Below are 113,322 nucleotides of genomic sequence, written 5' to 3'. Positions count from 1 at the left end.
TGGGTGCCATTCCGATTGACCGCAAGGACCGTAAAGGTGAAGCCATCAATCTGATTTTGAAGCTTCTGACCGAGCTTCCACGCATGTGGCTGATCATTTTCCCGGAAGGCACCCGTTCCAAAGACGGGAAAATTCAGGAATTCAAACGGGGCGTTTCGATCTTTTCAGAGCGCACTCAGACACCTTTGTTGTTCACCTACTTGGATGGCGTGATGGAACTTTGGCCCAAGGGTCAAAGCATGCCTCGTCCTGGAAAACTGACCCTGCACGTCGGTCCAGTTCATCCACCGGGTCCGATTCAAGAGGTGTATGCTGCTTATAAGAGCTGGGTTATGACCATCAACCCGGATGCCTTCCCGGCTGCTACGGAGGAAAAACCTCATGAATAACGAACTGCAAATCGAAAACAAACACTTAAAGATCGGACCTTATGAGGTCTGCCCCATCCCGACAGGTCTGTTTGGACTGGATGGCGGCGCGATGTTTGGTACCGTCCCGAAAGTTCTGTGGGAGCGCAGCAATCCACCTGATGAAAAAAATCGAATCTCGATGGAGGCCCGTGGTCTGCTGTTAAAGTCCCCGGGTTGCAATATTCTGATCGACACCGGCAACGGTGGTGACTTCATTGCCAAATACGGTGAAAAGCTGGGTGGCAAGTTTGCTGAACTGTTCAACATTCACAGCGACGGCCCGTCCCTGCTCAACTCCCTGAAGCATCATCATGTAAAACCTGAAGATATCCATCATGTGATTTTGACTCATCTGCATTTCGACCACGCCGGCGGCGGGACCACAGAAAAAGATGGCAAGCTGGTTCCTACATTCCCGAATGCAAAGTACTGGATCCAAAAAGCGAACCTTGAAACCGCATCCAACCCCAACTTGCGCGAAAAAGCCAGCTACTATCCTGCGAACTTCCAGCCACTGATTGATGCGGGCGTTGTGAATATCATGAATGGCGCTCAGGAAAACTTCCTGCCCGGTATTTCTGCCATCATCAGCAACGGGCACACCCAAGGTCAGCAGGTTATCAAAGTCACCGATGGCAGCACCACGTTGTTGTATTGCGGGGACATGGTTCCCACCAGCACACACGTGAAACTGCCTTGGGTAATGGGTTACGACCTGCATCCGCTGACGCTGATCGAGGAAAAAACCAAGTATCTTAGTGAAGCAGCAGATCATTCATGGTATCTTTTCTTTGAGCACGATCCTTACTGTGATGCGGCTCTGATTGAACGCAGCGGGAACGATTTCGCCGTTCAAAAAAGATTCTGGCTGTAGCGCACTCACGCGCCGAACGTGCAGCGGGCGGGGCTCGCGGAACTGGATTGCATTTTGCTAAAAAGACTGTGGAGCGTACTTAAAGACACCCTTCAACAAATGCGCGATGGTGAATTGCAACTGGTCGCCGCGTCCTTGTCTTTTTCCACTGCTCTGGCTCTGGTTCCTTTTATCGCCGTTGTTCTGGCAACTTTTCAATCCATTGGGGGCCTGGAGGCTCTTTATCCCAAAGTCGAAGCCCTGCTTCTTTCAAATATGAAGGAAGCCGCAGGCAGTGGTTTTACCAAAATGATGAAGATCGTCCTAAAGAACGTAAACGCCGGTAAACTGGGGACCGCCGGTGCCGTCTTCCTGTTCATCACGTCGATCCGTCTGATGCACGACATGGAAGTCGGCATTCACCGCGTCTGGAATCAGCGCAACACCAGACCGTTTTACAAGCGCCTGATCTATCACTGGGCTCTAGTGCTGGCGATCCCGGTTTTTCTGGCGATCTATGTGGGCTTTACTTCACTGGAACAGTTTGAATTCGTTCACCGCGTGATCCCGGCCTCGGTTTCAAACTCGCTGGTTCTGGTCGGCACCTTGTTTTTGGTCTATAAGATGGTTCCTGACGTGCAAGTGCGAACGCGAGCCGCTGTCATTAGTTCGGTACTGGCTTCGATCAGCCTTTTCCTGGTTCACAAAGGCTACGTTCTATTGGCCAAGAAATTCTTTGCCTATAATAAACTTTACGGCTCTTTCGCGGCCCTGCCCCTGTTGCTTCTATGGATTCTGACACTGTGGTATGTAATCCTGGGAGGCGTCGCCCTGTGTGCGAGCCTGCAAAAACGACACATTGCATAGTTCGCGACAATTCGACCCCAAAGACCCGACAAGACTATAAGTTATTAATTTTATTGATTAATTAAAGAAAGTGGTGATTCCGGTACGACTCGAACGTACGACCCTCTCCTTAGAAGGTCTCGGGCTTATCCACCGGGACTAATTCTTAATGTGATTTCAATGGGTTGTCAAAGCGAGAAGCACCCAGACGTGGGGCTAGTAAGAAAATTGTGAGCTAAAACGAATAGCTAGTTTTTGATGTATGAGGCGGAGGTTGGATGACCGAACTCTCATAGGGCGAGAGAATCAAAGGATGTCTTGCACCCTCGTTGTCCAATCCGTTGAAAAGAAAGAAGACGCCCTCGCAAGGTGGGCGGAAATTTTGGCTGTCCTCGGGAAAGAGGCAGACCTGACAAAAAAGAAAAGTGAATTGTTCCGCTCTTACGAGGGGTCAAAAAAAGAGCGAATGAAAGAAGATGTTAAGCAAACCCGTGGCGAAGAAAGCGAAGCGATACGGCACGCCCGCCGCAAAATGTATAAGGGACCGGACCAATTCCTCCGCTACTTGTTTGAACGTTGGGATATGGCCTTTGAGACCTATCAAGTTTTAGAGTTCATCTTTCGGGCGTCCGTTGAAAGCCATGACCGAGGTCTTTTTGATTACGGCGTGAATCACTATGCCGATGCGTTGGAAAAGCTGACCGGCACTCCTCAGGAAAAATACGAAAGCATCTTAGATTTGGTGCAGGATTTTTCTAAGGACTCATTTTTTGGTTTGGATGATATTCGCCCGACGAAAATGGATTTCGTGCGGGATTTGAACGCTGAACTTTATGAGCACGTTGAGCTTCTCAAAAAAGTTCACCGTGAGATAAACAAGTCGGCAAAAACAAATCCTGTTTTTGAAAACTTGTCGAAGGACCTCGGGAAGTCCATGCGGGATTTAGAGCAATGGGCTTACGATAGAATTTTGGGAACGGAAGCACGGGGTAAATTTCTGTCGTTCCATGATGGTCAAGTCGTGATGGACCATAGAAATTTCATTTATTTCAAAGTTTATATCTTAGTGTTTATGGGCGTGTATGGGGAATTCACGAACAGAGCTAGTCCTCAACAACGACGCCTCTATGAGCTGGCGTCAAACAAGTTGAGTTTTGAATCGGGACAGCATTTTGATTTCGATATAAACTCGACGTTCTTACTTGGGCGTGAGCGATATGCGGAACAAGAGCGAGACGTTGAGTCTATTGCGTTTGAGCGTGGATTTGTTGACGACGCATTGATGGACTATATCGTAGAGAAAAACGAGGAGCTGCTCGAAAAAACGGGCGAACTGCCATTTCATCTTATCCGTGGTTCTCACGGAAAACGAACGGCTTAGAAACGCCGTTTTTCATCTCTTTCCAGAGTTAAAACATATATTTGCAATATCTATGAGAAACCCGTGGCGGTAGTCCCGACTCAGAGTCTCTATTTGAGATTTCGCTTCGTGGAACACTGGGAACAATTCAGGCAGGTTGCGACCCAAAGGTTTCCGGCGGGGTGATTGTAAGACCTGAGTTTTAAATAGGAGTTCCCAGTGGGGAAAATTAGTAAAGTTGTAGGTGCTTCAAAACCTTCAAAGGTCCCAGTGTTCCACCCTTTAATCACGCCGTCAGTGGTGAAATCCGTTTCTAAAACGGTGGCCGCTATTGATAAGGCTTTCCTAAGTGAGCGGCGAATAGCCGTGAATCTTGGGGGCTTACTTGCGAAACTACAAGGTGAGATTATCACTCACCTGACGGTTTCAGGTCAGGCAAGTTCGTATCAGGCGAAAGTGGCATTTCGTCAATTCGTTCAAGTCAGATTCAAGTGCGGTGAAACCTACACGACGGAACTGATTAGGCTTGCGGAACGGAAAGACCTTCACCGCCTTGGTTTACCTACTACGGTGCTAATTGAGTTGTCCCGTTTGGACGCCGTGAACTTGAAAAAGTTTATGACCAAGCATCCAACGGCGGAACTTAAAAAGTTGCCGTTCAAAGAAATCAAGAAACTGGTTCGGGCGGACAACCCTAAGAAACGGGTTAAAGCGGACAAGGCCGGTTCAAGTGATTCAACGGTGAATGTTAAGGTGATTGCCGAAAAAATTAAATCCAACTTTGATAAAGTTCGGGTTGAGTTTGACGGTGATTCGTCCTTGGACAAGAATCTTGATTCCGTGCTTGGGGAAATCTCCAAGTGGTATTTAGATAAAAAAGTGGCCTAAGTGATTGGGTCCTTTTAGGAACCCCCTGAGTAATCTCAGGGGGTTGTTTTTTTCTATGACGATTTATTAAAAACGTCGTCGTCAACGGATTCCAAGTTTTTATAGATGTTGACGACTTTCTCCGCCTGGTCTTCATAGTTGGAATACGAAGCAGTTTTGCCGTTTCTTGTGAGCTTGATTTCACTTTTCTTAGCCACAGTGATTTTATAGAGAAAATACTGAGTCAAAAAGATTTTCATCAAGCCAACCAGCGAGACCAAAATCGCCGAATGCCAAATCACGTCGGATAATTTCCCGACTATAAACTGATAGTCCATAAAATTAGGCTCCTTCCCAGATATACTCGCCATTAGTAAAAATTGTGAGGACACTGATTTTAAGTTGTTTACGAAACTTCCGGTAAAAGAAGTATTGCGATTTGATTTCTCTATTCATAACCACCTCCATAAAAAGGGCGGGGCCCTTTTAGGCCCCCCGTTTTTGATACTTGCGACTGATGACGGCATCTAAGAATTTCTTAGAAAACATCATCACTGTTTTTTGATTCAGGAAAACCATCACGGTATTCCCTTTCTTAGAAAGACGGACTTTCATCGGTTCAATGATGATGAGTTCGTCTTTGTATTGACCCGCTTGGGGTTGAGTCACTTTTTTCTTCATAAAAACCTCCTCAGGTTTTCGTTGTTGAGCCACTACGTTCACAAGTCTCTTGTGTAGTGGCGATACACAAACGCCCCATCAGTTCAGGAAAATAAAAAAATCAAATGAACGACGGCGGAGAAAACCATGACAAGTAATCTTGGCGGCGGTTTTTCTTCAGAGCCGTAAGAACAAAGCTTTTCAAAAACTGTGGGGGTATTCAGGAGGTTTTGAGAAATAAAAGGTCCAATTCCATTTAAAGGGAATGAAAAAGACCAAACGAAAATCAAGAACCGAAATGACTCACGCTGATTGGATTACCATCTATGGTGTGGGAAGTGAAAAACGAGGGGCAGAGCTTCTAAAAATTCTCAGAGACAAAATCGGAGTCAAGCAAAACGAAAAGACCTACGCAGGTTTTGGCGGTGGTTGGTTCTTTGAGCAATTCATTGACCGAGGTTTCAGGCTCTCAACAAATGATGAAGGGTCGGCAAAAGTTGAACTCCAAGGGCTTTACTGGACGGGAGCTGTTGCGGAGCCATTCAACGAATTTCAAAAAATAGCGGGAGTCATCCGAACGATTGAAGGTATGAAGTGGAAACTGACACGGGTTGATGTGGCCGTGGATATTTTTGGCCTTCCTCTGGCGGAGGCCTTCCCCAACCCAAAATCCAAGCGATATGAATGGGGCTTTGCCTTCAACTACCACGAGCATCAAACGAAAGACCGCAACGGCGAAATGCTATTCACGGGCTACACAATCCAGCTCCAGAGGTGGAGTCTGACCGTTTACGACAAACGTGTTGAAATCACTGACGGCAATCCTCACCCCATCAAGCAGTCTTATTTTGAGACACTGGCCGAGAAGGATGAGCCGATTACACGGGTGGAGCTTCGGGTGAAAACTGGAGAGGCATTGGTAGCCGTTCAGGGAGCCTTACAGACGGTCTGTAAGGAATCTACCTTCTGTGAGACCATTCTGAAGCACTGGGGCGACTATCACCGCATAAAGACCAAGGGGGGCCATGATGAGGCCCGCTTCCGCAGGTTATTCCGTGAGTTTGAACCCACGACACTTGAACGGGCAAAAAAAGAAAAACTCAATCGCCTATTTGATGATTTTAAAGAAGTGAAAATCAGGGACATGGCCCGTGACTTTATCAGATACGGCATCAACGAAAACCAAACTGCCGAAGACCTCACCCGTATTTTTCAAGAACAAATGGAGTGGTTAAAAAATGAGGGGGAATTGAGCAAGCCGAGTGATATGCCCCCGAGCCAGAAGCCAAAGGGCGACCGTAAGGGAAGCCCGTAGGCTTCTGGCGACGGTCGCACCTGTTCTATCAGGTGCGAATTGCCGTAGGCAATTGGGCATCTTTTTTTAGAGAAACCTCCTTTCCATTTATTTTTTAAGAACGCACGTGGTGTGAGTTCAAAACAATAAAACGCCCAGGAGGCAGTTATGAAAATGTTTATGTTAGTTGAGGTGATTCTCTCTAAAAAATCAGTGAATCCAGAAACAGGTAAAGTTGTTTATCAATCCTTTTTTAACAACGCTAAAAAAGTGATGGGTGAAGACGGGAAAGAGGGATTTTTGCCAGACACAGGCAAGGTGAAATTTGACCAACCGCTTGCGAAAGGTTGGCATCTGTTGATGGTGAAGATTTCCACCTATCAAGGTCAGGTTTTTTATACGGGTCTTAAAGAAATCAAAGACCCAAAAATCATTCAAGCAATGAGCGAGGGGGAATAATGAAACGCCTTCGCCCGATATTCAAAAAGTTGGAAGGGATTTTCTTAAAGGAAATCTCCGCCGATGAAGTTCAAGAAATACGATATATGACCGAGTATCAGGTCAATTATTACGAAGCCGTAGTGATTGACCGACGCTGGCCCCTTTCCGTGAGAGAAGCCCTTGATTGTGTGGATTTTGTAGTTCTTCACGAGAGAGACCCTCGTTGTTATGAATACTGGCCTCGTATGGCGGTCTTATTCAAAGGTGCGATGGATTACTTGAAGGCCAACACCGGAATCTGGGAAGACCCGATTTTCGGTCAAGGAATGTATGAGATGAAAGAAATAAAACCCCGCTATGAATTCAAACAGCGAATTCTACGAGGCCATGCCGAGAGTTTAGGATTTGTGGTCGTTTAACTTTATCAGCCGAGGTTTGAAGCCAATGGCCCGTGTTTGTCTTAGGATATTCACGGGCCTTGGTGTTTTAGTGGGTGCTTATTTCTTTTCGTCTTTCTGAACGCAATTTCCACCGGTCGAAGCAATTCTCAAAGTGCCTTCGCCAGTGATTTCGTTGGCAACCAACAAATCCAAAGAAGGGGCGTCCATCACGCTTATTGTTGAGTCTACGCCTTTTGTTTCAATTAGGTTCGTGCCGACTAATTCAATTTTTGATGCTGAAATATTCAAGCTACCAATCACTGCTTTAACTTCAAGAGTTGCATCTTTTAGAACAAGCTGGTCCGCAGACAAAGAAACAAATGTCTGGGAAATTTTTGGGGTTCCACAGATAAAAATCTTTTTTGCAGATAGAGAAAGAACTGAATCGGTCAAAGCCTTTTCAGATTCTTGTTCAAGACCTTCAGTTTCTTCGGGCATCAGATTTTCACAACCTAAATTGATATACTTTTTTGAGTCAGAAAAAGAAGAAAGAGCTTTTGTATCGTAGTTCTCGGAGAGCACGGCCTTATTTTTGTCAGATACCAATGTTTGAGAAACCCCTCGATTTCCTTTACCACCGATTTGCTGAATTTTAAGTCTATCGTCCAAAAGCATTTCATTACCATTATTCTTAACGATAATACCTCTGACAGTAATTTTTCCGGGTTGACCGCCTCTGTATAGAGAATTGGTCAGCTCGTCGATGTCCTGCTGAGATTTTCTGATTATCTCATCAGTTTCTTTTTTAATATCATCACTTGATTTAACATTACACCCGGCCACAACAAGTGATGAAAGGACCATTAATAAAAAGCTATTTTTCATATTCATACCCTCTATTTTATTTCTTGAACTGTTGAAATCAAATAATCGACCACACGTTTTACTTCATCGCTTCCATCGACTCCGGGAATATTCTGATATTTTGAAATCAGATGATTCACTGATTGATTTCCGCTATTAACCTTTGCCAATCGAAGAATAATTTCCCACAAGCTTTCTTTGTGGTCCTCATTATTTGTAAACGGCATCTGATGTAAACGAGTAACTAAATAAAGTCCGCCAAGGGCTCCGGTGCGGTATGCGAAGTTATTTGAAACATCGGCTTTTTCAAGGTCAATTTTTTGAGCAAATGTCGTAACGCCCACTTGTATCATTGAATAGGCCGAAACGTATTCAGCGAACCCCTCAGTGTATTCGTAGTTCCAGATAAACTTCCAAGATTCGGAATAATTCTTTTTCATTTCAGAAATAATCGATTTGAGGTCAGCGAGTTTTTCAAGTTCCACAGCACTGATTTTTTGGTCTTTTAGGCTATCACCAATAGAGAAGACAATTCGAACATAGGTCGCCATTAGGTCACGAAGATAGGCGTCTTTTTGCAGTTGCTCGATAATTTCCTTCCGGTTCTCGTCAACTTTTCTTCTTATTGAGAGTCCATTGACCTGGTCCTGGCCTTCTTTCACGTGAAACATCTCGTGAACCATCATTCCCATAACAACATTCTGAAAACCCCCATTTTTAGCAAAATGGGCCTCCATAAACGGCCAAGACGATTTCGGGACTCCCATGCCTTCTAAAAACACCTGTTTGTTCGGTGAAAGCATCACAAGCGTATTTGCATCGAGTGTTTGTCTTAATGGGGTTGAACGGTCCATATATTCAGGATTTGGTTTCCAGTTTAGATACTGTTCCGGCACTTGATAGCCAGGAGGGGCATCTTTTTTAATCTGCTTTTCCATCGTATTCGCCCCCAACATATAAGAGAAATTGGTAAGCTGACTGCGGTCTTGCCCTTGGCTTGCGATAGACTTTCTATTGACGTTCTTCATCATGTAAACATTGGAGCCGTAAAGGTCAGTGAGCCTTTGATTCAATTCAAGCCCCTGAAAAATCGGTAGTTTCCAGTTGAAAAAAATAAGGTCAACCGTCTTGTCCGTAATATTTGTAATAAATGAAAATTTAATCTTGTCTATACTGTATTCTTTGATGGATGGACCTCGTCCCTCCAAAAGTGGGTCAGCGGTCTTGTGGGCTTCAACAATTTCGAAAAATTTTTCGATGAAAGCCTGGTCCTCTTGGTTTGTCGGGTAGAGTGTAGCGGCCAAGTTGTTATAGTCTGGTTGAGCCAGAGCGATTGATGAAAAGGACAGTAGTCCGATTATAGCGATAATTTTTGCTTTCATATAGTAGCCCCAGTTCACTGTTAAACTTTTAGTCGTTTGTGCCCATTAGTGGCCCTTGCTCAACCCAAGCAAGGAAATAAACCGCTATGGCTGATTCCATAAAGCCTATATGCCAAAAGCATACCCATTTATCACAAAAACTAACTTTCAGTTAGTTAACTTATAGTTAGAGTAAAAACGAAAATAAAGGAGTGAAAGACCGAGCAAGAATTGACAAAATTCCGACCAAACATAGAAAAGCTGTTGAAGCTCAATTGAGGCAAATTTCCGTCGTTATTCAGAGTCGTAGAGAGGAAATGGGGCTGACTCAAGAGCAATTGGCTGAGATGCTTGATTTAACAGTGGTTGCCCTTGGATATATTGAACAAGGAAGACGTTTTCCTAGCCTTCCGTTTCTTTTTTATATTTGCCGTGTAATGGATATTCCAGTCAGTTTTGGCAAGTAAGCTATCTCAACTCTTACAGACGTCTGTAAGAGCTATTTTGATGTGTTGGCTTTGGCCCAATCAGCAACCTGTCGGGCCGTCGTCAAGGATGTCTCAATTTCTTCGGTCGTCAGTGGGATTTGACCCTCTTCATAACGGCGAACAGTTGCAAAAGGATTCAGCTCAGTCAATCCAAAGCCCTCTGGGGGCATCTTGTCGTCAGGCAAGAGAGCCACCAAAATTCCCAAGTCATGAACGATGGGAAAGCCAATCTGCAAGTGAACAAGCACAGCCTTGATATATTTCTCGACAGACTGTTGAACTAAAAAAATAATGTTCTCGGGTCGGCCAGACTTCGCTTTGGAAAGGGCTACCGCAGAATCTAAATCACCCGCTGCAATTTTCAAAAGCTCTTTGGAATATTCTTTTTTGTAGAGACGTTTTTTTAGATTCGGAGGTGTCATCGCAGTTTCTTCCCGTGATGAAAGGCATCAAAGCAAACTCCGCCAAAATCTTTCCGCTCGTCAAAAGATTTTTTAGTTTTGAAAATCCAATCAATCGCAATGTCGGTAAACCGAGGAGCATAAACTTCTTTTTGAAGTTGCTTGATGGACGCTTCGTCTTTAACAACGACGACAAAATCCAAATCAGAGTCGTCAGTGAAAACGCCTTCCACTGCGGAACCAAAAAGATAAGCTTCCAAAATTAAATCTTGTGAAGGAATGGCGTTCAGAACTTCCACGGCTTTTTGTTGAGCCCACTGGTTCATCGCTGGATTTGGAATCATTTTTAGCAAGCCCATTGTCATCCCTTCTTTCCTTACAGACGTCTGTAAGGAAAAACTGGTGACTCCACCAAGAATCGAACTTGGAACCCCTACCTTAGAAGGGTAGTGCTCTATCCAATTGAGCTATGGAGCCACATCTGCCAAAAATTATAATGAATTCTTATCTTTATAGCAAGGAAGAGGGCTTTCAAAATAAGCCAAAAGCATCCTCGTGTCATCCATTTTTTTTGAAAATTAATCTCCGAGGTCTGCCAGCTCGTTAGAAAACTGCCTGTCGTCTTGGTCGTATTTCATCGTCATCTGATGCGTCGTGTGACCAGCCGCCCGTTGAACGTCTTTCCAGTGATGCTTGCGGTGGGCGTCAGTGATAAATGTCCGTCTGAAATCGTGGGAAGAGTGCCCGAATTTTCCAAGGATTTTGTTTACCCGTTTATTTAGGGTGCTTGGGTGTAGAGGGACAATTTTTTGAATCAGTTCCCAAGCTTCTTTTGCGTCCATATTCCAATAAGGAACTTTGCGGACATTGGTTTTCACTTTGCGGGTGAGGATTTTTCCGTCTTTCACTCCGGCCCCTTGCTCGTCCACCAAAAGACTTTCTTTCAGCAGTTTCAAGCGGGAAAAACCGAGCGATTCATTTATCCGCAGGCCAAAGGCGTAGCAGAGTTTGATGTTCGGGAGCAGACTTGCGTCCTCTTCCTCCACCGCTTTTAAGATTTTTTTGTAAGTCGCATCAGGGACATATTTCGATTCGTCGCCATCGCCCTTTTTCTTTTTGAGGTAGTTGATTTCACTGAACTTAGCTCGACCGATGGGCTCCAATTTTCGAGGAGTTGGCATCTCGGGATAAACTTTTTGAGTCAGAAATCTGAGGAAACGATTCGTCGTGGAAACAATTCTTTTCAAAAGAGCGACAGACAAATCTTGGTCCAAAAGCCACTCACCCCAGTCATCTTCTTTGAGGTGCCACTTGCTCGGGTCAGCTAAATCATTTTTGATAATGAAAAACTCAAAGACATATTTTTGAAGAATGGTGACGGGATAACTTGCGGAACCTTTCGTCGTGGTTTGTTTTTTAAGATGCTTCTCAAAAGCAGAGAGTGATGTGATGTTGATAAACGCATGTTGGAAGTTGTAGCGTTCTTCGGCCAGTTTTTTCTCAGTGACAAATGAAGCGTTAAGACGACGAAGAAGAGCCCCGAGTTCCGTCTCGTTCATGTCTTTGTAGTGTTTGGCGGGATAGCGGTTCCACGTAATTTTGCCGTTCACTTTACGATAACGCTTGATGCAGTTTCGCTCTATACCGCTTCGGTTTTTCTCACGGACGAGATACCACTTTGACCACTCAGTGGCCGACTCTTGAATGTTGGTTGCGAGTTTCAATTCTCCCACCTTCTCATTATGTAGCCACGGCGAGAAAACGGTGAGACCAGTTGGATATTTGCTATCCAACTTTGGACCTAAGTTTTATCCAGCACAAAAGGCTAACTGATTGATATTTAGGTGGAATTAGACTTTGAACTTGTCAGTTTTGGGACTTAGAAGGGAGATGCTCTATCCAGCTGAGCTACGGAACCACGGTATCACGCTGAGTGAATCTTTCTTATAGGGGCAGAAGTCCCCGATTTCAAGAATTTATTTGGTTCCTAGGCTCATTTACCGAACAACTCGAAGGCTGATTTCAAATCTATTCAATTTTAAGGCACCTAAAAAGTGGGCGCTTTTATGCACCGAACCGACTTAAAGGCGGACCTCTATAAAGAGATCTGCCCTTTTTCAAACATCTGAACACCTTTCATGATCTGCTTCATTTGATCACTAAAGACTGTCGAGGGCTTGTCCTGAACATCCACAGTCTTACAGGATTTGATTCCCAGAGCGGACTTGAAGGTACTGCATTTCACGATGGTATAACATTGCGAAGCTGAGCAAGATACCGGGGTCCCGGCGTAGAAGTTCAACTTCGGGTTCGATTCAAAAGATTTGCTATCGATCGCTTTGCTACAAGCTGCGAATAGCGAACCGCTTTTATCCGAAGGACACATCCAGTCTTTGACGACAGCCATGAACTCTGCGCGCGAAGACTGCATCGACAGCGGCGTCACCGAAGGCATCAGCAGCGCATAATGAATCATCGCCTGAGGCAAGTCCGCCTCGCTCTTGGCAAAACCTTTATAGAAACCCAGGCCCTTATCAAATCGGCCCATCATACCTGAATAGTTATTGTTCACAGGCTTTAAACGCAGACAATCGTGGGATCCGCAGCGCATGCTCTGACGAAGAATGCGAGTCGTGTTACCAACTCGGGAAAGATGTTCCGGATATCTGCCGGCATCATGATAGTACCATTTACCATCAGACATCGGCTCTTGAAAGTCATCCGCCGTGAAGGTGCCAAAGGCCGGGCGCCCCCACAGCTTCGCTGCCGCCGGAGCCAGGAACCACCCCGAGTTGCAGGAATGGAAAATCACAACCGCATTGCGCGCCAAAAAACTTCCCATCTGAAAAAACTCTGCATCCGTGTGAGCCAACCGCTTGGTTCTCTTATGCAACACAATCCCCGTCTGAGGGTTTGAGTGAACAAAGAACTGAAGCGATGTCAGCAATGAACGGGGAAACTTCAATGCGCTTAGGATCTGGGATTTATCCAATCTGGAGGAATCTGCGATGTGGAGCTTAAAACCCGCATTAGCCAAAAGTTGCTGATCGGAATACAAGTCATTGGCTGCACTGATGATAATTCTTTGACGCTGAGGAAAGCGATCGCGTGATACCTTCGCCGCCAGAATAGCCGATTTTAAAAACAAATTTCCATGATCATCTCCATCTCCCGCAACAAACACATCCGTGGGGACGCCCGACCGAAGCTGACCAGGATCTGTCGCCAGAAAGATGGCCAAACTGTCCTGCGCCCAGATAAAAACCGCGAAAAAAGTAAGAACAAAGTATTTCATAATCTTCTTCCTGCTAAAAATGAAGTGGACGCTGTTTACCCGAACGGAAGAGGTAACGAAAGCTCTCCTTTTAAAATTTGCAGAAAATTAACAGTAAAATCAGCCCTCTGTTGTCTCTTAAAATTCAGCGAACATCAGCAGCGTCTACATTCGTGTTGAAATGATCTTCTTGAACCAAAAAAAAGACGTGACCAGGTTGCTCCAAGATTTCACTATGAAAGAATGACACATCATCAGGACATTCAGGATATCAATGCCGAGCGATCTGTAAAAACCGGAGCCTCCGGGATGCTTGAAAGCTTTCTTCGCAAGTTTCGTCAGATAGCATACCTGGTTGCCATCATTCCAGTTCTTCTGGCCTATGTAATTTGTCTGGGGGTTTCGCTGGCCCCGGGGATTTATCTCTTCCGCTGGGTGTCTGCGAACTGCACGGCCCTGCCGGATCTGCTGCAGGCGCTGTGTCTGGGGCTCTCCTTGGCAGGAGGTTTCGTTGCCTTCATTTTTGTTCTGATTGTTGTCGTGCCCGTTTTGAATGCGCCCGCCTTGCCATTTATCAAACCTTATCGTGGTCCCTGGTTTTCTTTGGAATCCATCCCCTGGTTTTATCACAATGCCTTGACCTATCTGGTGCGCTACACAGTCTTGGACTTTATCACACCGACACCGTTGAATATCTTCTTCTTCCGCGCCATGGGCATGAAGATTGGCAAAGCCTGTATGATCAATTCCTCCAACATCTCGGATCCGGCCCTTATCAGGTTGGGTGACTATGTCACTATCGGGGGATCTGCATATTTGATGGCCCACTACGGAATGAAAGGTTATCTTATCATTGATCACTTGAAAATTGGCTCGGGCGCCACCATAGGACTTGCAGCAAAAGTTCTGGGCGGAGTCGAAATAGGTCGCCGTGCCACCGTCGGACCGAATGCCACGGTCCTGCCTAAAACTGTGATCAAAGAACTGGAAAAGTTCGGCGTTCCTGAAAAACCGGAGGCTCTATGAGAAGGCAGGTTTTAATCATTCTCTTAACGACACTGATCGCATCCATTTCTTGCAGCAAGGACAAAGACGTGCAGACTAAACCCCTGGAATCTCAACTGTTGGAAGCCACAAAGAAGAACAATGCCGAAATGGTCCGCGCCCTTCTGAAACAAAAAATTAAAATTGACGAAAAAGATTCTCAAGGCCGAACGGCGTTGTTGATTGCCACCCGCAATAACGATGTCGAAATCGCCAAGCTTCTGATTGAAGCTGGTGCTGATGTGAACATTCAGGATCAAATTCAGGACAGTCCGCTGCTTTATGCGGGGGCAGAAGGCCGACTGGAAATACTGAAAATGATTCTGAAGTCCAAACCTAACTTCAAAATATACAATCGTTTCGGAGGCACTGCCTTAATTCCAGCCGCGGAAAAAGGTCATGTCGAGGTTGTGAAGGAACTCGTCAAAACACCCATTGATATAAATCATGTCAACAACCTGGGCTGGACAGCTTTGATGGAAGCCGTTGTCTTAAGTGATGGCGGCCCTGTTCATCAACAAATTATTCAGATTCTGGTCGATGCGGGCGCCAATGTGAACATCCCGGATCGGGATAAGGTAACGGCCCTGACCCACGCCAAAAAAAAGGGATTTAAGGAAATCGTGGCGATTCTGGAAAAAGCCGGAGCACGATAGGGGCTATCTTTTCTCGTGATAGATTCGCTCAGCAAAGCGGATGGCTGACAAGTTTTCCTCGTTTTCCATTCCGGCGCTCGGTGGCGCTAACAAGAAGGTGTGCATCAGGCAACGAGGCGCCCAAACCTGGACATGATTGAAGGGTTTAGAGACTTCAACAATGCCACCTTCTGAAAGCACACGTCTTTCATGTTCTTGCGGAGAGATCTCACCAAATACCACGGCCATGACAACATCCTTGGTGGCCTGCAGAAGACCGACCTTCCAGTCCCGCAGTTGCGCAAAGACCGGACCGAAGTACGGAGCCACGAAGCCACTGTGCTCTGGATAGATCAACCCGACCGCCGCAAAGGCCTGTTTGAAATCTGCCCGCATTTGAGAAGAAAACTTATCAAAGAACTTATCCCCAAAATGCAATCCCGGACTGTCGGCCAAAAGAGTTTTCTGTGTCGCCCTCGGGAAGGCGGCTGAAATCGTGTGGGAATGAACCAAAGCGCCAATGGCACCTGCAGAAGCACCCCACAAGGTCACGTCCTCAAAATTATCAAAGTTTAAAATCTTTCGATCGCGGAGATAGTTTAAAGATTTAAGGATGTTTGTGTAACCGACATGCCAGGTTTGGCGCGCAGAGTACTCCGTGTAGCGCGCCACATGACGACCTGAAAAAACATCCCCCGTGCAATAGGGAAAATAAAGCGCCGTATGATCTGTCCAGGGATGGGATGCCGACTCGGCCGTTAAATAGCTAAAAGCCGGAACTGCCGGAATTTTATAGATCCAAGTTTTTCGATCCAGACCGTGACAGGTGGACTCCGACCAGCAGGCTCCTCCGCCCATGAACTCAATTAAGATTTTATCCTTACGACGCTGGTCCAGAAAGACCGAGTACTGACTGCCGTCCCCGCAATAAGCGCCAGGGATCTGAATTCTTTCCCAGGAGCGGGCCCACACTTGAGTGGAAATCAAAAAAGACAACAGAACGACAACGGTCTTCATAGAAAAACTCCTACATTACAATGCTAAGAGTTTGCCAATGCCCGATAAATTAAAATCTCAAGAAAGACCTCAATACACGCCCTTGGTTTCGTGTTTTATTGAAAAAATCGATCACTCCTCCAGACTCCCAGGGCCTTTTACTAAGGACTCTTTTCCATTTTCCAAAGTCCGTCGCACGGCCTGACAAAGTGCCCGGATCGCATAGGCTTTGAAATCCTCGGCCGGATCGCAGGCATCTTCAAAGACCACTTCGATACTTTCCAGATAATTGCAAATCTCCTCCGCCGAAGGGGCTTCTGCAGACCGCGACAAGATCGTGTCTGAGATAGACAGTGCATGCCACCAGCGCTCCCAATTTTCAACCGGGCTTGATTCCTCTACCTGTATTACCTTCTTCATTCTTCTGTTTTCTTTCTAAGAAATCCAACGGACAAAGCCTTACGGCCGTGGCCATCTGCTTTCAAACCTATTCTATTATCTATTCTGTTGAAGATAGGACGACGAAGGGAAAGACCTCTAAGACTTAAGGTCCTTCCAACAAACTACTCTGAGACTGAATAAAAGGAATAAATAAGCATGTGCTCACTATAGCACATAAGACAAAACAAGTCCACCCTTCAGGACTTTACAGACTAAGGCTTCACTGGCGAAGGAACATTCACCAAACGCCCTGCTCCGAGCTGATTCAGACGATCAGAGCCCCAACAGTGCAAAGCTCCCGCCAACGTGATGCCGCAACTATGATATCGCCCGACTGCCACAGCCTTGTATTTATCCGAAGAAGAAATCGGTACTGCTGAAGCCTGCACAACCTGCAGACCATTCCCCAACTGCCCGTCAGAACCGCTGCCCCAACAACGAATATCCTGCGTACTGGTCAGTACACATTTGTGAGCAAACCCCACGTCCAAGGCCTGATGCACAAATCCAGGATCCGCAGGCTGAGCTGTAAAGCTGGTCGGATAGGTTCCTGACGACCAGCAGTTGAAAACCCCGGCCTGGGTTTTGGCGCAGAAGTTATTCCCGCTGCGGCTGAGTGATTCGTAAACCGTTCCCGCGTCAACATTCTCTGGCACAAAATGCCCGGCACCACCCCAGCACATCAATGCTCCCGCTCCGGTCAAGGCACAAGTGGCCTTGTTTCCGGCGACGGCAATGTCTTTAAAGCTTTCTACTGAATCCACAAATTGAGGTTTGCTGGCGGTGTCCGTGGTGCCATTCCCCAGTTGGCCGACATCATTAAGTCCCCAACACATGATCTTATTCTGATCCGTCAATGCACAAGAGTGGTCGCCTCCGGCAGAAACCTTGAGGAACTTCTCTGAACTGTCCACAACTTTGGGAACCGCGCGCTGAGTGGTGATACCATCGCCCAGACGGTGATTGATCCCATTTGCGCCCCAGCATTTTAAAACTCCATCGACCGTAATCCCACATGTATGATAGTTCCCGGGCGAAACGGCTTTGTATTTGACTCCACGGTCCACTTCCACTGGGAACGGTTTAGTGATCGTTGATTTATCACCCACCTGACCATTGCCGTTGTTCCCCCAGCACTTCAGCACACCCGCCGTTGTAATACCGCAGACATGATAAAGGATCCCGGCATCCATCAACTGATATTGCTCCCCATTGTCGACGACAATAGGGACAGGTCGGACAGAGGCCATGCCGTCACCGTTCTGCCCACTTCCATTTTCGCCCCAACAGAACATCACACCCGAAGTTTGAATTCCGCAGGTTCCGACAATTCCAGTGGCAACTGTCAAATAGCTTGCATCAGATACCTGCGTCGGCACGAGGGCTTTACCCGTTGAGTTTAAACCCAACTCCCCGTAATCACCACCACCCCAGCATTTAAGACGCTTGTCGTTCTTGGTAATGGCACAAGTATGCCCACCACCCGTGCTTACTGATGAATAGGTCACCGCTGAATCAATCGCTGTCACAGGGTTGTTCCCCGTGCCAACTCCGTCACCCACCTGACCTGAAGCATTGTTACCCCAACACTTGAGCTTATCGTCCATTGTGATGGCGCAGGTGTGACTGGTCCCAGCGGAAACCTGACGGTATTCAACCCCGGCATCCACAGTCGTGATTGCCACCGGCGAACCGCCCGTTCCCAACGCCTGCAAAGAACTGTTGGTCCCCCAGCATTTCAATTCATTGTCAGTGGTAATTGCGCAGCTGTGATAGGCACCGGCAGTGACATCTTTATAAAGAACTCCAGGATCCAGTTCCGTTGGATCAAATGTGGTACTCGAAGGACTGGTGCTCCCCGTTCCCATTTGCGCATAATCATTCTTACCCCAGCACTTCAGAACACCACCATCTGTGATCCCACAGGCATGGCTGGTTCCTCGGGCCACCTTTTTGTAAGTCACTGCCGCATCCACTTCGGCCATGGCAGCCCCGCCGCCCCAGCATTTGACTATCCCGGCCGTCGTGATCGCACAACCAGACGTCATCCCCAACTCGACGTCTTTGTAAAGGACACCACCGTCCACAACCACGGGACTATTCTGTCCAGGCCCCGGTGCTCCCAACTGCAAGGCCGAATTCTGCCCCCAGCATTTCAGGACTCCGCCCGTAGAAATACCGCAGGAAAAATCACTGCCCCTGCTGACTTTTATAAATGTTTTATCCTCGGCAGGATCAAGAACAAACCGACGCATCACCTGCTGCTTAAAGTAGGACGGATAGCCAATGACCTCTTTTAAAGCAACCTGCAAAGTTTTCGAACCCGAAGACGATCCAAAATAATCATAGGTTATTTTTCCCTCGGTTTGTCCGGCGGGAATCATCACCACTCCATCTTGAAGATTATGGTTCACCGATTGTTGAGCCGTGCTGAGTTCCGGAATCAAGGTGTATCGAACATAGATATTCGTCGGACTGGCTTCCGCCATGGTCACGACTATTTCCTGCTTGCTGGTCTGTCCAGTTTTCACCTGCACATCAGATGACTTTAAAAAAGAGATCTCAGCGGGAGGATAGTCCGCATAAAAGCTTTCCTCCTTTGAAAGTGTCGGCGGAAGCTGACTAAGATCCTCGAAAGAGGCATCCAGAGAACATGCTCCCAGGCCAGCAACCAAACTTAGGTAAAGCATAATACGAAGAAACGTTCTCATGTTTTATTGATCGGCGGAGATTAACTTCGACCAAAGGAATGCTCATAATTAACTGTTCGCTGAATTTTCGTCTCTCAAGTTGAGACGCAAAATCTCTATTTCATGTAATCATCAAAAATCTTTTGGATCACGCCTTCTTTTTTCATCTGCTGCAGGGTTTTTCCGAAGCGCTCTGCCAGCTCTTTGCTACCAGGCCCTCGGGCCTTGGAAAAGGCCACGTAGGACGGGTTTTCAGAAACCAGATAAACAGATTCAAAGATATCCCTGTATCCCAGTTTTTTGTTCATGAAGCGGAACGCTTCCTCTGATGCCACTACCACATCCACACGTTTGACCCCCTCAGAGCGCCCCAGTTTCTGAATCAGCATTTCCTGAGTGCCACTAAGATCCAATCGCAAATTCTTTTTATAGGCATCGAACTCCGGTCCATAAGAGTATTGATCATTCACTCCCACCGTCAGACCTTTGAGGTCCTCGAGGCTGCGAATTTTAAACTTTCTCTTCTTCAGCGCAAAAACCATATTACGGGTTTCACTGACCGGTTCATGAAAATAGAGAAATTCTTTTCGTTCCTCGGTCACAAACGGGGGAAAGAGCGCATCCACCTTCCCCGTGCGAGCCATCACCACAGCACGCGCCCAGGGGAACGTCACGAATTCAGGCTGAACCTTCATTCTTTTGCACGCCTCCCGAATGATCTCGACGTAAGTGCCCTTCAGCTCCCCTTTGTCCCGATAGATTTTGGGCGGAATATCTTCGTAAGAAGCAAAGACAACTTTTTCGGCCATCGCCGGAAAAGAAATAACAAGACCCACAATAAACAGCAGCGTTTTTAAAAACATTCCGACTAGCATGAATTTAGAGCTGACAATATTCAACTCCTTTTTAGTTCGGATTCCCTTTCAGACTTTCTAATGGATAAACTCAAAGTCGTTGTTTCAGAAGACGACGGATATCCGCGCGCATCTCTTCACTGACTTCGTGCTGCGCCGAATAAGTCAGTAATTGCACAGGAAAGCCTGCATCCGAAAAAACTCTTTCAGACTCTTGAGCATGAAAGAAAGGAAGCCTGTTATCTTCGATTCCATGTAGAATAAAAACATCCGGTGTCGCTGCCGCGCCACTTCGGCTTGTTCCTTATTATGCACAGGTCCCTGCTCCGTGAAGTTCACATGAAACCAACCATAACTGTGAGGGCCCATAGGCAAAGGACCACGCAAGCTGTAAACATCCAAGCGTGGATCCAACGAAGCTCCGAACTCCGCAAGGTCCTGCTCATTGGATCCCACTCCGTGCATCAGCACCAGAACCGGTGTCTTCGCAGATGATTCTTCTTTTGCCGGGATGTATGTATACATAATTCAGACCTTCCTTCCCAGACTCAAACAGCGCATGGAAATCGAACCCATGTCATAACCTTCAAACTCAAACTTCAGTTCATCTTTTTGCGCGTCTGCAGCCCCTAACACATACAACAGCGGATAGTAGTGATCCGGAGTCGGTACACTGTTGCGCCCGGCGGAGGTCTTCATAAAATCAGAGGCCAATGAGGCAAAGTCCCTTTTTTCAATCTGTCCCTTGACCCACTCGTCAAACTCCACGGCCCAGTCAAAGCCCTGGGACTGCTTACTCCAGTCAATCTGCCGAAGGTTATGGACAATATTGCCACTGCCCACGATCAGAACCCCCTGCTCACGCAAGGACTTCAGAATTTTTCCCAGCTGCAGATGAAACGCCGGAGGTTCGGACATATCTATGCTTAGCTGCAACACAGGAATATCCGCCTCGGGATAAATTCGGCGCAGTACGGACCAGGTCCCGTGATCCAATCCCCACACATTTTTGTCAGCGTGTATTTGGGGCTTGTCGGTCAACTTTTGGATTTGTTCTGCCAAGGCCGGATTGCCCGGAGCAGGATACTGCACATCAAAAAGAGCCTGCGGAAACCCGTAAAAATCATGAATAGTGCGAGGCTGGCCCATGTGAGTCACCCAGGTCCCGGCACTCAACCAGTGAGCAGAAATGCACAAGATGGCTTTGGGACGCGGAAGCTCGACTCCCAACTGCCCTAAGCGCTGAGTGAAACGATTGTCTTCGATTGCATTCATGGGGCTTCCATGACCTAAAAACAGAACTGGCATAGCTGATGATGCATCCAAGGAACCTCCCCCCAACTTCAACTGACGCAGCCCCAGCAGAGCCAGAAAACCTCCGGCTCCGAACATCAGGGACCTGCGTGTGATTCGGTGATATCGATCTTTCATGGATTCATTATCCGAAAGAACTCACTGTTGCGGCAGGGTTCAAAACCGAATCACTCTGTTGCGCCAGGGGGACAATGACTCAGCCAACTTTAATGAAAGCTGATATGATCCTGGGGTCTTTCATCGTGCTCATAACGATCCTGCAAGATCGCCTGTTCTGAACTCATCGGAATTCCCACTTTATGGATGGCTACCAAGGTCCATCCATAGGCCCCTGCGCCCACCAGGCACAGACAACCTACGCCCGTTAAAACCAGCGGAAATGTCAGCGAATTCAGCGGAGCATTCCAAGTTCCCCCGAGCAGGACTGCATTCACAGCAAATAGTCCCAAAGTGAGAACATTGAGCAACATGTGAATCAGGCCGTCTTTTTTTGCAGTGGTGTCCTTGGGAATTGTCATGGCCCAGTCAATAAATCCGGGAATGGCCGCCACCACGGCAAGCGCCACGGCCGCCATATTGGAAAAGTATCCCAGTTTATACCAGAAGATCTCAACATCCGCGAACTGGTACACAAGAAAGCTGACAAAGGTAAGAAGATAAAACGTAATGGGAAAGGCCACCAGCATGGGATGAATTCCATGCCCTTTGATTGATACTTTGCTGTACATAAAACCTCCCTGTTTTATGTCTTCAAAGTATAGCGTCTTTTCCGCAAGAGCCAGCCCTCCGGTAGCGAAGTGCCAACTCTCAGCGAACGACTCAGGCCAAGGTCGATTGTTATTTGTTTTTACTGTAGCGCTCGAAGCTGGCCTTGTTTTCAAAGTAAACCACAGAACCGTCAGCGCGAGCCGCAATTACAGCCGTGGCTTTGTCGATGGACTTACCGGTTACAGGATCAATCGCTTTGCGCGCACTGGCATCTTCCGCCAGGGTTTTTTTGCAGTTCTCACAGCAGCCATAGTATGTTTTCCCAGCATGGGACACTGGAATTTGATCACGGGGGAAAACCATGTTCGTCACCATACAGACTTTTTGATTCGGAACAATCTGCAAAGACTCCTTTGCCAAAGCCTCTGATCCAAACGCCAAAAAAACCAAAACGGCGGCAACGACAATAACGCCCCATTCTTTGAACTGCTTCATCATAAATATCCTTTCAAAGCTTCTCTCTGTCACTAGGAGGCCAGCTTCCCACTTGTGACAAAGTACCTGCTTTTTCTTAAAACGAACATATACGCTGTGGCAATGAGCCAGCCCCTCAAATCCATTGATTATCCAATACATTAAATAATCTTTCTATTTTATCCATCTAATCAAAATATCAATGGGGTGTTATATTAACAGCATATGAAAGGGACTGTTATGAAAAAACTCTTATTCTCTCAACAAAGTAATGCCCGACACTGGGTCGGCGACGGTTTTCCAGTCCGCTCGATCTTTACCTACAACGACATCGCCCGGGAAATGAGTCCATTTCTTCTGATGGACTACGCGGGCCCGGCAGTTTTTCCTCCGTCGGAACATCGTCGCGGCGTGGGTGAGCACCCTCACCGCGGTTTTGAAACAGTGACCATTGTTTACGACGGCGAAGTGGAACACCGCGACTCTGCAGGCGGTGGTGACCTGATCAAACCCGGCGATGTGCAATGGATGACGGCTGCTTCAGGTTTGGTGCATGAAGAATTCCATGGTGCTGACTTCGCGAAAAAGGGTGGCAATTTTGAAATGGTTCAACTTTGGGTCAATCTGCCGAAGAAGGACAAAATGTCCAAACCCCGCTATCAGGGCTTGATGAATACGGAAATCCCTCAAGTTGCTTTGGCAGATGGGGCGGGCCACTTGCGAGTGATCGCCGGTGAATTCCATGGGAATCGAGGACCTGCAAAGACATTCACTCCGATCAACTTGTGGGATCTGCGTTTACAGGCCGGAAGCAAAACGGAACTCAATCCCCCCGTTGGCCATACGGCGGCTGTCTTTGTTCTTAGCGGCGAGGTCACATTGGGTACGGGAGAGCGCTTGCAGGAAGCGGAGCTGGCCGTCCTGGACCGCGAGGGAGCCAGTTTCACTCTGACTGCCGGCACTGATGCCAAAATACTTTTCTTAGGTGGTGAACCTATTGAAGAGCGTATTGTTGGTTATGGCCCGTTTGTCATGAATTCGGAAGCAGAAATCCGTCAGGCCTTTATTGACTTCCAAGAAGGTAAAATGGGTCAGATAGATTCCATTGAAGGTTCGCGCTAAAAAGAATCCGAAGGGGCAAAGGCTCCTTCGGATTTGTTTTTCCCGCAGGTCTCAGGCACAATTCAGCCATGGACTTGAATGAAATCGCCATCTTTGTCAAAGTCGTTCAGACCGGCAGTTTTTCCTCCGCTGCAAAGCAGTTGGAGATGCCCAACTCCACTGTCAGCGCGAAAATTTCGTCTCTGGAAAAACGCCTGGGCGTCACCTTACTTCATCGGACCACTCGCAAATTGCAAATCACCCAGGCAGGACAGATGTTCTTTCAACGCTGTCAGGTGGGGATTGGCGAGCTTAAAGCCGCCACAGAAGAGGTCAGTCAAGGACAAGGAGAACCACAGGGACTGTTGAAGGTCACCGCCCCTGCCATCATCGGCCCCAGCTTGTTAAAGGAAGTGATCACAGAATTTCGTCGCCAATATCCGAAAATTCAACTGGAACTGCTGCTGACAGACCGACAGGTGGATTTGATCTCCGAGGGAGTGGATCTGGCCATTCGCGCGGGCGAGCTGAAGGATTCAACACTGATCACCAGGAAACTGGGACTGAGTTATTTTGCCCCTTTCGCCAGTCCGACATATCTCAAACGAACAAGCACACCTCTTCACCCCAAGGACCTGCGCGACCATCAATGCCTACAATTCACGCCGCTGGGAAAAGACCACTGGGAATTTTTAAACAAAAACCGCAATAAAGTGACTGTGAATCTGAACGGAGATCTGGTCATTGATGATCTGAATACGATCAAGGAACTGGCGGTTTCAGGTGAGGGCATCGCTCTACTGCCAACCTTCCTCTGTGGAGCGGAGTCGAAAACCAAAAAGCTGGTGCGCATTCTGCCGGACTGGCGTTCAGATGTAAGACCCGTGAGCTTCGTCTACCCGCCTCAACGATTTACCCAACCGCGCCTTATGGCATTTATTAACTGCGCCAGTGATCTTTTAAAGGAACGCTTAAAGGAACTTGAACTTTAGATGCTAAAAATGGAAACGGGCCCCGACCCTTTGGCCAAGTCCCGTTTCGGACGACCCCTAAAAGATGGAAGGTGAAAAAAGAATGAAATCTAAAACCACTTACCAACTTCCGGATCGTTTCCACATGCTTATTATAACGCACTTTTTCTTCAGTAAAGCGTCTGCTGCCAAGATGCAGAAACTTTAATCCGAGTAAATTTTAAACTTCTTCGACCTTAATACCTTCAGCCGCCATAATTCGCAAAGCATTGGTCGTTGGACAAGGCCCCAGTCGCAGATGATAATGGAATATCATCTTTCCATTATCATCAATATCTTCCCGGAAGTGCAGATTCAACAAGGTCGGGTTGCTGGCTTCCAATGCCGTCAGCTCCAAGTCATGAGTTGATATAAAGCCCATCGCAGATTTTTCCTGAGCCAGCGTCTGAATCACCGCACGACTGCCGATCTGACGCTCCCGATTGTTAGTGCCGCGGAAGATTTCATCAATCAAGTATAAAACGGGCTTTCCTGAAGCCGCGGTATTCAGAATGTCCTTCAGACGTCGGACTTCCGCATAGAAGTAAGAATACCCATCACGCAAAGAATCACTGACCTCGATGCAGGTTTCAATCTGCAGAGGAATCGTCACAAAGCGTTCTGCAAAGACTGGCGCGCCCATGTTGGCCAGTGTCTGATTCACCCCCAAGGTGCGCAGGAACGTGGACTTACCCGACATGTTGGACCCCGTTAGAAGCCCCAACGATTTATCTTTCGGGAACTCAAAATCATTGGCGACCGCCTTACTGCGATCCAAAAGAGGATGGAAGACATTCTTGCAAATCAAAGTCTTTTCCGTGGCAAACTCCGGATAACACTGGGTCTGATACTTATCAAAGACCAGCAAAGACCCCAGCACTTCAAATTCTGAAAGCTCTTCGACACAGGCCGGGAAGTCCTGAGCCATCTTCAATCTTAAACGTTCCAGGAAATAGACCGAGACCACCGTCCACGGAAGAATCGCATTTAAAATAAAATGCAAAATAGGATTGGTCTGAGTTCCCACAAAGCCCAGAATTGTTTCCAGCTTCTGTGCTGTTCGTGACGGTGACAACTGAAAGATTGTCGGACAAAGATCCTGCAATACTTTATCGCTGGTGGATTTTCTTTCAATCGCCTCCAGCACCGGCGCCAAAGCCGTCAGATGATGAGACAATCCGGTTCCCTGCAAAAAGGCGGACCCCACGGACCCCAGACTGAAAAGACTTAAAAGAGGAAATGCCATAAACACCACTGATGGCAAAATCGTCCCCGTCACACTGACAAAAATCAACACAGCCAGTGTGATCGACCATAAAATCAAATTGGCAATCAGAAGCACACCAAAGCGCGGCCCCACGAAAGAGTTTTTCAGAAACTCCTGGATCTGCAAGGTGGAAAGATTCAGCTCATTGGAATTGGTTTCAATCCCCAGCCGCGTGTAGAACCAGACGTGCGGGCGCAACAGACGGATTTGCTCCTGACGTTTTCTTAAAACTTCGACATCAGAGGGCGGCTGACTCATCCATCCCAAAAGTCGACGCAGTCCTCCTTCTGAAAGTGTTTCGTCCAGCAAAGTCCACAATGAGTGCGACCCCACCAATCCCAAATCCCGGATCATGGGAAACTCTGCCGACGTATCAAATGCCTGCTTCCAACTGCGACCTGAGGGTTGCCCTAAAAGACGCCTGTGCTGACGCAGAAGGAATTCATTCCAACGGGTCAATCTTTGCACGTGACGATAGATCCGACGCGTTCGCACTACTAGGACGACGAAGATCCCCATCAACACCGCCGGAACTGCAAAACCTGAGCGTGCATTTGGCATCATAGACAGAACAACAAGGCTTGCAAGAAAGATCAGGGCTGTTAAAAGACGAATGTTCTGATGTTGACGAAGGCGCTGCTGCCAGAGCTGCAAGAGACTCTGAATGCGTGCGGATTTTCTTTTGACGGATTGTTGCTTCATGCTTTCCATGATGCCGGGGCCACGAAAGCGAGGCAACTCAAAAACCCCGGGCTCTCGACCGAGAGCCCGGGAAAAAGATAAGACTTACAAAAGCTGAGAAAGTTCTTCCTCTGTCACTACAGGATACTCCTGACCATCTACGATTGGGACATAACCATCGTCAGAACCATCATTCGTATCAGGCACAGTCACCAGCTCTTCTCCTGGCTGCTCAGGTGTTGGCTCGGGTTCAGCCGCTCCGGAATCACCACCGCTATCAACGCCAGAACCGGAATCCACGTCAGCTCCAGGGTCTTCGCCAGCCCCAGCTTCTTCACCCGTTCCGGGTTCTTCACCAGATCCGGATTCTTCGCCAGTGCCAGGCTCTTCAATAGCTGCCGGTGTTTTCAAAACGGACTTCAGTTTCAACACAGGTTTCAACAGACAACCCCCGTTACCTTGCACAACGACGGATTTCAGCGCATCAAAGTCCACAACAACCTGATAGTTATGACCTGCTTCAAATTCCACTTTATTCGTCAGGATGATTTTGACACCGGTCTTTTGGGCGCTCGGTGTTTTCAGCTCACAGATGGAGTCATCACCTTTGACGGCATAATGTCCTTCATGTTTTAGAACCAGACGGATCTGCTGAATACGCAATCCCGCTGGAGCAACGATATCCTGCAACGGCAGCGTCACACCATTTTGCAACTTCAACAAATCCACCGGCCCCAATCCTTGAGCCAACTGCAGACGCCCGGATTTACCCGCCCCGCCGATCAAGACTTCCATGTGATCAATATCCACCACAACGGACTTGAGATCTTTATTCGGCGCATCTGTCAGTTTGAAACTGACTGTGCTCATTTCACTTTTGTACTGACTCGAGGTGGCTCCGCTTTCAGAGTCTGGCTCACTGACAGTGCGACTGCAGGCGGACCCAAGCAGCACAGCACCGAGGCATATAAGCTTTACAGAAACACGCTTCATCTTACCCTCCTGGTAATTCTTACGCTCAATATACTCCTCTCGACTTACAGACTCAAAAATGTCCCCTTTGAGGCATTCAATCTGAGAGAGCTATCAAAGACTTGGGCACTTTCTTCAACATTCTGCTGTCTTCATTGGCCTTGTCACGCAGCCCCCATGTGAGAAGAAAAATAAACCTCTTCACATTACAGACTTCAGTTTGCCATTTGCTCGTTTCTCACATACTGTGGGGCCGCTCAACACACTGGAGACGCTATGGCCTTACTTCTCGTCAGCATATGTCTAGCCGCGGTCATTTATTTATACTTCAACAACAATCCTCTGAATCACTCGAAAAAATTTATCTTCAGGCGCTTCGTGAACTGGTTCCCCCTGGGGATGAGCTATGCCTTTCTCTACATGGCCCGCTACAATCTGAATGTTTCCAAGAATGCCATGGGCGAGATGATGACCAAAGAACAGTTTGGGATCATCTTTGCTGCGGGCACTATTGTCTATGGCCTGTCATTCCTGATTAATGGACCCCTGGTGGACAAAATGGGTGGCAAAAAGGGAATTCTGATTGCCACCCTGGGTTCTGCCTTGATGAATCTGCTAATGGGCGGCGCAACCTATTTGTACCTGATGGGACGCCTGAAAACCAATATGGTTGTGGCCTTTTCGGTTCTGTACGCGATGAACATGTTCTTCCAAAGCTATGGAGCTGTATCCATCATCAAGGTCAAAGCCTATTGGTTCCACGTTCGTGAACGCGGCGTCTTTGGCGCCATCTTTGGAACCCTGATTTCGTTCGGCGTGTACTTCGCCTTCGACTGGGGACAGGCCATCGTTGATGCCTCGAAGTTACATATCGAAGGTGAAAAGACCGCTTTCCAAAAATTCATTCAACATATCTTTGCGATTGATACCGGTGCCACAGATGCCACCTGGCTGGTCTTTACCATTCCCGCCTTCATCTTGATCGTCTGGGCCCTGATCGACATGGTGCTTTTAAAAGATTCCCCAAAAGAAGCCAACTTCGATGACTTTGACACCGCTGATGCTTCCTCCACCGATGACGATGAAAATGTCAAAATGACGATGACACTGATTCTGAAGAAGGTGTTTTCTAACCCCGTCATGATCACGATTGCCATGGTGGACTTCACTTCAGGGGTTTTGCGCAACGGGATCATGCAATGGTATCTGATCTTTGCCAATGAAACCAAGGACACCAATCCGGCCTTCTATGCAGGGTCCGAATTCTTCATCAAGAACTGGGGGCTGTTGTTGTGCTTAACCGGGGTTCTCGGAGGCTTTATTGCCGGCCTGGTTTCAGATCGCATGTTCCAGTCCCGTCGCGGGCCTCCGGCTGCAATCAATAACGTTGTGATGATTCTGCTATTGATTGTGATGTGCGTTTTCTTAACCAAAGATCCTACGGTCTTCGGATTGGCCGCTGTCTTGATGACCCTGGCCGTGATCGGCGTGCATTCCCTGATGTCAGGAACAGCGGCGGCTGACTTTGGTGGCAAGAAAATGACAGCAACAGCTTCGGGTATTGTCGACGGCTGTGTTTATCTGGGATCAGGTTTGCAATCTCTTACGATCGGCTATCTATCCGCAAAAAACTGGCACTACTGGCCACTTTTCCTGATCCCCTTTGCTGTTCTGGGCCTGGTTCTTGCCCTGCGCATGTGGAAGGAACTGCCAGAGGCCACCAAGAAGTACATCCTTGAAGTGGAAAAAGCCGAAGTCCGCAGACAACAGCAGGAGAGCTAAAAAGGCTCTTTTGCTGGACGCCCTGGTCCAAAGGCTTTTCTGTTACCTTTGTGCTATTGAATGTGAAAGGCGTCTCTGGCAAAAAACTGGAATATCGACTATAGTGAAAGAGTTCTTAGGGGGCATGTCATGGAATTATGGTTCATACTTGGTTTTTTAGCAGTGGCGGGAATCTCCGTGATAGTCTATTTCTCTTTGATGGTGTTCTTCCCCGAGTGGGTGGGCATCACTGGCAAGGTCGCCCTGGACGCTGAACGCAGCCACAAAGAAGGCGCATCCGAAGACACTGGCAACACTCCTTTCAAAGGCTAATTCAACTTGGAATATCGGTCCCGGAATTGCCCGGGACTCAGCCCCAGTTTGGCGCGGAAGAACCGACTGAAATAATTGGGATCCTGAAAGCCCAGCGCACTGGAAACCTCCCCTATCGGTAAAACTGTGTAAGCCAGATATCTTTGAGCTTCCAACAAACAACGTTCATGAATCATCTCACGTGCGGATTTATTCAATAGTCTCAGCACCCGCATCGTCAAAGCCTTGGGCGAAATCCCCAACGATCTGGCGTAGAAGTCCACGTTGTGCTGTTCACTGAAGTGTTTTTCAATCAATCCTTCAAATTCTCGCATGAAACTGACTTCAGCTTTTTTGGCCTTGCTAGGTTTTGACTCGGTGGTGCGCAGTAATTCCAGGGCCAGCAAGCTTAATAAACTTCGCAAGGCCTGGTCTGCCCCCATTTTTTTCTTTGCAAACTCCAGGCACATTTTCTCAGAATAAAAGCGCATTTCTTTTTGCAGCTCTGCAGAGAATCGAAATACATCCGGAGCATCATACAGGCTTTGCAAAGGAGCTTTTTCCAAAAGATCCATGCGCAAGGAATCCAGATAGAACTCGACCACATATCCTCGCGTTCCTTTGGTCAGATACCACTGATGAACCTGACCAGGCTTAACCACAAAGATATTCCCGGCCTTCAGCGGGTAGCTGTTAAAATCAATGTTGTGCAGCCCCTTGCCAGCAGTGACGATCACCACCTGAAAAAAATCATGGCGATGCGGGAACGGCACCTTGGGGTTCACACGTTCTTCCAATCTTTCAGCGCGAATATCACCTCTTTGAGCTGTGACAATACCCAGTGCTTCCATCGAATGAAGCTTAGCGACATTTCTTCCCGGCATACTTTTCCCAATAGTGGCAACTGCCACAAAAATTTTGACGAGATTCTTTTGTATAACCTCAAAGTCCCGTCTTTTGTTTTGTCCCGTCCAGCATACCCTCGGTATAAAAGCTCATCAACCAATGGAGGGTCTCTTAATGAAAAAGTATTTCATTTCTGCATCTATGATTCTTTTATCCGCGTTGCCAGCAATGGCGGCTGAAATCACCCCAGGAACTTTGGTGGGCCGCTATAAGGTGGAGGCTCGTGCCGGGTTTCAAAAGATTTATGCGAACTTTCGCATATTAAACACAACCGAATTCGAAGTACAAAGAACATATGCCAACGGCGCTGAAGACGAAGTCTGCAACGGCACTTACAACCTGCTGAGCAGTGTCAGTTGGGATGAAAACTGGTTTCTGGCCGTCTCGAAACAATTCAAAGGCAACTTCACCTGCCCTAGCAATCGCTCTAAAACAATCACATTCAACGTTGATTTTGGCGCGAATAAAACAGAAGACCTGGCTCGCGGAACACAGGTGGTCGTCACCAGCTCGATGGCTCCTGGCATGAAACTTAATGCCTACGTGAAAAAGCAATAAACTAAAAAAGCCCTTCCTTGATTGGAAGGGCTTTTTCTTTCATCATGATTTTAGAAACTAATCGATCGCAGAGATTGTCAGCTTATCAATACCAACCTGCACGCCCAGGCCATGCAGCAGCTGCAACGAGATATTCATAGCCAGTTGTGGCAAGCCCACTTTCACAGCCGTGAAGGCCCCGACACCGCCAATGATCGCCGCTTCCCCTTGTGCCACCAGATATTTTCCCAGGATCACGTCCGGGGACGAGTTGAAAAGACTGACTTCTGAAGAAGCCCCGGCCAGTTTGAAATAGCCTATACCCGCCGTTGGACCAATCCAATGATGTCCGATCGTCACCTTCACATCCTGTGAATAGCGTGTGCCTTTGATGCTCTTGCACTTCAAAGTTCCGTACGCCACTGTTTTAAAGTGTCCGACGATCACCTTGATGCCCTTGGATGTGCCCTTGAAAGCCAACCCACAGGCCCACAGGCGGTTGCCGGCGATACTGGCCTCATCATTCATCACCACAGCTTCGGTGTTGGCGTGGGTAAAGGCCCCTGTCAAACCAAATGCCAGAAATAGAATCAACTTCTTCATACTGTCCTCCTTGCTTGCGCAATTCATGTTTCCTTCATCTTATTCGGAAGGAATTCCTTTTCAGTGGCAAGCCAACGGATGAAACACATACTTTACACACCCAAACTCTGTGCAATCCCACGGTTTGGGCCCAGAGTCTGCTGGACTCCTGTCACTTTGCAATGATATCGTGACCTGCAAAGCTTGGTAATTTTGTGGAGACGATATGATCAATCAGTGCAAGCAATGGCTTTCCCAGGATGTCCTGCCTCTATGGATCACAAAGGGAGTGGACTGGCAGAATGGGGGCTTTGTAGAGTCCTTTTCGCTGGACGGCGAACCGCAGGATGTTCCCCGTCGCTCGATGGTGCAAGCCCGCCAAATATACAGTTTGCGTATCGCCATGGAGCTTCAGCTTTGCGAAAAGGAAAAGGCCCTCAAAGCCATCGAACTTGGTGCAACAACCCTGATCAAAAACTATTCCTTGCCATCTGGTGCTTTCATTCATTCCGCCAGCAAAGATGGCGTTGCTCAGAACACCACACCGGACCTGTATGCACAGGCATTTGCTCTTTTTGGCTTGGCTCATGCTTATGCTGTTCTTCCCAAGACAGAATACAAAGAACGCGCACGCCAACTGGTGCAGTATCTATACAACGAGCGGCATTTGCCTCAAGGCGGCTTCACTGAGCTGACTGACAAAGGTGTTCAGTACGAGGCCAATCCGCACATGCACATGTTAGAGTCTGCTGTGGCGTGGATGGCTATCGACAAAGATCCTCTTTGGCAAAGGTTGGCCGATGAAATTCTGCAACTGTGTCTGAATAAATTTATCGATGCAAAATCAGGCACATTGGCCGAGCACTTCAATGCTGACTGGTCCCCGATTCTTGAAGGTGGCCGTTTTGTTTTCGAGCCGGGGCATCAATATGAATGGGCCTGGTTGCTGGGACTTTATCAGGGCCTCACAGACAAAGATCTCACAGCTGTTCGTGAAAAATTGATTGCTCTAAGCGAAAAGCATGGCGTCTGGCCGGAAAGAAGATCTGTCTATGATGAAGTCTGGAGTGATCTGTCTTCAAAGCAGCGTTCTTCCCGCTTCTGGCCTCAATGTGAGCGCATCAAAGCAGTCCTGCAGATGGGGCTGGAAGACACAACCCAGCGTGCTGTCTACGCGAAAGCCGCAGACGAAGCCATGGCGACGTTGTTTAAGTTCTTTGAAACTCCCCAAAAGGGCTTGTGGTTTGATACCTGGCTGGAAAGTGGCGAGTTCAAAATTCAACCTGCCAAAGCCAGCTCGCTTTATCATATCACGGGCGCGATCAACGAATACGTGCGCCTCAGACCTCAGCTCTAGTTTATTATTTAATTCGAGAGATAATGTCGTCAGCAACACTTTCAACCGTGTTGCTGCGACTCATTTCCATGCGGTTGGCCACAACCATCGACATTCTTTGAGGCGGACAGAGCCTCAGGCAGGACGTGGTCGAAACCGACCACGCAATATCCGGACGGAGTTCCTGCAGCCGAATTTGCAGCTTTTCCAGGAACTCCTTTTTAATGACCACCGAGGACCCCTCTTCCCCGGAAGATCTCACAATACAGCCTGAGCAGATCTCAACCAGCTGTTTCATGCGTATTAGCGCATCTTTGGCATCGTTTGAGCGATCCAGTCTTTGTAGTAAACCGCATTGGTGTAAACACCCGTGTTGTCACACAATGCACTGCCACGGCTGGTAACGCCAAACAGATACATCTGGCCGTTTTGTTCCACGTAAGCGGAACCACCAGAATCACCGGAACATGTCCCGTGACCTTTGGATTCATCCAGACGAACTTCTGTTTCATGAACAAATGAAATCGGAGCTTTCGTTTCGCGCAAAAGCCCATCGCCGAACATATCCACTTTCAAGCAGTTTTTCAGGTCGTCATCACACATGACTTCGCCGTATTCCAGGGCTTCGTCCAGATTTTTTACTTTTCTAGGATCGATCGGCTCGGTCTCTACTTCAGAAACTCCGTAGCCCGCCACTGTCACAGTCAAACCACGCTTCAGAATACTGTCATCCTGAAGAATCTGAACAGGCTTGTATCCTGGCGGCAAAGAACCACGGAACTTAATAAGAGCAATATCGCCCCAATCCATCTCTTTGTCTTCCTGGGTATCCGGGTCATAACTGGAATGAACTTTATAATCACTCACGCTGCGGGTGTAGGCCTGAACGATATCCTGCTCACGAGCGTTCATAAGATCGTCCATATCCACACCGAAGATCAGACGAATTTTAGCTGGCTTCACCCCCCAAACACAGTGAGCCGCCGTCAATACATAGTTATCCGCGATAAGAGAGCCCGTGCAGATGGCATCATTTTCAAGGTCATAGATTCCCACAATACCAGAGGACATGGAGCTGTTTTCTGCCACGTCTGTGCCGCCAATAATAGCCGTGGAATCCTTAGCGTTGATTTGTGGACGAGTTGAAAGTCCACAGGACGCCAAAACAATAGTTGCCAATACCAATAAATATCGGTTCAAAAAAGCCTCCCCCTAAAAGAGGGGCTCTTATATGTAGGACGTTACCAAACGGCAACATATTTTTGAAAAAAAGACGGGGTTCCCGACATATTCTTGAACTCTGACTCTAAAAGCCTAAACTTTCAGGTATGAAAAATTTTTATCAAGAAGGTCCCAGCCTTTCGAACACTTTTCGTTCCGATGAAACTCTTCAGAAAATTCTTAAATCCCTGTTGCCTCCGGAAGCTCAAAAACAGGCCCTTCCTCATCTGGATCATCTGGGCGAACGTGCCGTCACGGATATGCTGATCTGGGCGGAGGAAGCCGAAGCCCAGCCCCCTGAACATATCCCCTTCGATCCTTGGGGGCGTCGCATTGATAACATCAAAACTTCATCGGGATGGAAAGCCCTTGAACGCGTCGCTGCGGAAGAGGGTATCGTGGCCACGGCCTACGATCGAACCTGGGGCCCGGCCTCACGGGCTTACCAGATGGCGCTGCTTTATTTGTACTCTCCAAGCTCTGCGATATTCTCGTGCCCCTTGGCCATGACCGACGGAGCGGCCCGTGCGATTGAACTTTATGGCGACAGCGATCTTAAGTCCCGGGCTTTGCCTCACCTGCTATCTCGTGACCCCAAAAACTTCTGGACCGCAGGCCAATGGATGACCGAGCGAAGCGGAGGCTCTGACGTCAGCGGCACCTCCACCGACGCCCATCCCTTCACTGGTACCAGTGCCTTTGGCGCCACCCATTCCTTGCATGGAACAAAGTGGTTCACCTCGGCAACGACATCCCAAATGGCGCTGACACTGGCTCGTCCTGAGGGTGCGCCGGCTGGATCCAAAGGACTGGCTTTGTTCTTCCTGGAACTGCGCAATGATCACGGACAACTGAACAATATTCAGATTCATCGTCTGAAAGACAAACTTGGAACCAAGGCCCTGCCCACGGCCGAACTGAGCTTGTCAGGAACCCCGGCCCGCATGATCGGCAGCGCCGGCGAAGGCGTCAAGCGCATCGCCAGCGTCCTGAATATCACCCGCATTTACAATTCCATCTGCGCTGTCGGACACATGCGTCGCTGCCTGGATCTGGCGCAAAGCTATTCCCGCAAACGCCACGCGTTCGGCAAGCTTCTGATTGATCACCCCCTGCACAAGACCACACTGGATTCCCTGGAGGCGGATTTCCGTCGCTGCATCAGCTTTTGCTTTCTGGTCGCGGATCTTTTGGGCAAAGAAGAAGTCGGCGAAGCCTCTGCTTCAGAAAAAATTCTTCTGAGGGTCCTTACGCCAATTCTCAAACTCTATACCGCAAAAAAAACCATTCATATTGCCAGCGAAGTGGTGGAGATGTTCGGAGGTGCCGGCTACATCGAAGACACCGGCGTTCCCCGTCTGCTGCGTGATGCCCAGGTCTTTTCCATCTGGGAAGGCACCACAAACGTGCTTTCTTTGGATATGCTGCGAGCCTTTGAAAAAGATCAGGCTTGGCAGGTTTTGGAAGAGTTCCTGGTGCGCTCTATGGGCGCTACAAATGAACAACTGACCAAATTTAAGTCTTTACAAAGGCTGGGGCCGGAAGAAAAAGAGCAACAGGCACGCGATATCGCATTCCTGATTGCAGACACCATTTCATCCGCCGCCCAGAAGCAATTTAAAGTCTAGCATGCCCTGTCCCTGAGGACACCGACTCAGGGACAACTGCCACCTTGTTTGCAGATACGAAGTTTTCCACTAAAGTTTGTACTTTTACCGACCGCATCTCGAAAGCCCTTACTGAGCTCCTTGAAGCGAAACTCAAAGACACAAAAACGCGGAACCTGAACAAAATCTGTGTTCAGAAAAATACTAGTCTTGGAAAAGCTCACCTCCGAGGAACCGGAACCCGCCCCTAAAATCTGCACTTCAGAGCCAGCATCATCCTCCGGAAGACCTCCTGAAGGGATCAAGTCATTGGCATCACGAGGGCGAAGCTGCTGCCCCGAGCTCCTCAAATCACAGCTATACAAAAACCGGATATCCGCCAAAGACCTGCCATAGTTTACTCCGGCCAACGAAACATCCAACTGATAGCGCCCCTCTGACAAGTCCTGATCCTGCTCCTCTGGACGTGTCTTCTTTTTCATCATCTCCTTGGGGCCGACATAACAAAACGTAATGGCATATTCCGCGCCAAGGCGTTCGCTCCCTAATGAAATATCGATTTCCGACAGCTTGTTGTCAAAAGACCGATCCATAGGCTGAAGATATGCCCAGTCAGGCCCCGCCATTGCGATTTGGGTTTTATTAAAAACAGTCGAAGCCTGAATTTGATCACCCCAGTTGCTTCGACTGCGACAAACACAAGAAGTTCCGTCATCCGCGGCCTTCTCAGGAGAGCAGGACTCCCCCGTTGAAAGGTTCACACACTCAAGCTCTTCGCCGCCCGGATGTCTGATCCTCGCATTGCAGGCATAAAGCATTTCGCCAGAGTCTTTATTGACAACTGTCTGCATGTTCGCCGGAGAAGCCAGGACCGCTTCACCCAAAAACGCCAGCAGCACCAAAATCATTTTTTTCATTAATTACCTCTCACACTGCAGGGAAATAAATTCCCCGGACTGCAATGGATATTCCCTGAAGACAGGTGACATCTTCTGCATTTTTATGTCTTGCAGAATCACGCGCCCTCCGGAAGGATCCGGTAAAATAGCAGTAAATTCCAAAATAAGTTTTTGATGGAACTTGCGATTGCCAAGCTTCTGGCATTTCGCCTTTTCACTGCATATTTTTCCGTAATAAGGAGGCCAGGTCGTAGAGGAAATGATCCCTTCCAATCCCGCCAATGTTTCTGATAAGTTCACGGTTTGGTTATTCTCGCGTAAACCGCTCAGGCCACCAAAGGTGGGAACCACGCCAAGCTCACCCAGCGTCTGAATGGCAGGAAGGTTGTCAATCCCAACCGTGGCACCCTCAGTATTATAAAGGCGAACCAACATTTGTTTTAGTCCATTGAGAAAAATAGCATAATCGTCCGTGGGGTCCTGGAAAGTCGCAATCAGGCGATACCGGGATCCGGACTTAATAATCTGATCCTGGACCTTAAAGCTCATACCGCTCATAAACCCCTGCCAATTAGGTGGAACCAGTCCTCCATCCCACCATTCCTCAATCAGTTCAGGCCGTGCGTTCTTGGAAAGCTTGTAAAGTTCAATCTGACCCGTGAAAGGCTGGGTAAAATTCGAAGAGCTGGAACATTCACCATTCAGACAGCGACGTTCGCCGATATTGGAAACAAAAAAAGAAAGATCAAATTGAGTCATATTTTCGCGAGTGCGAATATTAACAGGCCCCCAATCGCCTTCAACATTATAAGTCGTCGGAAACCGAGGCACACCCTCGCCGAAATCATCGGATAGATCCAGCAGTCCCTTTTTGGGAGTGATATTGACATTAAAAGCACGACTGCCAATATGGCGAACATCGGTCGAAACGCCGGTGTCATCGCCGACAACCAGTGTATCTAAATTAGAGGTTCTTCCGAGGTTCTTGTGCCCTTACGCCGGGTAGAGTTCAAGTTTTCCGCAGTAGAACAAGATCGCGATTCGGTAGTTGGCAAAGTTTCTGAAGCCACGAGCATTGGCTTTGATGGATTGGATCTTCGAGTTGAACCCCTCCATCATCGCGTTGGTGATGTGGTGGCGTAAGTAGGTCAAGATGTTGTCGAGATGCCGGCGCATGAGCTTGGCGACGTCGCTCATCGGTTTAAGCCTGGAGTGCGTCGCCCACCAATACCATCGGTCGAAGAACTTTCTCGCCGAAGCTTGATACGTGTAGCTCCAAAACTCCGAGAACATCTCCTTCATCGACCACGCTCGCCCTGATTTAAGTTTATCCATGCGAAGCTCGTTGAACCGAGAGGTCTCGGCATCGCTCATGTTCTCGGGGTTTTTCAGAAACAGATATTTCGCACCTTTGAGTGTCTCGACATCGTCTTTCATAAACGCCCGATGCTCTTGGCGCCTCACTTTGTCGACCGCATCGCCCAAGTATTTTGAGATGTGGAACTTGTCGTGCACGATGTCGGCTTGGGGCGCATTCGTCTTTGTTGACGTGATGAAGGCGTCCCACATATCCATCGCAACAGCATCGATGCCGGATCTCGTCTCCTCTGGAAGCTTCTGCCAGAGTGAGTCTGTGGCCTCAAGTGTTCTGCCTTCGACGACATCTAGAACGCGTGCACCACCGATGTCGGTCATCAGTGAGGCGTACTTGTGACCTTTCAAAAAACTTTTCTCATCGATACCGACGTGTTTGATCTCATCAAGCTTGCGACGCTCAAGACCGCGTTCGACCGCGCGCTTTTGGATGTGATGGACCTGGTCCCACGAAAGCCCTAAAAGCCTTGCCGCCTCTTTGAGGCTCTTGGCGGCAATCATGACGTCAATCGCGAGCCTCTCAAAAAGCAGAGTGAAGCGAGAGTTCGGACCAGCCCATGGGACGTTGATTGTCTTCGCCCCATGCTCCTTGCAATCTGATCTTGGTACACGTGAGCGAATGATCGTTTGAAATTGCATCGTGTCCAAATGCCGCCACCTGCGCTCCTCGCGGTGATCTTTGATCGAACACGATCGCCCGCACTCGGGGCACTCCGGCTCGTGGCCTTTCGACCACTCGACATCAACCTCGACGAGACGATTTACGGTATCAAGGTTGACGTTAGTGACTGACCACGGCGGCACAAGACCGAGAAGCTGCTCGAACAACTGGTGTGAATCGGATGGATTTCTCATCCGAAAATCGAAGCTCATAAATTAAGCGAATTCAATTCGTGCGCGCCGGGCTACCCACAAAAAACTCGGAATACCCAAATTAGAGAATAGATCCTGCGCCTCTATACCCAATGACTTCAAATAGTCCGGATCGGTGCACTCAGACCGTAAAAGAGGCTGAACAGAAAAATCATTTTGCGCACGTATTTTCACGAAGCACATGCTTCCGCGCAGAAGCACGGCACTTTCATCGATTCTCTGGACCTGACAGAACTCCTGCTGGTCTTTCACAACCAAAGGAAGTCCGCGAGTGTCTGCCACACGCAAATCAATGCAACTGCGAATAAATTTGTACTGTCGTTGGAAATTATCCCGTGTCACCTGGGGAACATAGGAGGACACCGATCGGGAATTTTCAAGCTGGCACTTGCCAGGTTCATAGCTGTCAAAAATATAGCTGTCCTTTGACTCAGAAGAAGGTCCCCACTGAACCGAACCCAACGAAAACATCAGGAACTTACCTGCCTCTTCCTGACACTTGACCACCTTCGAAGCTGGTATTGACATTTGCCCAAGATAATCCGCCCAAGAGCGGTTTTGGGGTGAAATATTGATCTGAATTCGATCGTCGTTTTCAACAATACAGGCCGCCGAAGCCGGCGACCCTGTAAAAAGAAAGACGAACATAAGCAACAGAGACAGTTGCGTCCTGTTTTGATAATGCCAAGAGCTATTTACACATACATTCCACATATCCTGCCTCCGTCGCATACAGTTCTACAAATCCTTAGTCACAGTCTTTGCAACCGTTCTCAAGTTTTGCCATCTCAACTTTTGTGTGAGTGCAGATATCTGCACCATGTTTCTGCCATTTTCTGTGCTTAGCGTATTTTTTATCCAATCCATCTTTTTCTTCGAAGACGTAACGGATTTTACAGAACTTGGCAGCTCCACCTTTGTAATCCAATTCTTTGTACTGCTTGTCGATGATCTTCTTGAAGGAAGAAGACGTCGCTGGGTATGTGTCAGATTCATACTCGTAGTCAGCATTGTACGGATGGAAGTAGCTTAGGAAGTGCTCGTTGAACATTGGAAGGTCGTACTTCAACTCATCATCCTTGTCGTCACACTTGCCCTCGGCACAAGATCTTTCCTGCGTGGAGCAAATGATGTAAGCTTTCATCTTAAGATCAGACAAATCGCTGTAACCGTCACCATTGACTTTCAGACCGTAGTCAGAGACTGATGCTTCAGCCAGAAGATTCCATTTGGTTTCAAAGTGGCTGTAGTCGATCTGAGACCCACGATAGCAGATATCCACGAAGTATTTCGCGTTGTACAACTCACTGCCAAGGTTGAAGGCCAACTTTTCCAACACTTTGTGATAAGCTGTTTTTTCATCAAACAACTGGTTGAACTTTGGACTTTCGCCGGACACCACGTCAGCATGTGGATCCACACTGTCACCCCAAGGGCGGTAATTGGCGTGGAAGTAATTTCCAGTCTTGCGACCTTTGGAAGTCGTACACACGCAATTATTCTTATCATCTTCTTTACCACCACCTGGAGGGCCCGGAGGTCCGTGGTGACCACCACTGAAGTTCATGAACTTCGGTAGTTTTGCATGAGGCTTAGGACCATGATCATCCTCTTCTCCGCCCTTACAATCCAAACCGACACAGTCTCCAGAACACTTCTCATGTGTGATCGCCGTATAACATGCCACCTTATCACCTTCATGCGGATCATGAGTCATCAACCCGGCATTACAAGGATAGATGCTTGGACCCGAGCTGTTCACTCTGAAGCTATAGGTCACCTGAATGGCGTTGGCTTGCATCGCCATAAGTGTGACGGCAGTTGTTGCCATCGCCTTAAACATACGTTTCATGTTGTCTCCTTTCCCACTTAAGGGTGTTGTTGTAAAAAACTGATTTCTCAGTTCAAATTAAAAATTAATGGCGCGGTCAAAGGACGACTTCCAATGCCAGGCACACGAGGCTTCACCTCGAAAGATGAAGTCTGTCCGATATTGTTGCGGCAAAGCACATAGCTCAAAGCCATTGGCTGATGAACCTCATCCAACTTCACCGCCAGAAGGGCTGTTTCAGCAGCATCGCCACAGAAGGTGCGCAGCTCATTTACAAACGCTTCGCCACCCACGGGCGTGTAGTAGTTAAAAACACTTTTTATATCCAAAAGAACGTACTTCTCCATCCCCAGAAACCTCACCAATGCCTGTCGATCGTTCAGCTCTTGGGAAATCGCATAGGACTTGGATATTTCAGTGAACAACTGCCGAAGCAACGGCGACGTGGTTCCCGCACAATTGCGACAGTAAGGTTCTGGCCGTTGACATGCCGTCGGATTCTGACACAGGCTTTGGCAGTATGATGAAGAAGCCGTATCGCACGTGACTTGCGTGACCTTCACATAGGCACCCCCCGACTGCTTCATGTAATTGCTTTCCACCAGAAAGGCCGACGCCTGATTCGCCAGAAGTAAAACTGATATCACTAGAACACCTATCCACTTTTTCACTAGAAGCCCCAGATGTTATGGCCGATGGTTCGCCGACAGTCCTTGCTCATGCCGTACATGCCACCGAACTTTTCAAATGTTTTAAATTTCTTGCCGTCCTCAGAGCAGCTGTAACGAACCCGGACCTTGCCGTCACAGTAATCGGACTGAATGATAACTCCAGAGGAAGGCACGATATTTCCGTTACCGTCCGTCAGTTCCTCCAGCTCCAGATGTTGGACTTTTTCTCCGGTATAACGCTCGAAATAGTCCGCCGCTTTGGCAGCACAGATATTCTGGTAACAGCCCACACCCGCGGCCAGCTGCTCTACGCAGTGATCCGGGATTCCGCCATATCGCTTGTACGTTGCCACCACTTGGTTGACGTCAATTTCCTGCGAACGAGGAATGTTCACCTTGTCTTTCTTTGCAGTGATATAGCGATGGATACTCCGGAACAGGTACACGCCCAGCTTGATGGGATTTAGCGGCATTCCCCCACTGGAGACAGCGGCTCCTCCAGCAACACCCACAAAGTTGATTGAACATCCACCACAGTATGATTTGCTTGTCGGCGGAGCGCTGACCATTTCGCCTGGCGATCGCCCTACAACATCTCCCGCATCGCGGATCTTGCAATAGTTCACAGAAATTCCGTTAAACGCATAGAAACTAAAGTCCTTGGCACTATTGGGTGCTATCGAGACCGCGCAAGGAGCCCCCAGCAAAGGACCGAAGTCCGCCAACAAAGCCACTTCCATCTTTTCTTTCTGAATTTTCGGATCAAACTTCACTGCTCCATTACGGATAAGCGCATTCAAGCTGGTGACTTTCGGTGGCTTAAAATCAACATCAAGATACAGTGGCAAGGCATTCCACCCAAACAAGGCCGTGCTGGCAAGGTCTGCGACCAGTCGTTTGTTCGCGCGACGAGTCTGGAACCAAGGATCATAGACCTTGCACGCCTTTAGATCCGCATATGGATTAAAAACATCCGGCGTTGAAACAGTCGAGTTCACCGGCAAGAAGGCATCGGCATACTTAGCAACAGCATACAAATCAACCATGGCTTTAATCAGCTTACGGGAGCAATCAATCGCCGAAACGCAAATTGTATTTCCCGAATCATTAACACGCGACATATCCCATACCAAAAGAGGCGCTCCAAAACTCATTGGCTGCATTTCTGTTGCGGCGATAGTCGCTGGCGGCGGGATTTGCAAAAGCTCCCGGGCCCAGGCATGGAAACCACTCCTGTTGACTGTATAACCAGAAACATTCCAAATTCTTTCGCGCTCAAGACCATCACAGAAGGCCACAATGTTTTCAGCCACCTTGTCGAAGTATCGAGTCGCATCGGCAAGCTGCACATTCGAACCCTGGAAAGACCGCTGCATGACCTCCATCTGCTGGACCTTGTCGATGCCCGTCTTCATAAAATCCAGACGCTGATCGCCCGCCAAACGAGCCTCGGTACAAAGGTAATACAGCTCATCGCGATGTTGATTTGAATAGGTTTTGGCAAAAGCCAGTGGTCGAACAAATTCAGTCAGTTCGGCAGGAGTCATAGCTCCCCCGATGATGTTGAGAAACTGAATGGCACTTTGAACGCGATTTTTCATAGAACCACGTGCGGAAACATAGTTTTTGCGAAAATTCTCGACCCAATCAGAGGCATCATCGAAACTACGTGTCCCCAGGAAGTCGTCATTCACATCACGAGGACCGCGATTGACCACATCGTCTTCCGGACCGCGAGGGACTTCCTTTTTGTGTTCCGTCTTGTCTCCGTCCGGCCGAGCCAGCTCACGAATACTGTTCATGGAAAGCGTCGCAGCGTCACACTCAGGCTTTTCAATGCTTTTACAGCCGTTCGGAATCATCATAATAGATTCCTCAAGAGCTATAGAGCGGAACATCTGCCCGTATTCTGGCGCCACCTGCAGAGGAATGTTCGAATATCTCCACGCGAAAGACAGATAGATTTTTACGCTGTTCCAGAAGTCAAATCCGACAGAGGCAAACTCAACGGCGCGTGGAATTTTCAAATCAAGCTGGATTATGGAGTTGCGCGAATCAAGTGCCGCATCTTTACTTTCACAATCCGTTATATATCTCTCTTTTGCCAGAGCCGCCTGTGCCACATCCAACAGAACTGATTTATCCACCTCGACAGAGTTTAATTGTTCCTGCAGGGCAGAGAATCTTTTCACATAAAAACAGGCAACTCGGTCCGTTTTCTTCATGGACAAAAAGTGACTGCCATTGAATTTATCCAGACTTTCCCAGCGCAAACCAGCACCCTCGGAGTTGTCCCAGATTTTTGACAGATATCCATTTAGCTCAGGACAGTAGGTTTTGTTCTGACACTTTTCCACAATGGCGTTGTAACCTGTCAAAGTGGATTTCTTTAGATTGGTCGGTAGAAGAGGCAGTTGCCCGGCCAGCAACTTGTTCATGATCGCCTTGGTGAGGCGGGTCACTGCAATTCGAAACTGCTGCATGCCCTCAGCACTCATCGCCTCAGCATTAGACCCGATGTTCTTTCCAAGGGAGTAAACCATCTTTCCAGCATTGTATCCGTCCACCACGATAAACGCGGACTCTGTCGGAATCTCGGAGTCTACGGCACACTGAGCCCGGTTGGTGACTCGCAGCTTATTTAGCCCCAGAGAAGAAGCCACTTGCGCATAGGCACCCGTCGCCATTCCAAAAACCAGCAAACATAAAATCAAACTTTTAGCCATAGACCCCGCCTCCCCAAAAAAGACCTTAATTCATGCCACTGCCGCAAGAGCTGACTTTGTTCAGCATCGTCGTATAGAAAAGAACAACGATCTGATCTGCAGGAGAGAAGTTTCTTTTTACTGATCCGTCTGAGTTCACCATGTTATAAAGGTAGGTATTAACGAAACGGTATACCGCGGGGGTTACCAGAAGGTTTGATCGACATTTATAGTTTTTGTATGTCACCGTGATGCTGGCGAATCCATTGTTATCATTGCTGCCGTCATAGTCGCCGATGTAGATTGTATCTCCGTTGCCGCCGTTGGCGCGCCCATAGCCCACCTGGAACTGCACTGTCCAGCCAGAACCGCTGCTATCCTGTCCTACAATCTTACAAAGATTCCCCGAACAAGCGACGGCCATCTCATTCTCAATTTTTTTCTGAAGTTCAGCTTCCGAGTATTGAGGCAGCGGGCGCGGAGTAAACTCATCACTTCCACTTTCAAACTCACTTGCACTGACCTGCATGGATGTCGCCAGAAGAATACCGCCAAGAAGCATTTTGAAATTCATAAATTTCCCTTTCTGATTTCCTTGATTGGAAAAACAAAAAAACTTTTGAGTAAATACTTCTAACCGCAAGTATCGCGAGCTCACAAAATACGAATCTGCAATTAAAGGATTTGTAACTTTATTTTCTCCACCCCCAGAAATGAGAAAGGCCGCTGACTTTATCAGCGGCCTTTCTAGAGTTTCTTCTTTTTTTGCGAACAACTAGAATGTCACAGGACTCATGTGTGGAACTTTGCCTGCATCAGAGTTTCCGATGATCATACCACGCACTCGAGAGTGACGAGTCGCTGGTTCGAACGGCAGACCTTTGTACTTAGGTGACTGCATCGCTGGAACCCAGCTGCCGGATCTATCAACAGTCCATTCACGGAAGTACATGTTGATATGTGTGCCTTCGACAAGATAGTCAATCGTCGCACCAGGACCAGCCAATTTCATAGCTGCTCTGAATGTAAACAGATTTTCTGCCATACCTTCACCGAAGGTACCATAAGCTGCAGCAAACGCCTTAGGATCTGAATTCATAGTTTTGTACATAGTCTTCAGAGCATAGTACATTTTGCTTGCGGCCTCCGCAGTCTTGCGAATGGTCGTATTCAGACAAGAGCCTGGCAGACGTCCACCACCATCAATCATACACAAATCATATGGATCATTGCGTTCGTTGAAGTATGGATAGATCAGGTCCGTTGCCTTGTCGATAAAGTCATCCTGACTCAGTTTTTGAGCAGCCTTCATCAGATTCATCGTATTGGTGTCATCGAAGTTCACGTTGAATTCAATGCCCGTGTAACCCAGATCACGATCAGGAACACCCACCATCAACGAATCAATACCTGTTTTCTTAACCAGAGCATAGATACCCGCTTTCAGACGGTTGCCATTGCTTTGCTCATGTTTGAAGGCGTAAGAGTAGGTACCGAACATACTATCCATGCGTGCTTTCGTATCCCAGTTCTGTACAGAGTACTTCGCACCGTAGAACATAAAGTCTTTCTCTTTATGTTTGAACCAGAAGCGAGAATCCTCGGAATCAGAGAAGATACCGTAATGCACAACCGCGGTGTTGCGATCTAAGTGCATGTCAGATGTCGTGAACGAGCTGACTTTGCCTTTGCTGTATGTTTTGTCCCAAATAATAGGGATAGACAGCGACTTGCTGACTACACGGCCTGTGGAGACAGAACGGAATGTCTCAACTTTCAGAACTGGTGCACGCTCGACCAGATTTCTTGGTTTTTGTACCGCAAAGTTTTCTGATGCCAAAACGTTTCCGCGAATCACGTCTTCATAAGCCTTGCGTCCCGTGTCTGTAGACAGGTCAAACAGGAATGAGAAGCCGTCATCGGCATAGCGGAATTCACTCAAGCTCAAGGTCAGGATAGAAACGTTTGTGAACATAGAGAAGCTGTTCAGCTTACCTTTGGTCATTTTTACGTAAGCCTGATCAGAGCCCACTTTTTCAACATAGGTTTCCCAAGTACCATTAGCAAGTTTGGCTACACCCGCTCCGACTGGGCCAAAACCGGCGCCTGCAGAGAAGATAACACCACCATGTCCAATGTAGGTGATGCTGTCACCCGGATCCCAAGTATCCAGATCACTTGCATCTTTAGGTACCTGCCAGCGTCCGCCCATATTGCGGGCTTTCTCCAGAGTACTGACATAACGGACAGACTCTGTTTCTTTACCCACGATTGGTAGAACTCCGACGTAACCCCAGAAGTGCTGACGCAGTCCTGTGGCATTGTCGAACCAGAAGCGTACCTGAGCGCCCAAACCAACTTCGATGGAACCATAGACGGTTTTTTGGAAACCATCACGATAGTCGCCATAGATCAAAGTGTCGCTGCTTGGTCGATAATCATACTTCACGATGGACTTCGGCTGAACATTGCGGAAGTGTGGCGTCAAGTTGACGATGTACTGACCATAATCAAAGCTCAAGTGGAACAAAGGCTTCAGTTTGGCCTTGAACTCGTTTTTATCTTCATCGTCATAGCCAGTGGAAGAACTGCTTGCACTAGTCGTCGAGGTCGACGTGGACGTCGATGTGGATGTGGACGTTGACGTGGATACCGTATCATCCCCTCGGGTCGTAGCTGTCGAAGTTGACGTTGGACCATAAGTGGTTGCAGTCGTCACAGTTGTGTAACCGGTACTGTAAGTAGTCTGACCTGTAGCCTGCCCGGTCGTGTATCCCGTTGAGTATCCGGTGGAATATCCTGTAGAGTAACCGGTTGTATAACCCGTAGAATAGCCAGTAGAGCCATGGTTCCCCTTGGTTCCGTTATTTCCGTTATTTCCGTTATTGCCGTTATTTCCGTTATTTCCGTTATTTCCGTTATTTCCGTTATTACCGTTATTGCCGTTATTGCCGTTGTTACCGTTGTTACCGTTATTACCGTTGTTACCGTTATTACCGTTATTACCGTTATTACCGTTATTACCGTTGTTGCCGTTGTTGCCGTTATTACGTAACCACTGCATAAAACGCGTCTAGGAACTGAAATCAATATCCAGCATGCTGCGATTCATGAAAACACAGCGTGCGAACCAACTAATAGAAGAAATCCAAGAGCTGACTCGGCAATATCATTCCGAAGTGAGCTCCGTCAGAAAACCTTGGCCGAAATCCATAAAGTCCAGAATCCAAGAATTATTTGCCCTGGATGTACCAGTTAAAGCAACAGCCCAACAAATCGACATCCCCTATGCAACTATTATGTCGTGGCGATTGAAGCCCAAGAAAAATATTAAATCTGACTTTCATGCATTAACAGTCCAACCAGGTCCAACTGTCACAGTTGGACCTTCATTAGAAGAAAAAACTAATCTGGGTCTAACTGTGACGGTTAGAACTCCAGAAGGATATATTTTAGAGATACCAGAATCTATTGCCGTAAAAACCATCCTTGAACTTCAGCGAGGTAAATCATGTTTTTAGACCGCAAGGGGCTTCGGGCATTTGTATATCGCGAAAGTATCGACATGCGGTGTGGTTTTGAAAGATTACATTCTTTATGTGTCCATCAAATGCAGGCGATTATGGATCAGGGACATGTGTATTTGTTCTTCGGGAAAAACCGTAAGCGCATCAAAGCTATTTTCTATGATGGGACAGGGCTGGTACTGATTTCAAAACGTATGGAAAAAGGGAACTTTATGTCTTTGGCCGAACTATTGGGGCGATCGGAGGTCAGTTTGTCAGAATTAAAGCTGATTTTCCACGGAAGTGTGATCAGAACACCTATTGTTGACCGCTCTATGGCAGCTTTAGCGCCACAAATCCCAGTGACGCAAAGGGAAGCTGTTGATCTTCCGCAAGGGTTTTTACAAACTCCCGGCTGATGGATGAAAGAACTCGAAAAATTATTGAAAGCGAAAAAGATCCCCGCATATTGCAGGCACTTCTGTCGCAAGCTCTCGAGTTCATTGCACAGCAAAAACTATTAGTTGCCAAACTTCAAGAGGAGCAAGCGCTTAGCCTGCAGTCTAAATTCAACCTAGATGAGCGTATAAAGCTGCTCCGTAGAAGTATTTTTGGTAAATCCACTGAAAAACGAGCTGAAGCCACAGATCGTCCTCGTGACAAAAGCCAAACCGAGGCTATGTTATTCAGCCAAGCGGCGTTCCCTGCTGAAGTGTCACGTGAAGAGCAAAAGAAAAATAAATGGTCAGGTTTACCTAGCTGCGAAGTTGCGCACCATCTTTCAGATGACGAACTTAATGAAGAAGCAAAACTTCGTGGTATCGACAATCCACATCCATCAATGTGGAAAAATACGGGTCTTTATGATGAATCTTTTCAAATACAAATCATTGAAAGATCCTATGTCAAAGAAATCCACAAGAAGTATAAATATAAACTGGATCCAAAGTTCATTCCAGACTCAGATAAAGAAGTTATTATCACTGCCAATGGCCCTTCGGGCCTATTGCCAGGAATGAACTATTCAACTGACTTTGTTATCAGTGTTGTGGCTGATAAATATATCAGCCACATGCCCTTAGAAAGACAGACCCGAGAAATGGAATCGCTGGGTTTAAAAGGGATCCAAAATAGTACTCTCTCAAGATTGTCTGGACTTGCAGCTGCTAGTCTTGAACCTGTACAAGCTGAAATTCTCAAAGAATTGAAATCAAGCGATCTTGCCTTACACCTGGATGAAACCCCTTGGAAAATCCAAGATAAGACTGAAAAAGATGGCTACATGTGGGTGGTAAGCAATCGTTACGGTAGTCATTATTGTTTTAAGCCCACCAGATCAGGACAAGTTGTTAAGGATTTTTTGAGTGGATACAGTGGACCTGTCGTTACTGATGGTTATGTTGGATACAACATACTAGCGAAATTAGAAATTCCCCAAGCATTCTGTTGGGCACATGCACGCAGAGAATTTATAAAAATTGAAGACCACGATCCAACAGTAAAACCAATCTTAGATGATATTGATCGATTATTTGAAATTGAAAGAGAGGCTTCCTCTTTTGAAGACCTTTTGCGGCTACGAAAAGAGAAAAGTCAGTTGATTACCGAGGGTCTTCATAAAAATCTCATAGGAGAGTACTCAAATTCACGCCCTGGCAGTCAGAAAAGAAAGGCTATAGAGTATCTCACAGAAAGGTGGGCCGGATTTATGTTGTTCTTAAATGATAACCGTATTCCTCTTTCAAACAATGAGGCCGAACGTACGATCCGTCATGCTGTAGTCGGAAGAAAGAATTATTACGGATCTGGAAATCACGCTGGCGCAGATACCGCCGCCACACTTTTCACTGTAATTGAATCTTGTAAAAAGAATGACCTTGATCCGCGAAGTTATTTGTCGATGGCTCTGCATTTAGTCGCTGCGGGAAAAGCTCCGCCCACGCCATTGGCACATGCTCGGGCTCTTCGTCAATAGCGCGTATTACGCAGGGTTCACGTTATTACCGTTATTACCGTTGTTACCGTTATTCCCGTTATTACCGTTGTTACCGTTATTCCCGTTATTCCCGTTGTTAACGTTGTTTCCGTTATTACCGTTATTTACGTTATTACCGTTGTTACCGTTGTTACCGTTGTTAACGTTGTTTCCGTTATTACCGTTATTACCGTTATTACCGTTATTACCGTTATTTACGTTATTACCGTTATTCCCATTGTTAACGTTGTTTCCGTTATTACCGTTATTACCGTTATTACCGTTATTTACGTTATTACCGTTATTCCCGTTGTTAACGTTGTTTCCGTTGTTACCGTTATTTACGTTATTACCGTTATTCCCGTTGTTAACGTTGTTTCCGTTATTCCCTGGAGTTGCCCCTATAAAAACGGACAGGTCAGACCGCTCGGTTAATTTCTCTTCTGTACTGCCTGGGTGACTTCATTCGCAATGCTTTATGTGGTGCGTTTTCATTGTAGTCCTCAAACCAAGCATCTAATTGCTCAATAACCCGGGCTGCTGACGAAAGATCCCCAAGCCACACGTAATCCCTTTTGAAGGTTTTCACGAAGGCTTCCGCCATGCCATTGCTTTCTGGGCTGTAGCTCGGAGTTGTTCTGATATCCAGACCCAGTGAATGTCCGAAGCGAACGGTTTCATGCGCAGTATAGCCGGGCCCATTGTCGGTTAGCCATTGTACGACATGAGGCACTCTTTTGACTTTACCAAAGCGCTGCTCAACCGTTTCCATCATGAGATCGCGAACCAAACCTCCATCAATTCCTCTTGTGCTTGCGACATATGTAATCGACTCTCGGTCATGGCAATCGAGAGAGAAGGCCACTTGAACCTGTTCCCCATTCCAGCATTGAATTCCGAAGGCATCGCTGCACCATCTGACATCTGATTTGATCGTTGAAACCTTGCCATCATGGCTTCGAATAGGTCGGCCAGTGTGGCGTTGCAACAGGAGACCGTTCTGCTTCATGATTCTGTAGACACGCTTGTAGTTGATCTTCTCGTCGACCTTCTTCCGTAGTAAAGCCGTTACTCTGCGATATCCGTAAGTAGCCCTTTGATCGACAATTTCCCGTATTAATGGCAATAGGCGACTATCATCGTCTTTTACGATTTTCTTTTTCATTTTCAAAACCTGATTGTTTTTGATTTTCTCTGCTAAGTGGCTCCGAGAGACTTCGAGGGCACGACAAACTGTCGTTATTCGAAATCTTCGACTCCGGGCAACGGTTTGCGCGAGATAAGTTTTTTTTCGCGACCGATCCGAACAGCTTCTTTAAGGACTTCAACTTCTTCAGTTTTCTGTCCAAGAAGGCGCTCAAGGCGTTTGATCCGCTCTTGAGCCTTATTTAGCTCAGACTCTGGAATCACACGTTCTTCTTTGTCGATTGCCGTAAGAGCTCCGTTTTCCATCTGCCTCTTCCAATTGAATAGTTGCGCAGGAGATATACCATACTTCCTGGCCACATACGAGACCGTATGCCCAGGTTCGTAAGTCTCTTCAACCATTAGCTTTTTCTCTGCTGGCGCCCACCTTCTGCGGCGCTGGACCGAGGTGATAACCTCAACTTTACGCCCTCTGGGCAACTCATAAGAACTATCATTATTCATAGTCATACTCCTATCATTAGGAGCGGACCGTCATGTCCGGTTTAAATGGGGAGCACTACACTATGGGATTGCAGGTGACAACAATACTTACATCACAAATCCAACTATATCTTGTGTTAAATAGTGATAGATTTGCTCCTGGAGGTTTCTTCAGGAGCAAATATGCTTAATCACCTAAGCTTTCAATAGAAATAAAGCCGGTGGCTCTTTCCGGAGTCAGCTCTCCTTTGGCGTCACGAGAGAAGCCGATAATATCCACCGTCCCGGAAGACTGGAAGGATGTCGAGGTATTCAAACCACCGCAGACAATCGGACATGTCGTGGAAACAATTTGAGCCGGTGTATATCTCTCCGCCGTGCTGGTCGGTTTTTTATAGCTTGGGATTTCCGGCCCACCCACAGCAGCTTCCCCTTTTGCATACCAGATTTCATTCAAAGCCAGAAGATTATCTCCTGCGAACTCACAGATGTACGTACCACCGGAGAATTGAGGTCCTTGGAACTTCAGACGAATCGTCGCTACGATAAGTGTCTTTTCAGTGTTTGGCCACGCAATGTTCAAGTATTGAACCTGAAAAAAAGCTGCTCCCACATCATTTGGAGAAGGGTTCGATTGATCCTCCGTAGCCTTCGTCAAACAGCTTTTCGCCGAGGCATTGATCACGTAAGTGCGTGTCGTTCCCATCTGCACCATCAGGTCACTGGTGTTTTCCGAACAACTGGGCAGAAAGACTGCAACAGTGGAAGCCAAAAGCAGAACTTTTAGAAATCTCATGTGTCGCCCCTTTCTAGAGATCCGTCGTGCCCGGAGTCATTGTTCCCGAACCCACCTGACCTAAAATTCGCGGTGTCAGGAAGATCAACAGTTCAGATTTTTCTTTCGTGATATTTTTGGTCTTGAACAAGTGGCCCAGAACCGGGATTTCGCGGAACCAAGGCACCCCAGTTTCCCCGTCAGTCGCGTCACTTTGATAGATACCACCGATAACGGCAGTCTGTCCGTTCTTAACCAAAATACGGGTATTGGCTTCACGACTGTTCACCGCAAAGGCCCCTTGACCCGCACTACTCACGTCAGCTCCACGGAACTGTCTGTTCACAAGCACTTTCATTATAACAGATCCGTCCGCCGTTACTTGCGGAGTCACATCCAGCTTCAGAGTCAATGGCTTGAACTGGAACGTTTCCTGAGTCGCCGTCCCGTTTTGAGTCACCTGACGAACCGGAACTTCCGTCGTTTGACTGATTTCAGCTTTCTCGTTGGACATGGTCGAAATTCTTGGAGCCGAGATGATTTTCACCTGGTCGTTGATTTCGTTCAAAGACAACGCAGCTGAAAGAGTTCCGAAGATATCCAAAGTCCCCACGTTCAAACCGAAATTCAAAGCCCCGTTTTGGCCGGCGGCTGAGGAGTTCACATTAAAGCTTGGATTCATATTCACAGGACCACGAGCCGTGCTGCCCAGTTTGATCGGTGCACCGGAAGCACTCCAGTTGATCCCGATATTTCTGGTGAAGTTTTCCGAAGCTTCCACGATTTTACCCTCGATGGAAACCTGTGGTGGCTGCGTATCCAGGCTTTGAATCAATTTCGCCGCACGCTCCAGATTTTCTTCGATGTCTGTCACAACCAGGGCATTGGTACGAACATCGCCCACAACTTTGCCGCGATCACCCAGGAAGTCTTTGATTTTCTTTTCCAGCTCGTCCACTTTTGCGTAGCTGACCGGGAACATGCGAACCTTCAGCGGCTCCAGATTTCGGCGCGCTTGAGCCAGCTTGGTGGCATCATCCTCTTCCGCCTTCAAATCCTGAACCGGAGCAATTCGCAGGACGTTGCCCTGACGAGTGTAACCCAGCTTTTTGGCTTGCATCAGAACCACCAAAGCCTGATCCCAAGGAACCTGGCGCAGTTTCAAACTGACGGCGCCCTTCACATCCTCGGAAATCACCATGTTTACGCCAGATTCTTCCGTGATGAAGTTCAAAGCGTCACGGATGTCCATGTTATTGGTCTCGATGGAAATCTTTTTGCCGTAGAATTTGGTGTTGCCTGCCAGGAACTCTGTCAGATTCTGACTTGGAAGGATTTTGTTATCCCCCATCGCGTTGCTGACATCAGTCACTTCCACTGACTCTGCCGGAGCGGCACCCGTACCACTGGCCACGATCAGCAGGCTGTTTCCTTCCTGCTGAACAGTGGGTTCACCCACACCGTCACGCAGTTGGATCACAAAACGTGCTGTTGAAGAGCCCGGATTCTGATAAGCATCAATAGCGCCTACGCTGCCTTTGATGTCTTTGGTGTTCAAAGAACGCTTCAGACGATCCGGCAGATTGGCGTTGTCCACTTCAATAATGTACTGGTTCAGATCGGGATTCGTGCGCGTTGTATACGTCAACGGGCGATCCCCTTGCACGATCACCGTTCCGCCTGTTTCGTTGGCGCGGAACTTAAGATCCGTGATATTCGCCGGAGCTGCAGAGGGCGCTGTTGCAAACGAATCCTGCGCCGGAGGCGCCGTTTCCGTCACCGTCGGCTGTTCAGCAAATGGATCCGGAGTGGTTTCAACCACTGTTGGTTCTGGTGCGGCCGTCTCTTCCGTTGCAGGAGCCGGGACATCCGCCACAGAACTGTCCGCGAACGGATCTTCTGTCGGATTGGATTCTTCTGTCGCAGCAGGAGCATCCTGAGCCACCTGTTGATCCTCGGATCCGCCAGCCTGATTCACTTCCTCTTCAATCGCCAGATCCTGGTCACCCGCAGGAGCGGACTCCGCCTGAGCCGGTTGATTGTCAATTTCATCGAATTCAGCAAAATCACTGTCGGCACTGGACGGTGCCGCTTCTTCAGCAGGCGCAACCTCTGCAGAGGAATCAAATCCATCCAGGGACAAATCGTCTTCCACCGGCTGACTTGCACAAGAGGTCAAAGAGGCAATCATTGCACTCAGGATTAACAATCTAATGAATCCGTTCATTAGTTCCTCCTAAAACTTAGAATACTATTTTTTCAATTCCATCACGCGGGGCTCTTTAAAGGCTTTGCCATCTTCGTACTTGGTTTCCATCACGACGACTTCACCCTCGCGAATGGTCGCCACAAATCCTTCGCTACGACCCACTTTGGAATTTTTAGTCACTACAAATACAGCCCCATCGGGATCTCTGATCATCGCACGAGGCGTCTTCACATCCCACAAAATACCCACAACCTGCAAACGATCAATTTCCCAACGTTGCAAAGGCTCAAGCACTTCGTTTTGCTTGGCAGTCTCTGGCAAAATAGGACGGACTGTCTTAAACACCTTAAACGGATCACGCTTGCCCGTAGGATCGTAAACATAACCATCGCGAGGCACAATTTCCTGCACCGGAGGAGGTGCCGTCACCGCATCACCCACCGGCATATCCTGCGCAGGCGGAGCCGGTACTTGCGTAGGCTCTGCCGGCGGCGGCGGAACGTCCTTCGCTGCCGCAGGAGGAGTGGCCCCTGCTGGAGGCACTTGTGTGGACTCGACCTCTTTTAGGAACTCAGCAGGCAAATCTCCGTTCGACGGAGCGTCCTGAGAATGAGCCGGCGCCATGAACTTCATGCTGACCGCAAAGGCCAGCCAAAGCCCCAAGGATGCCACTAAAATGTAAGATACAATCCATCTTACAGATTTCACTGCTGATTCTCCGTCGCTGCCGGTTTCTTTTCTTCCGGAGCCAGTTTATAACCCACTACCTGTCCTTCAAACTTCAATTTCTTTGAACCCGGCTCGGCTTCGCTTAGAACAATGTTCTGCACACGGGCCATACGCTCGGCTGTGGAAACCAGGAAAGTGAACTGAGCCAGTTCGGCATAACTTCCCTCCAGAATCACTTCCACCGGAACCTCTTCCACAACTTCTTTTTTGATGTTCTCACCCGGTTTTTTCGATTTCACACTGACACCAGCATTCCGGGCAAAGTCATCGATCGCCTTGTTGATATCAATTGAGAACAACACCGCCGGCAATCGACGGGAGATCTCCTGATACTTCTGGCTGAGCTGACCGACTTTTTCCTGCATTTCCTGCACTTGTTTCAAAGTCGCATCCGTGTCTTTTTTCTTGTTTTCCTCTTCCTGCAGCTGCTGATTCACAGTTGCAATCTGAGCGTCGACGGCAGAACCATCATCATAGATGAAGTTCCAGTACAACCCCGTCAGGGCCAACCCGATCACCAGAATTTTTCCAATCGTTTGAACCGCGAGAGTGTCAAATAACTTATTCATTTGGTCTCTCCAGTAAACAACTGATCTCAAACTTCTTCAAACTTACCCCGTCCTGCACGGACTCGCTGGAGCTGACCAAGTTCACGTCCATTAAGAACACACTTTTTGTCAGAGCCTCCAGGAACTGAGATACTTCAAAGTCACTCAAAGCCAGCCCCTGAATGTTCACGCGGTCCGGATTGATCTGCACCCGGGTCAACCAGGCTTTTTCCGGAATCACGGTTTGCAAAAGATCCAGAACGCGGATTTCGCGCTGACGATCTTTGGAGATCTTTTCCAAAGCGGAAATACGAGCCTCCATTAAAGCCTCGTCCTCCTTAAATTTCTTAATTTCAGCCACGGAATCTGCAGCCTTGGCGTTATAAGACTGTAGTTCGGCCAAAATCTGATTCTTGGAATTCAGTTCAGCCACTTTGGTCGGCACATTCTGATTCTCATAGATATACAGAGCCAAAGGTCCCACAACCAAAAGCACAAGGCGCTTTAGTGCCTCTTTGCGAATTTCCTCGGCCCCCATGAAGGATTCGGTGGAAATTCCCAGCGAAGACCCCAGTGAGGCACCCGCAGCTCCTGAGCCTGATCCATTGGCAAGATTAATCTTAATCATGTGGAGTCCCCCTGCTGGCGCAAAGCCAGTCCGGTGACAACACCTGCAAAAGCGCTGATCTGATCAAGATACTCAGGTGAGAATTTTTTAGGATTGGCCTTCACGCGCAGGAATGGATTGAACTGTTCCATCATAATGCCCGTAACCCGCGACACCGTCTCAACCAGACCGGAGGTTGCCGAGCTCCCCCCGGTGTAGAAACAACGGTTCAAGACAAGGCCATTGGTGGTCGCACTGAGGAAGTCCAAACTGCTGCGAATTTCTTCCGTCACGGCTTCGTTCGTCGCACTGATAATGCTGTGAACCTCATCCGGAACCTCACGACGGGATATGGCACTGAGCTTTAAAGCCTCGGCTTCCGCCACGGTCACACCCATAGCTTTATGAATTTCGTTGGTGTAGTTGGCGCCGCCAACTGGGATATCACGACAGAAGATGACCTCGCCGTTTTGCAGAACCACGAAATTGGTGATGGAAGCGCCGAAGTTCAGGATGCCGACGACTTCACCAGGAATCTTGCCATAGTTCAGTTCAAAGGCATTGGCCAGGGCAAAACCACTGACGTCCAAAACGCTGCAGTTCAGACCGCTCACTTCAATGACCTGAGTGTACTGGCTGACAAGTTCGTTTTGTGCGGCAATCAACAAGATATCCATCGCATCAGGCGAAGAACTGGTGTTCAGAATATGGTGCGCCAGACTGATGTTGTTGATATCAAAAGGAATATACTGCTCGGCCTCAAAGCGGATCTGATCCTTGATCAGCTTGCGATCCATCTTCGGGATCGTGATCTTTTTCACGATCACGGCGGTTCCCCACATGGCTGTGGCGATGCCCTTGCGTTTGGTTTTCACTTCAGCAATCAGTTGCTGAATCGCGATTCCCACCGAACCGATATCCACAATTTCCCCGCCAGACACGGCGTTGGGAGGCGTTGGTGCAAAACCAAAAGAGAGAAGCTGGGCGCCTTTGCCACTGACGTCCATTTCAGCAAGTTTGATGGAGCTCGATCCGATGTCGAGTCCGATGACTTTTTTCGATTTAAAAAACATGCTTTCGCTGCTTCCCCAGTTGTACCACTCAGATGTCTTTTCAAAGACTTACGTCTTTAGACACAAGTCTAACATACTAAAATTATTTCTGCTTGGGTGGGGAATGTCAAACAAGGGTCGAGGCCATACCCAAAGGTCCAGCCTCGGTCGAACCACTAACTCAGACCCGGAAGGAACAAGTCGAGGTACCAAAGCGCGATGGTCTCGCCTCCGAACAGATAGAGAACCGCACCTAAGGCCAGGTAAGGGCCAAATGGAATCACCGTCTTAAGTCCTGCTTTCTGCTTTCTGGCAGCGATCAAACCAATCACGCTGCCAATGACTGCTGAAGACATAATCACAAAAGGAATTGCCTTCCACCCCAGGATCGCACCGATCCAGGCCAGAAGCTTGATGTCACCACCGCCCATGCCTTCGTTTTTGGTCAACAAATAATAGACGTAGGCCATTCCCCACAGGAATCCGCCCCCCATCAGCATCCCAAAAAGCGCATCCAAAAACTCGCGCTGCGGATTCAAGGCCGCCCCAACCAGTCCTATGACAATGCCGGAAAGAGTGAATTCATCAGGCAGAATCATGTGGTCCAGATCAATAAATGTGCACACCACCAAACCGAACACGAAAATCAGATACTCAAGCAGCGTCCAGGAGAGGCCTGCGTAATGGTAGCTCAGTGCGAACAACACCGCCGTGATCAGTTCAACCAAAGGGTAACGGAAAGAGAACTTTGCATGGCACTTGCGACAACGCCCGCGAAGGATAAACCAGCTGAAAATAGGGATGTTGTCGTACCACTTTACCGGGGTCTTGCAGCTGTAACAATAGCTGCGTGGCTTGACGATGCTTTCTTCCCTGGGAAGACGATAGATGATGACGTTCCCGAAACTGCCAAAGATCGCACCCAAAACAAAGAAAAGGACATAAAAGCCCGTATCCAAATCAAACAATGTCTTTTCTCCTGAAGAAGAAGTTGGTCAACAAAATGGCCAGTAAAGCCCAGCCTGTCATGTGCGCCAGCATCCATAGAATGTTGTCAAACGGAATGCCATTTTCAAGGAAGTAAGCTGATTTCCAATTCATGCGGTAGAAGTTGGGTGTCACCCAGTGCAGAACCTTCACAGCCTGCACAAAGACCTCTTCCTTACTTTTTTCAGCGAAAAAGGTCAGGTCCCCCAGCCAGTGCCCCAGCAGGAAAACCATAAACCCGGCCCCCAGGGCCAGAACAGGTCGCACCACCAGACTGAAGAAGATCACCAGACACAGAATGACAGCACTTTCACACCACAGACTTAGACCGATTTCCAAAAATGCCGGCAGAAGTTGGGACTCTTTCCACAGACCCAACAGCAAAAAAAGCACCACACCCAAGGCACTCATCAGAAGAGTGTTCAATGCCAGGACTCCAAACAGCTTCCCCAGAATAAACTGAGCGCGACTGACGGGTCGGGAAAGAATCAACAGACAAGTCTGCTTTTCAATCTCCTTGGCCAACAGATAAGATCCTGCAAACAAAGAAATCCCCAAACCGGAAATTTGAATCGCCATAAAGCCAAAGTCTGCCAGAATTTTTCTTTGTTCCGCAAAAGACAATGCCCCCAAAAGGAAACTCAGGGCCAACAGGGCCACGGCAATCAGGACCGCCACCATAAAGATTTTTTCTCTTAGCATTTCACGCAAAGTGGTGCGCGCTAAAGTCCATACCTTATACACGGCCTTCCTCCTTGCCCTTCAGCACAGAGAAAGCTTTTTCCAAGCTTTGATATTCCGCCATGAACGAGCTTAAAACTCCGTCATAAAGAATCTGCCCCCGATTGATCACCACAAGATGTGAACACAACTCCTCCATATCCTGAAGAAGATGGCTGCTAAAGAATAAACTGACTCCGCGTTTTTGTTCTTCCCGCAGAATATCTTTCACCATGGCCCGGCCGTCCGGGTCCAAACCGGACATGGGCTCATCCAGAATCAGCAGATCCGGACGCGTCAGGATCGCCTGAGCAATCCCAATTCTTTGCAGCATACCTTTGGAATAAGTACGCAAGCGACGGTCTTTGGCCTCAAAAAGATCCACCTTTTTCAGGGCCTCATGAGCCCGCTCGTGGAAGTCCTTTAGAGACGCTCCATAACAAAGATTCCAGTGCAAACGCAGAAATTCCATCCCCGTCAGAAATTCGTAGAGATAAGGACGTTCGGGCAAATACCCCACGCGGGTTTTGCTTTCACTGGTCAGCGGCTTTCCGAAAAAGTGAATCTGTCCGCTGTCGGGACGGATAAAATCGAAAATACATTTAATGGTGGTGGTCTTGCCAGCCCCATTGCTGCCGACAAAGCCGGAGGTTTGCCCCTCTTGAAGTGCGAAGCTGACATCACGCAAGACATGACGGTCTTTTTCAAAAAGACCGCCCTTGAATGTCTTATTCAGCTTTTCAATAGATAATACAGACATTATTTGCTTAAGGCTTCAGCTCAATATTCAGAGCCTTCACCATCTCCCTCACAGGATCATACTGTTTAGAAGTGGCCGGCATCAAGTCACGAGAGCCCAAAATTTCGGAGTAAGTGTTCTTGTTGCGGGTCTGCTCCAGAATATCAATCAAAGTGAACATCAAAGTGTGCGTGATTTTCGGATAGGTGTCGTAAAATTCCTGACGAACACAGAATGGATCATTGGGGATCGGAGCACTCTTCCATAAAATACGGTATTGGGCCTTTTTATCTGTCCCAAACTTTTCCCAAGCTCCTTCAAGACCCTTTTCATCATCACTAAAGACCGCAGCCGCATCCACCTTCTTGGCTTCCAGGAACTGGATGGAGGCCTGATGATTGCCGGTGAACGCAACTTCCTTGAAGTCCTTGTCTTGCAGACCAATCTTGCGCAAAGCCACCTGAGGATACAGGTAACCGGACGAGGACTTGTCATCCACAAAAGCAATACGCTTGCCTTTGAGATCTTTCAACTTTTTGATCCCAGAATTCTTCGGGGTCACAATCACTGAGTAATAGTACGGATGATTCCACACTTTTTTCAGCAAAACCTTGGCTTGAGCCTGTTGTTCAGCAAACACATAGGTTGAAGATGAGAAAAAGGCAAAATCCACCTTTTTGGTTTTCATCGCCTCAACAAGGCCCGCATAGTTCTTGGAAATATAGATATTCACCGGAATGTTGAGCTTGGCCTGAAGTTCTTTTGCCAGGGCCAACCCCTGCTCGCGCAAATTCTCGGGATTACCACCCGGAATCACCCCCAGAGTGATCGACGGCGGGACTGCTTCCGCAGTGACTTCCGCCGCATGTGCTGTGGAAAGTGAGAGAATTGCCAGCAAACCGAGAATGAGTCGTTTCAAAATGCCTCCATAGCCCCCAGGGCCTCGACTGATGATGACTCATTTCTTTCGTTTTTCAAAGCAAGAACAAAGGCCTCGGCCGCATCACTTTCGGTGATACACGGGATGTTGTAGTCTGTACAAGCTCGACGAATGTCGAAGCTGGCCTCGATTGCACGACGGCCCGAGGTGGTATTGATCACAAACGCCACTTCGCCTGAACGAATCTTGTCCACGCAGTGAGGACGGCCCTCATCGACCTTCCGCAACGACAGACAGTTCACACCTCTTTCATTAAAGAATGAAGCCGTTCCAGTTGTGGCCGAAACCCCATAACCCATGCGTTGCAGTTCGCGCGCCAAAGGCAGCATGATTTCCTTGTCCTTGTCGCGCAACGAGAAGAACACCTGCCCGATCTTTGGAAGTCTTATGTTACTTGAAAGGAAGGCCTTTGCCAGAGCTTCGGAATAGTTCTTTCCGCGCCCCATACTTTCCCCTGTGGATTTCATTTCGGGGCCCAGAATCGAATCAGATTCCGGGAACTTTTTAAACGGGAAGACCACACCTTTGACAGAAACTGTCTGAGTGTTTCTCCAGTTTAAGGTATCCAGCTTCAGATCTTTCTTTTTCTTCCCCAGCATCGCGGCAACACCCATATCAATCAGCGGAATCCCCGTGGCTTTGGCCACAAAAGGAACCGAGCGAGAGCTGCGCGGATTGGCTTCGAGCATGTAAACCACATCGTCTTTCACAGCCAGCTGCAGATTCAAATGCCCGATCACTCCAATACGATGGGCAAGCTGTTTGCTCAGATCCTCAATACGCGCACAGGTTTCATCTTTCAGACGGTGCGGAGGCAAAACCCCCATCGAGTCCCCTGAGTGAACTCCCGCGGCTTCGATATGCTCCACGACTCCACCGACGACCACCCAGTCCTCGCCCCGAACCAGATCCACATCCACTTCCAACGCACCTGCCAGGAACTGGTCCATCAGGCAGGGCTTTTCTTCCGAGATATAGTCCTTGTGACGTTGGAAGTATGACAGAAGCTCTTCGGTGTTTTCGATAACTTCCATACGGCGTCCACCCAAAACATAACTTGGGCGGCAGATCATCGGATATCCCACTGTTTTTTCAAGTTTCAGGGCTTCTTCCAAAGACCCCGCCATACCGGAATTGGGAATGGCAAAGTTCAATTCGCGGCAGATCTTCGAAAACAGCCCGCGGTCTTCCGCAAGATCTATTGTCTCCAACGAAGACCCCAGAAGACGATAGCCGGCCTTCACCAGCTCCGGAGCCACCCCGATCGGCGTCTGTCCGCCCAGCTGTGCGACAAAGCCCATCGGTTTGATAAAGCGCATGATTTCACAAAGACTTTCTGCGGTCAGAGGCTCAAAGAACAAAACGTCAGAAGTGTCGTAATCAGTTGAAACCGTTTCCGGGTTGGAGTTCACCATGACGACTTTTTTGCCGTTTTTCTGGAATCCCTTCACCCCGCGCACGCAACTGTAATCAAACTCAATTCCCTGCCCGATACGATTCGGACCGCTGCCAATAATAACCACGGCATCCGGTGCATTCACCGTCGCCGACATCATAGGCCAGTAGGAAGAGTAAAAGTACGGTGTGGAGGATTCAAATTCGCCCGCGCAGGTGTCCACTTGAGAATAGCGCGGAAGGATTCCGTGCTTTTCACGCAAGGCGCGAATATCGGTTTCTTTCTTCCCCACCAACGCCGCCAGTCTGGCATCGGTGAATCCTTTCCTTTTGGCCTTCAAAAGCAGTTCCGCGTTGCTGTCCGTAAAATCAGCCTTGAAAGCTCTTTCAAACTTGATCAAAGCTTCGATGTGCTCCAGGAAGTAGGGATTAATGCGGGTTAGCTCTTCGATTTCAGCCACGGTTTTGCCTTCACGGAAGGCTTGGAAAAGATGATAGATCCGCCGACTGTTCGGGTACGAGATCTTACCCGTTTCCAACGTCACTTCCGGGATGGCTTGCGGATCTTTTTCCAGACTGGCCAGAGCTTTCATCAGGGATTCCTGCAAAGTTCGGCCGATTCCCATGACCTCGCCCACGCTCTTCATCTGCGTGGTTAAAGTGTCTTTGGAACCCACAAACTTTTCAAAAGCAAAGCGCGGGATTTTCGTGACGACATAATCCAAAGCTGGCTCATAACAAGAAGGTGTCACCTTGGTGATATCATTCTGCAGCTCATCCAAACTGTAGCCGATCGCCAGCAAGGCCGCGATTTTGGCAATGGGGAATCCGGTGGCTTTACTTGCCAAGGCCGAAGATCGGCTGACTCGAGGATTCATTTCAATCACCACGCGCTCGCGAGTTGTGGGATGAACCGCAAACTGAATGTTTGCCCCACCTGTCTGGATTCCGACTTCGTTGATGATCTTGCAAGCCTCATCACGCATGGCCTGATATTCCCGATCGCTCAAAGTCTGCTGAGGCGCCACTGTGATACTGTCTCCGGTGTGAACGCCACAAGGGTCGAGATTTTCGATACTGCACACAACCACGAAAGTGCCCTTGTAGTCGCGCATGACTTCAAGTTCATACTCTTTCCACCCCAGGATGCTTTCTTCCACCAAAACTTCGGAAGTGGGGCTTTCATGCAGGGCGGTCACCAGCATTTTTTTGTATTCTTCCGGGGAATAGGCGATTCCACCCCCGCCGCCGCCCAGAGTGTAGTTTGGGCGAAGAATCATCGGATATCCCAGCTCTTCTGCGATCTGCAGGCCGTGTTCGTAAGTGCGGATCAAATGACTTTTAGGGTACTTTGCACCGATTTTATCCAGCAGACCGCGGAAAATTTCACGATCCTCTCCGGCCTTGATCACTTGCGGAGTCGCACCCAGTAACTGCACTTTATGCTTTTGCAGAATGCCCTTGGAATGAAGATCCAAGGCAAGGTTCAGGGCGGTTTGACCTCCTAAAGTGGGGATCACCGCATCAGGCTTTTCTTTTTCGATGATTTTTTCAAGATAGTCCACTTTCAGTGGCTCAACGTAAACCCGGGTGGCGATTTCCGGGTCGGTCATGATGGTGGCGGGATTGGAGTTCACCAGGATAACTTCCAATCCTTCCTTCATGAGTGCCTTACAGGCTTGAGTGCCGGAGTAATCAAACTCACAGGCTTGTCCAATAACGATGGGTCCAGATCCGATAATAAGAACTCTCTTAATACTGGACTTGCGCGGCACTCTTTCCTCCTAGGTCACGGCCATCAGATCCCCAATTTCCCCTCATTGGAGTAAATCATTTCGGGTCTGACGTGTTTGTACTGTTCAAATTTATAACGCATCTTAATCAGGCGAAGCATCAGCAGATCCGGATCCAGATCCGGATCTTTGCGGTGACGTTTCACCTCGGCCAGAATGAACTTCTTCGCACTTTCAGGATGGAAGCAGAAGCCGCGGGTAAAGACATAAGAATCCCCTTGGGGGATCAGGCGGACTTCGAAAAGTTCATCTGGATCAAAACCAAAGACGAAAGGAGAAGCCTTCACTACCAGAGTTTCAGCTCCAAAAAGGCCTTTCTTCCCGTACAGAAGGTCTTTGATATAGACATCCCCGTCTTTGATTTTAACAAACTCAAAAATGGAATGGCGGTGCTGCTTTAGCACTTCCAATGTTTGCAGTTCTTCTTCAGAGAAACGCAATTCCCGCACCAGCAGGCAGGCTTCCAAAGGGGTCTGACCGAATCCTTTTAGTTCTCTGGTGAAAAAATACCAGTCATAGAACTGTGCCATGCGCGATTCGTAGTGCTCGGAGTTTTCATCCAAGGTCCCGGCATTTTCAAAGAACTCTTTTTTGGCCATGGCCAATTCGTCTTTGAAGGCATCGCTGACAAAGTGATTAAGGATTTTTTCGATCAGTTTTTCGTATTCGTTCATATCATCCGCTCTACAAAGTAGCTAAACAGCCCGGAGGCCTCATGCGGCCCCGGACAACTTTCCGGGTGATATTGTATTCCTAAACACTTGCGTTTTTCACTATAAAATCCTGCCACAGTGCCATCATTGAGATTCACGTGAGTCACTTTCACGTCAGGAGGCAATGTAGACTCTTCCACGGCGTATCCATGGTTCTGACTGGTCACATAAATCTGATTAAGCACAGTGTCGCGAATAGGATGATTGCTGCCTCGATGACCAAATTTCAGCTTGTAGGTCTTAGCGCCCAAAGCCAGACCCAGAATTTGGTGGCCCATGCAGATCCCAAAAATGGGTTTTACACCCAATAGCTCACGGACAGTCCCGATAGCCACTTTCACATCTGCCGGATCACCGGGGCCATTGGTCAGCATAATTCCATCAGGATTATAGGCCAAAAGGTCCTGCACCGACGTGCGGCTGTTGAAAATCTTGAGTTCTGAACAGCGATGTTGAAGCTCTCTTAAGATATTTTCCTTGCTGCCAAAATCCAAAACAGCAATACGAGGCCCCACCATATTATCCCCACGACGCACTTCTGGCTCTTTGCGGGAGGCAAGGTAAACCCAATCCTTATCCATGGTCTTTTTCTGAGCAATCAAGACTTGAGCTTTAGCAACAGCCGTCGTTTGATCCTGCGCCTGAATCAGGGCCCCCCAGGGAGTGCCCCCTTGACGAAGACGCAATGCCAGCATTCGCGTGTCAATTTCAGTCAAAAGAGGAATTCCATTTTCTGTCAGACGCTGCTTCCAAGCCCGATCACGCTCGGAGTCTTGAACCTCTAGACAGATAAAGCCATCGATCCACAACTGACGCGACTCCCAGACAGCATCCTCGACACCGTAGTTGCCCTGCATCGGCGCGGTCATCACCACAATCTGAGAAAAGTATGAAGGATCCGTCGCAATTTCCTCGTAACCGGAGTGAGACGTGTTGAACACCACCTCGCCCGCGCGATCCGTGCCACCCTGCCATTCGCCCGTGTAGACTTCCCCAGTTTCAAGCACCAGATAGCCGCGCATTACTGTACCTCTTTCATTGTCATATGAATCAGACTTTGACGAACCAGAACACCGTTGTGAACCTGATCCAGCACTTTGCAGCGTGGATCCCGCAGAACATCCGCATCCATCTCGGTCCCCTGATTGATCGGCCCGGGATGCATAATCAGGGCTTTTGCCGACAGAGCTTTCAGGTTCTTTTGCGTGAACCCGAACTGCTCGCGATAGTCCGTCAAAGAATACTTGTGATCGTGACGTTCCATTTGAACCCGCAAAGCCATCGCCGCTGTCGCCCATTGAAGTCCTTGCGAAAGATCGCTGAAGACCTGACATGGCGGCAGCTGCGGGAGGAATTCTTTCGGGCCACACAAGGCCACTTCATAACCGAGCTTTTCCGCCAACTCGAAGTGTGACGCTGCCACTCGGCTGTGACGAACATCACCGACAATCAGCAGTTTTTGTCCGGCGCAGGACCCCAGATGCTTGCGAATGGTGTAGGCATCCAACAAAGCTTGTGTTGGATGACCTTTCTTACCCCAGCCCGCATTCAGGATCGGAGTGGCGATTTTTTCAGAAAGTGCGCGCAAATCCAGATCATCGCCCGTGCGAATCACCAAGAAGGACGGCTGCATCGCCTCGACATTTAAGACGGTATCTTCCAGAGATTCGCCTTTTTCCAGACTGCTGCCAGCCGCGCCGTCCAAGCGCAAAGGATGAATCCCCAGACGTGCGCAGGCCGTTTCAAAGCTCATGCGTGTGCGTGTGCTGGCCTCAAAAAACAAAAGGGCTCCGGTTTTTCCGAAGCCCTCAATAGCAGACGATTTTCCCGCCGCAATTTGATCGGCGAAAGAGAATAGGATATCGATTTTTGTTTTTTCAAGAGAACGAAGATCAATAAGAGAGAAATTTTTCCTAGACGACATCTAGAACCCAAGCCTAGGTTCCAAGATTACTCTTGTCAATGGACCGTGGAAAAAACTCGGTCCCAACGCACTGAAGGATAACGATCCCCGCCCCATTTCTGCTGCCAATCCAGCGAAAGCCAAATTAAAGCCACCCGGCCCACCACCTGGGCCATAGGAACCGTGCCCCAATAGCGCGAGTCGTCACTGGCGTCACGATTATCTCCCAGCAAGAACACTTCTCCAGGAGGCACCACCAGGGGACCAAAATCCTTATCATCCGGATTTTTTTGGAAAATCACACGCCACGAGGACGCTCCCACTTTTTCAGAGTAAATATCGAAAAGTTCAGGATTGGGGTTGTCACCCGCCACAGCTTCCAGCTTGTTGTAATTCACCGGCTCCTCATTTAGAACAAGTCGCCCCTTGATGATCTGCACACGATCCCCGGGCAGACCAATCACACGTTTTACGTAAGTAACGGAAGGTTGATTCGGATAGGTGAAGACCACGACATCGCCTCTTTCAGGCAAAGTCAGGGACCATCTTTGACTGGCAAAGGGAATCTGAACCCCATAAGAAATGCGCGACGCAAAAATGAAATCACCGGGTTTCAGCGCGGGCTGCATGGAGCCCGTTGGCACCTTATAGGCTGTTACCAGAAAATGACGCACAAACAGCGCACACAGCACAGCCAAAACTAAAGTTGTCAGATATTCCCGCCAGCGATTCATCCTTAAATCCTAAACGGAACAGGGATGCGCCTTCAAAGGAATTTTACACACAGAAGGTCTTTTTCGGGAATCAATGCAAGGACTGGAAGAGTCTGTCAAATCGGATTTGCGAAGGATCACACACAAACGTCATCGTCGGCAAGGTGCTGTGACAAGAAAGCCAGATCACTGACGCCCGCCCCACCAGATAATCGTTCTTTACGAATCCCCAAGCACGCGAGTCCGCTGATTGATCGCGGTTGTCACCCATAAAAAAGTATTCCCCCTCGGGAATCTTATAAACTTGCACGTCTCCAGAATCTTCAGGGGAAAGAAAACGAACCGTGTAAGATCGCTCACCATTATTCTCTGTGAAATATTGAAAGCCCGCCTCAAATCCACGGTCCGACATGGGCGTCATCGTAAACGGATTGCCATTGACCGCCACGCGGCCGGCTTTGACCTCCACTCGATCCCCAGGAAGACCGACCAGACGCTTGATGTAGTAGACATCCGGGTTTTCAGGATATTTAAAGACCACAATATCGCCACGCGAAGGTGTCGACCACTGCACCAACCAGCGGTCACTGAAGGGGATATGAAGGCCAAAGGCGAATTTTTTTACAAAGATATGGTCGTGAATCAAAAGATTCGGAATCATGCTGCCAGAGGGAATGACAAAAGGCTCAAACAAAGCCCAGCGCACACCCATCACCAGCAAAATTGGAAAAAGGAACGTTAGAATCGCCTGATTCCAAGTTCCTTTTAAATTGGGAGTGCTTTTTTCTTCAGACATCTAGTTAACAGAGTGGAAGAAGCGGCCCCAGCGGATTGTCAGAGGGTTGCACAGGAATGGAAGATTCGGAACCGTCTCTTCACAGCTCAACCATACAAACATCGCACGGCCCAGGATGTTTTGTTTGGGCAGGAAGCCCCAGCCACGGCTGTCGTGAGAATTCATACGGTTGTCACCCATGACAAACAGATGATCATCCGGAACTGTCACTGGGCCAAAAGTCTCATAGACGTCACCCTTGCGAAGAAGGATGGCGTGTTCTTTACCCTCTTTGGCGCCTTTACCTGCTGGCAAAGCTTCTGTGAATTCCACATAGTTTTCTTTGTTGTCGTTGATGTTGCCATCACGCTGGAAGTCCGCATCGCGCAGCCATGCAAAGTCATCCATGTTGGCCGGAACCTTTTTTTCAACCGGTTTGTCGTTGATATAAAGAGTTCCGTTTTCGTAATAAACCTTGTCGCCTGGCTCACCCACGATACGTTTGATGAAGAATGTGCTCATGTCCTTCGGGAACTTGAACACGATCACTTCGCCACGTTCTGGTTCGTTGAACTTCACCAACCATTTTTCACTGAACGGAACACGCAGACCATAGGTCAGCTTGTTCACAAAGATATGATCGTGAATCAGCAAGGACGGCAGCATGGAACCCGACGGAATCACATAAGCTTCAATAAAGCCCCAGCGAATGAACAAAGCGATAAAGACCGCCAGGAACAAAGAGCCCCAACCTTCGGTCCAAAAGTGCTTCGTTTTGAAGTCCCAGCTTTTAGGTTTGTTGTCACTCATGATGATTCTCCTAGTCTTCCACTTTCAAGATGGCCAAGAAGGCTTCCTGAGGGACTTCCACATGGCCGATGGCCTTCATGCGTTTTTTACCCTCTTTCTGCTTTTCCAGAAGCTTACGCTTACGGGAAATATCACCACCATAACACTTCGCGGTCACGTCTTTTCTGATCGCGCCCAGTGTTTCACGAGCAATGATCTTGGCACCAATTGCCGCCTGAATCGCGATCTGATACTGCTGACGAGGAATCAATTCTTTCATCTTTTCCGCCAGCAAACGGCCGCGATTTTGAGCCTTGGATCTGTGAACGATCAAGGACAACGCATCGATCGGTTCGCCATTGATCAAAATGTCCAGTTTCACCAAGTCGGATTCTTCAAAGCCGATGAATTCGTATTCCAAAGAGGCATACCCTTTGGAGATCGACTTCAAGCGGTCGTAGAAATCCATGACCATCTCATTCATTGGCAGTTTGTACTCTATGATGACCTTTTTCTCTGTCACATATTCCATCTTCAACTGAATACCGCGCTTGTCTTCACACAGCTTCAGAATGCCACCGATGTAGTCCGTTGGCGTATGCAGAGTCACCTTCACGTATGGTTCTTCAAACTTGGCAATCAACGTTTCATTTGGCATTCCGGAAGGATTTTCCAGCATCATCTCCGTACCATCATTTTTGGTGATACGATAAACAACCGTTGGTGCCGTGGTGATCAGATCCAGATTGAATTCACGCTCCAGACGTTCCTGGACGATTTCCATGTGCAAAAGCCCCAGGAAACCGCAACGGTATCCAAAGCCCAAGGCTGCGGATTTTTCCACTTCAAACGTCAATGAAGAGTCATTCAGACAAAGTTTGTCCAATGCATCTTTCAAGTTTTCGTATTCCGACGCCACGACCGGGAAGATCCCGGCAAAGACCATCGGTTTGATTCTTTGGAAACCAGCCAGAGGCTCGGATGCCGGGTGTTTGGCTGCCGTAACAGTGTCACCCACCTGGACGTCACGGATATCTTTGATACCGCAAACCAGGAAGCCCACTTCGCCGGCCTCAAGAACCTCTTGCATCGCAGGGAATGGTTTGTACTTACCCATGCGCAGGACTTCATAGTCACGATCCGTGGCCATGAATTTAATCTTGTCGCCTTTTTTAATCACGCCATCAACCATACGAACCAGGACAACAACGCCCTGATAAGCATCGAACCACGAGTCGAAAATCAACGCTCGCGGAGTCAAAGAGCGATCCGCTTTTGGCGGCGGAACTTTTTGAACGATGGCTTCAAGAATATCCGTGATGCCGATTTTTTCTTTGGCAGAGGCATGGATAATATCCGTGCAGTCCAAGCCCACGGTGTCTTCAATCTGCTTGGCAACCCCTTCCGGGTCCGCCGAAGGAAGGTCAATCTTGTTCAGAACAGGAATGATTTCCAGATTGTTTTCCATGGCCAGGTAAACGTTGGCCAGCGTCTGAGCTTCGACACCTTGAGCGGCATCAACAACCAGAATCGCACCTTCGCAGGCGGCCAAAGAACGGGACACTTCGTAAGAGAAGTCCACGTGCCCCGGTGTATCGATCAAATTGATCTGATACATGTTTCCGTCTTTGGATTTGAAATCCAAACAGACCGTTTGAGCTTTGATAGTGATACCACGCTCGCGCTCAAGTTCCATGTTGTCCAGGAACTGATCCTTTTTCTCACGATCCGACAAAGAGCCGGTGGCAGAAAGAAGACCGTCAGCCAAAGTAGATTTGCCGTGGTCGATGTGAGCGATAATAGAGAAGTTACGTATAAATTTAGGATCCATAGGGCGGTATTATAAATAAGAAGCGCCGAGTTGCTAGGAACAACTCGGCGCAATGATTAAGGTTTTAAAGATTTTTAAGCCAGTGTTTTAACGGCATCTTTCAGTTGGTCGACCTTATTCAGGCGCTCCCAAGTGAAGGAATCTTCGTTACGGCCGAAGTGACCGTAAGCCGCTGTGGGGCTGTAAATGGGTCTTAGAAGGTCCAACTCCTTTGTAATGCGAGCTGGGCGCAAATCGAAGACCTGACGAACCGCTTTTTCCAGAACTTCTGGACCCACTTTGCTGGTTCCGTAGTCGTTTACAGTGATGCTCACTGGTTCTGCCACACCGATAGCGTAAGCGACCTGAACCAAGCAGCGCTCGGCCAAACCTGCACCTACGATGTTCTTAGCAATATGACGTGATGCGTAAGCTGCGGAGCGATCCACTTTGGATGGATCTTTACCAGAGAACGCGCCACCGCCGTGAGCTCCGTGACCACCGTAAGTGTCCACGATGATCTTACGGCCTGTCAGACCCGCATCACCCATTGGACCGCCCGTTACGAAACGGCCTGTTGGATTGATGAAGAATTTGGTTTTGGAATCGATCCACTGAGAAGGGATGGATTTTTTGATCAGTTCTTCTGTGATGAATTCCTTGATAGTCGCATTGGAAACGCTGTCAGCATGCTGAGTGGAGATCACCACCGCATCGATGCGTTTTGCAATGCCGTTTTCGTACTGAACTGTCACTTGGGATTTTGCATCCGGGCGCAACCAGTCAACCTTGTTAGCCTTACGAAGAGCAGCAAGGTCCTTCACCAACTGGTGCGACATCGCGATGCTCAAAGGCATCAGTTCTGGAGTTTCATTCACAGCGTAACCGAACATCAAGCCCTGGTCGCCGGCACCCTGATCGTCAGAAAGAGTCTCTTTTACACCCACAGCGATATCCGGGGACTGCTGACCAACAGCGATCATCACACCGCAAGTTTTGTAGTCGAAACCTTTGTCAGAGTGATCGTAGCCAATGCGTTTGACAACATCACGAGCCACTTCAGAGAAGTTTACTTTTGCAGACGTCGTGATTTCACCAGCAACAACAACCAAGCCCGTTGTCAGCATTGTTTCACAGGCAACACGTCCCTTTGGGTCTTGAGCCAAAATGGCATCAAGAATACCGTCAGAGATTTGATCCGCCATTTTATCCGGATGGCCTTCAGACACAGATTCACTTGTAAACAGATAATTTTTCACAGCTTTCGTTCCTCATTAGGGGAAGGTTGTTAATGAGCTCGGCCTCGTCAAAAAGGCCATCCTAAAATCAGTCTGCCCTCTTTCAAGCCCCCTCTGGGAGCGGAAATAAAAGCGGACTTTTTTAGCGAACGGCCAACCTAACAAAACGAGTCGGAGGGGTCAAGAGTCCTTGGGTTTGTGGTGGTAAAAATAGGCCAACTCAAGGAAAAAGACTGTAAAGCCTCCCACCAGGCCGATCAGCCCCATTCCAATCATGAACTGAGCAAGTGTTTTCCCCAGGGCGCTGATGGACGGTTCGGGAACCCAGCCCTGATTTTGCAATAAGAACATAAGGATGTAAGCAGCAACACTAATAAAGGTCCAAGCAACGGCATGAGTCCGATTCGTCAGCAGCCCGACAATCAAAGGCAACACCGCAAACCATAAAAGCGTGGGCGAGAAGAAGCCGCCGGTAAAGAAAGAAAAGGAAAACTGAAACACCATTCCGGCCAGTACCATATTATAGGCTGCAGCCACCATCGAACGGCTGATTCGATAAACCAAAGGTGACAAGGCATGAATGATGGAGCAAGTGAAGCCAATGCGGGCCAAAACCGGCTGTTCCACAAAAAACAAGGAAATCAGACTGTAGGTCCACATCAGCAAACCCGTCAGAACCGTGATCAGAACAAGCAGACGACCCTTGTAATGACGAACCAAATTATCCTCTTTGACATCCAAAGAGAATAAACTGGCGCCCCAATGCAAACGATCTTCGTGTTCCAAACAACGTTCCAAACGAAAAAGAGGTGGATAAGCCCACCTCTTCATTATAGTTCGGCACTATAAAAATTGCACGAAAATCAGGCCGCCTTTTTCCAGCGGGCAAAAGTCTCATAACGGGTCTCTTTTGTGCTTTCCGGTTTCTTATGGTCTTTGTATTGTTTGTTCACCTTCAGGAACTGCTTTTCAAGCTTTTCCGCCGCGGAATCGACAACACTGTACGCATCCGGTCCGTAGGCCGTCGCCTTGAAATACTTCTCTCGGGTGTTCACGGAAATCTCAACGCAGAATTCATTCTTCTGCTTACTGAAATACACGTTGCCGTAGCCCTCTTTAAGCAGGAAGCGCCCGATCTCAGACATTTTTTCTTCTGTGTGGTTCACCAGGGAATCGGAGTGATCGAGATGCTTAAAGGTATAGTTGAGTTTCATGTTTTCTCCTTCTTGGCCCCTTTCAAGGCCTTGGTTTCGTACCTGGACTTCTTATCGGTCCAGCCGGACTAAAGATGAGCCCTATTTTGAGACTCATTTGGTTTTTCTTTGGGTTAATAGACAGGCCTTAAAAATTTCAACATCCTGCTGATTTTTTAGATATTTCGCCACGGGAGCCATAGATGTATAGGCTTCCTGACATTGGCCGCGACTGAATTCAAGCTTGGCATCAAAATAAGAATCCCTCAAAGCTGCGGGCAAACGGTCGACCGTGCGAGGCTCCACCTCCCCGGCTTCGATTTTTCTTTTATATTCACGCAAAGCCTCTTCGGACTTGCGGCGCAGTTCCCGGATATCAGCATAACGAGGAACATGTGGTGGAATTCTTTTGGATGCTTCCAGTGCTCCTTCATAGTTTCCGGCCTGGAAATAGGTCTCCGCACGCTCTATTCGCGTGGCAATTTCATTCGGATCAATCTTTTTATTCGAAGAGCCAAAAGGATTGGCAAGGATTCCCAAGGACAGGCCCGAAAGGGCGACCGCATACATGGCGAATTGTGCTGGCTTAATCATAGGAAACTTATCGGAAACCCCCGACTAAAGATGAGGAATTTCCATGTTCCAATTCGAGATTTGGGCGAAGAAAAAAGCGCGCTTCGCCCCGGGAATGTCTACAGATTCACCATTTTCTTATAATACTCCAGAAGCTTTTTGGCCCCGTGAAGTAAATTGGCTTCCCAATCATTGTGCGCATTATGATCCGCACCATCGGTGATATATTTTAAAGAAATCAACTGCACATTCATTTTGCGACAGACTTTGGCCAGCGCATAACCTTCCATGTCCACCAGATCACAGGCCACTTTGGGCGTGCCGGTTTCAAAGGCGTCACCGGTTCCACAAATGCCCGAACTTAGTTCAGGGAAATACGGAATCAAATCAATCGCTCCGGGCAAGGGATCAAAAGGAGTTTCCCCCACTTTGAAACCCAACGGAGAAATATCCATATCCCGCTGCACGAAGCTGGACACCTCGACAAGATCATGGGTTTTAAAGCGCGAACTGCCCGCCGTACCCAGGTTGATCATCACTTTGCACTTGGTTTTGTGAATGGCATCCAAGGCGGCATAGGTGGCGTTCACCTTGCCGATACCAGAGTATATAACAGGAATATTTTCTTTTTCAAAAAGCCCCTGCGACTCTCCGGGAAGAGCCATGATCAGAGCCACGTCATTAATATTGAACAAGGGAATAGACCTCTTCGTTTTTAAATTTCATTTTATTCAGGAATGTCAGATTCACCAGAACCGCGACGGACTCCACCTTGTAGCCCGCAAGAATGCTTAAATCAATAGCCGCCTGCAGAGTTCCGCCCGTGGCCAACACGTCGTCGATGATCATGATATTGCCCTGACCCAAAGGCAGCTCAATTTCCGCCGTGCCGTATTCCAAGGCGTATGAAACTTTTTTGGTGGGTGGAGGAAGCTTCCCCGCCTTACGAATGGGAAGAAAACCTTTTTGGTGTGTCGCCGCCATATGAGAGGCCAGAATGAACCCCCGGGACTCGATGCCTGCAAAATAGTCCACCTGACTCAAATCCACATTCTTCACAAGCTGCCTTGAAACAAACGCCATGGCATCTGGGTTCTGCAAAAGTGGTGACATATCACGAAACAAAATTCCCTCTTTAGGAAAATTTGGCACGTCGCGAATCAAACTCTTTAGATCCATAAAGCTTCTCCCCGAGAATCCTTATCTTATTTGCAACACGGCCCCGAGTAAAGAGGCCTTGGTCTTGTTGACCGGTTTTGTTCCTGCAAAGATTTTAATAGAAAAAAGCCCTCTCGAAGAGGGCTTTTTTTAGAAGTATTTCTTACGTTGCGAAGATGGCAAGATCTTCAGCATATCGCGGTATTTCGCCACGGTACGACGGGCAATCTGGATACCTTCGACCTTCAAAAGATCCACGATTTTCTGGTCGGACAATGGGTTCTTCGGATCTTCTTTGGAAACCAGATCCTTGATCTTGATCTTCACAGACTCGGAAGCCAGAGAATCCCCGTCAGAAGAACTGATACCAGAGTTGAAGAAGTATTTTAGCTCATAAATACCCTGAGGCGTGTGCACGTACTTGGCCGTCGTCACACGGCTGACGGTGGATTCGTGCATGCCGATATCATTGGCGATATCACGCAAAACCATCGGCTTTAAGTGCTCAGAGCCTTTTTCAAAGAAGTCGCGCTGATGCTTCACGATGGATTCTGTCACCTTGTAGATCGTGCGCTGTCTTTGGTGAATGGACTTAATCAACCAAACCGCTGAACGCAGCTTTTCCTGAATATAATCCTGGGTTTTATCCCCGGTGGTTTTGCCACCTTTTAGCATGTTTTTATAGAAGTTGGAGATTTTCAAACGTGGCAGACCGTCTTCATTCAAAGACACCACATAGTCATCGCCTACTTTATAAACGTAAACATCCGGAGTCACATAGTGCGTGTCACTGCTGACAAACGCGCGACCTGGCTTCGGATCCATGGCGTAGATGATCTTGCAGATTTCCACAATATCTTCCACGTCACGGTTCAAGGCCTTGGCGATGGCCTCGTAGTTTTTCTTTTCCAGATCCTTGACGTGATTTTTGATCAGCGTCACCAGATCATGAGTGTCTTCTTCCATGTGTTTGGCCTGGATCAGAAGACATTCCTGCAAATCGCGCGCGCCGACGCCTGGAGGGTCAAATTCGTGAATCAGGGTCAAAGTGTCTTCCAGAAGCGCCAGATCCACTTTTTCCTCTTCCGCAATTTGCTCCAGAGGAACCTTGATATAACCGTCGTCATCAATCGCACCAATCAGGGCGTCTGCGGCTCTTTCCTCTTCTTCAGAGAAGCCGTTCATTTTCACTTGCCAGTAAAGATGGTCATGCAGGGTTTGAGACGCCGTGATGACGTTCTCGTAGTTCATGATTTCTTCAGAACCTGCCATACCGGACTGAGGAGGTTTTTGGTTGGCTTCGATGTAGGATTCCCACTCGAATTCATCCTGTTTTTGCGGGTCCTGAATATTCTGCTGGTCCGGAGCTTCTGAATGCTCCACTTCGTTGGCAGCCTCCTTGGTGCGCTGAAGATCTTCTTCTTTCAGTGCGGATTCTGCCTCCTCAAGAATAGGATTTTCCTCCAGCTCCGAGCGAACAGCCGATTCCAACTCCATGCGCGACATCTGCAAAAGCTTGATCGCCTGTTGCAGCTGCGGAGTGATTACCAGAGACTGGCTCAGGTTCATCGTCTGTCGAAGAGCCATTAAAATTTCCCTTTCCTGTGAAACTGCTATAGCTGGAGGCGACTGCCTTTATCAGCTTTACAGCTTAAAGTTTTCGCCGAGATAGAACTTACGCGCCAATTCGGAATTTGCAATTTCGTCTGAACTTCCGCTGACCTGGATCTTCCCGTCCTTCAGTATATAAGCATAATCACAAATGCCCAAAGTCTCACGCACGTTGTGATCAGTAATTAGAATTCCTATACCTTTGGCCTTAAGTTCGCGGATGATATTTTGAATATCGGCGACCGCGATCGGGTCAATCCCGGCAAAGGGTTCATCCAATAGAATGAACTTCGGAGAGCCTGCCAAAGCCCGGGCAATCTCCACACGGCGGCGCTCCCCTCCGGAAAGGGCATAACCATAACTGTCACGGATATGACCCACGTGGAAGTCCCCGATCAACTGCTCCAGGCGCTCTGAGCGCTGCGCTCCTGAATAGCCATGGGCCTCCAAAGCCACCGTGATATTCTCCGCCACCGTCAGCTTGCGGAAGATGCTGGGCTCCTGAGCCAGATAGCTCAAGCCCACACGGGCTCTTTTATACATTGGTTCCTGCGTGATGTTTACTTCATCCAGATTGATCGAGCCGGAATCAGGCTGGACCAACCCCACCACCATGTAAAAGGAAGTGGTTTTCCCCGCCCCGTTGGGCCCCAGCAGACCGACCACTTGGCCGGATTCCACAGAGAAAGAGGCGCCATCAACGACCTTGCGCTTTTTGAAAGATTTAGAAATGTCTTTGATGGTGAGCATGCTCATTGGTCTTTATTCTCCACCTTGGCCCGTACTCTTTCTACCTTAACCTTTTTTCCGCCATCGAGAAAGATGATTTCCTCGCCGGTCAGTTCATCATTATTCTGAATCACTTTAGGACGGCCTTTGAAGGTGTATTTATTGGCCAGCAGGTCCAGATCCACATTTTCCGCGGTCGCAAACTTATCCATGTCACTGACCCGAACGCCGCCCTTAATGGCCACGGAACTCAGGACGTCCGCACCTTTGCCATACAGGAAGGAGGCCTCAGGCCCCTCTAGCTTCATGTTATCGTAGCTCATGCGAACGGCCCCCAGAAACCGGGCCTCACGGCTTTTACCGCTGAACTCAGCTCCATCGGCGACGATGTCGAAGGATTTGCCATCCTTCATCGGCTTCTGCGCCGTCACTCGCTTTTCGATCAGCATCTTGGATTGATCTACCAGCACCTTCATGCTGGCCCCTTTAAGGAACAAGGCCGCACCTGATGAATCCCGGGGGCCTTCCATCAGCACTTGCTCTGGACTTTCAATGCGGCGGGTTTTCGAGGAGTAAAAGATCGAAGGCGTCTTGAAAACATAGCCATTCTCGGACTTGGTCACTACATTTCCGATGACACTCAAGTCCTTGGATTTGGAATCAATGGCACCCTCATCCCCGGTTACGGTGAATTCCACTTTTTCCATATTATAGAAAAGCACCCGAACCTGCTTCAGTTTCCAGGTGCCTTCCCCCTGATTACCCTCGGCGGAAACGGCATACAATTCCCAGTCACGGGTGCCGGACTGGCTTTCCACCAAGTGCACCCCACCCATACGCTGCTCTGCTAAACTGGAGGGGGGTGGCACCCCTTTATTCTTCTTCGCCTCTTCCTTTTGACGTTCCACGCGGGCGCGCACTTCTGCCTCGTCCTCATGCTCGAGTCGGGCCGGGAAAATAATAAGAATCTCGACAAACAAAGCGAGAAGCAGAACCAGAAAAATAATATTCTTATATTTACCCATAGATGAAGGAAAGCTTAAACCATCCCGCAGGATCGGTCAAAAAGGATCGCCTAGCCGGGCTGCATAGAGCGCAAAAGATAAAGGCCCCATTATGAGGCCTTTCACAGTTTGTTTCATTTAGTTGGACGTGGGTTCCTGGGGAAGCTTCATAACCGCGAAGTTGATCTCGCTGGCTCCTGCTTCAGTGACGGTGTACATCACTTTTTTCACTGTGCCGAAATCGACCCCTTTATCGGCCTGCACGGTCACCTTGCTCCAGGCATTTGGATCTTCTTCAGTCTCGCCACGTGCTGTTTCCACAACATCGCGAATCTTGTTCTGAAGTTTGCTTTCCTGCTCTGCCTTGGATTTTTGCAAAGCATCCACCAACTGATCCTTCAGCTTGGCGATCATCCAATCTTCCTGGCCCTTGACTTCATCAAAGGTCGCAACAACCTCTTTGTCCAACAAAATTTCCTTGTTGGAGATCGTCACAACGTGGGACGGCTTCAATTCCCGCACCGATGCCGCTTTTGGCAGAACCACTTCCTTCGGGATGTAAAGAATTTCACCCGTCGCATTGTAGTTCTGCAAAAGGAAGATAACCAGAACCGTGAACATATCCACCATCGCCGTCAAAGACAGCAACGCGGTCACATCACGCTTCCCTTTTCTTTTGCTTAAAATATTGTGGTAGCGATGACGCTCCCCCGGTCTGAAGATGGCCATTACTGTGGCCCTCCCGTCGCAACAGAGATCGCTGAAAAGCCTGCGGCCAGACAGTTATCCATTGCTTTAATCAATTGTTCATAAGGAATGACATCTGCAACCGAAACAATCGCATCCACTTTTTCAGGGTACAGTTGTTTTACACGTTGCAGTTGTGCCACAAGACCTGCTTCGTCAAATTGTTCGTTCACCATGGGAAGACTGATCACTTGTTTCCCAACAGTTAAAACATAGCCAACTTCCTTCACATCCACTTTCAACACCACATCGGCATTCGGCGGAGGCGTCGGGCTTGGCTGCGTGTCCGATTTCTTCCCGTACAGGGAACTACCAATTTGAATCATAGACACCTGAGTCCATACGGCGGTGATGAGCAGGAACGTGATAAGAACGCTCATCAAGTCGATGAAAGGCACGAGGTTGAGCTCGATATTCTTCTTTCTGCCGCTGGAGTCGCCGCTATCTATGTGAGCCATTGAAAACCTCTACTAGTCTTTGATTTTTTCTCTATTAGCAACAACCAGATTCAAAAGACTCATGCTTGTTTCAACAACTTCATTTTCAGTTTTCTGAATACGATGCTGGAACAAACCGTAAGCTACGATGGAGATGATTGCCACCAAAAGACCAAACGCCGTACAGTTCAGGGCGTGGGAAATACCTTTGGAAAGCTCCAAAGCTTTGGTCGCCGGATCGGCCGCAGCCACCGCACGGAAGGAACCGATCATACCGATGATCGTACCCAAAAGACCCGCAAGAACCGCGACGTTACCGAAGACAGCAAGGAAGGAAGTCCAGCCTTCAACTTTGGGCATTTCACGCATGACCGCTGCGTCCATGGCAACCTGAACCTCTTCATCCGGGCGCTTGTTCATCGCCTGCACCAAACCAGCTTTAACTGTGTTTGTCAGAGGAGCCGGACGCGCATCACAATAGCTGATCGCCTGACGAAGATCACCAGCAACAACCATACGGAAGATCTGGTCAGTGAACTCCTTTTTGTCCACGGAAAGATTTTTTAGCTTCATCATTCTTTCGATGATCACAAATAGCGCCAAAATAGCGATTACTGCGATCACGTACATGACGAAACCACCCTCAGCGAAAGCACGCTGGATGAAATTCATGTTGTCTACTGTAACTGTTGGGTTCACGAGAACTCCTCCTTAAAAAACTTAATAAAAAAATTAATTAGCCTGGTTCAAAACAAACGGATACGCCTGCACTTCGGCCGTCATGCCCGTTGGGGGTTCCGGGAACACCCAGCTTGCCAGACGACGGCGGATACATTCCTCCACCTCAGCATTGCCCAAAGTGGAGCTCACCACTTTCACATTGCGCGCCTGACCGCGTTCGATGATTTCCCAGCCCAGAATCACTTTACCTTCCATCTTACGACCTTTTTCCAAAGTGTTCAGAGCGCGCTCATAGCAGCTCTTCACTTCATTCAACTTGGAACGGATCACACGACGGATGGCTTCCTTGTCTATGGTTGGATCGAAGGATTCTTCGTTACCACCACCTTCGATAGCCACTGTTGTTTTAGAGCCAAAGCCTTCCGCCGCCCCATAGGCCGCCTGACCTGACCCACGACCCTTGGTTCCGATACCGGCGATCCCTTGTGTCGCTGTTCCTTTACCGCCGGCTCCGGCGTCTTTGAACTTGGAACCCAGATCATCTCCCGCACGGTCTTCATTGAAGCCGGAAGTTCCTGTGGCTTTATCCGCCATCCCCAGAACCTCACCCGCACCGGAATAGGCTTTGTCGATGTTGGCGCGACTGCCACCGCCACCAAAGGCACTGAACAGACCCACTTTGGACAAATCCTTGTTCGAGGACTGCGCATTCGCCCCGGCCGTGTTGCCGGTTTTAACCGCGCCACCCTGACGAGTGGAAGTGAACTTCTTCGTTCTATCTTTAGCATTCGGCTTCGGAGCCACCTCACTGGCCCGCGCAGCCACTTCATTCTTGGCAGCGGCGTTCTGAGCCTTGGCACCTTTTTTCTGCGCGTCCTTATTCTGATCTGCCACAACCACCTTCTTAGGAGGAGGCGGTGGTGTCGGTGTCGCCACCGGTTGTGGTGGTGGCGACGGAGGCTGTGGTGGTGGAGGTGTCGGAGTTGGTGTCGGCGCCGGAGGTGGATTATTAAATACCACCTGTGCGATACGCTGCACTTCTTCCTGTTTGTTTTCCTGCCAGTCCTTCGGGGTGGTCGCTGAAATGTACAAGGCCAGCAAGCCCACCATGATGAGTGACATCAATACACCCATCGTTTCTGAACCCGACAGCATCAACGGAGGCAACATTGGAACTGTTGGCGCTTGAGGCACGAAGCGGATGTAAAGACAGATATTCCCGCCGGGCAAAGTGAGGCAAAGCATTTCGTTTTGATCAACGCGAACGCTGTACCCGCTTCCACCTTTTTGCGCTTTGCCGGTTCTAACCAGATCTTCCGCATACTGGGTGCCCGCAGAGCTGACCAATTCTGATTCCATCTCGTTGGTGGTATTCACGCGAAGGCCTGCGGACATATCCAACAAAGCGTAGCCGCGCGGAACCAATCCTTCCGGCAACGCCACTTGCTGGTCACCACCGATGTTTACACGGATGGTTTTATTACCTTTGAAGTGGTAAGTCGTCAGGATGCGCTCTTTCCAGGCCACAAGGACTTCGACTGTGGAGCCCTTGCCAGGTTTTAAGTGCGTCTTCAAATTTCTAATTTCACTTGGAGGAGCAAATGTTTTGCTCTTCTTGGCTTTTTTATAAGCACCACGCTCTTTGCGAATCTCAGGCTTGACTGGAATCGAGGTCAGAACCGGCTTTTCTTCAACCTTTGCAGTTTCTGCCGGAATCACCGGAGTTGCCACCGGAATCACCGGGGTGACTTTGATTTCTTCCGTCTTTACCACCGTTGCCGGAGGCATGGAGGGCTCGGGTTTGGTCGGTGGAGCTTTGACTTCCACCACCGGCGCCGGAACATCCTCATTTACAACCGGAGCTGCACCGGGCACCACTTTTGGCTTCGGTACACCAACAAAGAAAGCGATGCGGAAAGGTCCGACTTCAATCTCGTCACCAGAAGAGATGGATTCATCCAACACGGCCTGACCGTTCTTAAAGGTGCCCTGTGAAGAGCCCAAATCACAGACATACCATCCGTTGTCGCGAAGTTCGATCAGACAGTGAATCGGAGAAACGCCGTCGGCGTCCAGATCCAGATGCACTTCGGCGTTGTGTCCGACCACGATCTGATCCTGGTCAAACTGCTTCACGCCCACGAGCTGATTGTTTTTGAAAATTCTAAAAATTAACGGCGATCTCAATTAGCACCCCGAACTCGCTGTATATCCTCTGTTGTTCTTCTCATCTCGGGTAAAAAGTTCTCTCTCAACTTGATCAATCTCTTGTAGTTGAAATTCTTCTTTTGGAAGAGATAAAAAAGCTCTGGCTTTTGAGTCGAACCCTCAACCAATTCATCTTCGAAACTCAACGTCGCCTTTTTTTTGGCCGTTGTTGTCGTCGTGGTTGTAGTGCTGCGGGAAGTGGACTGGGCAAAGCTGACTTCAAAGACCAGAAGCGCCGCTAGCAAAATTGTAATGTGTTTTAGGTATCGCAACATAGTCTTCACCCGACCCTTCACTCTATTTTAAACCAGCTTTCGCCTTATTTTCCAAAGCAATTATTCGATTACGGCTATCAGCAGGTCCACCTACAAACTTTAGTCTATTAATGACTTCCAACCCGTCCTGATACTTCTTCATGTGATCGACAAGAAGAATTGCGTAATTAAAAAGCACCTCTTTATTATTGGCGTTGTCTTTCAAAGAGGTTTTATAAAGCTCTTCCGCGCGATCCAGTTTACCTTGAGCCGTCAAAGCTATCGCATAGTTATTGAGAACTCTCGGATCCCGGACCCCTTTGCGATAAGCTGTTTCCAGAACAACGTTGGCTTTGTTGTAGTCGCGTTCCTGGACGTAAATGGCACCCAGATTAGCAGCGGCAACAGCTTCATCGTTGTTGATTTCCAGAGCTTTACGGAAGGACTTGATCGCATCACGACGCTCGCCTTGCGCCAACTGAACAATACCCATATTCGAATAGAGCTCTGCCGTTTTAGGGCTGGCCGCAATGGCTTTACCCAAGAGGTAGCGGCACAGATCAAAACGACTGCGCTTGTAGTGATACATCGCCAGAGCATTCAGGGCGCGAGCATCATTAGGCGACTGGGTCAGGATCTGCGTCGAAGCCTGATAGATCTTCTCGTCATTCTGAGCTTTGATCGCTTCATTCAAAGACGCATACTGGGAAGGCGCCGGCGGTGTCACCGGGCGAACCGGCTCGACCTTTTCCAGATCCTTGAATTCGTCCATCTCCGCTCGCGGGGCTTCGGAGACGGTTGAAGTCTTGGTCTCTTGCTGAGGAGTTTCCTTTGTGGGGCTGGATGAACAAGCCGCCAAAGCCAACAGAGAAAAACAAGTGATGATCTGTTTCATTATTGACCTATCCAATTCACTAGACGAATGTCAGATCCCACTTCGCCACCGTTGTAGTAGTTCTTGGGATCCTGTCGGTTCATAAAATCGTACGCTGACTTGAATCCGGCGTTGTAAACTTCCAGCTCCAGGCCGCGATCCACCGTCGCTTTATAACTTTCGCGAGCCTTCGCATTGAAGGGTTCTGCAAACTTCTCGACTCCAGCCTGATACTGTTTGGTCTCTTCGGCATTCAAGCCCGGAGGCAGTGGCGCATTGAGAATCGATTGAGCCATATTCAGGTTGGCATCACCTAAAATCGAAAGCGAACTGACGATTTCCTCGGCGCTGTCAAACTTGATCACTTCCGCCAGCTCCCCTGTCAATCGAGTCAGCAGAGCGACCTTCTTGTCGGCTGCCGCTTTCTGTTTGGCCGGATCTTTCGGGAATGTGATGGCTTTCATTTCCTTGTAAGTGTCTTCAGCGTCACTCAACTTCAACTTGGCAGCATAAGAGGCCCCGACACCTTTTTTGTTCGGTGCAAAACGCTTTTGAATCGCCAAAGTCTTCTGCTTCCATTCCTGAGCACGGGTGGTGGCTCGCTGGCGCAAGGACAATTCCGACACCCAGTAAGCACTTTCAACCACTCTTTCCTGATCACGACCGCCGCCTTCCACATACTCGGTGTAACGGGCAATCGCAGCTCCAGTCTGACCCGCTTTGCGATGGATCTGAGCCATGCTGTACACTGCTTCAATATTGTCGCTGTGCTTTTTATTGATCTTTGTAAAGTCCGTATAGGCACGGATGGCTTCATCTGTCTTACCCAGGGCCTCATAAAGAACTGCCGCATTGAACAGCAGATTTGGAGACAATGGGTCGGTCGGACTTTCCTGCGCGGCCTGTTTGTAAAGCTTCGCTGCCTCTTCAAACTGCGCCGAATCCTGATAAAGCTTTGCCAGCAAACGTCGGGATTTTGGTTTTAACTTATCCGCGGCAGGGTCTTTGGAGTTCAAGACACTCTGATAGGACGCAATCGCCGGACCGTTCATGCCGGCCCGCTCGTAGTTGACGGCCGCATTAAAGGCCGCCGTCGTTGCCAGACTTGATTTTGGATTCTGTTTGGCAAAGGCTTCAAACACCTGCGCGCTATCCGCATACTTCTTTTCCAGCTCCAAATCCTGACCGCGCTTGAAGGATGCTTTTTCCATCACACCACGGATGTCCGCTCCGGCCTTGGAGGATGCAATGCCCGGCACAGCCAAAAGCTCGGCCCCGGTTTTTTCCAGACCGACATAGTCCTTGCGCAGATTGTAGATATCCAAAAGCAGATTCGCAGAATATTCCGCCTGCTTGGTGTTTGGATACTGTTTCACAATCTCACGGAACTGCGTGGTTGCCGGATCGAAGTGATTGCTTTGATAGTAAAGACGACCGATACGGAACTTGATCTCGGGCGTTTTTTCAGAAGCCGGGAACTTTTCAACATACCACTGACCGGCTTTAATAAAGCGGTCCACTTTCGGCTCCAAAGGAACCGGGTCGGTGGAATCACCCACACGTCTTTGCATTTCCTGATCCGACGGAATGGATCTTTCAACGGAAAGAATCAGGTTCTGAGCTGCTTTACCATAGAACTTGCTTTGGGGAGCATTATCCACAACCCATTTATACTGGGCTCCAGCTTCGTCGTACTTACCCATGTCGTAAAGCAATTCACCGAAGTAAAAATGCATGTCCGGGGCGGTGGCTGAATCAGGGAACTCTCGCAGGTAAAGCTGATAGCCTTCGTAAGCTTGAGTCTGAGAGAAGGCCGCACGAGAGTTTTGTGCTGTCTGGTGCTGTTGCAGAACGTAGTTGCGCAACGTGGTTTCACGCAATTTGTAGGAGTTCTCCACCAGCTCTTTATTGTTTTTATTGGCCGCATACCACGCACTGGAAGAATCGTAGTCCTTCACCCAGCCATAGAGTTCGTTTTTAAAACGCTGCGTGTTCTTGGCATAGAAATAGTTCTGAACAATTTGATACTGATACTCAAAAGCTTTCGGCGCTGCCGGATTCTGGGAAATCAGAAGCTTAAACACCTCGCGAGAGCCATCTTTGTTCCCACGGTCAGAATACTGATAAGCCAGTCTTTCAAGATAAGGGCTGTAGTTATTCCCGACCAGATTCTTAAAGTAATTGGCCGCATTATTTGGATCGCCGCCTTCCGCATAGAAGACCACGATGTCACGCAAAGCTTCCCCTTCCAAACGAGTGCGGTTGACCTTCATACGGCTGGCCAATTGGTCACCCGTTTCGGCTTTTCCGGCCTTGATGATGTACTCCAGATAATTCATTGCCTGCTGAACCTTGCCCAGACGGAACAAGCACCAGGATCCCTTATACAAGGCAAAGGTGTGCAGACGATGTTTCTTTTCCTTGATCAGGTAAGAATATTCTTTATAGGCATTCGCCCACTTTTCATTTTCAAAATAGTATTCCGCTAAAGCGAAATGAGCTTCACCCACGAACGGAGAGTTCGGATAACCCTTGGTCAAACGCTCGTAGTATTCAGCACCTTTTTTAACATCGCCCAATTCAAAGTAATTGTAGCCCAGGAAGAACAGGGCCTGGCTCATCTTCTCATCACGAGGGAAGTCACGCTGGAACCACTCATATAGCTGAACCGCTTTTTTGTTGTACTCACGAGCTTCAGCCGTGTCCAAACGCGGTTTGCTTTTGGTTTTCCCCGCCTGGAAAGCACGAAGCTTCGCATCGTATTCGTCCTGCTTACGGGAATCAATCAAGCTGGCTTTTTCGACATAAAGTTCTGCCAGACGCAACCACAGCTCACCACGGTTGGGGCTGGTTTTGAACTTTTGGGTCAGCTTATACAACTCTCGAATCTGCTGATCCAAAACGCGTTCGTATTCGGCCTTGTTCCCGCCTCCAGTGTCGTGTTCCATGATCTCAGAAGAGCGAGGAGGTTTCACAGACTCCAGATTGTAGTTCTGAACATCCTGTTTAAAGCCCATATTTGCGGATGGCAATGAGGTGTCCGTCTTGGACATCTGCATCTTGCCACCACGGCTGCTTTCACTGGCCTGGGACAACAGTTCACCGACTGTCTTTTTCTTCACGGTTTTAGTGGTTCTGACGGTCGTCGTCTGGGCCTGCGTTGCCGGGGTCGCCAGAAGAAAACTTAAAAATCCTGAGACAAGAAGTTGATGCCTGTTGAATTTCATATATTACTCGCAGCTCTGTTTTCCAAGGTAGTGATAATTTCCAACTTCATCCAACCAGTATTCACCTTGGAACGGATAGTACTCATAACCATTTTCGATGTAGAACTTGCGGTTGACGTTTTCGTCGATCTGATCCCCGCTGATGTCCTTACCGGCAATTTTCTTTTTGATGCTTTCCTTGCGACCCGTGATCATCTCGTAACGGATGAAGCCGGCCTGCTCATAAAGATCACGCAGTTCCACGCGCATGTTCAGTAAGTGCGCTTTGGCCATATCGCCAATTGCGAACTTGGTGTTCTTGCTTCGATTCGCCAGAATCTTCAAAGAATACTGACCCAGCGGAGACGCACGGAAGGAGGAGTTCGATTCCACACGATGTCTTTCCTGAGTCAGTTTTTCCAGATAGTTCATGGAGCGCTTCACATCCCCCTGATCCAGAACACTTCTAAGGACAATGTACGGCAAACGAAGATTCGCCGATTTATCCGTGGTCTTCATCAGGTGCGCTTTTTCCAATTCATTATAGAAGGCCCCCGCCTCGTTCGTGGACTTCAGGAAATCCCCGATCTTTGCACGAACTGGTCCGTAAGTTTTTTCAAACAAACTCAGGACCTTTTCCATCTCGTCATACTTACAGATGTACAGGTATACGATGGAACGCAGAAGTAAACTCTCCGGCATATAGAAGTCTTCGTAATATGCCGAATGGAGAGTTTGGAAGTTACTAAGTGCCGAACGGAAGCGCGCTCCGCGCAACATCGCCCAGCTTTGTTCAAAGACAGCGTCATGCCACATCAAGGTGTCTCGCGGAACCTGCGCATAAGCTTCGACCGCCTGATCCCAATCCTGCTTTTGATAAAGCGCACGCGCCAGACCCATCTGAGCCGCCACCTTATTCGTATCAGTCACTGGAGCCTTGCGACGGGCATCGAGCATCTTATTGAAAGTGCCGATAGCAAGAGAAGTTTGATTCGCCTCAAGTTCTGCCAAACCTTTGGAGTACAAAGCCTGGAAGTAATAACTGCTGGTTGGGCTGACCTTGCTGAAGAGCTCTGCCGCTTTTGCAAAATCACGGTTTCTAAGACGGATTTCACCCAGGCGATAGTTGATCATATCACGCAAGTTAGCCGGGAAATCGTTCAAGTCCACGCGGGAAACAGCGTAGTTCAGAATCGTATCATCCCCCAGGGTGTCAGCCACCACGGACAGTTTTTCAATCGCCATTTTGGAATATTTGGGATGCTTCATGCGGATGACATCCACAAACTGGAAGGCCGCTGTTTGGTAAAGCTTCAGCTCCACAAGCATGGTCCCTAAGATGTACTTGATCTGAGGTCTTTCCGCCGCGAGTTCAGAGCGACGGCTCAAAGAGAACAAGGCATTTGCTGCGGATTCATACTGTCCGCCTTGCGCCATTCGCAGCGCATTGCTCAGCTGATTTCTCAATGTGGCCTCACGTGAATTGCCCGGCATTGCTGAACTGCGCGAAGGTTGCTTCTTCAGCGTCTTTCTTTGCTGGGCATCCCCGACAACCGGAGTCACGATACTTGCTGCAATCAGGAGTAGTAATAATTTCTTCATCTGTAGCTAGCCTCCGGGAAGAACCAACTCATACCCACGGTAAGGAAGAGGTTGTTGAAAGAGTTTGTCGAACCGTCGATGCCTTTGGCGTTAAAGAAGTTCCAACTGAAGTCCCAGCGGAAAGCATAAGCTTTGCTGAGGGCAAAGATCTGGCCGGTTGCCAAATGGATAGTACCGGCACTTTCACCGGACTGGGTGTTCGTGGTGCCGTAACCTGCAGAAAAGTACAAATCAAACGGAATGATCTTTTCATTAAACCAGGTCATTTTGCCATACACGGGAATATACATCAGATCTGCGCCAACGAAAGACTTCGGATAAACCAGATTCTCGGTGGATACACCGTTGATTTCGCGCAACTCATCCGTCGCCTGGCGGTTGGAGGTCGTCAGCCCGAAGTAATTCAGCTCCAATCCCCAGCTTTCATTCAGGAAGTAGCTGGCTTTGGCCACTCCACCAAATGTCAGGAAGAACGGATCATTTGTGACTGTTGTCAGACCGCCGAACAACTGAAAGCGCCCGGTCTTGGGCAGGAAGCGTTTCTGGATAACAGAAATTTCCTGAAAAGGAGCCAGCCCGCCCAGGCCCGAAAAGTCAGTCAGGGTATTGTCTTTTGGCGAAGTCTCCTGATAAGAAGGGGCTGAGTCCGTAATCGCTGGACGAGGAGCTTCTTTTTCAAGCTCCATTTCAATGACATCCAACTCTTCGCCTTCTGATTGTGCATATGAAAGTCCGGGAGCCATCAGAGTCAGCAGCAGTAGCAAAGAAGAGAGTTTTCTATTTAACATCTGTCAGCTCCTCTTAGAACAGATAAGACAAACCCACATCCAGGTTTGTCGTGTAAGTAACGCGTTCTTGGAAATCACCATAGTCAGGAACAGGCTGGTTCGGCTTTAACTTCCCGTTCAGGAATGGAATCGGTGCCTGGTGGGCATACAAACGAAGGTCAAAGCGGAAGGCCCACTGCTTGGTGAAATAGAACTTCTGCCCGATACCGAAGGCCACAGCGGGATAGGTTTTATGCACATACTTCACCGCTCCCGCAGACAAAGATCCGTACAACTGGGTGTTAAACACGATGGACTTGGTCAGACTCATCTTGCCGTAGAAGGCTTTGAGGTTGTAGTCCCCCATAATTGTCATGTCCGGCGCCGGAGCCCGGTTGAAGTCCAACTGAAACTGTTGATTCAACTGATCGGCATAGCTGGAAAGACCCGAAAAGTTCTTTGCCACGATCAAACCCCAGGCATGATTTTCGCTGGAATTATAGTAAAGACCCAGTCCCAGCTTGCTGACATTGGCGATGGGCTCTGTCATGGCGTAACCATAAAAACCGTCAATTTCAAATCGCCCTTGAGTCACCACATTGCGGTTCTTAACACTGACCGGTTTGTCGAACACAGGAAGGACGGACTCTTGCGCCAGCTCTTCTGTTGGAAGATTCACAACTTCCGCAGCAAAGGCGGCCTTATGAAGCATCAACGCAAGAACTATGATGAGCGCGGCTTTGAAACCATTTTTTAACATGTATTACCTACCCGATGAAAAGGCACCGTATTTATAAATGTAATCGCAAACTTCCCGAACCGCCCCGCAACCACCAGGTCTGCGAGTCACGTAATCAGCAACTTCCATAACTTCGTCCACCGCTTCGGGGACGGTTGCTCCAAAGGCCACTGCCTGAATCATCGGAATATCGAAAATGTCGTCACCGATGTAAGCCATTTCCGCTGTGGAAATGCCGGATTCCTGCTGCAGTTGTAAGAAAGAAGGCTCTTTGTCGAGAGCACCTTCGTAGAAGTAATGAATTCCCAGGGATTTCACACGAGCGCGAATGTCTTCTGCTTTACTGCCGGTGATGACCGCAATCTTGTAACCCGCTTCTGTCAGGCGTTTGATGCCAACGCCGTCACGAATTGAAAAGAAGCGACGCCATTCTTTGCCGTCAAACCACAAACGCGTGTCAGTTAAAACGCCATCAACGTCGAGCACCAACATCTTGATATTTTTAAGTTTTGATATTTCTAATCCCACTGAATCATTGTGAAAAATAAAAGATCAAGGAGCAAGTGCCCCACCTTGATACAGGACTTAAGGTTTGATTCAGTTCACGACGAACGTCCAGCAGATTGCAAACTAAGACCCAGGGTGTTTTGACAATGACTCCAGTTCATTTACCCGCTGCTGTAATTTGAAAAGCTGCTTTTCAAGCTCCTGGACCCGCTGCTTAAGAGCCTGGCTGTCCGCAGAGGGTTCAGCCGCTGGAACGGTCCCGTTCAAAAGTCCGGCCCCAAGTTCAGCCCTGCGCAAATTCAACTCTTGCAGCTTTTCCAGATCTGCATCTTCCACAAAACCGTCACCCACGGCCTGCTGACTTTTCAAAAGCTGATGTTGGTCGTGAATCTGGCGACTGAGCTGCGCCATTTTTTGCAGATTCTGCCAGGAGTTTTGCAGTTTCGAAAAATTCGGCGGGAACTCTCGGGTGATCACAGAGAACACGACAACAAACATGACCAAAGAAACAAATAGACTGCGTAAAAGAGAACTTAAAATCTTGGCCAATGCCGTTTTCATTCATGACTCCTGAAATGATATTTGACTCAAGATAGAAGCGATGGTCAAGTGAGGCTAAATGGAGATCGCTATGACCAGACTCGCGCTTCTTTTGACCAGCTTCTTGCTTGTTGCCTCTTTCGGATGCACCCAGAAAAAGGAGGAGTCGACCTCCTCCCCTGCGGAAAAATCCTCTTCAAAAAAAGAACTCATCGTCGGAACAGATGCTGCCTATGCCCCGTTTGAAAGTGAAAATGCCGACAAAACCTTGAGCGGCTTTGATATCGAGATCATGCAGGCCGTGGCCGCAAAGGCGGGTCTGCAAATTCAGATTGTAAACACCCCTTGGGAAGGTTTGTTTAATCAACTGAATTCCGGCGACCGGGATATTCTGATTTCAGCCATCACGATCAATGAAGAGCGCAAGAAGTCCATGGATTTCTCGGATCCCTACTTCGAAGCCGTTCAGCTGATCGCAGTTCCGAACAAATCCACGGTCACCAAATTTGAAGACCTGAAGAAACTTAAAGTCGGGGTGCAAATCGGGACCACTGGCGACAGCGTTGTCACACAACTTCTGGGCCGTGACAGTTCCAGTATCAAACGTTTTGAAGGAACGCCTTTGGCCTTGCAGGAACTGATTAACGGCGGCGTGGATGCTGTGGTGGCCGACAACGGAGTCATCAACAATTTCTTTGCCAACAACCCGAAGAACTTCAAAGTTCTTTCGGACACCAGTTTTTCCAAAGAGGTGTATGGCATCGCGGTTAAAAAAGGGAACACAGAGTTGTTGCAAAAAATCAACTCTGGCCTAAGCCAGATCAAGGCTGACGGCACCTACGACAACATTTACAGAAAGTACTTTGGGGAAAAGAAAAACTGATGTTCGCGTGGTTTCGCACTGACATTATCATCGAATACTGGCCCTTGTTTTTACAGGGGCTGAAAACGACCCTGATCCTGACCGGTATTGGCATTTTCTTCGGCACCATTCTGGGGCTTTTTCTGGGCCTGGGAAAAATCGCCACGGTCGAGCGGGGCCTCTGGAAGTGGCCGGTTCAGCTGCTCATCCGCCTTCCTTCTCAAATCTACATCGGCTTTTTCCGTGGAACTCCCCTTTTCGTTCAAATTCTGCTGATCCATTTTGCCTTGGTGCCACTTCTGATCCATCCCGATGAAGGCCTGTTGATTCAAGGAGAATGGGCTCTGTACCTGAAGCGTGAATATGGTGCCTTGATCTCAGGTGCGATGGCTTTGAGCTTGAATTCAGCAGCTTATATCGCCGAAATCTTCCGAGCCGGTATTCAGTCCATCGACCGTGGACAATTTGAGGCCGCTCGGTCTTTGGGGTTAAGTTATTTCCATACAATGAAGTCCATCATCATTCCACAGGCATTCCGTCGCATGTTGCCACCGCTGGGGAACGAAGCCATAACACTTTTAAAAGATTCATCCCTGGTGTCGGCCATCGGCTTGGCTGAGCTGGCCTATGCGGCCCGCACTGCCGCCGGTGCCTATGCCCGGTACTGGGAACCTTATTTGTTCATCTCTTTCCTTTATCTGGTTATCACGCTGGCTATGTCCTTTGTCGTTCATCGTCTTGAAAAAAGGTATCAATCCGCATGATTAAAATTCAGAATTTGCAGAAATATTTTGGCAGCAAGCAGGTTCTTAAAAGCGTCTCATGTGAAATCAAGGACAATGAGGTCGTCTGCGTGATCGGTCCTTCCGGATCTGGAAAAAGCACCTTTCTTCGCTGCATTAACGCTTTGGAAACGGCCCAGGGCGGAACTATTGAAGTCGACAGTTTCACCGTGACGTCTGCGGAAGCAGATCTGAATAAACTGCGTGCTCATGTGGGCATGGTTTTTCAGCGCTTTAATCTTTTTCCCCATAAAACGGCCCTGGAAAACATCATGCTAGCACCTATGAAAGTCAAAGGCCTGTCGTATCAGGAAGCCAAGGACAAGGGGCAGGACCTTTTAGCACGTGTCGGCTTGGCGGACAAAGCCCACTCCTACCCTAGTGAGCTTTCCGGAGGCCAGCAGCAACGTGTGGCTATTGCACGCGCTCTGGCGATGGAGCCTCAAGTGATGCTTTTCGATGAACCAACTTCAGCCTTGGATCCGGAGATGGTGGGTGAGGTGTTGGACGTTATTAAATCTCTGGCCCATAGCGGAAAAACCATGATTGTCGTGACCCACGAAATGGGTTTTGCCCGTCAAGTCAGCGATCGTATTATATTCATGGACCAAGGCCAGATCATAGAACAAGGCCCCCCGGACAAAATATTCAGTTCGGCGGAAAGCGAACGCACTCGCACGTTCCTAAGCAAAGTCTTGTTACATCATCAATAAAGAATTCCGGGCCTTAAAACTTCCGGGGGCAGCAGATGGGTCAGCATAGAGTTTCCAAACTTGGAAAAGGATCCTTGCTCCAACTGGAAGTAACGAATCAGGTCGACCATCCACAAGGGAATTTTCTTTTCACACTTTAGCTCCAGTATGACATTGCACCCGGGCTCCTCAAAGGACCCTGGGTGATCATAGTGGCTGAGGCCTTTCTCATCAGGTGTCACACACCATCGATCCATCTCTTGATAGCGCAGGTCTCGGTCAAAGGTCACCCGGGCATAATCATCAATAAATGACAAATAGGCCTTGCGTCGATACTGGGTCAGAATGACCGGCCCCACGTTGTAGGTCTGCTTCATAAAAATAAAGTTCTCAAGATTCATCCGGGAACCTGACTCCATCCCCGCAGGTACTTGGCCCCACTCTAAGATGTCCATCCAATCGGCAGTATCGACTTTGGCTCTTTTCTTACGCACAAAATCCCGCAACTTATATTTGATCTCGAAAAAATAGGGGGGCTGAGGCGAACCGCCGTAGGAACGAACCCGCATATTAAAGCTAAAAGCGTTGGCCGCTTCTTTAAAACGCAGAAGATAGAGACTGGGAGTGTCCAGATAGAGGCTGTTGATTGTGTAAAACTGGTCCGACGAAACACGAGAGTAATAATCCATTTCGCAGTACCGTTCCACGAACTGAGAGATCGGCCCCACCAGACTGAGGGGTATTAGATACTTCAGCTCATAGCGTTCCAACGCCAAAGGAGAAACCGGCCCGCTCATAAGGACACCGTTTTTAAGGTTCGACTTAAAAAATTGCGGGTGGGCTCTTCCGTCAGCCGCTCATTTTCCAGCAGATATTCCACATAAAGAACTAAAATTTCCTGCTGCTGGGAAAGCAAATCCAGCTGAGCCTGTTCTGATGACATTCGATTTTCGAGTTCGGTCAGAGTATCCACACTCCGCGACTTCTGACTTAGCACCAAACCGGACTTCGACATCTTATAAAGACTTCCCAGATTCTGAATTTGATTACGCAGACTCTGCAGTCGATCCTGACTGCCCGAGGCTTCCTTTAACTTCAGCGCTCTTTTTAGTACCAATTCGTTCTGCTTTTGTCGGGACAAATCATCCGCCCCCAAACCAGGAAGCTGAATACTTAACTCCACTTTATAGCCGATCTCTTCATCCTTACGGCTTTGAGAAACATCCACCCCTTTGATCCACTGGTTCTCTCGCGCGCGCAGAATTTCAAGTTCCTTTCCCAGATCTCTGTATTCTGCTCTTAAAAGCCGTGCCGTTAATGAGCTGTCATGCACTTTCTGAGAGTTCACCGCTTCAAGCACATCCTCTACAGTAAGTAAGTCGAAGTCTGCCAGGCTGTCCTCTTTCCAGTCCGGAGCCCACTGCCTGATTTTCTGCACAACGGCCTGGTGCTCTTGAACCAACACATTTTCAAGACGTTTGAGCTTGTAAATATCAGCCTGTGCTGAAAGAAAAGACTTGCTGGTACTGCGGCCTGCCCGCAAAGAAAGACCCTGAGCTTTAAGATAGTTCTCGGAAAGTTTAAGAACTTTATCCAGTGTGATTCTTTTCTGACGGGCGATTTCAAATGAAATCAAATGCACATAACGTTCATGCAAAGCCCAGGCAAGAGACGCTTCCTTTACAATTTTTGTTTGCGAGTCCGCGCCAGCCCCGAGCTTCCACTCTGGCCAAGAGCGGAACTGAAACTTCAAACCTACCTCGTACTCACGATTTTGATCTTCACTTTCCACAGAAGCGAAGGCCTCGACATTTCTTAGGGGGTTGCTGGAATCCGTGGAACGCATTTTTTCCTGGGACAAAACAGTTTCATCCTGCCAGGCCGTTTTCAGAACCTGCTCAGCAGTCAAGGCCAACGAAGGCGTGGAATAAAACGAAAGACAAAGCACCCACAGCATTAGGGTGTCCTTTTTTCTGATGTTGGCAGAGTCACAAATCGTCCGCCCGATTTAGTTTCAAACACCGCAAAAAGTTTTTTACTTTCCGGATGCAGGGCCAACGCCTCCAGATGAGAGTACGAATATTCACGAACCAACTCGGCTTTGGGTTTTCCGGGCTTCACTTTCCAGACGGCACTGCATAAAACACCCCGGCAACTGGATGCCACATAAAAGTCCTCGCCCAGTTTCACCACATCAGTGACAACAGATTCCGCTTTCTCGTGGGGCAGCGCCATCTCAAACTCCGCCTCGACATGAACCCGCTCCGGTGCCAGAGGACGATCCTCAAAAAGATCCTGGAAATCATCGATTCTTAAGATCAATCCTTTATTCAGAGCCAGAGCCGGCCCCTTAAGCGCCAGATACAGACTTTCACCTTCTATTGCATGACCTTCCACTTCGAAACCCGTTCTGGGACTCTGCTGATCCAGAATTGCCAGCCGATTCAGAATCTGATCTTTAGATCGCGCCAGGGCCTGCAAAACCTTTTCGCGCAGTTCAACTGTCTGCTCCAGATGATAGCGCAAACCATGGCGGCGGACTTTGGCAAACAGATGTCGATCCCGTTTCAATTTGCCCTTTTTAGTTCGGGACATTGATCCCATCAAATAAAGACGGTCGCCCAGCAGGGACACGGACTCGATGTCCTGCATTTGCTCCAGACCAGCTATTGAAATCTGATGCGATTGCACCTGACCCTTTTCATTCATCAGGAAAAGAACAGGTCGGTCTTTGGGGTAGTCATCTGAAACCAAAACAAACTGGCGCAGCTCGGGAATGAAAACCATGCCCGACATTTCCGGACGGAACCGCGTCAGGACGTCTTCAGGCAATTCCAGATCTTGTGGCAGATCATTGGCCGAGTCAGTGACGACTTCATCCGCCTGAGCAAAATTAACAAATGAAAGCCCCCAGCGCTTATGCACAGAAACTTTTTCCCCGAGCAAAAATCCATTCGTCGGCGGAATTTTAATCACCACCTCGCGTCCCCAGGCCGGCAAGGTCTGAATTCGTAAAAGACGCTCTGGAATAGGCACGATCCGCGAACCAACACTTATGACCTGACCGCGAACAGATTTGCCAGCACTGGAAACAACCTCCACGCTTTGGCCCACGGACAACGAGGAGTTCAGGTTTTCATTCACATAACCGTTCACATAGGTGGGATTCAAAGGCAACAAAGTGATCAGCGGCGCAAAGGATGGAGCCTTTTCACCGCTTTTAAAATTAACCGCTCCAACCGCGCCATCCACTTCGGCAAAGACAAAAAGATTTTTCAATCGGCTTTCGATCAGATCCATCTCGCGTTTGGTGTCTTCCAGATCCACACGCAAAGGATCCGCTTCGCTGGGCACCGCGGAACCCAGATCCTGGGCGATACCTGCAATCTCACGACGCAAACGCATTTCTGCATTGAGTTTATCATAGCGACTTTTTAAGACTCGCAGCTGAGCATCCCACTCGGACTGTTCCAACTCCGCCAGCAGATCGCCTTTTTTAACAATCTGGCTGGGCATCACATAGATGTGCTTAATTTCAACGGGACTGTCGAAATTAACCTGATATTCACGTGATTCTGCCACCCCCAGAATATTCACGGGATCTGAGCTCAAGAAGAAGCCCAACACCAGCACCAAAACCACAGCGGCAATCCAGCTGCCTAATAAAAAACGGTTTTCGGTCCCGAAGACCTCGCTCATCTTCAAGCTACACCTCGATCACCGATTCCTGGTTCATGAAATTCAGCCCCCGAACCGAGGGGACTTTGCCCAATTGTTCCACCAAATCCGCCGATGTTGCGCGCGGATTCAGGCGCACCTGATAGGAAAAGTCCAAACGATCTCCCTGCGCTACCTCCCGGATAGTAGCCAAGGCAAAATGGCGGCAGGATTGTCCCAAAATGCTTTCCACCTCACGCTGATCATCGCCAGAACGGGAAAGATTCAAACGTAACAGACCATCAAACTGCGGGCCCGAGGCAAAAGGAGATCTTTGCAGCACCAGCAGCGCCGAGATAAAACAAACGGCCCCGATAATCGCAATGCCATAAGCATGCACCCCCGAGGCCAGTCCCACCGCCAAGGAGGCAAAAATAAAGAACATGTCCCGCGGATCTTTGACGTTGGTGCGAAAGCGCAACAGGGACAGGGCCCCGATCATCCCAATACCGCGAGCGACATTGTCACCGATGGCCTGCATCGCGATGGCAATGACAATTGGAAGTAGAATCAAACCGTGCAGAAAATTAAGTGAATAGGAAAGACCGCGAAATGTGCGTACGTACGCCACCGCCAAAGCCGTGCCCAAAATAAAACTGAGTAAGAACGCATAGACGACGGAAATCCAAGTCGGGTTTGCAAATGATGAATTAAGGACCGCAAAATCCAACATACCCTTGCCTCCTCATAAAGTCAGGAAGGGCCCATCTTTCAAACAATCCCCTGTTATCTCAACCAAAATAAAACATAATGACAGAGACTTAATAGCATCTCTGCCCCTGCTGGATCTGGCAATTCACATACTGCTATCTGACAGATTACACACAAGAAATCCTCTGGTGTTTATTCTGCCACTAAGACCTCCTGCTGTTGGCCGATTCTTCTGGCTCAGCTTAGGCTTTACTCAAAGGACCTATGCACTTCAAATCAGGAGGATCTATGAAAACTCTGTTTGCAATCGCCTTATTTTCGTTCTTGTTCAGCCTTTCCTCAGCACAGGCCACTGAGGATGTCAGTGCGGGCCTGAACTATTTGAATCAAGTTTTGGAAGTTTCACAGGATATCAGCGGCGGAACGGAGAAGCTCAGCTCCAGCCCCGAGACACAAACTTACACGTGCCGGGCCTGGACTCGTTGCTATAATGGCTACACGATTTCCTGCTGGGCACGGGGCTACGGCTGTTATGCTGAATACATCCCTGGCTATCGTGTGTACTGCGAAGCCTGGGACCGTTGGGGCAACACCCGTTACGCTGTCGATTACTGCTACTGATAATGAATGCCCTCAGATAAAGGGACCTTTTTGGTTCTCGGGATTTAGCTGTGGGTAAATAAGAAGAAAGACATCCTGTCATAGGAGCTTCCCGCTCCCATACCCTGGGGAAAAGCCGGTCATCGTGACCAGCTTTTTGCGTTGTGGCGTGGGAATAAAAAAGGCCCATCTTGGCTGACCTTGTGATTTGATTTTTTTACCACAAATCACCAAATTACAAAGGCCAAGGATGGACCTTCATCATTTGATCAACAGCTTGTTGGGTCTGCAAGACTTAACGATTACCAACGCGGAGCTTTCAGAAGACTTTGTATCTTGTCGGATCAAAGCTGAGCTTCCCTGGGCGCGAGCGCGCTGCGCTAGTTGTGAGCATCCACTATTGGAGTTCCATCAATGGAGTCATCGTGAGCTCAAGGTCCCTCCACTTGGACTTTTTAAAGACGTAGTTATTCAACTACGTTATCCACGAGGCCTTTGCCCCATTTGCAATAAAATCCAACGCGCATTTGTGGCAGGAGTCCACTCTAAGTTTAAAGGCCATAGCTGTAGTTTCGTTGAAACTGCTGGTCGATTGATGGAAGAAACCACTTGCGCTGCAGCCAGTAGGACCTTGAGTTCAGATCCAAAAACTTTATGGCAAATAGATCAGTGGCGTATGCGAGAAATGCAAAAGAATTTGGATCTAAAGAAGTTCACGCAAGATATAGATGTGTCACGTATGAGCGCGGATGAGGTGCATTTTAAAACTGAAACGGAAACAAAGAGAGACCACCCCTTTGCACCAAGATGGACTGTAAAGTTCGTTACCAATTTAGTCTGCACTAAAGAGGCCAAGATCATTGCAAATGCCGCTGGTCGGGATGCAATGGCGTTAGCCAACTGCCTGCGTTCGCTCTCTCGTCCTCAGCGATTATCAGTAGAGTTTTTTTCAATAGACATGAACCCAGGATACTTCCAGGCCGTTAGTAAGCTTTGCCCAGATGCTGAAATCGCGGTTGATAGATTTCACTTGATTCAGAATATGAACGAATACTTTGAAAAAATCAGAAAAGAGGAGTTTCAAAGAGCCAAGAAAAACAAAAAAGAATTCGAAGAGATCATGCTATCCCCTTCGAAGCGGTTCATGTTTTTAGAACGCAACGCTGTTTTATCTATTGAGGAGCATAATATGCTTGGTAAATTAAAAGTACTAAATACGAATATCTCAAATGCCATGATCATCGTTGAATACTTTCACAAAGTATTGGAAGAAAAAGGTGTTCAAGGTTTTAGATCTCGGCTTACGAAATGGTACGGCTTGGTTCGTGACTCAAAACTCCTTCCGCTGCGAAAGTTTGCTCTTCAAGTGAGAAAGTATCGAATGAATATTGAGGCTTATATACGATCTAATTTGACGACGGCTATCAGTGAAGGACTCAATAATAAGATCAGAGTTTTAAAGGCGATGGCTTACAATTATCAGAACGAGGAATCATTCATGCTTAAGATCCTTCAACGGTGTGGCTTTCTCAATTCGAGACACATGGATACGAGGGCTCTATTCAAATATAGCCAGTTGGCATAAAACCTACCCACAGTTAAAACCCGAGAGGCGACCTTTTTTGGGTCCCTTTATTGTCACCTGTCAGGCAATTAGACACCCCTTCCCCCCACAGATGGCAGCAGATTGAAAAAACTCCAGGCACAGATTATGAAACAGCGGCAAACGTCTGGAAGGAGTGCCCATGGTACGTCTGTTCACAAAAAATGTTTTAACGATGTTGGCTGGAACCCTGATGGTGTCGTCCGTGGCATCCGCCAAAGTCTATGTCAACTCCGTCTGCCACATGAAAACTTCCGCTAGCACCAAAGAAATCAAAGGTGATGGCGATATCACGAAAAAGTTCCCTTTGGCCTCAATCTCCAAAATCGTGACTTCCCTGTGGGCAGTTGAAAAACTGGGCGTGGACTATCGTTATAAAACGATTCTGCATCTGACTCCGACGGCAAACGGCCGTATGGACATCCATATCGAAGGCAGCCGTGACCCCATGTTCGGGCGCAACATGAGCTACTTCCTGATCTCTGAATTAAACCGCATGAAGATCACTAATATCGAGAAGCTGACTTTCGATGAAAACTTCCTGATGCACTGGCTGGCCGAAGAATCCCCTTTGATCGGCGGTGTCACACCAAGATATGAAACCATCGAACAACAAGCGGCCGTGGTTCGCAAGCACCTGCTTGAATATTTTGCCACTGCCATCAACAAGTCGATGTATTCCAGCCTGCGCACCAAAGCCACGAAGAACAATGTTTTCATGCTTGAAAAACCAAGCATCACGGTCCGCTCTGTGGAGTTTGTTCCGAAATCCCAATACAAAAAAGAGCAATTGACGGCTTCGGTTGTTCTGAAGTCAGCGCCGTTGCGCATGCTTTTAAAGCGCATGAACAATCAATCCAACAACTATATTGCTGACAATCTTTATTGGAATTTGGGAGGCACGTCGGCCTTTAACTCTTTTGCCCAGTCCACGCTGAATGCAACCAGCAGTCAAATCGTGTTCCATAATGGCTCCGGCAATAACGAAGGAACGACCGCCAAGCCGATCTACAACGAGGCCAGCTGCGAAACGATGATCAAAGCCATCTATGCCCTGAATAAGGCTCTGACGGCAAAAGGTTACAAACTCAGCGACGTGATGGCTGTGGCTAATAAGGACTCTGATTCCACTGTCGACAACTTTGGTGGCGTCGCCAGCGGTGCGATGGTCGCTAAAACAGGAACGGTGAACAAGGCTAAAACTTTGGCCGGCAGCATTTCCACCAAAGACGGTGAGTTCTTCTTTGCCATTCTTCTGCATGCGGATATGGACCAGAACAGTTCGGATCGCGGTGTGGCCACTCAGATGATCAAAAACAAAGTGGCTCAGATGATCAACAATCGTTCCGGCCCGCGTGCGATCAATTATACCGAGTTCATTCCTTTGGCTTTCGATACAGGTTCCTACCTGACGGAATATCAGTCGATCACGCCTGCACCTTCAGTCAGTCTCAACAAACAATAATAAAATTGTTTTTCAAAACCCTGGAAAGGTCTTCTATAATAAAGACTCTTTCCGGGGAAAATATGCCTATTATACTGTTGTCGGTCCTGACCTTGGTCCTGGTTCAATGTTCCTATTTTCAAAATAAAAACAATCCCGTTCAACGCGGAACTGCCGCATCCCGCATGGTGCTGGATAAAAGCGGTTATCTTTACGATCCTAATGACACCTCCTGCGACGGCTTTCCGCGCGTACAGGTGGAAACGATGCCGGGCACCTGCCTTGGAATGGTCCTCCCCCGGGATCGCGCCATGGACAATGCCACACAAAAAAGCTTTATCAAGCCCCGCACCATTTTGCAGATCGGAAATACACGCAACTTCCTGGTGGTGGACATGGGGGGCTGGAGTCCACAGAATGGCCGCCTGTTCCTGCTGACCCCTTCCGCGGCAGGCCCTTATGAAATCAAAACACTGAAAGTGGGCCTGGAAACACCGCATGGCCTGGCACTGGGACCAGACGGATTCTTCTATATCGGTGAGCGCACACGCATTTCCAAGTTTCACCTGCACAACAATCAACTGACAGATTGGACCCTGGTGATTGGCGACATCGCCCGCAAAGAGGGCTACATGCATCCACTGTCCCAGTTCGTTTTTGATCCGCGCAATGGGGATCTTTATATCAATTCCGGATCTCCGAGCGATCACTGCGTGGTTCAAGGCACTGGGGCTTATAAGACGTGCCCGGAAGAACAAGCTCAAGGCAACGGAGCCATCTATCGTATTCCAGCAGAGCATCTTAAGAATCTTCCCCCGAAAGGTTTGCGCTTCTTTGAAGTGGCTGCGGTGGGACTTCGCAACTCTATGGCGATGGCCATTTCCGATGCGGGCTTCCTGATTCAGGGGGAAAACAGCCGTGACTTCCAGGAACTGGAAGAACCCTATGAAGAAGTCAATGTCGTCGATCTGGATAACGGTCGCGGTTATCACTATGGATGGCCTTACTGCTATAACTTCCACGCGACGTCTCCAGAGTGGCTGTTCCCGGAAAATAAAAATCTTCCTTTGCACAAACAATTTAAAAAGCCCGTGGACTGCGAACAGAGGCAGCCCCGCGAAGTCGGTGACTATCAAGCCCCTTGGCTGCTGATGCCACCACACGTGGCGCCTCTGCACATGGCCTATTATAAGGGTAAGATGTTCGCAGATCTTTTCGGCGGACAACTGCTGGTGACCTGGCACGGTTACCAACCCGCCGGGCACCGTCTGGTGGCCTATCCGGTGGATGACAAAGGCCGACCCCGTGCTGATGAAAAAAGCTCCGTCTACAACGTGAATCAAAAAGGGGCCTGTTCCGCTCGTAAGGCCTTTGCGCCTCACGGGGGTATGGATCGCCATGGATCTTACCGCGAAATCATTTCCAAGTGGGACGAGGTCAAGGGCCTTCGCCCGAAGGGAGCTCCCGTGGCATTTACGGAAGCTGTGGATGGTTCTTTGTGGATTGTCGAGGACCGCGAAAATCGCACGATCCTGCGTCTGGCCCGCACTCACAACGCAAATTATCAGGAGCCCTGCGAAGGGAGACGCTCTAGCGTGGACCCGCAGGTGCAACTGCTGGCCTGGAGATCCGCCATCCGTGAAAATGCAAAACTGGAAGAAGGCTACCGCCAAATTCAAACGGGCCTGATTCAAAAGCACTGTCTGGGCTGTCACGGCAATATGCAGGCTCAGGACATCGCAAGCGACCGCTTCAGCAATCTGGATTTCCTTATTAAGAACGAATGGATTTTGCCGCGTGAAGTGGAACGCAGCAAAGTCTATGGAGCTGTGGCCCGTATCGAGGGTTACACTCCCATGCCTCCGGCAGACAAAGAGCAGATCTATGGCACCGCCGAAGGTGAACGTGTGAATAAGATCATTGCCGCCTGGATATCAGCTCTGCCGACAGATGTGGACCAGCGCTATTCGCAGGTGAAGATCGTGGATACACGCAACATCCGCGCCGCCCCCAGCACCAGCGCCAAAGTCTGTGGGCAGGCTGTGAACGGGGATCTGGTTTATATTGATCCTCGCCCATCTTCCGTGGTCACAAACAACGGACACAAATGGAGTCGGGTCTATCTTGTGCCTTCGCACAGTCGTCTGTTTAAGGGCACCTGTCAGCCCCCGGAAGATGGCGTGTACTACATGGCCCGCGGCTCCCCGTTTTAAATGGGGGTGAGAGGCTAGCAACTCAGATCTTCGATTTGAGCAAGTAATTCTGACCTTTGTTTTTCGAAGATTCGATCCTCGGCCTTGATTGCCGGGACGCTTAAATCTTTTAAAAACTACCAAGCGCCTCAAGTCTTTTCATCCAGTCTCTTTGAGTGAGGCCTCTTGTGTGGGACAACTTTGTAAGAGGATGCGCTAATTCACTTATCTTATTGATAATTTCTTTTGATTTTTTTGAGTTAAAAATATCCCAGTAAATATCTTTTTTCCCATTAAAAACTAGGGCCGCATCTGGATCTTCTTGCTTGCCCAAATAAGCTGCGATCTCTAAGTAGTCAAAATCTCTTTCCTGAAGCAATTCTTTGATTTCTTCGGCCTCGGCATCACTAATATTCAGTAATGGCCGCATACGATTTAAAAACTCCACTCGATCGGCAAGCTCCCATACGGTGCGCTGTGTTGTTTCAAGTTCAAAGTTCATTGATAAAATCTCCCTAAAATTTTTACTAATGGAGGCTTCCAAGGATGGACTGCTCTGATCTCATCATTGATTCCATAGGTCTGCAAGACGTTGTACTGCAGTCTTTCAAAACTGACAAATCAACTCTAACATGTGAATTATGGGTGCAGCAAAAAAAAGATACTTGTGTTTGTGAGAGCTGTGGATTTTCTTTAAAAAATGTCAAAGACTACAGAATACGCAAACTAAAAGCTCCCCCTCTGGGGGCTTATAAAGAAGTGATAGTTCACTATCGTAGATTACGCGCTGTTTGCGACATGTGTTCAGGGCAACTTCGAATGTCTCCTATGAAGGGAGTTCACCCTCAATTCTCAAACATGACTTTGGCTATGGCTGAGGTTGCTGGTCTTCTCATGGAAGAGCTTACCTGCGAAGCTACAAGTCGCTATTTCCGCACGAATTCCAAAACCATGTGGGATCTGGATCAGTGGAGAATGAGGCACATGAAGAAATTCTACAAACTCCCTGATGATCTCAACGTCAGTCACATGAGTGCCGACGAAGTACACTTTAGAACTATAGTAAATACTCAAAGGAATAGCCCCTTTTCTGAGCGCTGGACCACTCAATATATAACCAGCCTTGTCTGCTCTAAGCTCTCAAAAGTCATTGCAACAGCTGGCGGACGAGATGCTATGGCTCTAGCAAATTGCCTCAAGACTTTATCTAAGAAAACTCGGGACCAAATTATATATTTTGCCTTAGATATGAATGCTGGATATTTCAGAGCTGTTTCCAAGCTATGTCCTAATGCAGAGATTGCTGTGGATAGATTTCATTTAGTTCAGAACCTTAATGAAACATTTAATACTCTCCGCAAAGACGAGTTTAGACTGGCAAAAAAAAGAAATGACAGCTTTCAAGCCGGGATGCTCGAAGGGGGGCGCAGATTTATCCTCATGGAACGCAATCCCAACTTGTCCATCGAAGAACAAAACCTTCTTGGGAAATTAAAAATGCTCAATACAAACATCAATGCGGGAATGTTGATCGTTGATTATTTCCATAAAGTTCTGGATGAAAAAACACTTCCAAACTTCCGAAAATCTCTGGCGCAATGGTACTACTTGGTTCGAGAATCAGGTATCAAAGTGTTCAAACAATTTGCTCAGAAGATTCGAAAATACAGGCTTAATATTCAGGCATATATTAAATCTAACCTGACCACTGCCATCTCAGAGGGCATCAATAATAAAATCAAAGTTCTAAAGAGAATGGGGTATGGATACAGCAACCAAGAATCTTTTGAACTCAAAATATTGCAACGCTGTGGGCTTCTTAACTCGTCTCATATTGATACGACTGGATGGCATTGGCATATCCCCCACCCCCAGTAAAAACGGAGAGGCATGGCCCGCTAGTGAGGTTTTCCGCCGCTCTGTCAAAAAGAAGGACAGTTCTTGTATTACAGAGTGATCAGGAAAACCCGTATAAAACTCTGTATTAGAATCCAAGCTCTAGCTTCGATGGCATCCTTTATGCTTTACCTCCGGAGATATCTATCGGTCTGGAGGATCTATGATTCGGGATTCACGTTTGAAAGCCCTGTTGGTGCTTGCCTGTGTTGGCGGCCTGACCAGCGCCTGCGAAGTTAAAAAGAACCTGGATGACATGCACAAAGCCACGGTGGAGATGAGTGAAACCACCAAACGCATGGAAGAAAAAACCGGCGAGCTGGATAAGAAATCCGGCTCTTTGGACGATAAAACCGCTGAGCTCTACGATGCCTTAAGACAGGGTAACGCCGCTCTTTTGCGCAAAGAGTTCCTGCAACAAATGAATGAATCCAAAGAAATGGCCAAGAAGCTCAGTCTGGGCGTGAAGTACTTCTGGGCCTATGAGTTCCAGTTGTGGTCCATGCAAGGCTTGGATAACGATCACCGCCGTGAGGAGTTGGCGTCCTCCGCCGCCCGTGAATTCATCCGTGAGATCCATGAATATGCTCCGACGGAAGAGTTCATTTCTCCAACTTCAGACAACAATACCGATATGAATTTCCTGGCGCTGGTGACCACTTTGCACGAGGTCAATGACAAGCAGAAAAGCCGCGTGGACCCCAAAGGTATTGAACATATGTCGATGCTGTCATTGATTGAACGCGCTCTGAAGCAAAAGACGGATCTGGATGCGGGTCGTATTTCCATCAATGATCTGAAACCAGCTTCTTACGACCTGCTGGCTTTTGAAAACAAGCTGATCCAGATTCTTCAGGCACGTCAGAACTTTATCCTGACCATGCTGGTGGCCAAAGCCAGCAACATCGATAAAGACCTGAAGACCAAAATCAAACTGGGTCTTTTAGGTATGAAGTGGTCGTTGGATCTGGGTCGTTATAACGATGTTGAAATCAACGAAATGACCCGCTATCTAAAAGCGGTCCTGGACACAAGAGCCATTCTGAAGAATGCCGGCCACGCGATTGTCGTGGATGAAACCATTCAAAAAGTCATGATGAATGGTCAACTCACTAAAACCAAGCCCCAAAGCAAAGCCCGTTTGGCAGCAGAGTCCCAGATCGCGGACTACATCCGACAAGTCCGCAGCGACTCCATAAAAACAAAATAACCCTCCGCCTTTCCTACCCACAACCAAACCAAGGGAGCGAACCTTGTGCCCGCGATAAAAGCGCCAGTGGGAGGCGCCCCGCGAAGGCAGGGCGGCGACCGACGTTGCCGGGCTCGCATCCCGATACAAGGAAAACCCACCTCGAAGCCAAAATACCTACAATTAAAAAACAGAAAAAAGAGAAATTGGTGGAGCCGATCGGGATCGAACCGACGACCTCAACACTGCCAGCGTTGCGCTCTCCCAGCTGAGCTACGGCCCCACATAGTGACAAGATCCAATAATAGCCCTAAAATCTTTTAAATGAAAAGCCAAAAATTGCTGTTTGTCTGCCTGGGAAATATCTGTCGCTCCCCCACTGCCGAAGCCGTGGCGGCTCACCTTATTCGCCAAAAGGATCTTCCCTGGGTGGTGGACTCTGCCGGGACCTCTGGCGCCCATGACGGCGAAACTTCCGACCCCCGCAGCATTCTGCACGCTCAGCGGCGGGGGTATGAATTAACCAGCATCTCTCGGCAAATTCGCGAGTCCGACTTTTACGATTTCGACTGGATTCTGGCGATGGACCGATCCAACTTGGACTTTATCAAGCGCATCTGCCCGGATGCCAGCCTGCTGTCGAAGGTCTCGCTCATAACCGACTATTGCTCTGAAAAAAGTTATCAAGGCGTCCCCGATCCTTACTATGGAGGGGCCGAGGGCTTTGATGAGGTGATAGACATACTGGAGGATGCAATCGAGGGCTTGTTTGAAAAAGTCCTCGATTACGGTGATAAAACTTAACGAACCTTGGCGCGCAACAAATCCTGGATGTGCAGAATACCCACCGGCTTTCGTGGCTGGGCTGAATCCTTGTCCAGCACAAAGACCATTTGGATCTGGAACTGCTCCATCACGAACAGGGCCTTTTCTGCCAGCTCGTTGGCATCAATGGTGCGTGGGTTGGTCGTCATCAGGTCTTTGGCGACTCCTGTCAGAGGATCATTGGATTTTTCCAGGCGGCGACGAATATCACCGTCGGTGATAACCCCCACCAAATCCCCTTTTTCATCAACGATACCTGCGGCCCCACGCACGTCTTTATGGGTCATGATAGAAAGGACCTGACGTACTGGCGTATCCAGACTGACCGTCGGCAAAGCTTCCCCCGCATGCATCACATCGCGAACACGAGTCAGGAGACGATACCCCAGACTGCCCCCTGGATGGAATTCTGCAAAGTCTTCGGAGCTGAAGCCTTTTTCCGCCATCACGGCCATTGCCACAGCATCGCCCATTGCTAATGTCGCCGTGCTACTGGCCGTTGGCGCCAACCCCAAAGGACAAGCCTCTTCCGAGACATGCACGTTCAGGGTTACTTGGGCGGCTTTAGCCAGCGAAGATTCTGGCTTGCCGGTGATGGCCACCAGCGGGATGCCTTTGCGATTCACAAAACGCAGAATGCCTGCAAACTCCGGAGATTCACCGCCATAAGACAGAGCAATGACCAGGTCATTATTTTCCACCAGCCCCAAATCCCCGTGAGAACTTTCGGCCGGATGTAAAAAGACCGCCGGCGTTCCTGTCGAGGAAAAGGTGCTTGCCAGCTTGCGTGCGATCTGACCGGACTTCCCCATCCCCGTCAAAACAATCTTTCCGTCGCAGGCTTTGATCATTTGAACCACTTTTTCAAAGTCCGGGCCGATGCGTTCTTTCAAAGCCAAAATAGCCTGCGCCTCGACATCCAAAACTTTCAAAGCCTGCTGAATCACTCTAGACATAGATCAAACCTTTCTTACTTCTTCTTCAGGCTGGCTTTTACAAAGTGCACGAAGAGAGGATGCGGAGCCAGGGGCTTTGATTTAAACTCCGGATGGAACTGCACCCCAATAAACCACGGATGATCCGGCAGCTCCACGATTTCAACCAGATCACGTTCTTTACAGATCCCTGAAGCCACCATTCCGTTTTTCTCAAACAGAGCTTTGTACTTGTTATTGAACTCAAAGCGGTGACGGTGACGTTCCATAATAGAGGAGCTCTTATAAACCTGATGCGCGCGCGTGCCGGAAGCGATGGCACAAGGGAAGGCCCCCAGGCGCATCGTTCCGCCTTTGTTGACGATGCCTCGCTGTTCGACCATGGAATCGATCACAAAGTTTCCACTGCGTTTACTTTCCGCATGGAACTCGCGACTGGTGGCATCCTTAATGCCACAGACATTGCGCGCAAACTCAATTGCTGACAATTGCATACCGAAGCAGATGCCAAAGAATGGAATACGCTTTTCACGGGCAAACTTGATGGCCGTGATCTTGCCTTCCACTCCACGGGTTCCAAAACCACCCGGCACCAGAATTCCGTCCACTTTACCCAGCAAGGAATTCACCGTTTTTTCATTCACATTTTCTGAATCGACATAGATGATTTCCACACGGGCATTGTTGGCCACGCCCCCGTGAACCAAGGATTCATGCAAAGACTTGTAGGACTCTTTTAAGTCGACATACTTTCCAACCACACCAATCTTGACGGTATGAGCCGGGTTCCCCAAAATCTTCACCAGATTCTGCCAGCCTTTTAAATTCAGCTTGCCAGCAGACAGACCCAAACGAGCAATAATCAATTCATCCAGTTTTTCTTTGTGTAAAGACAGTGGGACTTCATAAATGAAACGACTGTCCTGCGCGGCAATGACATTTTCAGGTTTTACAGAACAGAACAGCCCAATTTTGGCCTTCAGATTATCATCAATGACTTTCTCACTTCGGCAAACCAGGAAGTCCGGCTGCAAACCGATTTCACGCAGCTCTTTCACCGAGTGCTGGGTTGGTTTGGACTTTAGCTCTCCCGCCGCAGCGATATAAGGGACATAGGTCACATGCACAAGGACTGAGTTTTCCATGCCCACATCATTGCGCATTTGGCGGATGGCTTCCAAAAACGGCTGACCTTCGATATCCCCGACCGTTCCGCCGATCTCTACCAGAATGATCTCGCTGCCTTGAGCCGCTTCATAAATACGTGCTTTGATTTCATCAGTGATATGCGGAATGACCTGAACCGTCCCCCCAAGATAGTCCCCGCGTCTTTCACGGTTTAAAACCGTGTCATAAATCTGACCGGTGGACACAGAGTTGGACCGATTCATCAGTGCAGAAGTGAAGCGCTCATAGTGACCCAAATCCAAGTCGGTTTCAGCACCGTCTTCGGTGACATAAACTTCACCGTGCTGCAACGGCGACATTGTCCCAGGGTCCACGTTCAAATAAGGATCAAACTTCATGATGGTCACTTTGTGACCGCGGCCTTCCAGCAATGCCCCAAGGCTTGCTGCTGTCAGCCCCTTGCCAATCGAGGAAACAACGCCCCCGGTGACAAAAATAAATTTCTGCTTCAAAGCCTTCTTCGTCGACTTTGCGGTTGAAACCCTGGTGGTTGCCTTTCTCTTCGCCATTACATCCCCTGTGAGCTTAAGAGTTTTTCGAGTCGCGCCAGATCCTCGGGAGTATCCACCCCGACACTGGCTTCCTTGACTCTGATAACTTTGATTTTAGCGCCTAAATACAGTGCACGAAGCTGCTCCAGACTCTCGGCTTTTTCGATGAGGGCCGGAGGAGCTTCACAGAACTGCTTTAAAAAACCTTTGGAATAAGCATACATGCCAATATGCTTGAGACACCCGTCCATCGTGCCAGCTTCAAGCGCAGACAAGCGCGAATAAGGAATGGCATACCGGCTGAAATAAAGAGCCTCATCACGGAAGTTTGTGACCACTTTGACTGAATTGGGTGACTGCAATTCTTCCGCGCTGATTGGGTGAGCCAGCGTAGCCATGTCCATTTTCGGGTCGTCCACAAAGACCTGCGCCAAACGGTCAATCAGCTCGCCAGTTACCAGCGGTTCATCCCCTTGAATGTTGACAACAACATCACAGGGCACGTCTTTGATTGCGGCATGAATACGATCACTTCCCGTCGGAAGGTCACTGTCAGTCATCACGACTTTAACACCCACCGCTTCCGCAGCGGCCCTGATGCCCTCGTGATCGGTGGCGACAATCACCTCGCTCAGAAGTTTCGACTTCTTGGCTCCTTCCACCGTCCACTGAATCAGGGGGCGGCCTTTCAAGTTCACCAGAGGTTTTCCGGGAAATCGTGTAGAGCCAAAACGAGCGGGAATCACGCCAACAATTTTCATTCTTTTACCCAATTTTCATAAATATATTCCTCGACCGCGTCCTGCCCTTCCTTTTTCAAAGAGGACACCGGAAACACAGCACTGAGGCCTGAAGCCTTTTTGACTTTTGCTGTCGCCTGCAACATTTGACTGCGGGACATTTTGTCGGCTTTGGTCAGTACAACCGCCAAAGGAAAACCACGTCTTTCAGAGAATTCTTTCAAGAGTTCCTCATCCTGGGTCCACGCACGGCGAATATCCATCACCAGCACCAGACCACGCAGATTCTCTCGATTCATCAAATAAGTTTCAATCATGCGATGCCATTCACGCATTTCATCGCCCGAACGAGCCGCAAAACCGTACCCTGGCATGTCCACCAGTACATAGGACTGATCCAATTCAAAGAAGTTCAGCAGACGAGTTTTACCCGGCGTCGAACTGACTTTGGCGATCTTGTTTTTGGTCAGGGCATTGATGAAAGACGACTTTCCAGCATTGGAGCGACCGGCGATGGCCACTTCTGCTTTTTTGTGTACAGGGAAGTCTTTTTCCAGAACGGCACTTTTAATGAATTGAATCGTCTTTGGCATAGCCAAGACTATCAAAGCTCACCCCTTTTCTCAATTCTCGGAATCAAGTCTCCTCACCGATAATCTGGTGAGTCGAAAAACCCCGAGCCCCTCTTATATTTGATCCCAGCCTGGCCAGGGACTTGAAAAGGCCCAAAGCATCAAAACCAGCACTTATGCTGGACATTTTTTAAGCAGGAGACCCCATGTCACAAGCCTTTTTGAAAACTATGGATGAAAACGGAAAAACCCTCAGCCTTCAGGACTTCTCAACTCTGGGCAAGGATTCAAACTGCCAACTCCAGGTCCTGGGAGTGGATGTTTCAGATCGCCATGCTCGCATCGAAAAAAAGGATCAATCCTATCTGATTCGCGATTTGCGCTCGACCACGGGAACCTTTGTTAATGATGCACGTGTCATGGAGGCCTTTCTTAGCGACGGTGATGTGATTCGTCTGGGAGATCAGGAGTTCTTGTTCCTGACTCAGGAGCAAACCACCAATCCCTTCCCCATTACCAGCCGCAACGAAGTCTGGAATGAAGAACTGCAGGCCCTTTCCAACGTCTCGCAAACTGAATTCCCTGTTTTGATTTTGGGCCCGTCTGGAACCGGCAAAGATGTTATTGCGCATGCCCTGCACGAACAAAGCAATCGCAGCCAGGGGCCCTTTGTCAGCGTGAACTGCAGCGCTTTAAGTGAAACCCTGATCGAAAGTGAGTTGTTTGGGCATATCAAAGGAAGCTTTACTGGTGCCATCAACGACCGCAAAGGGGCCTTTGAAGCCGCTCGCGGGGGCACCCTTTTTCTGGATGAAATCGGCGATCTGTCTTATGGCTTGCAGGCCAAATTGTTACGCGCTTTGGAAAACAATGAAATTCGCCCCGTGGGGGCCGATCGCAACGTGCGCACGGACGTTCGCATCATCGCCGCCACCCACCAGAACCTGGCGCAAAAAATTCGTGAAGGTTTGTTCCGATCTGATTTGTACTTCCGCTTAAACGTTGTCACCATTGCGCCACCAGCATTGGCTTTGCGCATGGAGGACTTTGAAGAGCTGCTGTACAGTTTTGCCAAAAAAATGCGTGTGCGCTTTTCCCATGGTGCGATTGTCCGCCTGAAAAAACATCCGTGGCCGGGAAATATTCGTGAACTGAAGAATCTGGTCAGCCGGGCAGCAGCCCTGTACCCGCGCACTCATATTACGGAAAGTCATATCGAAAAGCTGCTGGATAAAACTCTGCTGGAAAAAACAGAAGAGCGGGTCACCAATGACATCCCGGTCATCAAGGAAATTGAAAAGCAGATGATCATAAAGCGTCTGGAAGCCAATCGCGGCAATCAGCGCCGAACGGCTCAGGATCTGGGAATGCCGAAAAGCACCCTGCATGACCGCCTGAAGTATTACAATATCGATCTGGCGGCTTTTAAGGTTTAACGATGGCCGTTTTTATAAAAATGCGACGAACATAACCTTTCGTCAGAATCTTGTTCACGTCTTTGCGCAAACGATCGCAAAGAGCCTGCTTGCCCTCCGCCGAGGAAACCTGATCGAACGTCATCTCTTCGATCGTCCTTAGGAACAAGTCCTCCACTTCCGCTTCGCGGTCTTTGATTTCCACGACGACATCAGAGGCCGCGCCTTCCACGTAGAACTCGAATGCTCCCATGGGGTTTGATCCGGCTTCACCGGAACGACGCAGATTCACCACCATTCGTTTCATCAGGAAAATATTCTGAGCGGCCCGGGTGGAATCGTAAAAAGGCTCTGTCTCTGTTTTGGGGTCGTATTGATATCGCTGTGACGACCAATCCGCCAAAGACCGAACAAACAGATCTTCACTGTGTGGCAAAAGCCCCTTGGTGCTGACCCGATACAAAACAAATCCGCCGGCCCCGGTCGCCACAATCAGCCCCACCAGGCTTAGTTTTTTGATCAAGGAGTAACCCTTGAACGCCGCCAGGCCTTCACCCACACTTTTTTTGAACCCTGCCAGAAGCCTTTTCAACCAGGCAACCGTCAATGGCCCCGCGTTCAGAACACGATGGCGCAACTGTTCTTTGAATTTTCTAAAGCTCAGACGCAGGCCCGTGCGCTTCATCTTGATCTTGTAGGAAAGCTTGGGGAGAAAAGGGAGGACTTTTAAAAGCTTCGCACGCAAGCCCGTGGCTGACTGCCACACCTTTTCCTCTTCCGCCAGAGTGTACTCCAGCTCAAGACCCTCTTCGTAGATCTCACCGGCCCCTTCCACATCGGGACCAATTTCAT

General features: G+C 48.6%; 113 protein-coding genes and 2 tRNA genes (2 of these 115 only partly in view). 32 read left to right on the top strand and 83 right to left on the bottom strand.

Annotated features, from left to right (window positions below; genetic code table 11):
* The 5 genes from ACZ5ZV_RS04925 to ACZ5ZV_RS04905 form a co-directional block, all read left to right on the top strand.
* Positions 1-389: the 3' portion of a lysophospholipid acyltransferase family protein gene (locus ACZ5ZV_RS04925; protein ID WP_464120301.1), read on the top strand. 361 nt of this gene lie to the left of the window's left edge; only the last 389 of its 750 coding nucleotides appear in the window; its start codon lies off the left edge, out of view; the stop codon is at positions 387-389.
* On the top strand, positions 382-1,284 hold the full coding sequence (locus tag ACZ5ZV_RS04920; protein WP_464120300.1) for an MBL fold metallo-hydrolase: 903 nt from the start codon (positions 382-384) through the stop codon (positions 1,282-1,284). The genes ACZ5ZV_RS04925 and ACZ5ZV_RS04920 overlap by 8 nt, the downstream gene beginning before the upstream one ends.
* 54 nt (positions 1,285-1,338) lie before the next feature.
* Entirely contained in the window at positions 1,339-2,130 is a 792-nt protein-coding gene (locus ACZ5ZV_RS04915; protein ID WP_464120299.1) for a YihY/virulence factor BrkB family protein, read from the top strand.
* 292 nt (positions 2,131-2,422) lie between these two features.
* Positions 2,423-3,490, top strand: a complete 1,068-nt coding sequence (locus tag ACZ5ZV_RS04910) for a hypothetical protein (protein ID WP_464120298.1) — start codon at positions 2,423-2,425, stop codon at positions 3,488-3,490.
* Between the two features lie 198 nt (positions 3,491-3,688).
* Positions 3,689-4,357, top strand: a complete 669-nt coding sequence (locus tag ACZ5ZV_RS04905) for a hypothetical protein (protein ID WP_464120297.1) — start codon at positions 3,689-3,691, stop codon at positions 4,355-4,357.
* A gap of 53 nt (positions 4,358-4,410) precedes the next feature.
* Here the strand turns inward: ACZ5ZV_RS04905 and ACZ5ZV_RS04900 are convergent, their stop codons facing one another.
* Both ACZ5ZV_RS04900 and ACZ5ZV_RS04895 read right to left on the bottom strand, forming a co-directional pair.
* Positions 4,411-4,674 (bottom strand): hypothetical protein, encoded by a 264-nt coding sequence (locus ACZ5ZV_RS04900; protein ID WP_464120296.1) that lies wholly within the window; start codon positions 4,672-4,674, stop codon positions 4,411-4,413.
* A gap of 148 nt (positions 4,675-4,822) precedes the next feature.
* Positions 4,823-5,017, bottom strand: a complete 195-nt coding sequence (locus ACZ5ZV_RS04895) for a hypothetical protein (protein ID WP_464120295.1) — start codon at positions 5,015-5,017, stop codon at positions 4,823-4,825.
* A gap of 244 nt (positions 5,018-5,261) precedes the next feature.
* Between ACZ5ZV_RS04895 and ACZ5ZV_RS04890 the strand changes: the two genes are divergently transcribed.
* The 3 genes from ACZ5ZV_RS04890 (at position 5,262) to ACZ5ZV_RS04880 (ending at position 7,150) form a co-directional block, all read left to right on the top strand.
* The gene (locus ACZ5ZV_RS04890) at positions 5,262-6,311 is read left to right on the top strand and encodes a hypothetical protein (protein ID WP_464120294.1); all 1,050 of its coding nucleotides are present in this window, start codon (positions 5,262-5,264) and stop codon (positions 6,309-6,311) included.
* A gap of 147 nt (positions 6,312-6,458) precedes the next feature.
* The gene (locus ACZ5ZV_RS04885; protein ID WP_464120293.1) at positions 6,459-6,749 is read left to right on the top strand and encodes a hypothetical protein; all 291 of its coding nucleotides are present in this window, start codon (positions 6,459-6,461) and stop codon (positions 6,747-6,749) included.
* Complete coding sequence (locus tag ACZ5ZV_RS04880) at positions 6,749-7,150, top strand: hypothetical protein (protein ID WP_464120292.1); 402 nt, start codon at positions 6,749-6,751, stop codon at positions 7,148-7,150. Before ACZ5ZV_RS04885 ends, ACZ5ZV_RS04880 begins: the two co-directional genes overlap by 1 nt.
* Before the next feature lie 78 nt (positions 7,151-7,228).
* Here ACZ5ZV_RS04880 and ACZ5ZV_RS04875 read toward each other — a convergent pair whose 3' ends face one another.
* Positions 7,229-8,002: a hypothetical protein gene (locus ACZ5ZV_RS04875; protein ID WP_464120291.1), complete on the bottom strand. Its 774-nt coding sequence runs from the start codon at positions 8,000-8,002 to the stop codon at positions 7,229-7,231.
* Between the two features lie 5 nt (positions 8,003-8,007).
* Positions 8,008-9,357 carry a hypothetical protein gene (locus ACZ5ZV_RS04870; RefSeq protein ID WP_464120290.1) on the bottom strand — a complete coding sequence of 450 codons (1,350 nt, stop codon included), beginning with the start codon at positions 9,355-9,357 and terminating at the stop codon, positions 8,008-8,010.
* A 191-nt stretch (positions 9,358-9,548) separates the two neighbouring features.
* Here ACZ5ZV_RS04870 and ACZ5ZV_RS04865 point away from each other — a divergent pair, with 191 nt between their 5' ends.
* Positions 9,549-9,803 (top strand): helix-turn-helix transcriptional regulator, encoded by a 255-nt coding sequence (locus ACZ5ZV_RS04865; protein ID WP_464120289.1) that lies wholly within the window; start codon positions 9,549-9,551, stop codon positions 9,801-9,803.
* Between the two features lie 32 nt (positions 9,804-9,835).
* On the opposite strand, the gene ACZ5ZV_RS04860 is transcribed toward ACZ5ZV_RS04865, so the two are convergent.
* The 5 genes from ACZ5ZV_RS04860 to ACZ5ZV_RS04840 all read right to left on the bottom strand — a co-directional run bounded on the left by ACZ5ZV_RS04860 (position 9,836) and on the right by ACZ5ZV_RS04840 (position 13,520).
* Positions 9,836-10,246: a HEPN domain-containing protein gene (locus ACZ5ZV_RS04860; protein ID WP_464120288.1), complete on the bottom strand. Its 411-nt coding sequence runs from the start codon at positions 10,244-10,246 to the stop codon at positions 9,836-9,838.
* Positions 10,243-10,584, bottom strand: coding sequence for a nucleotidyltransferase domain-containing protein (locus ACZ5ZV_RS04855; protein WP_464120287.1), 342 nt, complete (start codon positions 10,582-10,584; stop codon positions 10,243-10,245). Before ACZ5ZV_RS04855 ends, ACZ5ZV_RS04860 begins: the two co-directional genes overlap by 4 nt.
* Positions 10,585-10,625: 41 nt before the next feature.
* Positions 10,626-10,702, bottom strand: a tRNA-Arg gene (locus ACZ5ZV_RS04850).
* A 101-nt stretch (positions 10,703-10,803) separates the two neighbouring features.
* Positions 10,804-12,018, bottom strand: coding sequence for a tyrosine-type recombinase/integrase (locus ACZ5ZV_RS04845; protein WP_464120286.1), 1,215 nt, complete (start codon positions 12,016-12,018; stop codon positions 10,804-10,806).
* 302 nt (positions 12,019-12,320) lie between these two features.
* Positions 12,321-13,520, bottom strand: coding sequence for a hypothetical protein (locus ACZ5ZV_RS04840; RefSeq protein WP_464120285.1), 1,200 nt, complete (start codon positions 13,518-13,520; stop codon positions 12,321-12,323).
* A gap of 222 nt (positions 13,521-13,742) precedes the next feature.
* Here ACZ5ZV_RS04840 and ACZ5ZV_RS04835 point away from each other — a divergent pair, with 222 nt between their 5' ends.
* Positions 13,743-14,525: a hypothetical protein gene (locus tag ACZ5ZV_RS04835; RefSeq protein ID WP_464120284.1), complete on the top strand. Its 783-nt coding sequence runs from the start codon at positions 13,743-13,745 to the stop codon at positions 14,523-14,525.
* Positions 14,522-15,199, top strand: a complete 678-nt coding sequence (locus tag ACZ5ZV_RS04830) for an ankyrin repeat domain-containing protein (RefSeq protein WP_464120283.1) — start codon at positions 14,522-14,524, stop codon at positions 15,197-15,199. The genes ACZ5ZV_RS04835 and ACZ5ZV_RS04830 overlap by 4 nt, the downstream gene beginning before the upstream one ends.
* Positions 15,200-15,202: 3 nt before the next feature.
* Here ACZ5ZV_RS04830 and ACZ5ZV_RS04825 read toward each other — a convergent pair whose 3' ends face one another.
* From ACZ5ZV_RS04825 to ACZ5ZV_RS04790, 8 genes are all read right to left on the bottom strand, one after another.
* A complete protein-coding gene (locus ACZ5ZV_RS04825) occupies positions 15,203-16,195 on the bottom strand; it encodes a pectin acetylesterase-family hydrolase (RefSeq protein WP_464120282.1) in 993 nt (330 codons plus the stop codon).
* 111 nt (positions 16,196-16,306) lie between these two features.
* Positions 16,307-16,594 (bottom strand): hypothetical protein, encoded by a 288-nt coding sequence (locus ACZ5ZV_RS04820; protein ID WP_464120281.1) that lies wholly within the window; start codon positions 16,592-16,594, stop codon positions 16,307-16,309.
* A gap of 233 nt (positions 16,595-16,827) precedes the next feature.
* Positions 16,828-19,326, bottom strand: a complete 2,499-nt coding sequence (locus ACZ5ZV_RS04815) for an RCC1 domain-containing protein (RefSeq protein ID WP_464120280.1) — start codon at positions 19,324-19,326, stop codon at positions 16,828-16,830.
* A gap of 95 nt (positions 19,327-19,421) precedes the next feature.
* Positions 19,422-20,168: a substrate-binding periplasmic protein gene (locus ACZ5ZV_RS04810; RefSeq protein ID WP_464120279.1), complete on the bottom strand. Its 747-nt coding sequence runs from the start codon at positions 20,166-20,168 to the stop codon at positions 19,422-19,424.
* Between the two features lie 156 nt (positions 20,169-20,324).
* On the bottom strand, positions 20,325-20,684 hold the full coding sequence (locus ACZ5ZV_RS04805; protein ID WP_464120278.1) for an alpha/beta hydrolase: 360 nt from the start codon (positions 20,682-20,684) through the stop codon (positions 20,325-20,327).
* A 3-nt stretch (positions 20,685-20,687) separates the two neighbouring features.
* On the bottom strand, positions 20,688-21,467 hold the full coding sequence (gene ygiD / locus ACZ5ZV_RS04800; RefSeq protein WP_464121389.1) for a 4,5-DOPA-extradiol-dioxygenase: 780 nt from the start codon (positions 21,465-21,467) through the stop codon (positions 20,688-20,690).
* A 212-nt stretch (positions 21,468-21,679) separates the two neighbouring features.
* Positions 21,680-22,201 (bottom strand): DUF2231 domain-containing protein, encoded by a 522-nt coding sequence (locus tag ACZ5ZV_RS04795; RefSeq protein ID WP_464120277.1) that lies wholly within the window; start codon positions 22,199-22,201, stop codon positions 21,680-21,682.
* A 109-nt stretch (positions 22,202-22,310) separates the two neighbouring features.
* Complete coding sequence (locus tag ACZ5ZV_RS04790) at positions 22,311-22,679, bottom strand: hypothetical protein (RefSeq protein ID WP_464120276.1); 369 nt, start codon at positions 22,677-22,679, stop codon at positions 22,311-22,313.
* A gap of 216 nt (positions 22,680-22,895) precedes the next feature.
* Here ACZ5ZV_RS04790 and ACZ5ZV_RS04785 point away from each other — a divergent pair, with 216 nt between their 5' ends.
* Both ACZ5ZV_RS04785 and ACZ5ZV_RS04780 read left to right on the top strand, forming a co-directional pair.
* Entirely contained in the window at positions 22,896-23,777 is an 882-nt protein-coding gene (locus ACZ5ZV_RS04785; RefSeq protein ID WP_464120275.1) for a pirin family protein, read from the top strand.
* A gap of 68 nt (positions 23,778-23,845) precedes the next feature.
* Complete coding sequence (locus tag ACZ5ZV_RS04780) at positions 23,846-24,748, top strand: LysR family transcriptional regulator (protein WP_464120274.1); 903 nt, start codon at positions 23,846-23,848, stop codon at positions 24,746-24,748.
* A 199-nt stretch (positions 24,749-24,947) separates the two neighbouring features.
* On the opposite strand, the gene ACZ5ZV_RS04775 is transcribed toward ACZ5ZV_RS04780, so the two are convergent.
* Positions 24,948-26,735, bottom strand: a complete 1,788-nt coding sequence (locus ACZ5ZV_RS04775; RefSeq protein ID WP_464120273.1) for a MutS family DNA mismatch repair protein — start codon at positions 26,733-26,735, stop codon at positions 24,948-24,950.
* A gap of 84 nt (positions 26,736-26,819) precedes the next feature.
* Entirely contained in the window at positions 26,820-27,707 is an 888-nt protein-coding gene (locus tag ACZ5ZV_RS04770; RefSeq protein WP_464120272.1) for a DUF4382 domain-containing protein, read from the bottom strand.
* 255 nt (positions 27,708-27,962) lie between these two features.
* Between ACZ5ZV_RS04770 and ACZ5ZV_RS04765 the strand changes: the two genes are divergently transcribed.
* Together ACZ5ZV_RS04765 and ACZ5ZV_RS04760 are read left to right on the top strand one after the other, a co-directional pair.
* Entirely contained in the window at positions 27,963-29,468 is a 1,506-nt protein-coding gene (locus ACZ5ZV_RS04765; RefSeq protein ID WP_464120271.1) for an MFS transporter, read from the top strand.
* A gap of 129 nt (positions 29,469-29,597) precedes the next feature.
* On the top strand, positions 29,598-29,780 hold the full coding sequence (locus ACZ5ZV_RS04760; RefSeq protein WP_464120270.1) for a hypothetical protein: 183 nt from the start codon (positions 29,598-29,600) through the stop codon (positions 29,778-29,780).
* Here ACZ5ZV_RS04760 and ACZ5ZV_RS04755 read toward each other — a convergent pair.
* Positions 29,777-30,643 (bottom strand): helix-turn-helix domain-containing protein, encoded by an 867-nt coding sequence (locus ACZ5ZV_RS04755; protein WP_464120269.1) that lies wholly within the window; start codon positions 30,641-30,643, stop codon positions 29,777-29,779. The genes ACZ5ZV_RS04760 and ACZ5ZV_RS04755 overlap by 4 nt on opposite strands.
* A gap of 136 nt (positions 30,644-30,779) precedes the next feature.
* Here ACZ5ZV_RS04755 and ACZ5ZV_RS04750 point away from each other — a divergent pair, with 136 nt between their 5' ends.
* Entirely contained in the window at positions 30,780-31,223 is a 444-nt protein-coding gene (locus ACZ5ZV_RS04750; RefSeq protein ID WP_464120268.1) for a hypothetical protein, read from the top strand.
* A gap of 57 nt (positions 31,224-31,280) precedes the next feature.
* Here ACZ5ZV_RS04750 and ACZ5ZV_RS04745 read toward each other — a convergent pair whose 3' ends face one another.
* The gene (locus tag ACZ5ZV_RS04745; protein ID WP_464120267.1) at positions 31,281-31,805 is read right to left on the bottom strand and encodes a hypothetical protein; all 525 of its coding nucleotides are present in this window, start codon (positions 31,803-31,805) and stop codon (positions 31,281-31,283) included.
* Positions 31,806-32,010: 205 nt separating this feature from the next.
* Here ACZ5ZV_RS04745 and ACZ5ZV_RS04740 point away from each other — a divergent pair, with 205 nt between their 5' ends.
* Positions 32,011-33,141: an AGE family epimerase/isomerase gene (locus tag ACZ5ZV_RS04740; RefSeq protein WP_464120266.1), complete on the top strand. Its 1,131-nt coding sequence runs from the start codon at positions 32,011-32,013 to the stop codon at positions 33,139-33,141.
* Between the two features lie 4 nt (positions 33,142-33,145).
* Here the strand turns inward: ACZ5ZV_RS04740 and ACZ5ZV_RS04735 are convergent, their stop codons facing one another.
* Complete coding sequence (locus tag ACZ5ZV_RS04735) at positions 33,146-33,418, bottom strand: hypothetical protein (protein WP_464120265.1); 273 nt, start codon at positions 33,416-33,418, stop codon at positions 33,146-33,148.
* Between the two features lie 5 nt (positions 33,419-33,423).
* Positions 33,424-34,320: a S1 family peptidase gene (locus ACZ5ZV_RS04730; RefSeq protein ID WP_464120264.1), complete on the bottom strand. Its 897-nt coding sequence runs from the start codon at positions 34,318-34,320 to the stop codon at positions 33,424-33,426.
* 128 nt (positions 34,321-34,448) lie between these two features.
* On the opposite strand from ACZ5ZV_RS04730, the gene ACZ5ZV_RS04725 reads away from it, so the two are divergent.
* The gene (locus tag ACZ5ZV_RS04725) at positions 34,449-35,969 is read left to right on the top strand and encodes an acyl-CoA dehydrogenase family protein (protein ID WP_464120263.1); all 1,521 of its coding nucleotides are present in this window, start codon (positions 34,449-34,451) and stop codon (positions 35,967-35,969) included.
* Positions 35,970-35,995: 26 nt separating this feature from the next.
* Here ACZ5ZV_RS04725 and ACZ5ZV_RS04720 read toward each other — a convergent pair whose 3' ends face one another.
* The 9 genes from ACZ5ZV_RS04720 to ACZ5ZV_RS04680 form a co-directional block, all read right to left on the bottom strand.
* Complete coding sequence (locus ACZ5ZV_RS04720; protein ID WP_464120262.1) at positions 35,996-36,865, bottom strand: hypothetical protein; 870 nt, start codon at positions 36,863-36,865, stop codon at positions 35,996-35,998.
* 3 nt (positions 36,866-36,868) lie between these two features.
* A complete protein-coding gene (locus ACZ5ZV_RS04715) occupies positions 36,869-37,678 on the bottom strand; it encodes a hypothetical protein (protein ID WP_464120261.1) in 810 nt (269 codons plus the stop codon).
* A gap of 162 nt (positions 37,679-37,840) precedes the next feature.
* Positions 37,841-39,076 carry an ISL3 family transposase gene (locus tag ACZ5ZV_RS04710; RefSeq protein ID WP_464117565.1) on the bottom strand — a complete coding sequence of 412 codons (1,236 nt, stop codon included), beginning with the start codon at positions 39,074-39,076 and terminating at the stop codon, positions 37,841-37,843.
* Between the two features lie 21 nt (positions 39,077-39,097).
* Positions 39,098-39,622 carry a hypothetical protein gene (locus tag ACZ5ZV_RS04705; protein WP_464120260.1) on the bottom strand — a complete coding sequence of 175 codons (525 nt, stop codon included), beginning with the start codon at positions 39,620-39,622 and terminating at the stop codon, positions 39,098-39,100.
* A 220-nt stretch (positions 39,623-39,842) separates the two neighbouring features.
* Complete coding sequence (locus ACZ5ZV_RS04700) at positions 39,843-40,946, bottom strand: hypothetical protein (RefSeq protein ID WP_464120259.1); 1,104 nt, start codon at positions 40,944-40,946, stop codon at positions 39,843-39,845.
* A 47-nt stretch (positions 40,947-40,993) separates the two neighbouring features.
* Positions 40,994-41,596, bottom strand: a complete 603-nt coding sequence (locus tag ACZ5ZV_RS04695) for a hypothetical protein (RefSeq protein WP_464120258.1) — start codon at positions 41,594-41,596, stop codon at positions 40,994-40,996.
* Positions 41,596-44,322 (bottom strand): hypothetical protein, encoded by a 2,727-nt coding sequence (locus ACZ5ZV_RS04690; RefSeq protein WP_464120257.1) that lies wholly within the window; start codon positions 44,320-44,322, stop codon positions 41,596-41,598. The genes ACZ5ZV_RS04695 and ACZ5ZV_RS04690 overlap by 1 nt, the downstream gene beginning before the upstream one ends.
* A gap of 25 nt (positions 44,323-44,347) precedes the next feature.
* Positions 44,348-44,875 (bottom strand): protease, encoded by a 528-nt coding sequence (locus tag ACZ5ZV_RS04685; protein ID WP_464120256.1) that lies wholly within the window; start codon positions 44,873-44,875, stop codon positions 44,348-44,350.
* A 201-nt stretch (positions 44,876-45,076) separates the two neighbouring features.
* Entirely contained in the window at positions 45,077-47,365 is a 2,289-nt protein-coding gene (locus tag ACZ5ZV_RS04680; protein ID WP_464120255.1) for a hypothetical protein, read from the bottom strand.
* A 46-nt stretch (positions 47,366-47,411) separates the two neighbouring features.
* Between ACZ5ZV_RS04680 and ACZ5ZV_RS04675 the strand changes: the two genes are divergently transcribed.
* The 3 genes from ACZ5ZV_RS04675 to tnpC are packed head-to-tail and all read left to right on the top strand — an operon-like array spanning position 47,412 to position 49,782.
* Complete coding sequence (locus ACZ5ZV_RS04675) at positions 47,412-47,822, top strand: hypothetical protein (protein WP_464118793.1); 411 nt, start codon at positions 47,412-47,414, stop codon at positions 47,820-47,822.
* Positions 47,813-48,226: an IS66 family insertion sequence element accessory protein TnpB gene (gene tnpB, locus ACZ5ZV_RS04670; RefSeq protein ID WP_464118794.1), complete on the top strand. Its 414-nt coding sequence runs from the start codon at positions 47,813-47,815 to the stop codon at positions 48,224-48,226. The genes ACZ5ZV_RS04675 and tnpB overlap by 10 nt, the downstream gene beginning before the upstream one ends.
* A complete protein-coding gene (gene tnpC / locus ACZ5ZV_RS04665) occupies positions 48,226-49,782 on the top strand; it encodes an IS66 family transposase (RefSeq protein ID WP_464118795.1) in 1,557 nt (518 codons plus the stop codon). Before tnpB ends, tnpC begins: the two co-directional genes overlap by 1 nt.
* Positions 49,783-50,200: 418 nt before the next feature.
* Here the strand turns inward: tnpC and ACZ5ZV_RS04660 are convergent.
* From ACZ5ZV_RS04660 to ACZ5ZV_RS04465, 40 genes are all read right to left on the bottom strand, one after another.
* Positions 50,201-51,432 (bottom strand): IS3 family transposase gene (locus ACZ5ZV_RS04660; RefSeq protein ID WP_464118138.1). Its coding sequence is split into 2 segments (ribosomal slippage): positions 50,201-51,075 and positions 51,075-51,432, totalling 1,233 coding nucleotides; the frame shifts between segments, so codons are not numbered across the junction.
* A 166-nt stretch (positions 51,433-51,598) separates the two neighbouring features.
* On the bottom strand, positions 51,599-52,207 hold the full coding sequence (locus tag ACZ5ZV_RS04655; protein ID WP_464120254.1) for a hypothetical protein: 609 nt from the start codon (positions 52,205-52,207) through the stop codon (positions 51,599-51,601).
* A gap of 13 nt (positions 52,208-52,220) precedes the next feature.
* Positions 52,221-54,413, bottom strand: a complete 2,193-nt coding sequence (locus ACZ5ZV_RS04650) for a type IV pilus secretin PilQ (RefSeq protein ID WP_464120253.1) — start codon at positions 54,411-54,413, stop codon at positions 52,221-52,223.
* A 24-nt stretch (positions 54,414-54,437) separates the two neighbouring features.
* Complete coding sequence (locus ACZ5ZV_RS04645) at positions 54,438-55,103, bottom strand: pilus assembly protein PilP (protein WP_464120252.1); 666 nt, start codon at positions 55,101-55,103, stop codon at positions 54,438-54,440.
* Positions 55,100-55,693 (bottom strand): type IV pilus inner membrane component PilO, encoded by a 594-nt coding sequence (locus ACZ5ZV_RS04640; RefSeq protein WP_464120251.1) that lies wholly within the window; start codon positions 55,691-55,693, stop codon positions 55,100-55,102. The genes ACZ5ZV_RS04645 and ACZ5ZV_RS04640 overlap by 4 nt, the downstream gene beginning before the upstream one ends.
* Positions 55,686-56,300 (bottom strand): PilN domain-containing protein, encoded by a 615-nt coding sequence (locus ACZ5ZV_RS04635; protein WP_464120250.1) that lies wholly within the window; start codon positions 56,298-56,300, stop codon positions 55,686-55,688. Before ACZ5ZV_RS04635 ends, ACZ5ZV_RS04640 begins: the two co-directional genes overlap by 8 nt.
* Positions 56,297-57,352, bottom strand: a complete 1,056-nt coding sequence (pilM, locus tag ACZ5ZV_RS04630; protein ID WP_464120249.1) for a type IV pilus assembly protein PilM — start codon at positions 57,350-57,352, stop codon at positions 56,297-56,299. Before pilM ends, ACZ5ZV_RS04635 begins: the two co-directional genes overlap by 4 nt.
* A gap of 155 nt (positions 57,353-57,507) precedes the next feature.
* Positions 57,508-58,299 carry a prepilin peptidase gene (locus ACZ5ZV_RS04625; protein ID WP_464120248.1) on the bottom strand — a complete coding sequence of 264 codons (792 nt, stop codon included), beginning with the start codon at positions 58,297-58,299 and terminating at the stop codon, positions 57,508-57,510.
* Complete coding sequence (locus ACZ5ZV_RS04620) at positions 58,292-59,062, bottom strand: ABC transporter permease (protein ID WP_464120247.1); 771 nt, start codon at positions 59,060-59,062, stop codon at positions 58,292-58,294. Before ACZ5ZV_RS04620 ends, ACZ5ZV_RS04625 begins: the two co-directional genes overlap by 8 nt.
* A complete protein-coding gene (locus ACZ5ZV_RS04615) occupies positions 59,055-59,798 on the bottom strand; it encodes an ABC transporter ATP-binding protein (protein ID WP_464120246.1) in 744 nt (247 codons plus the stop codon). Before ACZ5ZV_RS04615 ends, ACZ5ZV_RS04620 begins: the two co-directional genes overlap by 8 nt.
* 7 nt (positions 59,799-59,805) lie before the next feature.
* Positions 59,806-60,696 carry a substrate-binding domain-containing protein gene (locus ACZ5ZV_RS04610; RefSeq protein ID WP_464120245.1) on the bottom strand — a complete coding sequence of 297 codons (891 nt, stop codon included), beginning with the start codon at positions 60,694-60,696 and terminating at the stop codon, positions 59,806-59,808.
* Positions 60,693-63,887 (bottom strand): carbamoyl-phosphate synthase large subunit, encoded by a 3,195-nt coding sequence (gene carB, locus ACZ5ZV_RS04605; protein WP_464120244.1) that lies wholly within the window; start codon positions 63,885-63,887, stop codon positions 60,693-60,695. Before carB ends, ACZ5ZV_RS04610 begins: the two co-directional genes overlap by 4 nt.
* 23 nt (positions 63,888-63,910) lie before the next feature.
* A complete protein-coding gene (locus ACZ5ZV_RS04600; protein WP_464120243.1) occupies positions 63,911-64,579 on the bottom strand; it encodes a DUF7986 domain-containing protein in 669 nt (222 codons plus the stop codon).
* The gene (gene carA, locus ACZ5ZV_RS04595; RefSeq protein ID WP_464120242.1) at positions 64,576-65,640 is read right to left on the bottom strand and encodes a glutamine-hydrolyzing carbamoyl-phosphate synthase small subunit; all 1,065 of its coding nucleotides are present in this window, start codon (positions 65,638-65,640) and stop codon (positions 64,576-64,578) included. The genes ACZ5ZV_RS04600 and carA overlap by 4 nt, the downstream gene beginning before the upstream one ends.
* Entirely contained in the window at positions 65,640-66,542 is a 903-nt protein-coding gene (locus ACZ5ZV_RS04590) for an aspartate carbamoyltransferase catalytic subunit (protein ID WP_464120241.1), read from the bottom strand. The genes carA and ACZ5ZV_RS04590 overlap by 1 nt, the downstream gene beginning before the upstream one ends.
* 35 nt (positions 66,543-66,577) lie before the next feature.
* A complete protein-coding gene (gene lepB / locus ACZ5ZV_RS04585) occupies positions 66,578-67,255 on the bottom strand; it encodes a signal peptidase I (protein ID WP_464120240.1) in 678 nt (225 codons plus the stop codon).
* A gap of 70 nt (positions 67,256-67,325) precedes the next feature.
* Entirely contained in the window at positions 67,326-68,030 is a 705-nt protein-coding gene (lepB, locus tag ACZ5ZV_RS04580) for a signal peptidase I (RefSeq protein WP_464120239.1), read from the bottom strand.
* Positions 68,031-68,819, bottom strand: a complete 789-nt coding sequence (gene lepB, locus ACZ5ZV_RS04575) for a signal peptidase I (RefSeq protein WP_464120238.1) — start codon at positions 68,817-68,819, stop codon at positions 68,031-68,033.
* Positions 68,820-68,829: 10 nt separating this feature from the next.
* The gene (lepA, locus tag ACZ5ZV_RS04570) at positions 68,830-70,629 is read right to left on the bottom strand and encodes a translation elongation factor 4 (RefSeq protein WP_464120237.1); all 1,800 of its coding nucleotides are present in this window, start codon (positions 70,627-70,629) and stop codon (positions 68,830-68,832) included.
* A gap of 74 nt (positions 70,630-70,703) precedes the next feature.
* Complete coding sequence (gene metK / locus ACZ5ZV_RS04565; RefSeq protein WP_464120236.1) at positions 70,704-71,867, bottom strand: methionine adenosyltransferase; 1,164 nt, start codon at positions 71,865-71,867, stop codon at positions 70,704-70,706.
* Positions 71,868-72,026: 159 nt separating this feature from the next.
* On the bottom strand, positions 72,027-72,632 hold the full coding sequence (locus ACZ5ZV_RS04560; RefSeq protein ID WP_464120235.1) for a hypothetical protein: 606 nt from the start codon (positions 72,630-72,632) through the stop codon (positions 72,027-72,029).
* Between the two features lie 77 nt (positions 72,633-72,709).
* The gene (hpf, locus tag ACZ5ZV_RS04555; RefSeq protein ID WP_464120234.1) at positions 72,710-73,060 is read right to left on the bottom strand and encodes a ribosome hibernation-promoting factor, HPF/YfiA family; all 351 of its coding nucleotides are present in this window, start codon (positions 73,058-73,060) and stop codon (positions 72,710-72,712) included.
* A 93-nt stretch (positions 73,061-73,153) separates the two neighbouring features.
* The gene (locus ACZ5ZV_RS04550; protein ID WP_464120233.1) at positions 73,154-73,633 is read right to left on the bottom strand and encodes a hypothetical protein; all 480 of its coding nucleotides are present in this window, start codon (positions 73,631-73,633) and stop codon (positions 73,154-73,156) included.
* Positions 73,634-73,731: 98 nt separating this feature from the next.
* Entirely contained in the window at positions 73,732-74,277 is a 546-nt protein-coding gene (locus ACZ5ZV_RS04545; protein ID WP_464121388.1) for a 5'-methylthioadenosine/S-adenosylhomocysteine nucleosidase family protein, read from the bottom strand.
* A 16-nt stretch (positions 74,278-74,293) separates the two neighbouring features.
* Positions 74,294-74,791 (bottom strand): adenine phosphoribosyltransferase, encoded by a 498-nt coding sequence (locus tag ACZ5ZV_RS04540; RefSeq protein ID WP_464120232.1) that lies wholly within the window; start codon positions 74,789-74,791, stop codon positions 74,294-74,296.
* A gap of 129 nt (positions 74,792-74,920) precedes the next feature.
* A complete protein-coding gene (gene rpoN, locus ACZ5ZV_RS04535) occupies positions 74,921-76,357 on the bottom strand; it encodes an RNA polymerase factor sigma-54 (RefSeq protein WP_464120231.1) in 1,437 nt (478 codons plus the stop codon).
* A 57-nt stretch (positions 76,358-76,414) separates the two neighbouring features.
* Positions 76,415-77,137: an LPS export ABC transporter ATP-binding protein gene (gene lptB, locus ACZ5ZV_RS04530; RefSeq protein ID WP_464120230.1), complete on the bottom strand. Its 723-nt coding sequence runs from the start codon at positions 77,135-77,137 to the stop codon at positions 76,415-76,417.
* Positions 77,134-78,135, bottom strand: coding sequence for an LPS export ABC transporter periplasmic protein LptC (lptC, locus tag ACZ5ZV_RS04525; protein WP_464120229.1), 1,002 nt, complete (start codon positions 78,133-78,135; stop codon positions 77,134-77,136). Before lptC ends, lptB begins: the two co-directional genes overlap by 4 nt.
* 117 nt (positions 78,136-78,252) lie before the next feature.
* Complete coding sequence (locus ACZ5ZV_RS04520; protein WP_464120228.1) at positions 78,253-78,843, bottom strand: ExbD/TolR family protein; 591 nt, start codon at positions 78,841-78,843, stop codon at positions 78,253-78,255.
* A complete protein-coding gene (locus ACZ5ZV_RS04515) occupies positions 78,843-79,319 on the bottom strand; it encodes an ExbD/TolR family protein (protein ID WP_374001366.1) in 477 nt (158 codons plus the stop codon). The genes ACZ5ZV_RS04520 and ACZ5ZV_RS04515 overlap by 1 nt, the downstream gene beginning before the upstream one ends.
* Positions 79,320-79,331: 12 nt before the next feature.
* Positions 79,332-79,997: a MotA/TolQ/ExbB proton channel family protein gene (locus tag ACZ5ZV_RS04510; RefSeq protein WP_347357020.1), complete on the bottom strand. Its 666-nt coding sequence runs from the start codon at positions 79,995-79,997 to the stop codon at positions 79,332-79,334.
* Between the two features lie 33 nt (positions 79,998-80,030).
* Positions 80,031-82,166 (bottom strand): AgmX/PglI C-terminal domain-containing protein, encoded by a 2,136-nt coding sequence (locus ACZ5ZV_RS04505; RefSeq protein WP_464120227.1) that lies wholly within the window; start codon positions 82,164-82,166, stop codon positions 80,031-80,033.
* Positions 82,163-82,471: a hypothetical protein gene (locus tag ACZ5ZV_RS04500; protein ID WP_464120226.1), complete on the bottom strand. Its 309-nt coding sequence runs from the start codon at positions 82,469-82,471 to the stop codon at positions 82,163-82,165. The genes ACZ5ZV_RS04505 and ACZ5ZV_RS04500 overlap by 4 nt, the downstream gene beginning before the upstream one ends.
* A 13-nt stretch (positions 82,472-82,484) precedes the next feature.
* Positions 82,485-83,336: a tetratricopeptide repeat protein gene (locus ACZ5ZV_RS04495; RefSeq protein ID WP_464120225.1), complete on the bottom strand. Its 852-nt coding sequence runs from the start codon at positions 83,334-83,336 to the stop codon at positions 82,485-82,487.
* A complete protein-coding gene (locus tag ACZ5ZV_RS04490) occupies positions 83,336-86,542 on the bottom strand; it encodes a tetratricopeptide repeat protein (RefSeq protein WP_464120224.1) in 3,207 nt (1,068 codons plus the stop codon). The genes ACZ5ZV_RS04495 and ACZ5ZV_RS04490 overlap by 1 nt, the downstream gene beginning before the upstream one ends.
* Before the next feature lie 3 nt (positions 86,543-86,545).
* On the bottom strand, positions 86,546-88,123 hold the full coding sequence (locus ACZ5ZV_RS04485; protein ID WP_464120223.1) for a tetratricopeptide repeat protein: 1,578 nt from the start codon (positions 88,121-88,123) through the stop codon (positions 86,546-86,548).
* Positions 88,120-88,911, bottom strand: a complete 792-nt coding sequence (locus ACZ5ZV_RS04480) for an outer membrane beta-barrel domain-containing protein (protein WP_464120222.1) — start codon at positions 88,909-88,911, stop codon at positions 88,120-88,122. Before ACZ5ZV_RS04480 ends, ACZ5ZV_RS04485 begins: the two co-directional genes overlap by 4 nt.
* 13 nt (positions 88,912-88,924) lie before the next feature.
* Positions 88,925-89,650, bottom strand: a complete 726-nt coding sequence (locus ACZ5ZV_RS04475) for an outer membrane beta-barrel domain-containing protein (protein ID WP_464120221.1) — start codon at positions 89,648-89,650, stop codon at positions 88,925-88,927.
* 3 nt (positions 89,651-89,653) lie between these two features.
* Positions 89,654-90,157 (bottom strand): KdsC family phosphatase, encoded by a 504-nt coding sequence (locus ACZ5ZV_RS04470; protein ID WP_464120220.1) that lies wholly within the window; start codon positions 90,155-90,157, stop codon positions 89,654-89,656.
* Positions 90,158-90,259: 102 nt separating this feature from the next.
* Positions 90,260-90,697, bottom strand: coding sequence for a hypothetical protein (locus ACZ5ZV_RS04465; RefSeq protein ID WP_464120219.1), 438 nt, complete (start codon positions 90,695-90,697; stop codon positions 90,260-90,262).
* A 70-nt stretch (positions 90,698-90,767) separates the two neighbouring features.
* Between ACZ5ZV_RS04465 and ACZ5ZV_RS04460 the strand changes: the two genes are divergently transcribed.
* The 3 genes from ACZ5ZV_RS04460 to ACZ5ZV_RS04450 are packed head-to-tail and all read left to right on the top strand — an operon-like array spanning position 90,768 to position 93,033.
* Complete coding sequence (locus ACZ5ZV_RS04460; protein ID WP_464120218.1) at positions 90,768-91,559, top strand: basic amino acid ABC transporter substrate-binding protein; 792 nt, start codon at positions 90,768-90,770, stop codon at positions 91,557-91,559.
* On the top strand, positions 91,559-92,302 hold the full coding sequence (locus ACZ5ZV_RS04455) for an amino acid ABC transporter permease (RefSeq protein ID WP_464120217.1): 744 nt from the start codon (positions 91,559-91,561) through the stop codon (positions 92,300-92,302). Before ACZ5ZV_RS04460 ends, ACZ5ZV_RS04455 begins: the two co-directional genes overlap by 1 nt.
* Positions 92,299-93,033 carry an amino acid ABC transporter ATP-binding protein gene (locus tag ACZ5ZV_RS04450; RefSeq protein WP_464120216.1) on the top strand — a complete coding sequence of 245 codons (735 nt, stop codon included), beginning with the start codon at positions 92,299-92,301 and terminating at the stop codon, positions 93,031-93,033. The genes ACZ5ZV_RS04455 and ACZ5ZV_RS04450 overlap by 4 nt, the downstream gene beginning before the upstream one ends.
* Here the strand turns inward: ACZ5ZV_RS04450 and ACZ5ZV_RS04445 are convergent.
* The 4 genes from ACZ5ZV_RS04445 to ACZ5ZV_RS04430 are packed head-to-tail and all read right to left on the bottom strand — an operon-like array spanning position 93,027 to position 97,402.
* The gene (locus tag ACZ5ZV_RS04445) at positions 93,027-93,809 is read right to left on the bottom strand and encodes a VTC domain-containing protein (RefSeq protein WP_464120215.1); all 783 of its coding nucleotides are present in this window, start codon (positions 93,807-93,809) and stop codon (positions 93,027-93,029) included. The two genes, ACZ5ZV_RS04450 and ACZ5ZV_RS04445, sit on opposite strands and share 7 nt — an antisense overlap.
* Positions 93,806-94,969 carry a hypothetical protein gene (locus tag ACZ5ZV_RS04440; protein WP_464120214.1) on the bottom strand — a complete coding sequence of 388 codons (1,164 nt, stop codon included), beginning with the start codon at positions 94,967-94,969 and terminating at the stop codon, positions 93,806-93,808. Before ACZ5ZV_RS04440 ends, ACZ5ZV_RS04445 begins: the two co-directional genes overlap by 4 nt.
* A complete protein-coding gene (locus ACZ5ZV_RS04435; RefSeq protein ID WP_464120213.1) occupies positions 94,969-96,711 on the bottom strand; it encodes an HlyD family secretion protein in 1,743 nt (580 codons plus the stop codon). The genes ACZ5ZV_RS04440 and ACZ5ZV_RS04435 overlap by 1 nt, the downstream gene beginning before the upstream one ends.
* A gap of 7 nt (positions 96,712-96,718) precedes the next feature.
* On the bottom strand, positions 96,719-97,402 hold the full coding sequence (locus tag ACZ5ZV_RS04430) for a DUF4956 domain-containing protein (protein ID WP_464120212.1): 684 nt from the start codon (positions 97,400-97,402) through the stop codon (positions 96,719-96,721).
* Positions 97,403-97,668: 266 nt separating this feature from the next.
* Here ACZ5ZV_RS04430 and ACZ5ZV_RS04425 point away from each other — a divergent pair, with 266 nt between their 5' ends.
* From ACZ5ZV_RS04425 to ACZ5ZV_RS04410, 4 genes are all read left to right on the top strand, one after another.
* On the top strand, positions 97,669-98,001 hold the full coding sequence (locus ACZ5ZV_RS04425; RefSeq protein WP_464120211.1) for a hypothetical protein: 333 nt from the start codon (positions 97,669-97,671) through the stop codon (positions 97,999-98,001).
* 229 nt (positions 98,002-98,230) lie between these two features.
* On the top strand, positions 98,231-99,565 hold the full coding sequence (locus ACZ5ZV_RS04420; protein ID WP_464117818.1) for an ISL3 family transposase: 1,335 nt from the start codon (positions 98,231-98,233) through the stop codon (positions 99,563-99,565).
* A 160-nt stretch (positions 99,566-99,725) separates the two neighbouring features.
* Complete coding sequence (locus tag ACZ5ZV_RS04415) at positions 99,726-101,048, top strand: D-alanyl-D-alanine carboxypeptidase (protein ID WP_464120210.1); 1,323 nt, start codon at positions 99,726-99,728, stop codon at positions 101,046-101,048.
* Positions 101,049-101,110: 62 nt separating this feature from the next.
* Complete coding sequence (locus ACZ5ZV_RS04410) at positions 101,111-103,240, top strand: PQQ-dependent sugar dehydrogenase (RefSeq protein ID WP_464120209.1); 2,130 nt, start codon at positions 101,111-101,113, stop codon at positions 103,238-103,240.
* 109 nt (positions 103,241-103,349) lie between these two features.
* Here the strand turns inward: ACZ5ZV_RS04410 and ACZ5ZV_RS04405 are convergent, their stop codons facing one another.
* Positions 103,350-103,721, bottom strand: a complete 372-nt coding sequence (locus tag ACZ5ZV_RS04405) for a hypothetical protein (protein ID WP_464117095.1) — start codon at positions 103,719-103,721, stop codon at positions 103,350-103,352.
* A gap of 44 nt (positions 103,722-103,765) precedes the next feature.
* Here ACZ5ZV_RS04405 and ACZ5ZV_RS04400 point away from each other — a divergent pair, with 44 nt between their 5' ends.
* Positions 103,766-105,097 carry an ISL3 family transposase gene (locus tag ACZ5ZV_RS04400; RefSeq protein ID WP_464117094.1) on the top strand — a complete coding sequence of 444 codons (1,332 nt, stop codon included), beginning with the start codon at positions 103,766-103,768 and terminating at the stop codon, positions 105,095-105,097.
* A 181-nt stretch (positions 105,098-105,278) separates the two neighbouring features.
* On the top strand, positions 105,279-106,325 hold the full coding sequence (locus ACZ5ZV_RS04395; protein WP_464120208.1) for a hypothetical protein: 1,047 nt from the start codon (positions 105,279-105,281) through the stop codon (positions 106,323-106,325).
* A gap of 186 nt (positions 106,326-106,511) precedes the next feature.
* Here the strand turns inward: ACZ5ZV_RS04395 and ACZ5ZV_RS04390 are convergent.
* Positions 106,512-106,587 (bottom strand) — tRNA-Ala (locus ACZ5ZV_RS04390).
* 41 nt (positions 106,588-106,628) lie between these two features.
* On the opposite strand from ACZ5ZV_RS04390, the gene ACZ5ZV_RS04385 reads away from it, so the two are divergent.
* Positions 106,629-107,108 (top strand): low molecular weight protein-tyrosine-phosphatase, encoded by a 480-nt coding sequence (locus tag ACZ5ZV_RS04385; RefSeq protein WP_464120207.1) that lies wholly within the window; start codon positions 106,629-106,631, stop codon positions 107,106-107,108.
* Here ACZ5ZV_RS04385 and ACZ5ZV_RS04380 read toward each other — a convergent pair.
* Genes ACZ5ZV_RS04380 through yihA form a run of 4 tightly spaced genes read right to left on the bottom strand, consistent with a single transcriptional unit; the run spans position 107,105 to position 111,076 of the window.
* Positions 107,105-108,085: a KpsF/GutQ family sugar-phosphate isomerase gene (locus tag ACZ5ZV_RS04380; protein WP_464120206.1), complete on the bottom strand. Its 981-nt coding sequence runs from the start codon at positions 108,083-108,085 to the stop codon at positions 107,105-107,107. The two genes, ACZ5ZV_RS04385 and ACZ5ZV_RS04380, sit on opposite strands and share 4 nt — an antisense overlap.
* Before the next feature lie 14 nt (positions 108,086-108,099).
* Positions 108,100-109,761, bottom strand: a complete 1,662-nt coding sequence (locus ACZ5ZV_RS04375; protein WP_464120205.1) for a CTP synthase — start codon at positions 109,759-109,761, stop codon at positions 108,100-108,102.
* Positions 109,761-110,504 (bottom strand): 3-deoxy-manno-octulosonate cytidylyltransferase, encoded by a 744-nt coding sequence (kdsB, locus tag ACZ5ZV_RS04370; protein ID WP_464120204.1) that lies wholly within the window; start codon positions 110,502-110,504, stop codon positions 109,761-109,763. The genes ACZ5ZV_RS04375 and kdsB overlap by 1 nt, the downstream gene beginning before the upstream one ends.
* Positions 110,501-111,076: a ribosome biogenesis GTP-binding protein YihA/YsxC gene (gene yihA, locus ACZ5ZV_RS04365; protein WP_464120203.1), complete on the bottom strand. Its 576-nt coding sequence runs from the start codon at positions 111,074-111,076 to the stop codon at positions 110,501-110,503. Before yihA ends, kdsB begins: the two co-directional genes overlap by 4 nt.
* A 185-nt stretch (positions 111,077-111,261) precedes the next feature.
* On the opposite strand from yihA, the gene ACZ5ZV_RS04360 reads away from it, so the two are divergent.
* Complete coding sequence (locus tag ACZ5ZV_RS04360) at positions 111,262-112,491, top strand: sigma 54-interacting transcriptional regulator (protein WP_464120202.1); 1,230 nt, start codon at positions 111,262-111,264, stop codon at positions 112,489-112,491.
* Here the strand turns inward: ACZ5ZV_RS04360 and ACZ5ZV_RS04355 are convergent.
* Positions 112,481-113,322, bottom strand: the 3' portion of a protein-coding gene (locus ACZ5ZV_RS04355; protein ID WP_464120201.1) for a flagellar basal body-associated FliL family protein. The gene runs 148 nt beyond the window's last position; the window shows 842 of its 990 coding nt (coding positions 149-990); its start codon lies off the right edge, out of view; its stop codon occupies positions 112,481-112,483. The genes ACZ5ZV_RS04360 and ACZ5ZV_RS04355 overlap by 11 nt on opposite strands.

This window comes from Bdellovibrio sp. HAGR004 (genome assembly GCF_055397015.1).
Note: the sequence above shows the minus strand (reverse complement) of the source record. Positions and strands in the feature narration are given on the sequence as shown.

Excerpts from the sequence above, each read along its gene's own strand:
- ACZ5ZV_RS04920 (WP_464120300.1), top strand. The coding sequence starts at position 382 with ATGAATAACGAACTGCAAATCGAAAACAAACACTTAAAGATCGGACCT.
- ACZ5ZV_RS04910 (WP_464120298.1), top strand. The coding sequence starts at position 2,423 with ATGTCTTGCACCCTCGTTGTCCAATCCGTTGAAAAGAAAGAAGACGCC.
- ACZ5ZV_RS04900 (WP_464120296.1), bottom strand. The coding sequence starts at position 4,674 with ATGGACTATCAGTTTATAGTCGGGAAATTATCCGACGTGATTTGGCAT.
- ACZ5ZV_RS04895 (WP_464120295.1), bottom strand. The coding sequence starts at position 5,017 with ATGAAGAAAAAAGTGACTCAACCCCAAGCGGGTCAATACAAAGACGAA.
- ACZ5ZV_RS04890 (WP_464120294.1), top strand. The coding sequence starts at position 5,262 with ATGAAAAAGACCAAACGAAAATCAAGAACCGAAATGACTCACGCTGAT.
- ACZ5ZV_RS04885 (WP_464120293.1), top strand. The coding sequence starts at position 6,459 with ATGAAAATGTTTATGTTAGTTGAGGTGATTCTCTCTAAAAAATCAGTG.
- ACZ5ZV_RS04880 (WP_464120292.1), top strand. The coding sequence starts at position 6,749 with ATGAAACGCCTTCGCCCGATATTCAAAAAGTTGGAAGGGATTTTCTTA.
- ACZ5ZV_RS04875 (WP_464120291.1), bottom strand. The coding sequence starts at position 8,002 with ATGAATATGAAAAATAGCTTTTTATTAATGGTCCTTTCATCACTTGTT.
- ACZ5ZV_RS04870 (WP_464120290.1), bottom strand. The coding sequence starts at position 9,357 with ATGAAAGCAAAAATTATCGCTATAATCGGACTACTGTCCTTTTCATCA.
- ACZ5ZV_RS04860 (WP_464120288.1), bottom strand. The coding sequence starts at position 10,246 with ATGACACCTCCGAATCTAAAAAAACGTCTCTACAAAAAAGAATATTCC.
- ACZ5ZV_RS04855 (WP_464120287.1), bottom strand. The coding sequence starts at position 10,584 with ATGGGCTTGCTAAAAATGATTCCAAATCCAGCGATGAACCAGTGGGCT.
- ACZ5ZV_RS04840 (WP_464120285.1), bottom strand. The coding sequence starts at position 13,520 with ATGAAATACTTTGTTCTTACTTTTTTCGCGGTTTTTATCTGGGCGCAG.
- ACZ5ZV_RS04835 (WP_464120284.1), top strand. The coding sequence starts at position 13,743 with ATGACACATCATCAGGACATTCAGGATATCAATGCCGAGCGATCTGTA.
- ACZ5ZV_RS04830 (WP_464120283.1), top strand. The coding sequence starts at position 14,522 with ATGAGAAGGCAGGTTTTAATCATTCTCTTAACGACACTGATCGCATCC.
- ACZ5ZV_RS04825 (WP_464120282.1), bottom strand. The coding sequence starts at position 16,195 with ATGAAGACCGTTGTCGTTCTGTTGTCTTTTTTGATTTCCACTCAAGTG.
- ACZ5ZV_RS04820 (WP_464120281.1), bottom strand. The coding sequence starts at position 16,594 with ATGAAGAAGGTAATACAGGTAGAGGAATCAAGCCCGGTTGAAAATTGG.
- ACZ5ZV_RS04815 (WP_464120280.1), bottom strand. The coding sequence starts at position 19,326 with ATGAGAACGTTTCTTCGTATTATGCTTTACCTAAGTTTGGTTGCTGGC.
- ACZ5ZV_RS04810 (WP_464120279.1), bottom strand. The coding sequence starts at position 20,168 with ATGTTTTTAAAAACGCTGCTGTTTATTGTGGGTCTTGTTATTTCTTTT.
- ACZ5ZV_RS04805 (WP_464120278.1), bottom strand. The coding sequence starts at position 20,684 with ATGTATACATACATCCCGGCAAAAGAAGAATCATCTGCGAAGACACCG.
- ygiD (WP_464121389.1), bottom strand. The coding sequence starts at position 21,467 with ATGCCAGTTCTGTTTTTAGGTCATGGAAGCCCCATGAATGCAATCGAA.
- ACZ5ZV_RS04795 (WP_464120277.1), bottom strand. The coding sequence starts at position 22,201 with ATGTACAGCAAAGTATCAATCAAAGGGCATGGAATTCATCCCATGCTG.
- ACZ5ZV_RS04790 (WP_464120276.1), bottom strand. The coding sequence starts at position 22,679 with ATGATGAAGCAGTTCAAAGAATGGGGCGTTATTGTCGTTGCCGCCGTT.
- ACZ5ZV_RS04785 (WP_464120275.1), top strand. The coding sequence starts at position 22,896 with ATGAAAAAACTCTTATTCTCTCAACAAAGTAATGCCCGACACTGGGTC.
- ACZ5ZV_RS04780 (WP_464120274.1), top strand. The coding sequence starts at position 23,846 with ATGGACTTGAATGAAATCGCCATCTTTGTCAAAGTCGTTCAGACCGGC.
- ACZ5ZV_RS04775 (WP_464120273.1), bottom strand. The coding sequence starts at position 26,735 with ATGAAGCAACAATCCGTCAAAAGAAAATCCGCACGCATTCAGAGTCTC.
- ACZ5ZV_RS04770 (WP_464120272.1), bottom strand. The coding sequence starts at position 27,707 with ATGAAGCGTGTTTCTGTAAAGCTTATATGCCTCGGTGCTGTGCTGCTT.
- ACZ5ZV_RS04765 (WP_464120271.1), top strand. The coding sequence starts at position 27,963 with ATGGCCTTACTTCTCGTCAGCATATGTCTAGCCGCGGTCATTTATTTA.
- ACZ5ZV_RS04760 (WP_464120270.1), top strand. The coding sequence starts at position 29,598 with ATGGAATTATGGTTCATACTTGGTTTTTTAGCAGTGGCGGGAATCTCC.
- ACZ5ZV_RS04755 (WP_464120269.1), bottom strand. The coding sequence starts at position 30,643 with ATGCCGGGAAGAAATGTCGCTAAGCTTCATTCGATGGAAGCACTGGGT.
- ACZ5ZV_RS04750 (WP_464120268.1), top strand. The coding sequence starts at position 30,780 with ATGAAAAAGTATTTCATTTCTGCATCTATGATTCTTTTATCCGCGTTG.
- ACZ5ZV_RS04745 (WP_464120267.1), bottom strand. The coding sequence starts at position 31,805 with ATGAAGAAGTTGATTCTATTTCTGGCATTTGGTTTGACAGGGGCCTTT.
- ACZ5ZV_RS04740 (WP_464120266.1), top strand. The coding sequence starts at position 32,011 with ATGATCAATCAGTGCAAGCAATGGCTTTCCCAGGATGTCCTGCCTCTA.
- ACZ5ZV_RS04735 (WP_464120265.1), bottom strand. The coding sequence starts at position 33,418 with ATGAAACAGCTGGTTGAGATCTGCTCAGGCTGTATTGTGAGATCTTCC.
- ACZ5ZV_RS04725 (WP_464120263.1), top strand. The coding sequence starts at position 34,449 with ATGAAAAATTTTTATCAAGAAGGTCCCAGCCTTTCGAACACTTTTCGT.
- ACZ5ZV_RS04720 (WP_464120262.1), bottom strand. The coding sequence starts at position 36,865 with ATGAAAAAAATGATTTTGGTGCTGCTGGCGTTTTTGGGTGAAGCGGTC.
- ACZ5ZV_RS04710 (WP_464117565.1), bottom strand. The coding sequence starts at position 39,076 with ATGAGAAATCCATCCGATTCACACCAGTTGTTCGAGCAGCTTCTCGGT.
- ACZ5ZV_RS04705 (WP_464120260.1), bottom strand. The coding sequence starts at position 39,622 with ATGTCAATACCAGCTTCGAAGGTGGTCAAGTGTCAGGAAGAGGCAGGT.
- ACZ5ZV_RS04700 (WP_464120259.1), bottom strand. The coding sequence starts at position 40,946 with ATGAAACGTATGTTTAAGGCGATGGCAACAACTGCCGTCACACTTATG.
- ACZ5ZV_RS04690 (WP_464120257.1), bottom strand. The coding sequence starts at position 44,322 with ATGGCTAAAAGTTTGATTTTATGTTTGCTGGTTTTTGGAATGGCGACG.
- ACZ5ZV_RS04685 (WP_464120256.1), bottom strand. The coding sequence starts at position 44,875 with ATGAATTTCAAAATGCTTCTTGGCGGTATTCTTCTGGCGACATCCATG.
- ACZ5ZV_RS04680 (WP_464120255.1), bottom strand. The coding sequence starts at position 47,365 with ATGCAGTGGTTACGTAATAACGGCAACAACGGCAACAACGGTAATAAC.
- ACZ5ZV_RS04675 (WP_464118793.1), top strand. The coding sequence starts at position 47,412 with ATGAAAACACAGCGTGCGAACCAACTAATAGAAGAAATCCAAGAGCTG.
- tnpB (WP_464118794.1), top strand. The coding sequence starts at position 47,813 with ATGTTTTTAGACCGCAAGGGGCTTCGGGCATTTGTATATCGCGAAAGT.
- tnpC (WP_464118795.1), top strand. The coding sequence starts at position 48,226 with ATGGATGAAAGAACTCGAAAAATTATTGAAAGCGAAAAAGATCCCCGC.
- ACZ5ZV_RS04655 (WP_464120254.1), bottom strand. The coding sequence starts at position 52,207 with ATGAGATTTCTAAAAGTTCTGCTTTTGGCTTCCACTGTTGCAGTCTTT.
- ACZ5ZV_RS04650 (WP_464120253.1), bottom strand. The coding sequence starts at position 54,413 with ATGAACGGATTCATTAGATTGTTAATCCTGAGTGCAATGATTGCCTCT.
- ACZ5ZV_RS04640 (WP_464120251.1), bottom strand. The coding sequence starts at position 55,693 with ATGAATAAGTTATTTGACACTCTCGCGGTTCAAACGATTGGAAAAATT.
- ACZ5ZV_RS04635 (WP_464120250.1), bottom strand. The coding sequence starts at position 56,300 with ATGATTAAGATTAATCTTGCCAATGGATCAGGCTCAGGAGCTGCGGGT.
- pilM (WP_464120249.1), bottom strand. The coding sequence starts at position 57,352 with ATGTTTTTTAAATCGAAAAAAGTCATCGGACTCGACATCGGATCGAGC.
- ACZ5ZV_RS04615 (WP_464120246.1), bottom strand. The coding sequence starts at position 59,798 with ATGTCTGTATTATCTATTGAAAAGCTGAATAAGACATTCAAGGGCGGT.
- ACZ5ZV_RS04600 (WP_464120243.1), bottom strand. The coding sequence starts at position 64,579 with ATGAACGAATACGAAAAACTGATCGAAAAAATCCTTAATCACTTTGTC.
- carA (WP_464120242.1), bottom strand. The coding sequence starts at position 65,640 with ATGCGCGGCTATCTGGTGCTTGAAACTGGGGAAGTCTACACGGGCGAA.
- ACZ5ZV_RS04590 (WP_464120241.1), bottom strand. The coding sequence starts at position 66,542 with ATGTCGTCTAGGAAAAATTTCTCTCTTATTGATCTTCGTTCTCTTGAA.
- lepB (WP_464120240.1), bottom strand. The coding sequence starts at position 67,255 with ATGAATCGCTGGCGGGAATATCTGACAACTTTAGTTTTGGCTGTGCTG.
- lepB (WP_464120239.1), bottom strand. The coding sequence starts at position 68,030 with ATGTCTGAAGAAAAAAGCACTCCCAATTTAAAAGGAACTTGGAATCAG.
- lepB (WP_464120238.1), bottom strand. The coding sequence starts at position 68,819 with ATGAGTGACAACAAACCTAAAAGCTGGGACTTCAAAACGAAGCACTTT.
- lepA (WP_464120237.1), bottom strand. The coding sequence starts at position 70,629 with ATGGATCCTAAATTTATACGTAACTTCTCTATTATCGCTCACATCGAC.
- hpf (WP_464120234.1), bottom strand. The coding sequence starts at position 73,060 with ATGAAACTCAACTATACCTTTAAGCATCTCGATCACTCCGATTCCCTG.
- ACZ5ZV_RS04550 (WP_464120233.1), bottom strand. The coding sequence starts at position 73,633 with ATGATTAAGCCAGCACAATTCGCCATGTATGCGGTCGCCCTTTCGGGC.
- ACZ5ZV_RS04545 (WP_464121388.1), bottom strand. The coding sequence starts at position 74,277 with ATGGCTCTTCCCGGAGAGTCGCAGGGGCTTTTTGAAAAAGAAAATATT.
- ACZ5ZV_RS04540 (WP_464120232.1), bottom strand. The coding sequence starts at position 74,791 with ATGGATCTAAAGAGTTTGATTCGCGACGTGCCAAATTTTCCTAAAGAG.
- rpoN (WP_464120231.1), bottom strand. The coding sequence starts at position 76,357 with ATGGCTCTTCGACAGACGATGAACCTGAGCCAGTCTCTGGTAATCACT.
- lptB (WP_464120230.1), bottom strand. The coding sequence starts at position 77,137 with ATGAGCATGCTCACCATCAAAGACATTTCTAAATCTTTCAAAAAGCGC.
- lptC (WP_464120229.1), bottom strand. The coding sequence starts at position 78,135 with ATGGGTAAATATAAGAATATTATTTTTCTGGTTCTGCTTCTCGCTTTG.
- ACZ5ZV_RS04520 (WP_464120228.1), bottom strand. The coding sequence starts at position 78,843 with ATGGCCATCTTCAGACCGGGGGAGCGTCATCGCTACCACAATATTTTA.
- ACZ5ZV_RS04515 (WP_374001366.1), bottom strand. The coding sequence starts at position 79,319 with ATGGCTCACATAGATAGCGGCGACTCCAGCGGCAGAAAGAAGAATATC.
- ACZ5ZV_RS04495 (WP_464120225.1), bottom strand. The coding sequence starts at position 83,336 with ATGAAACAGATCATCACTTGTTTTTCTCTGTTGGCTTTGGCGGCTTGT.
- ACZ5ZV_RS04490 (WP_464120224.1), bottom strand. The coding sequence starts at position 86,542 with ATGAAATTCAACAGGCATCAACTTCTTGTCTCAGGATTTTTAAGTTTT.
- ACZ5ZV_RS04485 (WP_464120223.1), bottom strand. The coding sequence starts at position 88,123 with ATGAAGAAATTATTACTACTCCTGATTGCAGCAAGTATCGTGACTCCG.
- ACZ5ZV_RS04480 (WP_464120222.1), bottom strand. The coding sequence starts at position 88,911 with ATGTTAAATAGAAAACTCTCTTCTTTGCTACTGCTGCTGACTCTGATG.
- ACZ5ZV_RS04475 (WP_464120221.1), bottom strand. The coding sequence starts at position 89,650 with ATGTTAAAAAATGGTTTCAAAGCCGCGCTCATCATAGTTCTTGCGTTG.
- ACZ5ZV_RS04465 (WP_464120219.1), bottom strand. The coding sequence starts at position 90,697 with ATGAAAACGGCATTGGCCAAGATTTTAAGTTCTCTTTTACGCAGTCTA.
- ACZ5ZV_RS04460 (WP_464120218.1), top strand. The coding sequence starts at position 90,768 with ATGACCAGACTCGCGCTTCTTTTGACCAGCTTCTTGCTTGTTGCCTCT.
- ACZ5ZV_RS04455 (WP_464120217.1), top strand. The coding sequence starts at position 91,559 with ATGTTCGCGTGGTTTCGCACTGACATTATCATCGAATACTGGCCCTTG.
- ACZ5ZV_RS04450 (WP_464120216.1), top strand. The coding sequence starts at position 92,299 with ATGATTAAAATTCAGAATTTGCAGAAATATTTTGGCAGCAAGCAGGTT.
- ACZ5ZV_RS04445 (WP_464120215.1), bottom strand. The coding sequence starts at position 93,809 with ATGAGCGGGCCGGTTTCTCCTTTGGCGTTGGAACGCTATGAGCTGAAG.
- ACZ5ZV_RS04440 (WP_464120214.1), bottom strand. The coding sequence starts at position 94,969 with ATGCTGTGGGTGCTTTGTCTTTCGTTTTATTCCACGCCTTCGTTGGCC.
- ACZ5ZV_RS04435 (WP_464120213.1), bottom strand. The coding sequence starts at position 96,711 with ATGAGCGAGGTCTTCGGGACCGAAAACCGTTTTTTATTAGGCAGCTGG.
- ACZ5ZV_RS04430 (WP_464120212.1), bottom strand. The coding sequence starts at position 97,402 with ATGTTGGATTTTGCGGTCCTTAATTCATCATTTGCAAACCCGACTTGG.
- ACZ5ZV_RS04425 (WP_464120211.1), top strand. The coding sequence starts at position 97,669 with ATGAAAACTCTGTTTGCAATCGCCTTATTTTCGTTCTTGTTCAGCCTT.
- ACZ5ZV_RS04420 (WP_464117818.1), top strand. The coding sequence starts at position 98,231 with ATGGACCTTCATCATTTGATCAACAGCTTGTTGGGTCTGCAAGACTTA.
- ACZ5ZV_RS04415 (WP_464120210.1), top strand. The coding sequence starts at position 99,726 with ATGGTACGTCTGTTCACAAAAAATGTTTTAACGATGTTGGCTGGAACC.
- ACZ5ZV_RS04410 (WP_464120209.1), top strand. The coding sequence starts at position 101,111 with ATGCCTATTATACTGTTGTCGGTCCTGACCTTGGTCCTGGTTCAATGT.
- ACZ5ZV_RS04405 (WP_464117095.1), bottom strand. The coding sequence starts at position 103,721 with ATGAACTTTGAACTTGAAACAACACAGCGCACCGTATGGGAGCTTGCC.
- ACZ5ZV_RS04400 (WP_464117094.1), top strand. The coding sequence starts at position 103,766 with ATGGACTGCTCTGATCTCATCATTGATTCCATAGGTCTGCAAGACGTT.
- ACZ5ZV_RS04395 (WP_464120208.1), top strand. The coding sequence starts at position 105,279 with ATGATTCGGGATTCACGTTTGAAAGCCCTGTTGGTGCTTGCCTGTGTT.
- ACZ5ZV_RS04385 (WP_464120207.1), top strand. The coding sequence starts at position 106,629 with ATGAAAAGCCAAAAATTGCTGTTTGTCTGCCTGGGAAATATCTGTCGC.
- ACZ5ZV_RS04380 (WP_464120206.1), bottom strand. The coding sequence starts at position 108,085 with ATGTCTAGAGTGATTCAGCAGGCTTTGAAAGTTTTGGATGTCGAGGCG.
- ACZ5ZV_RS04375 (WP_464120205.1), bottom strand. The coding sequence starts at position 109,761 with ATGGCGAAGAGAAAGGCAACCACCAGGGTTTCAACCGCAAAGTCGACG.
- kdsB (WP_464120204.1), bottom strand. The coding sequence starts at position 110,504 with ATGAAAATTGTTGGCGTGATTCCCGCTCGTTTTGGCTCTACACGATTT.
- yihA (WP_464120203.1), bottom strand. The coding sequence starts at position 111,076 with ATGCCAAAGACGATTCAATTCATTAAAAGTGCCGTTCTGGAAAAAGAC.
- ACZ5ZV_RS04360 (WP_464120202.1), top strand. The coding sequence starts at position 111,262 with ATGTCACAAGCCTTTTTGAAAACTATGGATGAAAACGGAAAAACCCTC.